Below are 115,343 nucleotides of genomic sequence, written 5' to 3' on the forward strand. Positions count from 1 at the left end.
AGATTCAGGTGGCGGTTCTCGGAACAAGCGCGAGTATTCGCTGATCGAGACCAACAAACACGGCTTTTTACAGAGCGGGTATTCAATGGTGTTGTTATTGGTGTAATCAAACAGGATCAGTTTGCCGTCTTTAGTGCCCAAGAAAATCGCAGTGAGGTTTTCTATCTCGATAAAACAAGGATGAGGGTGCCCCTCGATGTGTTCCAATGTTTTTAATTTGGTGACGTCACAACGGTAACCAAGGCGTTCAATCGTGGCAATAAAACTGTCGCTGTCTTTTGGCTTAGGAATAAAAGCGTCGCTGAGGATAGAAGGTGTGCCTTCCCATTCAAGTGCAATGAGGGTGTAAGCTAAACCACGAATCAAAGGCGACTGATTGTATCGCTCGTCATAACTGCGAGTCTCAAAGTCCAACAAGCGCTGAGGGACATTATTAAAATCAACCAAAATACTCATTGGTCACCTACGGTAAGTTTGACGCGTTTGAGGCGATGATTGAGTTTGTCCATCTTATTGCTGACGATGATGAGGATTTTGTCGTTGGCACGATAGGCGGTACTGGTCAAAACCAATCGAGCAAAGTCGTCATCATAAACACAGTCGATGTCGTCGAAGATCAACACACGTTTGTTCGCGAGTAAGGCTCGTACTAACAACAAGGCATAAGCGACTTGGCGTGAGAATGGGTTGCGTAAATGTCCTTTAAGCTCGGTGTAAAAACCCGCGGGAAGGGCATCGATTTGTGCTTTGATGTTCATGGTTTCGCAAAGCGCAAATGCGGTGTTGTTTAAGCTCGGGCGGAAACAAGTCAGGTTGTCGATGATGGTGCCTTCAACGAATGAGCTGGTTTTGTCGACCATCAGCACGCTATTACGCCAGACGTTGTAGTTGACGTCATCGAGTGGTGTCTCGTTGATCTTAATGTCCAGTTTGTTGTCAGTGTTTTGCCGCGTAATGCAATTGGCGAGGTGGGTTTTGCCTGCGCCGCTTTTCCCTGTTAGCAAGTAAGCCTGACCGCGCTCAAACTCGATGCGTTGTTTTTCCGAATACTTCACCGAGATGCGCTCGACTTCTGTTGTGTCATTTTGTTGTTCTACAGACGCAGCAAGCTCAAGCAACTCGGCGATTCGTTGAATATGAAGTTTGTTCAACTCCCAGCGGCTCACCGTGCGCATCACTTGTTGGTATGGGGCGAAGTAGCGGTTGGTAAGCATGATGATGGCTGCCATGATGCCTTGGCTAGATTGCATGTTGATAACTGCCGTTGCTAAAACTACCACCACACAAGCAATGGAGAGCTGTTGTATGAGCGACAAGATAAGGCTGAAGTTTGATTCGATTTGCTCGTATTTGATGTTCTCGACTTCACGCTCTTCCACCATTTGTGTCATCAAGCTCTCAACGCGATATTCCATATTGCGCGCTTTGATATCGAGTGGGCTAGAGATGATCTCGATGATTTTTGAGGTGGTTAAGCCTTCGATGTCGGATTTGTTTTCTAGGCTGTTGATCTTTTGCTTGGAAAGGCTGAGTGCGAACACGGCCAAAACGATGGAGGCAAGTAAGATGGTCACCCCCGCCCAGATGTTGATCAGACCGATAATCAGAATGGTCAATATGCTGACTGCAAGGTTGATCAGTGCCCGTACAGATTCTCCGCCAAAGAAGGATTTAATCTCTGCAATGGTAGCAATACGCTCTAAGTATTCACCGGGTTCTAGGCGACGAAACTTCGATATCTCAGCCAAACAGATGGATTGAAACACCTTGTTGGTTAAGTTGGTTTCGAATTGCTTCATGATCACAGACGAAATCTTCTCTTCCTGATTCTTTAAGTGATAGTCGAGGAAGATTGTGATCAAGATAATGGCAAACAGAAGAAACAGCGTGTCTTTGGCTTGGTTAGGTAAAACTCGGTCAAAAATAATCAGTATCGAAAAGGGCAACACTAAACCAAACAGTGTTGAGATGACCGTTGAGAAAGTCAGATAACACTTGTCAGCAAAGTTAATCTTCTGGGAAAAATGCTCAGTTTGCATTGCGACCTCCTTTCTTAATCGATGGTTTGGAGAGAAGGTGTTTTGGAACTAAGTCTTGATTGCTTCTGCCTTCGATATCGCTCATCAACTGCATGATGCTTTCGATGGATTGCACCGACAACATGCCTTTGATTTGTTCAAGATTGATCGATTCAATGATGTAGTCATAGCGCGCGCTCTCGTAATCGCGTAGCGCGCTAAACAGTTTACTTTCCGCTGCCAGTAAGTCGGTAATGGTTCGCGTACCTAGCTGGTAAGCGCGTTGAATGCCTTTGTAGGAAGCGTAGTTGGCTCGGATGATGTTCTCGTAGCTGCTGATGGCGCGGGAGAAGTCATTAATGTTGAGCACTGAGGTATTAACGCTATTGCGCGTTGTGAACAACGAATCTTGGTACAGTAGCTCCGTTCGCTCGATGGCCGTCGATGATTTTTGATAACCGTAGTAATCCGAACCGCCGGAGAAAATCGGCACATTCAAGTTCAAACTGACGCTGGTGGAGTTACTGTCCCCTGTTGCGGTTGGGTCGGTTCGGTCATAGTTGTTCGCATCGTCGTAACGGTAACTGGCAGAGAGCGACACGGTCGGAACGAAGTTTGAACCGCTTTCTTTCAAGCCTCTTCGGCTGCGTTCTACGGTTTTCTTCGCAACCAATAAATCGTTATTGAGCTTCAAAGCTTGTTCAAGAATCGCGCGTTGTTCGGATTCGCTGATTTCTGCTAAGGGCACGCTTTCGTAGATGTCCTGCGATGGGGTGACTGGATATTGAACTTGAATCTCTAAACCGTTCAAAATCACACGTCGATCTTTCTCTAAGGTTCTTAAGCGGTTGGCAATGCCTTCTTTCTGAGCAATTACCTCATACAACTCGCTCGCCGCAGTGTTGCCAAGCTCCACGTTGCGACGCATTTGGCGTTCACGTGTTTCAGACGATTTAAGCTCGACTTTGGTGGCTTTGATTTGCGCGTTGTTTTTCAGGTACTCGAAATATTGCGTCGCGATTTCAGAAATGGTGTTCTGGATTTTGTTCTCGTGTTTGATTTCTTCAATGTTGAAATCCAGCTTCGCGGTGCCGTATTTGAAGATGTCGCCAAGGTTAAACACCGATTGAGATAAAGACACGCTGTAGCTGTTTGAATTATAGCTTGAACGTGTATCCGGTGCTCCCGTTAATATGGTCTCGTTTTCATTCCATGTAGTATCAGCGGCACCGTTTAAAGAGGGCAGGAACTTAGAACGACTAATGTCGATGTTGTATTCGTTTTCTTCTACGCCTTTGTCACTAGCGCGCAGAGATAAGTTGTTTTCCAAGCCGAGCTTGACCGCCTCAAGCAAGGTGGTCGCCATTGCCGAAGGAGCACTGCTCAATGTTAGCGCTGCCAATACGCAGCTAGTTAAGTTTCTGTACCGCCACATACTTGTTGATCACCTTGATGATTTCGTCGTTTTTATAAGGTTTGCTGATCACGTAATCCATTCCAGCTTCGATACAAGCTTGGTGTTCATTACTGCTGGTCAATGCTGTCGCACCTATAATGGTGCAAGGGTTTTGTCCGCTTTCTTGTTCGTATTGTCGAATGCGTTTGGTTGCTTCAATACCGCCCATGCCCGGCATGATGCAGTCCATAAAAATGATGTCTGAGCGCTGATTCATGAAGTGCTGAACAGCGTCTGCGCCATCGCCAACGGTGTCGGCTTCGTATTCCTGCTTGCTCAAAATACGTTTGAGTAGAATCTGTTGAACACGGTCATCTTCCACAATAAGGAAGGAGCTGTTCTCCATCTGATCTTCAGAGGCTTCCGCTTCCATGATTACCAACAGATTGGGGATAAACTCATACGGAATCGCAGGAGAGTTCAGAATCTTGTCGACAAAGGTATGGCTCTCTTGCGCTTGCTGAGTGCTAGTGACTGAAAGCAGCAATTTAGTATTCGGGTGATTGCGTAGTTGCGATTTCACCGTTTTGCTCAGTGAGGGCAGTTTGTTTGGCTCGAACGTGTCGGTCAGCATAATGGCATCGTATTCGCCAAAGGTTTTTGCAGCAGAGAAGAGCTCGTTCGGGGTGCGAATTGGTGTGATCTCTAATCCTAAGTTGACCAACATTTTGTTCATTACATCAATGCGCAGCTGAGAGTTGGCACATAGCAACAAACGTTTATTGTCGAAGCGAGTTTTCTCGGTGTGGAAGCTCTTGGCTTTTAAATCGAGCTGAATTTGAAAACGTTCCTGATTGCCCGATTGATACCAATGGCTCTCGTAATAGCCATAATCCATCAGTACGCTTTTCGCCAAATCGTCTTTGGTTGCAGTGTGCTGTTTATGGTCGCTCCAGTGTAGGGTATTGAGCTTGGCAAACGGCACATCCAGTGTGGTTAAGAAGTTTAGATTGATGGTCAGGCGAGTGTTTTCAATGTCTGACGCCGCGCCTGACTCAATGGTGACAAACAGTTTCTTATCGGCTTTGAGTTGGATGGCATTCGATAGCTGTAGGAACAACACCCAGAATAAGCTGGTGGATTGCCCTTCAACACGGTTTGGCAAGTTATCCGAGATAAAACAGTCTAGCTCACCTTCATTTCGCTGCACTTTGGAACTGATGTGAATCATCAATTCAGACAGCACATTAAGCAGTGAAAACTCTTTCGATTTGCTCTCGGTTCCTTGTGAAATGAGTCGGTTGTAGTTCTCTGCCAACTCAGACAGGGTATTGGCAGCCGAGGTTATATCTTGCGCCATCAACACGCCGCTCTCATCGGTCTCTTGTACGAGGTATTGCACGCCGCCGTTAATGGTGTTGGTGATGCCTCGAATCTCGTAACCAATCAGAGCATAGAGCTGCTTGTAGAGATCGTTATTGCGTTTTTGCTCTTCGAGTTTGCTGAAAATCAGTTTGAGGTGAGAGTAGATCTGACGCTGCTTCGGATTGATGCTCACTTCATTCAGCAACTCTTCCAACCTTTGTAAATCCAGTTGTTTGAGTTCTTGATAAAGCCCATCGAATTCTTGGTCAATGTCTCGCTCATTCGAACTGGATTTTTTCAGTTTTAGAATTGCCACTAAATTCGATAGGACGGCGATACCAACCAGCACGATAACGACCATAAACAACCAAATGAAGAACTCGTTTTTCTCCATCATTAGGTCGCTCGCATGGTTGTTAAACATGGTGCGATAGTTGTCGTCCATTTGTAGGTAGTTATTGGTGAGCGAGAGATACAGTGCCAACACATCGTCACGTGTTTTTGAGCTGTCCGAGAAGCGATTAATCGCCAATTCAAGTTGCGTATATTCGGTCGCGCCCACCAAGCTAAACTCGGTTTTGTTGAGTGACGCGAGAGATTTAAACTGGTCAATTTCGTTCTTCAGAACCTCAAAATCGAGCTCTGTTGTACTGCAATAACGCGCGGCTAAACAGCGTTGAAGCGTTTGGATATCAAGTTCGATGGTTTGGTTGAGTTGTTGAGCTTGAACCAAGAGAGGCGCGTTTTGCACTTGCTCCACTGAATCCACTTTTTCCCAAGAGACATACAAATAGAAGGCGAGTGCAGCCAGCACCAAGCTGAAAGCAATGCTTAGGCGCATAACAGGAACGGAAATATTGTAGGAAGGTTTGTTACTCATCCATTACCTCTCATCGAACGCGTCTTCGATAGCCGACATAACCGGCTTCGCAGCGTATTCGATAACCCGACGTGACCCTGTTTTCACGTCGGCGGTAAACTCCATGTAAGGGGATAGTTTGTATTGTGTGCCTCCACGCTCTAGATAGTTTTGGCTGATTTGGATTTCAGCGAGGTAGAATTCAGCATCCTCTTCTTCATAGGACGAACGGCTGATCGATGCGATTCGGCCTTCCAAAAATCCGTATTTGGCAAAGTTGTAGGTGTCCATCTTCACTTTGACTGCCTGTCCGATTTCAACAAAGCCCATGTCTTTACGTGGAATCTTCGCTTCGCCATGAAGGGAGTTATTGATCGGCGCAATGTCCGCGATACTTTCCCCCGGCGGTATCACGGCAGAACGGAAGTTAAAGTGCACTTTATCGACCACGCCATCAATAGGGGCGTAGACCACGAGGCGATCCACTTTGTCTGAGTGTTGAGGGCGAAGAATGCGTTTCAGCTTAAGATCTTTCTTCGCTTGAATGATTTGTGCTTGGTATTCGGAGTTGCGATTTTCCACCAAGTCTCGGTACTGCTTCTCTAGCTTGTCGAGTTGGAAGCGCTCATTCATGACCGACTCATCAAGGTTTTCAATCTCACGCACCATGTTTGATTCTTGAACCTGCATATTAAGAACATCGACGTAAGATGCCATTTCTTCTTTGTACAAGGTGTTCTTGATATTGAGCTGCTTACGAATCAAAGAAAGCTGGTTCTCGGAGCTTTTGCGGCGCTTAAGCATAGAATCAATCAACGAATTCTTATGATTGATGTCGTGGGTGATCAACTCTTCATTAGAGCGGTTTTTGGAAAACTCTTGCTGCCAGGTATTCATGTTTACCTGAACCAATTCTGGATATTTTTTGATGTAGGCAGAGAAGTCGGGCTCTACCATATCGCGCAGGCTTTCATACCTGAGTTTGTCTAACTCAAGCTGAATGATTTCTGTGTTTACTGTATCGAGTTGAGTGTTTCTATCCAAAGACCGGATGCGCGCAATGGGTTGACCTTCGTAAACCACTTCGCCTTTGCGTACTAACATTTCTTCGAGAATACCGCCTTCAAGGTGTTGCACTTTTTCTACGTCAGATTCCAGCAATAGCTCACCGCGCACCGACACCACAATGTCGATACGAGCTTGAGACGCTACGGCGATCGCCACCATTGAAAGCAAAAAGATAACCAGCAATGTTTTGTGTACGCTGGTCATCGCACTGGCTAGCACGATCGTATCGTCTGCGGTCACCTTCGAAGACTCGTTATTGGAAACGAGTGCTTTTCTGAGGTGGTGCTCGATCTGCTTGTTACTCATGATCCACCCCGGTTATTCATCATCTGCACTGTCATCGATAGAGTTCTCGATATCTAACAGCTGGCTTATTTGTTTGTTCACGTTGTTGAGCTCAGTTTTTATGTCCTCAATCAATTCATTAGGTGCGGGAAAGTGGTGCTTACTTAAATGCTCTAGCTTTGCCATCTTGGGTGGTAAATCATCATCACAAAGCAAGACCAGAATGGTTTTCAGCTTTTTTGAGTAGCCGCTCAGCTCTTCAAAACGGTTTTGTTTATGCAGCATTTCGATGTTGATCGCCGCGCTGCTGAAATCCTTGTAAAAATCTCCCAATAGCAATTGCAGCCCTTTGTGGCTGTTGTCGACTGAGCGCAACAGATTCGTCATGTTTATCATTGTTCCACCGCCCTAATTGCTTTAATGACAATAACTAAGGATCTTTAAATTGCGTTTTCAAATTTTTTTACCTCTTTCTGGTTAAGCAACAAGAGTATGAAAAAAGTTGGATAAAAAAGTTGGTTTTCCAGAATGGTGTCCTTTACTGCCTCTAAACACGATCAGTTAGCTAATGGCAACGGAGGCTGTAATGGCAGGTGACAACAATCAAAATAACCAAAACAAAGACCTAAACGACGCGGTAGAACAAACGGAAACCAATGACGCGGGTACGCCCTCCCAGCAGCAGAATCAACAAAACCAACAGAATACGATTGCTTCGACCGTAGCGACGGGTGCTGAAAATACCGATGCAGCAGACGAAGCCAATCAGGCGATGGAAGACAACCCAAGTGGTGCCGGAGCAGAGGAAGAAGCCTCGGCGTCCGGTGGTGCGGTACAAGAAGACGCGCCAGAGAGTAGCGGTGGTTCGGATGCCGCTCAATCGAACGTGGTAGACAGCGTGGCATCAGACGGTGGGTCTGGTGAAGAAGCGGCGGGCAGCGGCGGTGCAGCTTCAGGTGCGGGTGCACAAGCTGTTGGTGGCGGTGATGCCTCTGGCTCTGAAGGTGGTTCGGACGCAGAAGGCAATGAAGCACAAGGACAAGCTGTACAAACTTCGGCTGCGCCAAGTGCTTCTTCATCCGATTCTGAAGGTTCACAAGGTGGTGATAACCTAGATTCAGAAACCACAGAAGAAACTTTTGCGGTGGACGTTCAAGACACCAGTGAAGAGACCACGACGCAAGTAGAAGATGATTTCGACTCTGAAACCACGAGCGAAACGTTCCAAATTAAAGTCGAAGGTGAAAACGATGCGCCAGAGGTAGAACAAGATCTGGCTTACATCATGGATGAAGACGGCACCATTACCTTCACTCAAGAACAATTACTCGAATACGCAAGTGATGTTGATGGCGACGACCTTGTTGCGTCTAACGTCCAAGTCGGGGCGAATGCATCGGTTCAAGATAATGGTGACGGTACGTTCACTGTGGTTCCGGACGCTGATTTCAATGGTGAGCTCGACTTAACGTTTGATATCAGTGATGGTCAAGAAACCGTTTCAAGTTCTATCGATTTAACTGTTCGTCCAATCAATGACGCACCAGTGCCTGAAGATAAAACCTTTGAGGTGGAAGAAGACGGCACGCTGATCTTCACCGATGCAAATTTGCTTGCTGGCGCTACCGATATTGAAGGCGATAACCTCACCGTTGAAGGCGTGAGTTACGATGGTGGCGACGGCATCCTGACCGACAACGGTAACGGGACTTACACTTTTGCACCAAATGAAAACTTCAATGGTGACGTAAACTTCAGCTTTGATGTGTCCGACGGTACGGATACGGTTTCTGCCAACATTGATGTCAGTGTTACGCCAGTCGATGATGCGCCAGTGTCTGGCAATCTTGCTTACTCGGTGGACGAAGATGGCTCGATTCGTTTGAGCCAAGAACAGTTGTTGTCGCAAGCTTCTGATGTGGAAGGCGATGCACTGACGGCATCTAATCTTTCGGTAGATAGCAACGCGACGGTGACTCAAAATGACGATGGCAGCTTCACTATAACGCCAGACGCAGATTTCAATGGTGATATCGACATTAGCTTTGATATCTCAGATGGCACGAATACCGTTCAAGCAACCGTTGACCTAACCGTTAATCCAATCAACGATCTGCCTGTTCCTCAAGACCAACAATTCAGTGTGGAAGAGGACGGCACGCTGATCTTTACGGACGCTGACCTGCTTACTGGCGCTACCGATATTGAAGGCGATAACCTTTCTGTAACGGGAATCAGCTACGAAGGAACCGACGGCGTTCTAACTGACAATGGCGATGGCACATATAGCTTTGCGCCAAATGAGAACTTCAACGGTGATGTGAACTTCAGCTTCGACGTATCTGATGGCACAGATACGGTTTCAGCAAATATAGATGTGAGCGTCACGCCGGTGAATGATCCTCCGGTGGCTGGCTCAACGTCTTACACGGTTCACGAGGACAACTCTATTACCATTTCTGACGCGCAGCTGTTGGCAAACTCTTCGGATTTAGAAGGGGATGTCTCGATTGATAGCGTGAGCTACTCTGGCAGCGATGGTGTGTTGCAAATCAATGGTGACGGTACGTACACCTTCTCTCCAAATGAAAACTTTAATGGTGAAGTGACGCTTGATGTTGTCGTCGCTGATGAAGAAGGCGTAACGGATGCCACCACTGCTGGCATTACGGTGCTGGAAGTGAACGATCCACCAGTCGCTGGACCAACTTCTTACACCATTGATGAAGATTCAGTTCTGACGTTTAGTGAGTCGCAAGTGCTGTTGAATGCCTCGGATGTGGAAGGCGATGTAGAGCTTGTTGGCATTAGTTACGATGGTCCGGATGGCATTTTCAGCGTTAACGATGATGGCACGTGCAGCTTCGCGCCAAACGAGAACTTTAACGGGCAAGTTCAACTTGATGTGACCATTCGAGATGAAGATGGAGCTGAAGTTGATACCGTCATCAATGTGAATGTATTGCCAATCAATGATGTGCCAGTATCGGGTGATTTGGCTTACAGCGTTGATGAAGACGGCGCGATTACACTCAGCCAAGAGCAGCTTCTTTCTCAAGCGTCTGATATTGAGGGCGATGACCTGACTGCTAGCGATTTGACTGTAGATGGAAATGCAACCGTCACAGCGAACGACGATGGCAGCTTCACGATTACACCAGATGCGGACTTTAATGGTGACATTGATATCCAATTCAACATTACAGATGGCACAGACACTATCCAAGCAACGGCGGATCTAACGGTTAATCCGGTTAACGATCTTCCTGTCCCTCAAGACCAGCAGTTCAGCGTTGAAGAAGACGGCACGCTGCAGTTTACCGATGCAGACTTGCTTGCTGGCGCGACCGATATCGATGGCGATAACTTAACGGTTGATGGCATTAGCTACACAGGCAGCGATGGTGTGTTGACTGACCACGGTGATGGTACTTACACCTTTGCACCAAATGAAAACTTCAACGGCGACGTCAGCTTTAGCTTTGGTGTTTCTGACGGCACTGAGACCGTACCAGCAAATGTGGACGTGAGCGTCACTCCAGTGAACGATCCTCCGGTTGCGGGTTCTACGTCTTACACGGTTGATGAAGATAATGCGATTACCATTTCCGACGAGCAGCTTCTGGCTAACTCTTCGGATGTGGAAGGCGCAGTGTCTATCGATAGCGTGACCTATTCAGGCACGGATGGCGTATTCCAAGACAACGGTGACGGCACTTACACCTTCATGCCGAATGAGAACTTCAGCGGTGATATCAGCCTTGATGTGATTGTGGCGGATGAGCAAGGTGCGATTGACGAAACGGCCGCAGGCATTACGGTCATTGAAGTGAATGATCCTCCAGTTGCCGGTCCAACGTCTTACACGATTGATGAAGATTCAGTACTGACATTCAGTGAGTCACAAATTCTTGCCAACGCATCTGATATCGAGGGTGATGTAGAGCTTGTTGGCATCAGCTATGAAGGCTCGGATGGTATCTTTACCGTCAATGGCGATGGTACTTGTAGCTTTGCGCCAAACGAGAACTTCAATGATCAAGTTCAGTTGGATGTGACCATTCAAGATGAGAATGGGGCAACCGTTGATACGCACATCAATGTCGATGTCTTACCAATCAACGATCCACCAGTCTCGGGTGATTTGGCTTACACCATCAACGAAGACAGCTCAATTACGCTAAGCCAAGAGCAGTTGCTTGCCAAAGCGGGCGATATTGATAGCGAGAACCTTGAAGCCATCAATCTATCGACAGATGACAACGCGACGATTCAATACAACGATGATGGAAGTTACACCATCACACCGGATGAAAACTACAACGGCGATCTAGACCTGACCTTCGATATCATTGATAACGATGGTGGCTCGGTACAAGTTGGTCTGGATATTACGGTTAATCCTGTGAATGACTTGCCACAAGCGCAAGATCAACAGTTCACGGTAGAAGAAGATGGCACCTTGCTGTTCACGGATGCAGACCTATTGGAAGGCGCATCGGATATTGATGGCGATGATCTGTCTATCGAAAACGTTCTCTACACAGGTGCGGATGGCGTGCTTACCGATAATGGCGATGGCACTTACAGCTTTGCGCCGAATGAGAACTTCAACGGTGATGTTCAGTTCACATTCGATGTGTCTGACGGCACAGGTTCAACACCAGCATTCATTGATGTCAGCGTGACACCAGTGAACGATCCGCCGGTGGCAGGTTCTACGTCTTACACGGTTCAAGAAGACGGTCAAATCACCATTAGTGACGAGCAGTTGTTAGCCAACTCTTCTGATGTGGAAGGCGACGTAGCCTTGGCGAATGTTAGCTACTCTGGTAACGACGGTAGCTTCGTGGACAATGGCGACGGCACATATACCTTCACGCCAAATGAGAACTTTGACGGTAACATTTCGCTCGACGTTACGGTCATCGACCAAGATGGCGCAACGGATACAACAACCGCAGGCATCGACGTTATCGCGGTGAACGATGCACCAGAAACGTCAGGCATTCAAGCGGAGGTGGATGAAGATAACTCCATCACCATCACGCAAGAACAGTTGCTTGCGAATGCGACAGACATTGAAGGTGATGACCTTGTTGCCAGCAACCTGCAAACCAATGATCCAGATGCGACGATCGTAGCCAACGACGATGGTTCTTTCACCATTACGCACACCGAAAACTTTAATGGTGAGTTGGACTTCACTTACAACATCAGCGATGGCGAAAATGATGTTCTGACCACGCTGGATCTGACCGTTAACCCTGTCAACGATGCGCCAGAAGCGGGCGACGAAATCTTTATTCAAGCGGAAGAAGACCAAACCGTGGGTGTTTCTCTGCGTGAAGAGCCTGCGTTACGTCTCGACCAAGCCCCTGAAAACGGCATCATTGAAGCGAATCTAAATGACGAATGGGTACAGCTAGAAGTCGGGCAGGAGGTTCCTGCGGATACGGAAGTGCGCTTTATCCCAGACGATGAGGCATTAGCCAACGGTACACATACGACACAAATCGGTACGTTTGATGACAACGCGAGTGTGGATGATTGGGGGGATGAAGTTGACCCTTATACGCGTCAATTCACTGATGGTGATTTGACGGTTACCGTTCAGAGTAACGACGACCCTCTTGGTGCGTGGAATGGTAACACACACATTGGGCATGGTATTGGCGATACCGACCGCCAAGGCTTGAGTGGTGATGAAAAACTAACTGTGACCGTTGAAGGTCAAGACATCAACGAAATCAGCTTCCATCTAGATGGTCTAGGCGGCTGGTTTATGGAAGAGTCTCGCCACTTTACAGAAGTCGAAATTCGAGCATTCAACTCTGAGGGTGACTTGATCGACTCAATGACTTACCACAAAGAAGATCGTGGTAGCTATGAGACGGATTACACTCTAACGGTGAACGAGCCAGTGTCTTACTTTGAGTTAGGAACGATTCAAGGTAACGGTACTTATGTGGTTCAAAACATGACGGTTTCGCAAACTTGTCATGATGAAGCAGTATTTACATCTATTGGTATGGACGGCACGGAAATCACTGAAACGGTCGAACTGAATATCCGTGAAGGTGACAGTGAAATCGAACTGACTGCTGATCTGCCAAATGTGACCATCGATACCGAAGGTTCTACGCAGTTTGCCTCTGTGGTTATCACAGAAGAACAGCTTCTAGCACAAGCGAGTGATATCGATAGCGATGTTCTTGATATTCAAAACCTAGAGCTGGTGGGGGATAATGCGGAGCACGCGACGTTAACCGACAACGGCGATGGTACATGGACAGTCACACCTGCTGAGAACTTTTACGGTGAGATTGAGCTTGGTTACCAAGTTACAGATGGTGAACTCACTGACGACAACATCATCAACATCAACTTCGAAGCAGTAAACGATGCGCCAATCGTTTCTAGTCCGATTGTGTTGTCGACAGATGAGGATGTGGGCATTACGTTTAGCGCGGACGATCTGCTTGCCAATGCAAGTGATGTGGAAGGCGATGCGCTGTCTATCTCTGATATCTCTTACAGCGGTGATAACGGTGAGCTTGTCGACAATGGCGACGGCACTTACACCTTTATGCCGAATGAAAACTTCAATGGTGAAGTCGACATCGATTACAAAGTCTTCGATGGCACCGATGAAGTCGATACTCATCTAGATCTGACCGTTATTCCGGTCAACGATGTGCCAGTTCCTGGTGCACCGCTGCATACTCAAATGCTAGAAAACGGCACCATCATCATCGAAGCAAAAGACCTGTTATCAGGTGCGACCGATGTGGATGGCGACATTCTGCATATCGAGAATCTACTGCTTGTTGACCAGTCACAAGGTACGTTGACAGACAACGGCGACAACACCTTTACCTTCGAGCCGACAGCGAACTTCTATGGTGACGTAAATCTGACTTTCGATATCAGTGATGGTCAAGCAAGTGCACCAAGTACCGCCTCAATTGATGTCGAGATCGTCAATGAAGCACCGGAAGTCAGCGGTCCTATTGATGCAGTCGTGGACGAAGATGGCTCGATTACCATCACTCAAGAAGACTTGTTAGCGAACGCGACGGACGTGGATGGTGACAATCTTGAAGCGGTGAACCTGTCGACCAACGATCCTAATGCAACCATCGTTGAGAACGCTGATGGTAGCTTCACGATTACACCGAGCGAAAACTTCTTTGGTGAAATCGAATTTACTTATGACGTAACTGACGCGATTGAAACCGTCGCTGCGGATCTAAACCTCACCGTTAACCCAGTGAACGACCTGCCAGATGTGCCTGATTTGTCCTTCACCACAGAAGACGGCGAAGCCATCACGATTACTGAAGCAGAGTTGCTGGCTCAAGCGACGGACATCGAAGGCGATGACTTATCTGTTGTGAACGTGACGAGCTTGAGCGATACGGTTCAAGTAACAGACAATGGTGATGGCACTTACACGTTAACGCCAGAGCAGGGGTTCTTTGGTAATGTTGACCTCACGTTTGATGTGAGCGATGGCACCGATGTGGTGGCGGCGAATATCGATTTGAAAGTGGAATTTGTCAACGACACGCCAGAAGCAGCGCCAACTATTGCAAATGTGGACGAGGACGGTTCTATCCTCGTGACACAAGATATGTTGCTTGAGAATGCAAGCGACCAAGACGGTGATGATCTATACGCGACCGCGCTTGAGACTAACGATCCAAATGCAAGCATTGTTGATAATGGTGACGGTACCTATACCGTGACGCCATCTGAGAACTTTAACGGTGAAATTGCGTTTACCTATGAAGTGAACGACGGCGAGCTAAGCACATCAACCGAAATGACGCTGACGGTTAATCCCGTCAACGATATCCCAATTGTCGCACCAGCCATGTATAGCATCGAAGAAGATGGCAGTATCCTGTTTACTCAGGGGGACTTGCTCAATGGCGCTATCGATATTGAAGGTGATGACCTAACCGTTACCAGTATTAATTATTCAGGTGATGAAGGTACGGTCACCGACAACGGTGATGGTACGTTTAGCTTTGTTCCAGAAGAACACTTTAGTGGTGATTTACAGTTCAGCTTTACGGTTTCTGACGGCACGGATGAAGTAGAACAAGACATCAATGTCCACATTGAAGCGGTTGCGGATGCACCTGATCTTGCCATTACAGATGGTGATGGTGCTGTGATCGATGATAACGCTATTTTGGTTGATCCAGGCGGCATTGTTGAGCTGAATATTGCGGCTGCGCTCGTAGACCAAGACCTTTCTGAAACGCTGACTGTGACCGTTGATGGCGTGCCAGAAGGCTCCGTCATCAGTTACGACAACGAAGGTGTACTTAACGATCAAGATAACGGTATCACCAGTTTCAACGATACTGAAATCACGGTTACGTTTGAAGGTGAGACGGCGGGTTACCAAAACGCGGCTGGTTATTACAAAGTTGATGAAGACGGCAATATCACTGGAGTTGAAGTGGTGTACGAAAACGCTTCTCAAGTTGGCGGTGGTGGTGACCTTGTTCCGGGACAAGACCAATTTAGCTTCCAAATTTCGGAAGGGGAAAGCTTCAATCTGTTCTTAATTCCAAATGGTCATGCCCACAATAACTTCGACGCTCTGCCAGATGGTCAATATGAATTCCGTGCAACGGATGGTTCGCCGGCCAATATGGATACCGTCGACCCACAACTGGTGTTTGTTGGTGTTGACGGTTCAGAAACGGTGATTCAAAGCCAGTTTGGAGATGCGATCTTCCATGGTGGTTCGAGCTCTGAGCTCAACCAAGATGGCATTGAACATACCCGAACTACTGTGAACGAAGACGGTGAGTTGGTCTACGGTTTTGAGGATCTTTACGGTGGTGGTGATGCTGATTATTCCGATTTCAACTTCACCATTGATGTTGGTGAAGTAAATAGCCAGATCTACAGTGGCGAAGTGACGGTTGGGCCTGATGGCTCTGTAACACTGCCGACCACTGCTATTGATCAAGAGTTACAGATTCAGCTTCCAGAAGACTTCAATCAACAGCTAGAGGTAAACGTAACGGCTACAGCCACTGAGTTGTCTAACGGTGATGCTGAGACGGTTTCTCAAACTATTTATATCAATGCCACAGGCGCTGTTATTGAACATGCGCCAGAAGCATTGCCAGTATCAGCACTGGTTGAAGAAGATGGTTCTATCCTTATCTCGCAAGAAGATTTACTTGCGAATGCTAGTGATCAGGATGGTGATCAACTGACAGCGCTGAATTTGGCAACAGATGACGAAAACATCACCATCACGGATAATGGCGACGGTACTTACACATTAACGCCAGATGCGGACTTTAATGGTGATATTACCTTTACGTTTGATGTGTCTGATGGTGATGATGTTGTCTCAACCAACTTAGAGCTAACGGTTTCGCCTGTCAATGATGCACCAGAACCACAAGATCAAGCGTTTACTGTTGGCGAAGATGGTGTACTGACCTTTACCGATGCAGACCTGCTAACAGGTGCTACCGATATTGAAGGGGATGATCTATCTGTTGAGGGCGTCACTTACACAGGCGCGGACGGTGTCCTAACTGACAATGGTGATGGCACGTATAGCTTCGCTCCAAACGAGAACTTCAATGGCGATGTGAACTTCACTTTCGATGTTTCCGATGGCACGGACACTGTGACCGCAAATATCGATGTGAGCGTGACGCCAGAGAACGACCCACCAGTTGCAGGTAGCACGGCTTACACAGTGCATGAAGACAACTCGATCACCATTAGCAACGAACAACTATTAGCGAACTCGTCTGATATTGAAGGTGAAGTGGCGATCGACAGCGTCAGTTATAGCGGCAACGACGGTGTGTTAGAAATCAACGGTGATGGTACGTATACCTTCTCACCAAACGAGAACTTCAGCGGCGAGATGAGCCTAGATGTTGTCGTTATCGATGAAGAAGGTGCAACGGACTCTACCACTGCTGGCATTACTGTGATTGAGGTAAATGACCCACCAATCGCAGGTCCAACTGCGTACACCATCGATGAAGACCAAGTTTTAACGTTTAGTGAATCGCAAGTGCTACTGAATGCTTCGGATGTTGAAGGCGATGTTGAGCTAGTAGGCATCAGCTACGACGGTCCAGATGGTATCTTCTCAGTAAACGGCGATGGTACTTGTAGCTTTGCACCGAATGAAAACTTTAACGGCCAAGTGCAGTTGGATGTGACCATTCGTGATGAAGATGGCTCAGAGGTCGATACTTACCTCACGGTCGATGTCTTACCAATCAATGATGCACCAGTATCGGGGAACTTGGCGTACAGCGTCGACGAAGACAATTCAATCACACTGAGCCAAGAGCAGCTTCTTGCTCAAGCATCGGATGTGGAAGGTGATGCGCTGACTGCGTCTAACCTAGTGGTTGATGGCGATGCGACGGTAACTGCAAATGATGATGGTAGCTTTACCATTACGCCAGATGCGAACTTCAATGGCGACATTGATATCACGTTCGATATCAACGACGGCAGCGACACTATTGTTGCAACGGCGGACCTAACCGTTAACCCAGTTAATGACTTGTCACAGCCGGAAGATCAAGCGTTCACCATCGGCGAAGATGGCGTCTTGCTGTTCACTGATGAGGACCTGCTTGATGGCGCAACGGATATCGATGGCGATAATCTATCGGTTGAAGGTGTCACTTACATAGGCGCGGACGGTGTCCTAACCGACAATGGTGATGGTACGTATAGCTTCGCTCCAAACGAAAACTTCAATGGCGACGTGAACTTCACCTTCGATGTTTCTGATGGCACGGATACCGTGACCGCGAATATCGATGTGACAGTCACGCCAGAGAACGATCCACCAGTGGCAGGCAGCACGTCTTACACAGTGCATGAAGACAACTCGATCACCATCAGTGATGAGCAACTCCTGGCTAATTCGTCTGATATCGAAGGTGATGTTGCGATCAGCAGCGTGAGCTACAGCGGTAACGACGGTGTGCTAGAAATTAATGGCGATGGTACTTACACCTTCTCACCAAACGAAAACTTCAATGGCGATGTTAGCCTAGATGTTGTCGTGGTTGACGAGGACGGCGCGGTTGATACAACAACAGCGGGTATTACCGTTCTTGAGGTGAACGATCCACCAATCGCAGGAACAACCAGTTACACCATTGATGAAGATGAAATCATCACCATCAGTGCAGAACAGTTGTTGGCGAACTCCTCCGATATTGAAGGTGAGGTAGCACTAGATAGCGTGAGCTACAGTGGCAGTGAAGGTATCTTTACCGACAATGGTGATGGTACGTTCAGCTTTGCACCAAACCAAAACTTCAATGGTGAAGTGAATCTTGATGTTGTGGTCGTGGACGAAGATGGTGCGACCGCTTTGACGACGGCAAACATTGATGTTCTGCCAATCAATGATGCTCCAGTATCGGGTGACTTGGCTTACAGTGTCGACGAAGACAACTCAATCACGCTAAGCCAAGAGCAATTGTTGTCTCAAGCGAGCGATGTGGACGGCGATGGCCTTGTTGCTGAAAACTTGCTTGTAGATGGTAATGCGACAGTGACTGCTAACGACGATGGCAGCTTCACCATCACGCCTGATGCGAACTTCAATGGTGACATTGATATCACGTTTGATATCAGTGATGGTTCTGACACCTTGGTCGCGACGGCAGATCTAACGGTTAATCCAGTTAACGACCTACCACAACCAGAAGATCAAGCGTTCACCATTGGTGAAGATGGCGTCTTGTTGTTCACTGATGAAGATCTGCTTGATGGCGCAACAGATATCGATGGCGATGACCTATCGGTTGAAGGTGTGAGCTACACAGGTGCTGACGGTGTCCTAACCGACAATGGTGACGGCACTTACAGCTTCGCGCCAAACGAGAACTTCAATGGCGACGTGAACTTTACCTTCGATGTTTCCGATGGCACGGATACCGTGACCGCAAATATCGATGTAAGCGTGACGCCAGAGAACGATCCACCGGTGGCAGGTAGCACATCTTACACCGTACACGAAGACAACTCGATCACCATCAGCGATGAGCAATTACTAGCGAACTCGTCAGATATTGAAGGTGACGTATCTGTAGACAGCGTCAGCTACAGCGGCACAGATGGCGTGTTCCAAGACAATGGTGATGGTACTTACACCTTCTCGCCAAACGAGAACTTCAATGGTGAAGTCAGCCTAGATGTTGTCGTGGTTGATGAAGACGGTGCGACGGATTCAACTACCGCAGGTATTACAGTACTTGAGGTGAACGATCCACCAATCGCAGGCGCGACCAGCTACTCAGTGAACGAAGACGAAGTCATCACCATCAGCTCTGAGCAGCTATTGGCGAATGCTTCGGATGTTGAAGGTGACGTCGCGATTGATAGTGTCAGCTACAGCGGTTCCGACGGTATCTTTACCGATAACGGTGACGGTACATTCAGCTTCGCACCAAACGAAAACTTCAACGGTGATGTCAGCCTTGATGTGGTTGTCACTGATGAAGATGGCGCAACGGTAGCAACCAATGCAAACATCGATGTTCTTCCAGTCAATGATGCTCCAGTATCAGGTGATTTGGCTTACAGCGTGGATGAAGATGGTTCTGTCACTCTCAGCCAAGAGCAGCTTCTTGCTCAAGCCGGCGACGTGGATGGTGATGACCTAACCGCATCGAACTTGACTGTTGACGGCAATGCGACCGTTGTTGCGAACGATGATGGTAGCTTCACTATCACACCAGATGCTGACTTCAATGGCGACATTGATCTGAGCTTCGACATTACGGACGGCGATGCAACCATTCAAGCGACTGCCGATCTGACCGTGAACCCAGTGAACGACCTGCCAACGGTTGGTCAGCCACAGTTTGTTACGCAAGAAGACACCAGCTTCACCTTTACCGAAGAGCAATTGCTGCAAAATGCAGGTGATATCGATGGTGATAACCTAACGGTTGAAAACGTTGCTTCTGACAGCGGTACTTTGGTTGATAACGGTGACGGCACGTACACCTTCGCACCGAATGAAAACTTCGATGGCAACGTGAACGTGACGTTTGATGTCAACGATGGCACCGCAACCGTACCAGCAGAAGCGAACATCGATGTTCAATCTGTGGTCGATATGCCAGAGCTGTCGATTGCTTCAGACTTGGTGATTGCGTCTGATAACTTCGAGTCTGGCTCGAACGGTTGGAACGCGAACACTGAGAGCTCTCAAGGCTTCGAAACGGGCGATATGCTGGGTCGTATTGGTGGCACTGGCGGTGATGAAGCGGTCAGCAAAATCTACGAGATCCCAAGCGATGTCAACGAAGTGAATATCTCGTTTAGCTTCTACGAAATCGATTCTTGGGATGGCGAGTCGTTCCAAATCTTTGTCGGCGGCGAACAGCTAACCACCTTGGAGAATTCAGCGTTCCTTACTCAAGATGGTACGACAACGCTTTACGACTCTAACGGCAACGAAGTAGGTGAAGTTGTCCACGGCTCTTCACAAGGCGAAGGTTTCAGTGGTTGGAATGACCAAGCTCACCAAATCAACCTGACGGTTCCTGTCGAGGATGGTGAATTGCAGCTTGGCTTCGGTTCAACCTTGAATCAAGACGTTTGGGATGAATCGTTTGGTATCGACAACATCGAAATCACGGTAGCGGACGCGGATTACCAAATCATCGGTACCGAAGATACGCCAGTGCCGCTTGATATCGATGCTGCGTTAACCGATACCGATGGTTCAGAAAACCTCTCTATCTTGATTGAAGATGTGCCAGAAGGCAGCGCACTATCGGCTGGTGTTGATAACGGGGACGGCACTTGGTCACTACAACCAGGCGAGCTAGAAGGACTAGAGTTTATCCCTTCTTCGGACTTTAATGGCGATGTGACGTTAATCGTGAACGCTACGTCTACGGATGTGGATACCGGAACCACGGCGACAGCAACGCAAGATGTGACGATTCATATCTCGCCAACCAATGATGCACCAGAAGTGACTGGTGATATCAGCGCAGTTACTGCCGAAGACAACAGCATTACGCTAACTCAAGAGCAGTTACTTGAGCACGCTGTTGATATCGATGGTGACGACCTAAGCGCAATCAACCTGAGCACCAATGATGAAAATGCAACGGTTGAAATGAACGAGGATGGCAGCTTCACCATCACTCCGAGCGAGAACTTCTACGGTGACATTGAGTTTAGTTACGATGTCACGGATGGCGAAGAAGTGGTTGCGGCAGGTCTTGACCTAACCGTTACACCAGACAATGACGCGCCAGAGCCACAAGATCAAGCTTTCACCGTGGGTGAGGACGGTCTTCTTACCTTTACCGATGCTGACTTGTTAACAGGCGCGACGGATGTAGAAGGTGACAACCTAACAGTTGAAGGTGTGACTTACACAGGTGCCGATGGTGTCCTAACCGACAATGGCGATGGCACGTACAGCTTCGCACCGAATGAGAACTTCAATGGCGACGTGAACTTCACGTTCGATGTATCAGACGGTACGGATACCACCTCTGCCAACATTGATGTGAGTGTGACGCCAGAGAACGATCCACCGGTGGCGGGCAGCACGTCTTACACAGTACATGAAGACAACTCGATCACCATTAGTGACGAGCAACTACTGGCTAATTCGTCGGATATTGAAGGCGACGTAGACATCAGTAGTGTGACTTACAGTGGCAACGATGGCGTCTTCCAAGACAATGGTGATGGTACGTACACCTTCTCTCCAAACGAGAACTTCAATGGTGAGGTTAGCCTAGACGTTGTAGTTGTCGATGAAGAGGGGGCGACAGACTCAACCACTGCGGGTATTACCGTTCTTGAGGTGAACGATCCACCAATCGCAGGTGCGACAAGTTACTCTGTCAATGAAGACGAAGTCATTATCTTCACGGAAGAGCAACTGCTAGCGCAATCAAGCGATGTGGAAGGTGACGTGAGCCTAGAGAGCGTCTCTTACAGTGGTAGCGACGGCATTCTAACGGCGAATGACGATGGCACTTACAGCTTCGCGCCAAATGAAAACTTCAACGGTGGCGTAAGCCTAGACGTAGTAGTCGCTGATGAAGACGGTGCAACTGCGACAACCAACGCGAACATTGATGTATTGCCAGTCAACGATGCTCCGGTATCTGGCGACTTGGCTTACAGCGTCGATGAAGACGGTTCAATCACATTGAGTCAAGAGCAGTTACTGGCTCAAGCGGGTGACGTCGATAGCGATAATCTAGAAGCAGTGAACTTAACCGCGGTAGCCAATGCGACCGTTGTTGAGAACCAAGATGGTAGCTTTACGATTACGCCTGATGCGAACTTCAATGGCGATATCGACCTAAGCTTCGACTTGATTGATAACGATGGTGCGAGCGTGGAAGTGGGCGTTGACCTAACGGTGAACCCAATTAACGATGCGCCGCAATCAACACCAGTGAATATTGCTGGCACCGAAGATACCACCATTCTTATCACGCAGGACATGTTGCTTGCTAACGCGACAGACATCGACAACACCTACGACGAACTGTCTGCTGTCGACCTAGTGATTGATGAGCAATACGGTGACTTGCTAGACAACGGTGATGGCACTTGGTCATTCAGTCCGGCTGAGAACTTCAATGGTGATGTGCCAATGTCGTTCGGCGTCAGCGATGGTGATTTAGTTACGCCGGTTGAAGGCAATCTAAACGTCGAAGCGGTTAACGATGCACCAGAAGCGCCAACCATCCAGATGCAAGGCGAAGAAGATGTGGTCATGGTGATTGACCCAGCTTACATCGCTGATCAAGTTACGGATCTTGATGGTGACGAAATCAGCGTAGAAAGCATCACGGTTCGTGCGCCTGCAAACGCGACATTAACCCAGCAACCAGATGGTATGTACCACTTGGTGACCACTCAAGACTTCAATGGTTTGGTGGAACTGGGCTACACCGCGACGGATGGTGAAGAAGTGGTTGAAGGCTCGTTGAATGTGGATGTTATTCCAGTCAACGATGCTCCATTCAATGTGGGTAATGCCTTTATGGCAACCGACGAGGATGGCGCATTCACCTTTGACGCTGGCGACCTGATGAACTTGTTCGGCGATATCGACACTGAAAACCTAGTCGTATCACGCATTATAACCGCAGAAGGTGAAGATGGTGGTGAGGTAACAGACAACGGTGACGGTACTTGGACATTCACACCGACTGGCGATTTTGCAGGGGTTTCTGACTTGCAAGTTGTGGTGAGTGACGGTGAGTTTGAAACAGTACTTGATGTACCAGTGTTTGTTCGTCCTGTTGCGGATGGTGCGGTCATCACAACTGACCACGATGGTCCGTTAGTCTTCGGTGAGGACGAAACGGGTCACCTCGGCTTGAATGTTGGTCTAATCGACGATTCAGAAACGCTAAGTAACCTAGTGATGACTGGTTTCCCTGTTGGCTTCGAAGTTACGGATGGTGTGAACACCATTACCATTACGGAACCGGGTCAATACATCGATTTGAACGAGTGGGATATCTCAGATCTGCAAATGACGCCTCCGGCTGACTTTAATGGTGAGTTTTTCGTAACCGTGACCGCAACAACGGTGGATTATGGTGACGAGCCAGAAGAGTTCGAAGATGGTATCGATTCAGGTGACTTCGAAACCCTAGCGGGTGAAGCAGTTATCCTAACCGCTGATGACCTAATCGGATTGGCAGAAAACGTAGACGCTGACGCGGGTGATGAAGTGAAATTCGTTCACCTAGCTGATCGCAGCCAAGGTGAGATTGTCGATAACGGTGATGGCACATGGACATTCAATCCAGCACCAGGCTTTACTGGTGAAGCGGATATCGCTTACGTGATTGATAAAGACGGTGTGCTTCATGATGAGCAAACAGGTGTGGTCGTGAAAGAAGACGCACCACAAGAGAATGCTTCTCCAGAAATCGACAGCATTTCTACCACAGAAATGGCAGCGGATGGCACCTTGTCGTTCACCAATGATGACATGCTATCGACCTTGAGCGATGCAGAAGGCGACAGCTTGAGCATTGAGTCAGTGAGCCTAATGGAAGGTCAAGGTGTGATAGAGACCGATAACCAAGGTAACTACCAATTCACACCAGCAGAAGGCTACACCGGAGATGTTCAAGTTGGCTTTATTGCAACTGACGGTGAAAACCGCATTGAGAGCTTCTTTAATGTCGACATCCAAGGTGAAGGTGAAACTACTACCAGCGAAGGCTACGCACTCGCTGATGATGGTTCACTAACACTAACGGAAGCACAGTTGATTGATGAGCTTGGCATTAGCCCTTCAGCAGAAGTGTTGGATGTCGCCGATGCAAACGATGCAGGTTTCTTCGCGAAATCAGGTGATGAAGAGTGGACATACTGGCCGAACGATGACTTCGATGGCAATTTGGCTATGGATGTTCAGGTCAACGATAACGGTGAAGTATCGACTCAGAATCTGAGCATCCAAGTTGCGGACGATTCAGGGCAAAGTGACGAGCCACAAATTCAAACTGCTCAAGCATCATCAGAGCAGCAAGTTGGCGAAGCGCAACAGCCTGAAGAGCAAGCAGCAAACGGTGCAGACAGTGAAGAGGAGAGCGCAGCTGATGTGACTGCAGCACCAGGCGATACCATTTCTATCTCGGTTCCAGATGAGGTCAGCGGTAACGAATCGGTGGATTATGCAGAAATGTCCGGTCTACCTGATGGCGCATCGGTAAGCAACGCACTGGATAATGGCGATGGCAGCTTCACATTAAGTGGCAACCTGAACCAACCAGTATCGGTTGACCTACCAGAAGGTTACGAAGGTACGAGCGAAATCCAATTCCAAGGTTACGACGAATTGGGCAGCGCGGTAGAAGGTGCGAGTGGCACAGTTGAAGTTGAAGTCGATGATCAATACACCATGCAAGGTTCTGCTCAAGATCAGCAACCAGACATGGCGGGTATGGAATCTGGCGGCAGCGACTGGACAAGTGCGGGAGGCCAAGATCAAGGTGTTGACTTCACGGATGACTCTGGCAGCTTCGACTCGGATACTCAAACGGGTACTGACCAAGGCAACGATTTCGATCAAAGCTCAATGTAACCAGTCCTAGACGAGGGCAGTGTCATTGCTGCCCAAACCAAAGCCATGCAGAGTCTACTTTGCATGGCTTTTTTGTCGGATTTCTTTCTATGAGCTGTAGAAAAAACTTGGAAATTGAAAAAAGTATTCTTAGTTAGTTTATACCCAAGTAACCTCGAGATGTTAGGTTCAGCGAGAATGGCTTGGTTTGTAGACGCGGCGGCGATTTAAAGGTCTAGTGGGTCTAAATCAAGAATCGACAACAAAGTATACAAACCAAGACAGCTCGCCCTTCGGGAGCGTGTCATTGACTCGGTTTCTGTGTCAAACAACTTGGAAAGAGCTGACTATTACGCTGCGTTGTTTTCCTTGACCCCGAATCAATGACAACGCTCTGAATCCTGCATCTTGAAGTCACTTGGGTATAAGAGTCATTTACAAGGAGGAACGACATGTACCGTTATGTCAGTTCGCCAAAAGCATCGAAGTACATAGTGCCACCACCACAGCATCGTGAGTTGTCGAGTATCGATGTGCCGGAGTCGGAACTTGAGATGCGTGAAATTCTGAACAACTGGTTTGCCGATGGATTGGCGCCCATCATTCAAAATAAAGAAAATTACATCTCTGCTAATGAGCAACAGCGCTTTGAGCAGCTCAGTCGTACGGTGGGCGTGCTACTGCGTAATAAAGATTACTACTTTGCCACCAAGCGGATTCTTTCGCTGTGGGAGCAAGACTGCTTAGAAACGACTTACGTTAATTATCTGATTTTACGTAGTGAGCGCATACCATACTTCGAATAAGTCCCATTTCTTGGCTTGAAATAGTGGTTTACATGGTTTTCTTAGTAACTTTTGATACCTGTATTTAACATTTTTGTAAACATCGTTATATTTAAGGCTCATCGTTCTCAGGAGTTTATGGGTGAACCTCACGATATCAGGGAAGTTGCAGCTCAGTTTTGTGCTGCTAGCCGTACTTTTTATGGCATCAGCGGTATTCACGTATCGCAACGTCACCACCGTAGAGCAATACGCCTCTTCATTACTTAAATCCGATTTACCGACCGTCGACACCAGCCGCGGTATCCAACAGTCCGTTCAAGCGTCGCTGTCTTCTATTCGAGCCTACATGTTGCTAGGTGGCGATGAAGAGGCGAGCGCACGTCTGAGTGAGGACGTACGCAATATCATGGCGTCAACAGACGAGTCGCTTCCAACGTTGCAGGCTTTGATCTCTGAACAGGATTTTCAAGCGATTCAAAGTCAGTGGGATGCGGTAAAAGTCTCTCTAAACAAGTTGATTGAGCTCAGTCACAGTGATGAGAACTTACCCGCGCATAACCTCTTTATTAACGAAGCTGCACCCATTGCAGAAGTGGCACTTGATCAGCTTCAAAGCTTAATCAATGAAGAGTCAGGAAACCCATTTGGTGGAGACAGAAAGCGTCTGTTTAAAGTTTACGCCGACAGTTATACCTCCCTCGCCAATGCACTGTCCGCCTTGCGAGATTTCCTGTTGTACGGGCAGCAAGATCACCTAGACAAATACCACGACTTGATTAAGTACCACAATCAGTCTGTGGCGGAAATCGACAGCAAACTCGACAGACTTACCGATAACGACCAATCATTGTGGTCACTGTTTAAGGAAATGCAGCAACTGTACTCTCCTTTAGGAGAGCAGGTAATTGCATTGCGTCAATCGCCAGAGTGGAATGAATCAAACTTGTTAATGGCGAATGAACTGTTGCCAGCAGCGGATGCACTAGACCAAAGCTTAGAGACGATCGTATTGGCTCAACAAAGTCGTGCAGATCAAAGCGGACAGGGCATTAATCAGTCGATCAAAAACGTACTCACCACCATGCTGATTGCAGCGGCATTGGTTTTGTTTGCCGCAGTAGCGATTTCAAAATACATGGGCAACACCATTGGTCGCCGAGTGAAAAACTTATCGGAGCGTGCAAAGACGATCGCTTCAGGAGATGTTTCTCAGCCTCCGTTAACTGTTGTTGGGAAAGATGAATTGGCAGACCTTACCGATTCGATTAACCGCATGAACCAATCGTTAGCGAGCATTGTGGCAGGGGTGAGTGAAAAAGCGCACCAAGTGGATACCAGTATGGGGGCTTTGTTGGAATCGGCGCAAGTCACCTCATCGAATGTTGAACAGCAACAGACCAGCATTGTTGAAATGGGAAGCCAATTGGATGAAATCGCTTTAGCCGCGCGTAACACCCTAGATCAAGCCAATCAATCGGTGCAGAAGCTTTCTGATTCAAAAGGCGAGATTGAACAAGGTCGTGATGCTTTAGAGCAAAACAAAGTCACCATGGAAAGCTTGCACGGCAGCATTGAAACCGCGAGTACGCAAGTGACGCAGTTAAGCAAAGAGAGTGAAGCCATTGGCCGAGTGACGGAAGTCATTGAAGGCTTGGCAGAGCAAACCAATTTACTGGCATTGAATGCCGCGATAGAAGCAGCGCGAGCGGGCGACCAAGGACGAGGCTTTGCGGTTGTGGCGGACGAAGTACGTATGTTAGCGACTCGCACTACTCAATCGACGACAGAAATCAACGGCATCATTAATGCGATTCAACGCTCGACCAATTCGGTGGTTGAGGAGATTGAACACAGTCAATCACTGGCGGAGCAGGGCGCTGAGCACATTGAAAAAGCGGTAACTCGTTTGCTTGTCACGACTGAACAAATTGGTTCTTTGAATGAACAAATGGCAGAACTTGCGGCAGCGGCAGAGCAGCAATCTCATGCGACCAATTCGATCACTGGATTGATGTCCGGTATTACTCAATCAGTGGATGAGGTTTCGAATAACAGCCAACGTGCATCAGAGACATCATTGCAAGTAAAAGAGCAAGTTACCGAGCTGAATCAACAGATGGCAACTTTTAAAACGGCGTAGATAAGGTTTACGTCTGTTCATCGACTTTTGAACGTTAACCAAATAGTAAAAAAGCCCCAATTCTTTTTACACAAAAAGGGTTGGGGCTTTTTGTTGGATGATACGCCGATATTCGTCTACTTGCTCATTGGATTTAGCTATTTAAATCATAGTTAAAACCAAATTTTCTTCACCGAGCCGGAGTCGTAATATGACTCCATCGGCAGCAAATACTGCAAAAGAATTTTTAAACTTTATACCAATCCCGGTAAGAGAATCGTTCGTTACTACGATTGGTATCATCCTTCTAGGAGCAAGATTATGAACAAACAAGTAAGCCTAATTGGTCTAGACAGCGAACAATCAGCACAACTAGCTCAACAGCTAAATCAACTGCTAGCGCATTACCAAGTGTTGTACATGAACTCTCGCGGTTACCACTGGAACATTAAAGGTGCGCAATTCTTCGAACTGCACGTAAAATTTGAAGAGATCTACACTGATCTACAAACAAAAATCGATGAGCTTGCAGAGCGTATTCTAACTTTGGGTCATACGCCAGCGCACGCATTCAGCAACTACTTGGAAGCAAGTGAAATTAAAGAACATCAAAACGCGACTTCTGGTGAGGAGTGTGTACAAGGTCTGGTTCAAGGCTTTAGCGTTCTACTTCTAAAACAGCGTGAGATTCTACAAAACGCGGGTGAAGCAGATGACGAAGGTACAGCGGCATTGATGGGTGACTACATCCGTGAACAAGAAAAATTAATGTGGATGCTTAACGCTTACCTACAAAGCTAAGCGACGCATCACTCAAGCAATCCTTGGGAACGCATGAAACAATCGGGAATAAGTCATAAGGGGCACGTTGGTGCCCCTTTTTTTGTGTGCGTGCTTTATTTGCGTTTTTTTATGTTCGCGGTAAAGATTGGAAATGGCTCAATAAATCACTGAGTTCATTAAGCGCCAACGAGGCTGAGTCATTGAAGGTTTCTTGATTACCATGATGCACAATACAAGAGGGCATCTGAGCGTTATACGCCGCCTGTAAGTCGTAAAGGTAATCGCCGACATAAAGCACTTCATCCGGCATCAAACGCCACTCTTTCGCCAATACCTGCAGAGACAAAGGATCTGGCTTGGGCGGGAAGCATTCACGAGTGATGACTCGCTCCACTGAAATTTGGTTGTGCTCTAGCTTGCGTTGCGTGGCGATTTGACAGTTGCGCGTCACGATAGCGGTTTTGATTTCATTTTGATGCAAGTGAGCGAGCAGTTCATGACATCCAATCATTGGGGCAGACTGCTCAGCATCAGAAATCTCGTAATCAAATATAACGTTATGAGCGTGCTCTCGATGGTGAGGGTGCTCAAGTGTCTCGACAAAATCCAATAGATCTTCACTCTGCGGACAACCAAGCTGTTGTCGCAATTCGCCGAAGTTCATATCAGAACTTACCAAGGTGTTGTCTAAATCAAACACCACGGCTTTAATTTTATCGAGCTGTAAAGGGAATGGAATCATAATGACCTCGTACAACTTAACCGAACTATCGTTTTAAAAAACAAAAGGTTATTGTTAAGTTTAGATTCTTCTGCTTAGATTGTACGAAAATAAATCAACCATGTATCACAAAACAAGGACGCGCATGATCATTCCTAAACCATTACAAAAAGGCGACACCATCGGCTTTTTCTCGCCATCCTCCCCAGCCACGGTATTTGCACCAACGCGTTTTGAGCGCGCTAAAGCGTATGTGGAATCCCATGGTTACCAGCTAAAAGCAGGCTGCTTAACGGGTAAAACTGATCAATATCGCTCGGGTTCGATTCAAGATCGAGTAGAAGAATTGAATACGTTGATTCGTGATCCTGAAGTGCGCTGTATTATGTCGACCATTGGTGGTTATAACAGTAACTCATTGCTACCTTACATTGATTACGAGGCGCTGAAGAAAGATCCCAAGATCATTGTTGGCTATTCGGATGTGACGGCACTGCTCATGGGTATTTATGCACGAACCGGTATCGTCACTTTCTATGGTCCTGCTTTGGTGGCATCTCTGGGTGAATTCCCGCCAACGGTGGACGAGACCTTCGCTTCGTTCGAATCGATTGTGAATACGTTAGAGGGCTTGGATCATCAATACGCAATGCCTCAAGGTTGGACGGATGAATGGATAGAGTGGGGCGAGCAAGACCGCGCAAAGCAAACCTTGCAAAACCAGTGGCATTTCAGAGGCGAAGGCAACATCACTGGGCGTTTGGTTGGCGGAAACCTCAATACCATGACAGGCATCTGGGCAAGTGAGTTTATGCCGATTATCGAACACGGTGATATTTTGCTGTTGGAAGATTGCTTGCAGGGCATTGAAACGGTCGAACGCTCTTTTGCGCTGCTCAAGCTTTCTGGTGTGTTTGATAAAGTTGGTGCGGTTGTGCTCGGCAAGCACGAAAAGTTCAACGATAAAGGCACAGGACGAGCACCTATAGACGTGTTGCTAGAAGTGCTTAACGGTCAACCACTACCGATTTTGTATGACTTTGATAGCTGCCATACTCACCCAATGCTTACCGTTCCATTGGGCTCGACCATGACGCTCGATTTTGACAATGAAACGGTAGCAGTGAGTTTAAAGAGCTAGCTTTTTTGAATAGTTCGTCAGAGAAAACTATTTCTCCTCAAGACGAAAGATTTTGCCGCTGTCGGTAGAAAAATAGATATAGCCATCGGGGCTGATGGTTATATCTCTTACTCGCTCACCAAGATTCTCCATCAATCTTTTTGATTCGGTGAGCTTGCCATTCTCAATAGAGACCACGTTGATGTGCGCCAGCTTCAAGGCTCCGGTGAGGATTTTTCCGTCCAACTCTGGGTATTTATCGCCACGGTACAAAATCATGTTACTTGGTGCGATAGAAGGGATATATACCAGCTTGGGATCTTCCATTCCCGGTAACGACTTAGCTTCCCCGACGTCCAACGGACCCCAATATTCTTTACCATGAGAGACTTTAGCCCAGCCGTAGTTCGCGCCTTTCTTGATTAGGTTAATTTCATCGCCGCCGCGTGGTCCATGTTCAATCGACCACAGCTGTTTTGTTGCTTCGTCGTAAAACATACCTTGTGGGTTGCGGTGCCCGTAACTCCATATCTCAGGACGAGCTTCGGAAGGTTTGAATGGGTTGTCTTGCGGAACCGAACCATCAAGGTTGAGTCGAAGAATACTACCAGCATGGGTTTGAGTGTCTTGCCCATTATCACGTTCGCCACGGTCACCGATTGAGAAGTAAACTTTGTCGTCAATAAATGAAAGTCGACTGCCGTAGTGGCGACCTGTGTCGGTGATGGCATCAGCAACAAAGAGATCTTTCCAACCTACAAGCTGATTGTTTTGCAATTGCGCCGTCGCTAACGCCACCGTATTGCCTTTACTCGTGCGCTTGCTGTAGGTAAAGAAGAGTTGCGGGTTTTGCGTATCGGCATTCGGTGCGAGCGCGACATCCAATAAGCCAGCTTGTCCACTGGTGTTCACATCGGGGACGTTAAACAGCTTTTGAGGTTTGCCTGTGGTGATATCTAGCAACGAAACCGTACCGTTCTTTTCATTGACGATAACGCGTTGGTTATCTAAGAACTCGATCCCCCAAGGGATCTGAAATCCATTCGCCACTTCGTTAGCGCGGTATTCGGCAGCGTTGGCAGAAAAGGATAAACAAGCGAGTAGGGCAGCAGCAATCGTTCTCATGGTTCCTTCCAATATGAATCGTATTATTGCTTAAAAGCTAACACTAAAAGAGAACGTTTTGCAGAGCATGGATTGTATAAGAATGTAAAAAATCCCCGATACGAGATCGGGGATTGAATTAAGGCTAGAGAATTGTTTATGTAGCGAGATTACATCGCTTCTTCGAAGATCTTAGAGATTTCTTCGTGAGTTGCTTGTTTAGGGTTAGTGAAACCACAAGCGTCTTTCAGTGCATTGTCTGCTAGTGTTGGGATGTCTTCTAGTTTCGCACCAAGCTCTTTAATACCTGCTGGGATACCCACATCTTTCGCTAGAGTAACGATAGCGTCGATTGCTGCCGCTGCACCTGCTTCAGCAGACATGCCTTCTACGTTTACGCCCATTGCTTTCGCTACATCACGTAGACGCTCAGGACATACTTGTGCGTTGTAACGCTGTACGTGAGGTAGAAGAATCGCGTTACAAACACCGTGTGGAAGGTCGTAGAAACCACCTAGCTGGTGTGCCATTGCGTGTACGTAACCTAGAGACGCGTTGTTGAACGCCATACCCGCCATGAACTGTGCGTATGCCATTTGTTCACGAGCTTCTAGATCTTCACCGTTTTTCACTGCTGTGCGTAGGTAAGCTTGGATAAGCTCAATCGCTTTGATTGCTACCGCATCAGTGATTGGTGTTGCCGCGATAGACACGTAAGCTTCAATCGCGTGAGTTAGGGCATCCATACCTGTTGCCGCAGTTAGCGAAGCAGGTTTAGCTAGCATTAGCTCTGGATCGTTTACAGAGATAAGCGGTGTTGTATGCTTATCAACGATAGCCATCTTGATGTGACGCTCTTCGTCAGTGATGATGCAGAAACGCGTCATTTCAGATGCCGTACCCGCAGTCGTGTTGATTGCGATAAGTGGCATCATTGGTTTTGCAGATTGGTCTACGCCTTCGTAATCTGCGATTTTGCCGCCGTTAGAAGCAACAAGCGCGATACCTTTCGCACAGTCGTGTGGTGAACCACCGCCTAGAGAGATAACGAAGTCACATTCGTTATCAGTAAGAAGTGCCAAGCCGTCGTTAACGTTGCTGATAGTAGGGTTTGGTTGAGTGCCATCGAACACAACAGTTGCTACGTCGCGTTCTGTTAGTAGATCTTGAACCTGCTTTACTACACCGATTTGGTTAAGAATCTTATCCGTAACAATCAAACCTTTTTTAAAGCCTTGAGATTGGATGCTGTCTGCTGCGTCTTTCAGACAACCAGCGCCCATTAGGTTTACGGTAGGGATAAAAAATGCACTTGTCATATTGGATTGCTCCGTCGTTATTTTTAATAATCTTTCTTAATCTGGCATTTACTCTGGCATACCCCGTTCTTGATTTAGATTGATCTAGGACAAGTTTAACCCCTTAGGGGTATCTTGAGGGCTGAAAGTGTGATGGCAGTCTTGTTGCACAGTGAGATGGTGCAACACCTACTTAACGTAGCTGAAATATCTCATTTATTACGCAAACGATTGGCAAAAATAACAAGATTCGTACGGTTTATCTCTCAATTAGACTAAAGTATAAAAAATCCCCATTAATATGTAGTCTATCAATGGGTATTCGTATGGTGTGTTTTAAGCAAACGTTTTCGACTTAGGCGATTTTAACTAGCTTATCTACTAGTTTTTCAATGCCTGACGCAGCTTGGGAGATATTCTCCGCTAACATATAAGCTGGTGTTGAAAGCACGTTGTGTTTTTCATCGAAATGGATTTCATCCACCTGACAATTGACGTGCTCACCCCCCATATGACCGAATGCTGCTGCAGTGGCTTCATCGTTACCAATGGTGCCTTTTACACCTTGATCGTAAATCATAGGGATAATAGTTGGTGCGATGCATAAATAACCTGCAGGTTTGCCCGCTTGAGCGAATGCACGACACGCTTGGGCGACGTGAGTATTGATCGAACATTCTGCGCCTGAGACGGCGAAGTCGGTTAAGTTTTTCGCGGCACCAAATCCACCTGGAAGCAGTAGGGCATCGTATTCATCAACGTTAAGTTTGGCGACATCGTCAATGTTACCGCGAGCGATACGAGCTGATTCGATCAAGACGTTGCGTGTTTCATCCATTTCGTCACCGGTTAGGTGATTGATGACGTGGAGTTGGTCAATGTTAGGTGCAAAGCAGTGCCAAGTTGCACCTGCCTTCTCGATGGCGTAGAGCGCCAATACGGCTTCGTGGATCTCAGAACCGTCGTAAACGCCTGAACCACTTAAAATGACTGCGACTTTTTTCATGATTGGATTCCTTTACTCTGAACGTTCCTTAGATTGTTCTTTACTATCTAGACCATGCGTTTCCGAATGTGTTTCAACGTTTTCACTTTCGTCGTCTTCCTCATAGTAGCGCACAACAAACGGTGTCAGAATGACACTCGAAGGCAGAAAATGTTTCATATCGACTCCAACCGCTTAATAGAGTGGTTTTTATACCGATTTTGGAAAAAGAGTACGTTGAAGCGGATCATTTTTGAGTTAAGCTGCAGTTTCCTTTGGCATTCATGAGCAGTAGGTCACATAGATAACATGCAATCCTATCAGTTTCGTTTCACCCTTTATGGTTGTATCGCCATTCTCTCTTGGAGCTGTTTGCTAGGCATCGCTAGATTGGTGACAGAAAGTTTGGGACCTGTGGGCGGATCAGCCATGCTGTATTCTCTGAGCTCCATTTTTCTGTTGATTGTGGTTGGCATCCCAAAACGGTCGTATTTCTCACCCAAGTATTTAGTTCTCGGTGGGGCGATGTTTGTCTGTTACGAGATCTTCCTTGCGCTGGCGTTGGGCTACTCCAATTCTCGCTCTCAGGCGATTGAAGTTTCCATCGTCAATTACCTATGGCCTGCACTAACCGTTTTGTTTGCGGTATTGGGCAGTAACAAAAAGCCGAACTGGCTACTGTACTCGGCAGTTATGTTGGCATTCATTGGTGTCGCTTGGACGGTCAGTGGTGATAGCGGTTTATCACCAACGCAGTTATTGGCGAACATCAGCAGCAATCCGATTGTTTACTTTATGGCATTTGCAGGCGCAGTCATCTGGGCTGTGTATTGCAATCTGACTCAAAGACAACAATCGAAGCACAATGCCATTACTTTGTTTTTTATTGCGACAGCCATCTCTTTGTGGATCAAATACGCCTTTACTGATGAGCCGCCAATGGTATTCAGTTGGGAAGCGATGGGGTACTTAGTGGCTTCTGCAGCTTTAATGGCGGGTGGTTACGGATTATGGAATATCGCGATTGTTGGCGGCAATATGGTGTTTCTCGCAACCTTGTCTTACTTTACGCCGATTTTCTCTGCTCTGTTTTCTTCTATTATTCTGGGTGTCACTCTAAGCCACAGTTTCTGGCAAGGGGTCGTAATGGTAACGGTTGGTTCGTTGATGTGTTGGCTGGTCACTAAAGAGAAGCGCGAAGCTGCTGGATAAGTTTTCTGTAGGAGAGGGCAAGTTCACAAGCCACAGTTCAATGTACCAACCCCTCCTAACCTCCCCTTGTATTTGGCATCTACTCTCTCAACACCCCGAGTCAAAGGGGAGGGACTGGTTCTACATCCGAGGTTAGTCCATTGTGCACTATTAGCATACGCAGGATCACTATAAGAGTGGCGAGCTTAAGTTAGCAAAGAATAGCTCTCCTCCTTGAACGCCGCGTCCAAACACGAAGCAATTTCAGTCAATAAAAGGGAGAGCTGGTGGGGGCAAGTTCACAAGCAACAGTTCAATGTACCAACCCCTCCTAACTTGCCCTTGTATTTGGCATCTAAGCTCTCAACACCCCGAGCCAAAGGGGAGGGACTGTTCCTGCATCCGAGAATAAATCCATTTCCCACTATGAGCATTCGCCGGGTCAGTCGAAAAGCGGGTAGCTGAAGTTAGCAAAGAATAGCTCTCCCCCTTAATCGCCGTATTCAAATGCGAAGCAACTCAAGTCGATAAAAGGGGGAGTTGGAGGGGGGTACAAGTTCACAAGTCACAGTTCAATGTACTAACCCCTCCTAACCTCCCCTTGTATTTGGTATCTAAGCTCTCAACACCCCGAGTCAAAGGGGAGGGACTCGTCCTACATCTGAGGTTAGTCCATTGCGCACTATTAGCATTCGCAGGGTCAGTCGAAAAGCGGGTAGCTGAAGTTAATAAAGAATAGCTCTCCCCCTTAATCGCCGTATTCAAATGCGAAGCAACTCAAGTCGATAAAGGGGGAGTTGGAGGGGGTTGTAAGTGCATCAATCGAAGAAATAAAAAAGCTCCCGAGATTGGGAGCTTTTCTTTTGAGTTCTAATGATTTCTGGTGGTGCTCTAATACGCGACGTTCAATTGTAATTGAAGCTTGAATCTGTGCTTCGATAGTCGCTTAGTAAGCTGCTTACGAGTGTGCTCTAGCGTATCAAGCTCTAGTGTGTCGTCATCAACATGCACGTCCACATTTACTCGTAGCTCTTGACCAACTTTAGTAACGCCAGCCAGTTTCAATTGGTGCTCAGTCACTTTTTCGATGTCTGAAACGTCTTTACCAACGCTCTGACACAACTCTTTGCTTGGTGTCATCATTAACAGTTCGCGTAGGGCACCAACTAGCATATCAAATGGTACTTTAAGGAAATAGAAGCCCATTAATAGCATCATCATTGGGTCTGCATAGACGGCGTAGTGGGCGTATGATGTTAATGATACTAACCAAGCAGCGATAAAACCTGCTGTAACAGCAACACTTAAAAGCGTATCCATTTGCCATTGTTTTTTCTCAGCTTCGATTAAACCTGACGAGAAGCGACGGCTTTTCTTCGCCATAAACCACCAAGCGTAACCACAACCAACTACATTAACGACACCGAAGATAGTTGCAATAGAAGCATCAACCTCTCGGCCGCCTGACATCAGCGCGGTTACCGCTGAGAACAACGAGAAAGCAACCACAATTAGAATAACCGCTGCTTTGATAGCGATAACGATAGGTTCAAGTACAGCCTTGCCGAAAGGAAAAATAGATTTTGATGGCTTGCTGATGTAGTAAGAAGCTGCCAGTGACAATAAAGTTAACAGCAGACTGACCAGAGAATAAACACCGTCAAATACGATGACGATCGACCCAACAAGCAAGCCAAGTACCATCCCACCGACTGCAAACCCAGAAGCTAAAAGGGCTGAGAAGGTTAAGATTCGGTTTTCGTTTTTGCTTGTCCTGTCACACATAAAATATGCCTTTTATTTCTACACCCTTACATTGTTCTCTTCTGGGCGAATTTAAGCAAATTAAAACTGCGTGACATTTAATCGATATGAGATGGTTCTTTGGTGGTTTTCTTATTATTCAGTGACTTATGTTTGCTTCTTTCTGTCAATATATTTGACGCTCAGTGAAATATGTTTAGAAGTCGAATAAATACTCGCTTAATTTATCAGCCAGCCAACTCATTGCAGGGTGCTCTGTTTGCCCGTTTGGCACAAACATACAGTAGTCCTCTTGCGTCAAACCATAGGTGTGTTTGATCACTGCAAGTTTCTGATGTCTCAAATAATGTCGGATCAAAGGCTCTGGCAATACACCCCATGCGTCTTCTTCCAAAATGGTGTTTAGCATGTAGTCAAAACTGGAAAAACCAATGTATCGAGTAGAAAAGGGGTGGAGTTCCGGGTTGTCTTTTTCATTCAAGTACACCATCAAAGCTTGCATTTGGTTACGCAGGTCTTCATCGGTTACGCGGCGCATTTTACTCAGTTGGTGATCAAAGCCACAGACCGACATCATTCGAATTTTGCCTAATGGATTGTAGACAATATGCGGGTCGTCGACACGTTCGTAGTCCACACCAAATGCAAAGTCGACTTGTTGTGTACTGACTAAATTTGAAAGGTCACCACTGGACGCCAATATTAAGTTGAAGGTGGTTGAGGGGAAGCGATTATTGAGTGTGTGAGATAGCTCTTGCCATAATTCATCAGGAAGGGAGTCATCACGTGCGACCCAAACTTCTGCGTTGAACCCATCAGACACTAGAGCGCAGGTTTTCTTGATACGTTGAGCTGTAACAAGCAGGTTTTCGCAATCTTTATAAATCGCCTTTCCTGCTTCAGAGAGCATGAGTTGATTGCCCGTGCGAAGGAATAACTCAACATCTAAGTCTTTTTCAAGCGCCTTAATCGACATGCTGAGTTTGGTTCGATTGCAGTCTAATTGGCGTGCCGCCTCTGAGACGGAACCACACTCGGCAATGGTACAAAAAGCTTCAACTTGAGCTAAGTTCATGATTAGACGAGACCTAAAGTGAAATGGTAATAACGCGCAGTACGTTGGAATTGACTTTCTAATGGTAAGAAAGATTATCGAAAAAAACACGGATTCGCCAGATAAGTCTATGGTGTTTTAACGTTTTTGCGGTAATCTATGGGGGTTACAAGAAGTGAACATGGAGGCCACGATGGCACAAGATTGGGACGGCTTAGCAAAGAATTGGGAATCAAACCCAGCAACAGAACAATTTGCTCAGTCGGTGTTTGCACAGTTACAACAGCTTACTCAGCTTGATGGCATTAAAGTATTGGATTTTGGATGTGGGACTGGGCAGTTAAGCCAGCTGTTGTCACCATCCGCTAAAGACATTGTGGCATTGGACGCGTCCGAAGCTATGATCGAAGAGCTCGATAAGAAAGAACTTGTAAACGTTGAACCGGTAGTGGATGTGTTAACCCGTGGTTTGGTTGCTCAACATCCAGCGTTTCGTAATCAGTTTGATCTTGTAGTGGCATCTTCTGTGCTTGCATTCATTGATGATTTTGAAACCGCATTAAAGATTTCGCATTCATTACTCAATAAAGGTGGCTATTTTGTTCACTTCGATTGGGTTGCAGATTCAGCGAAAGAGGGCTTCACTCTAGCGAAATCAGAGAATGCACTTATCAAAGCAGGCTTTGCTGAGGTAGAAACGAAGAAGGTCTTCGAAATCACATCAGACGGGCACACAATGTCAGTATTAATGGGCGTAGGTCGCCGTTAATCTCCGATAAAGAACATAAGAAAAGCGAGCAATCTAGCTCGCTTTTTTGTTTCCTTCGATTCGCTAGACAAAAGTGAGTTGTCGAATTTCTTCTAAAACGTCTGGATTCGCAATCGCACCTAAGTTCTCGACTTCCTTGCCATTTATGACTTGTTTGACTGCAAGTTCCACCAACTTCCCTGAGCGTGTTTTAGGAATGTCGCTAATGGCGAAGATTTGGCTTGGCACGTGTCTTGGCGAGCAGGACGTTTTGAGGCGCGACTTAATCTCTGCTACTAACCTGTCATCTAAAGTGACACCCGAAGCGGTCTGCACAAACAGCCAGATTTGTTCATTGCGATCGACCTCTTTACCTACGGCAATGGAATCGACGATACCGTCAATGGCGTTTACCTGCTGATAAATCTCCGCTGTGCCGATGCGCACACCGCCAGGATTCAACAATGAATCGCTACGACCGTAGAAAACAAACCCACCTTTGGCGCTGCGTTCGACATCGTCACCGTGATGCCAGATATCATCGAACTTGTCCCAGTAAGCGTTGTGGTAGCGTTCCCCTGTATCGTTCCAAAAGCCGACAGGGAAGTTGGGCATGGAGTTGGTACAAACTAGCTCACCACGTTGTTCATTGACGCTTTGACCTTGTGAGTCGAACACTTGAACATCAATCCCCAAGCCAGCGTACTGACATTCACCACGATAAACAGGCGAGATAGGGTTACCTAATACAAAGCAGCCACAAATGTCTGTTCCGCCTGAAATAGAAGCCAAGTGCAAATCTTGCTTGATTCGTTGATACACGTAGTCAAACTGCTCTGGATAAAGCACTGAGCCCGTGGAGCACAGGGTTCTCAAAGCTGGGAGTGAGTAATCTTTGATAGGTGACAATCCGGCTTTTTCTATCGCCTCTAGATACTTGGCGGCAGTACCAAAGAGACTTACTTCTGCTCGCTGGGCTAAATCCCATAATACGTGAGGTGCTGGGTAAACTGGGCTCCCGTCAAAAATCACCAAGCATGCGCCACTCGCTAGAGCAGATACGTGCCAGTTCCACATCATCCAACCACAGGTTGTGTAATAAAAGACACGATCTTTAGGCTGAATATCTGAATGAAGTTGATGCTCTTTAAGGTGATTGAGAATCGTACCACCAACAGAATGCACGATGCACTTAGGCTTGCCAGTTGTGCCGGAGGAATAAAGCACAAACAGCGCGCTATTGAATTCCACGCGAGTGTAATGCAACGGAGCAGGGGAATATTGATTAAGGATGTTTTGCCAATCGTGAGTACAAACATCGCATTCGAATACATGCGGTTTGAGGTAACCGATCTGGCACACTTGTTTCAGTCCATCAAGATGATCCGCGATGTGATGGTTCTTCTCCGACATCTCGAAGGTTTTTCCATTAAAGGTATAACCATCGCAGGTAAAGAGAACCTTTGGCTTCACTTGCCCGAAGCGCTCAATAACGCTTTCTACCCCAAAATCAGGGGAGGTAGACGTCCAAGTTGCTCCTAAGCTGGTGGTGGCTAGCATTGCAATGACGGTTTGTGGCATATGTGGTAAATAACCTGCAACCACATCGCCTTGCTTAATGCCACATTCGACTAACCACTGCTGAACGCTCGAGACCTCATCACAAAGCTGCTTCCATGTGTAAGTATGTTTGTCGCCGCGTTCGTTTTCAAACCAAATCGCCAGCTCATCGGCTTGCTGCTCTGCCAAACTTAGCAGGTTCTCCGCATAGTTAACTTGAGCTTGAGGGAACCACACAGCATCTCGATTTTGCATTGGTGATTGCCAACGGCTTTCACCTTGTGCTTTTACGGTATCGCCTTGCGTGCCAATTAGGTCGCAAAATTGCCAAACCTCTTTCCAGAAATGCTCGTTATACGCCAAAGACCATTGGTGCAAATCAGAGTAGTTTTTGAGCTCGAACCCCTGCCGATTAATGTGCTCGATAAACTGCGTGATATTGGCTTGCTCGATTCGTTCTTCCGTCGGCTGCCAGACTTTGTTGCTCTCGCGCATAGCTCCCTCTATAACAAAGTTTTAACGTTTTCAGTCTGAGGTGAACCAGAAATAAAGTCAAACTCGTTGGAGAAACTAGCTCCTTATGTATATCAATGTGTTAGGTGTTAATGTAAAGAAAATGTTACACCTGAATTTTGAGTGGAAAATGGTCAGGGGATTGGAAGGACAAAAGAGTGTAGATAGGCTTAATGTAAAGGATTTGTTAATGGAGATGTGCAATGACTCAGTATCATTCAAAACCCGTCGATCAGGATGGAAGGGTAGAATGGAGCCATGAAGAGAATGCCATTTGGCGCGACTTGGTAACAAGACAAATGAGCGTGATTCAAGACCGTGCATGCAACGCGTATCTGCATGGACTCAAGCTACTCGATTTACCTCATGACCGCGTGCCACAACTGCCCGAAATCAATCGTGTTTTGATGGAAACAACGGGCTGGCAAGTGGAGCCAGTACCTGCATTGATCGACTTTGATCGTTTCTTCAATTTGCTTGGCAATAAACGCTTCCCTGTAGCGACATTCTTGAGAACGCGAGAAGAGTTTGATTACCTACAAGAGCCAGATTTCTTCCATGAGATTTTTGGTCATTGTGCCATGCTCACCAACCCTGATTTTGCCGCCTTTACCGAGCACTACGGACAGCTTGGACAAGCCGCGACACCAAAGCAGCGAGGGTACCTTGCGCGTCTATATTGGTTTACAGTCGAGTTTGGCTTGGTTCAAGAGGGTAATAAAACCAAAATCTACGGTGGCGGTATCCTTTCATCTCCGGGAGAAACCATCTATTCATTGGAAAGCGACATCGCGATTAGAGACGAGTTTGACCTGCAAACTGTGCTAAGAACCCCTTACCGCATCGACATCATGCAGCCGAAATACTACGTGATTGAAGATTTGTCCCTGCTTTTCCAAATTAGCCAACTGAATTTATTAAAACAAGCTGATCTAGCGATTGAAGCCGGATTGCTTCCACCACTTTTTGAACCAAAGGAACCTGCTCATGTTGAATGAACAAAAATGCGAAGCTTGTAGTATCGATGCCATTGCACTTAGTAAAGAGGAACAACAGTCTTTGCTGCTGCAATTGTCTGATTGGCAGATCATTGAGAGAGATGAGATTCCTCAACTTGAGAAGGTCTATAAGTTTAAGAACTTCAAGCAAGCGTGGGCGTTTAGCAACAAGATTGCTGAACTTGCAGAAGATGAATTCCATCACCCATCCATCTTGTTAGAGTGGGGCAAAGTGACCATCACTTGGTGGAGCCATTCTATTAAAGGCCTGCATAAAAACGACTTTATCTGTGCTTCGAAGTGTGACGCATTGGCTATTGAAAAGTAAAGCCGAGTGATTAAAGAGAGATTCCGGACATCTCGTTCCTCGATTCCGGAATGACGTTGGTTGTGATGGTACTACTTGGAGCTGGAAGACAGCTTTTCCACTTTGTAGGCTAGTATCGTTCTGAACTGCTAAGCTAGTTTCCGTCATTCTCGAGAGCGACGAAGGAGCGAGTCGGGAATCTCAATGCCAAACAATGTTAACGCGTTATAAAAAACGCCCGGACTGAAGTTCGGGCGCTTTACTTTTAATTTTGTTCTCTTGAAGAGCGAGAATTAAAGCTCAATTCGAAACACAGACGTCGTGCCTGACACTTCATTGCCTACTGCGATAAAGTGTTGTCCGTTACGAGCAAAGTAGTTGATTGACTCTGGCGCCAAATCACCTGCTTTTGGATTGTAAGTGTCGTTCGCACATTCGCCATCTTCCACTTCTGTACAAACTGGTTGGCTGTAATCACGACGGTTTACGTAATGCAAGAACTGCGCTTGCTTCGGGTCTGTGATGTCATAAATCATGATGCCACCTTGGCGCTCCAAACCGATGAACGCATAATGACGACCATTGATTTGTGCTACTTCAATCGCTTCTGGCTCAATGCCTTTGTCATCGCTGCGGTCATCGCCACTGTCATTGCTATCGTTGGTGCTGTTGAAGTTCTTACCTTCATTCATTAATGCGATGGTCGCGAAATCGTCACCACTATCGAAAACCAACTCACCGTTTTCATCCCAAATAGAGAATGAACGGGCGCCATACGCTTGAACATTGTCTTGCGCAGAAAGCGTTTGTTCAGGCTTAATCACTTTTAGACGCGCGAGTTGCTTGTTGTCTTTTAGCGCCTCTGCCAGCGGGTGATCTGCTGCGACTTTCAGCTTCTTGCCGCGCACTTCGTCAACATGGCTTAAATAGGTGCCTCGCTCTGAAGTATATTCATCTGTACCGAGGAAATCGTCTTCATCCCACTTAAAGCCCGCTTGGTCACACAGAGCTTGTGTTGTTTTGAAGCCATATTCACGACCGTCACCTTCGTTTGCAGAGAGTATGTACGTTTTACCGTTTACCGCGTAACTGTCCAAGGTATCTGGCATGTACAGACCAACCAGTTGAGGGTAGCTCTTAAAGTTGCCAATGATTTTGTCTTTGTTCGAAGCATCCAGTTTTGAATCAGACCAAGATTTCTCGCCCAGACCCACAATCCTCTCTATCGATTTACTTTCAGGGTTCACGATTGCCATTGCATTGTTTTCTTGCAGTGCAACGTAGATTTTTCCATTGTCAGCAAAGGTGAGGTATTCCGGTTCTAGATCTTGCGCCACCGTTGCATTTGGACCAGAGATTCGAACATCAACAGGCAACTCAGACTTACGAGTACCATCAAACTCATTGAAACCAATCTGCGTGACTTCTGCTTGGTTTACGCCTTGGCTCAAGTCGATCAATGTGATGCTGCCCTCTGGATCGACACTGTAGTCACCATTTGGCTCACCTTCGTTTGCTGTCGCAATGTATCTGCCATCTTTTGAGAAGCCGACCATGTCTGGCAGTGCGCCAGTAGGGAAGGTGGTGATCAGCGACAAATCATCCGAGCGGTACAAGCCAACAATGCCATTCGCCTGCTTATTACTGTTTTCAATCGCAACAGCGACTAAACCATTAAAGACAGCAACACTGTTTGCCGCACCAATTCCAACGCCTGCCGCTTCGCCCGCGCTGTTGAGATCAATGAGTGCGGTTTGCGTTGGCGAGCCGTTGTCATCCATAGAGAGCACATCGACACGCTTCGCTTGAGCGTTGACCACGTAAAGCTTGTCAGTACACGCATCATATTGAACGATTTCTGCTGCCGATGTATCGAACGGTGCGTCAGCGATAGACGTTCCCATAAAGGTCAAACCTTGGATGGATGTCTCCCCAGCAACAGGTGCTATCGATGCTTTACACTGAGCTGCAAACGAAGAGAGAGAGTCGTCAGGTTGAGATGAACATGCGATGGCAAGTGAAGATAATGCCAATACGCCTATTGCCTTAAATGGGGTGGTCATGATATTTCCTTATTAAGCAGATACAATGTTGCTCAATGCACCTAAATTAGATATCTATTCATTCACTACAACAGTGAGGAATAGTGCATTGATTGATGTGTTATTAAATAAGGCTCTGAATATATTTATGATTTATGACTCTTATATTGGCTTTTGATGAAACAAATGTGTCAGTTTTAATCTGAACGTATGTCGAACACTTAAGATGAAAAGACACTAGGAACTAGAAATAATGGAACTTAAAGAATTTTTGGATGCGCTAGCGGTATCACCTGAGACAGTAGAATTTGAAACGACAATGGCAGCCATTGAGGCAAACTACGCGTTTACGCCAGCGGCTTTTGTGAATGGTGAAACGCAGAATAATGCAGGTGAGAACAACGGCTCGTGCAAGATCTTCGCCTTTGGTCAATTGAACAACCTAAGCAAAGAAGCAACGTTGGCGTGTTTTGGTCGCTTCTACCGTGAAGATGTATTGGCGCACCCAGAGAACAACGACCATCAAAACATTCGTAACTTTATGGTGACAGGCTGGGATGGCGTGAAGTTTGAATCTCAAGCGCTAGCGCAGAAATAGCGCGCTAATAGTCTCGATTTCAATGACAAGCTAGTCAGCAAAGGACGACTAACTAGGCGACTGGCTTTTTCTCCAAACATTTACGACACAAACAAAGTTGCCCCGCTTCTGGCTTTGGTAGATCTCTGGTCTCAATATCAAAGCACCAACACGTCTCTTTCCCCGAAGCAATATCGCAGTGCGCGTTCGAGCCACATTCAGGGCAAGAGTGGGTTGAATCATTTCCAACCAATTGCTCGATGATCGCGTCTCGTTGAGCATCAGATTTATCTTTCCACTGCACGATTTCTTCCATGGTTCGGTGACAGCCAGAACAGATTCCACCGTTGTTTTTACAGGCCGCGCGGCAAGGTGACTTCATTATTTTTCTCGTTATGCTTTCCAGTAAGCGGCGTACTTTAACATGAAATTGTGCAGCGGGAAGCTCAATACTTGATTCAACAAAATATCCACTGAGTGAATAAATGCTGGTCAAATTTATATGGAATGGTAAGCTGTATAATCAAAGTTTGAGGAGTTGGTATGTTTAAGTCATTGGTTGAGCGCTTGTTTAAGGCGACGGTTGTTGTAACTCTGGGTTTCATCTTGAGTGGATGTGCAGGTGGTCCTGTCGTCAGTGCGACGAAATTCACCAGTTATGAAGATTTTCGTCCCGGACCAGAGGGTGGCGTTGATCTTGTTTGGGCCAGAGTTGGTTTGCGCGATGCTACTCGATTGAAAGAGAAAATGGATGAATACGATAGCGTGGTGATTGACCGAGTAATGGTTGTAGTTCAAGAATCTGAGCTCGATGATGAAGAAATCAATGAATTGACGACTTACATGGTTGAGCAGTTAAAAGCGCGCATCTCACCGGTCAAAAAGATTGTCGACCAACCCGGTGAAAAAACACTTCGCTTGAGCATTGCAGTCAGTAATGTAGAAACGCCTAACCCTCTTCTTGCGGTTACCTCAAGCATTCTTCCAGTTGGTTTAGGGATCTCGACCATCTCAAAAATCACGACAGGAGAGCACACTAATGTAGGTTCTGCGACCGTGGAGTTACTGGTGAGTGATTCTGAGAGTGATGCGCCTTTGTTCGCCGCGATTGATCGTCAAGCAGGAAATAAAGACTTCTCGACTATGATTGACTCTTTAGACGATGCTAAAGATGCAATTAACTGGTGGGTCGATCGCTTGGGTGTTACTCTTAGCCAAGATTTATCCCAACAGACTCCGTAGTATATGTTAGAAAAAGAAAACCTTATTCAACTCGCTCGAATGCAAATGCCGTTTGGCAAATACGCTGGGCGTGTTCTTATTGATCTTCCAGAAGAATACCTACTCTGGTTCGATAAAAAAGGTTTTCCGGAAGGGGAGCTAGGCGAACTGCTAAAGCTCTGCCTCGCACTTAAAATTGAAGGCTTGGACAGTGTTGTTAAGCCTTTAAAGCGCATGTAACCTGCCACAGAAACTCCCGATTTTTGATTTAAAGAATTACCATGAATTTTGATATTAATGCACTGAAACACCACCAACTGGTCGAAGATGGTCAACTAGAAGGGTGTTACCTTCATCAACCTGCAAAGGGCAGTCAGCAAGATGACAAAGCGGTTCTGGCAGAACGCCAAGCGTTGGAAAAGATGGGGTACAAGGTGATACAGGTTCAAGCGAAAGGCGGGACCACAACGTTTGCCGAAGCGATGCAGGAGTTTGCAAAGAAGACTGGCCACCAGCCTCAGTAATAAGGGGATTCAACCGATTCAACTACCTACCACTTTTCTCGCAATACCCTCGGCTTCATACAAAAGAGTCAGACTATCAAGCTGACTCTTTTTTTGCCCCATTCTTTGTAAGCAATGCTGCTCGCTAGTTAACCGCAGCATTGCCTTTCTCGTGGAATAATTTTCAGTTCATTCGGGTAATAAATGTTTGCTCATCATCCACAAAAGCGACAAATCCGCCGTGATAGATAAACACTCGCCCGCGTCCCTCGACTAAGCATGCTAGCTGTGGGTTCAAATCTTCTTCGTTATCTTGGCTTTCAAACGTGCCAGTATCCGTGATTACACCGTTGAGTGCAGGCAAATATCCATAAGTGCGTTTGGCTTGATCAATCAGGCTCAATTCACTGTCGATAGAGAAACAAGAGGGGATCGCACCAGCGTCTTCGATGAATATAGGTTTCAGTTCTTCAAAAGCTGTAATCACTAGCCAGTCGATGCCGTTTACATGATGGATAAACATAGAGTTGCTCGATAGTTTTGATGCGGAGATTCTATCACTATCAAGTACAGAACGTAGTAGAAATTTAGTTGTTCAAGGCGATAATTCTGTGCTACTTCCTGACATTCACCACGCCAAGTTGAGACAGGTTTCTGTCTAATATCAAGTGGCAATAACAAGCATACAGACATCTCTAAAAAAGCCCCGTATAGCCCAAGGCTGTCAAGCGGACTATAAGGGGCAAACAGAGCAACTAGGATCACTGCTCTGCGATGGTGTCTGGAAACGACAATTAGAAATCGCCTCCGAGATAAATTCTAGGAATTTCTTATCTTGTTTTGTCAGCGAAATGTCACGACTGGTTACCATGCAGACAAGCTTATTTTTTATTTTTGAACAATAGCTTAGAAAGCCAGCGGGCATTGTAGGAATGGGCTGAAATGCCTTACGGAGGGTGCAAAAAAGCTCGCGATATAAGCGAGCTTTTTGTCATTTAAAAGCAGGATTAATGCTTGCGCTGCGGGCCGTGACGAACGATGTCTTTTCCGTGTTCGTAAACGTGTTGAGAAACCCAACGTCCAAGAACTAATTGATGCTTTTCGTCCAATACTGCAACAAATGGACGGCCATCAGTGTTGGTTGTTGCTAATGCTACGCCAGCGACGCCTTCAAGACCTAGCGCGCCACTTTCAATTAGATGTAGGAAAGCTTCTAGCTCTTCCAATGTTTCGATAACGTGATTATCAATGTTCATTATCTTCGATCTCTTCGAATTGCAGATACTCAATGGTCGCGTACTCTACCTAACTTACCGTTAGAAACCAAGCTAGGATTTGCTCAGCAGAACATTGCTTTACAAGTTCAAGATAGGGGCTATCTCCAATTTTACGCTAAATGTAAGTCGCGATTTTGTGCAGTTCATTGCCGCGATGTAATAATACTTGGCTTTGTGACGCTAAGTTATTGTAAATTCGAGTATCAACCATTGAGTTTTACTATCAAGAGAAAATAGTCCGATGAAGAAAGTGTTAATGACAGGTTTTGAGCCATTTGGTGGTGAATCCATCAACCCTGCTTTAGAAGCAGTAAAGCGACTTGATAGAAAGAAACTCGATGGCGGCGAGGTGATGATTTGCCAAGTGCCCGTCACACGTTATGAATCTATCGATACCGTGGTTAACGCGATTGAGCAATACCAACCAGATATTGTCATCACAGTAGGGCAGGCAGCAGGGCGTGCAGCGATTACTCCAGAACGTGTGGCAATTAATGTAGACGACTTCCGTATCCCTGATAATGGTGGCCATCAACCGATCGATGAGCCAGTAGTTCAAGATGGCCCAGACGCTTACTTCACAACGCTGCCCATCAAGGCGATGACAAACGCTTTACAAAACGCGAGCATTCCATGCCAAGTATCAAATACGGCAGGGACGTTTGTATGCAATCACCTGTTTTATGGTATCCAGCATTACTTGCGTGATAAATCGGTACGTCATGGCTTTGTGCATATTCCTCTTTTGCCAGAGCAAGACGCTTTAGGCAACCAGCCAACCATGTCGTTGGATGTGATTTTTGAAGGGTTAGCACTCTTGGCTCAAGCAGCGATTGACAACGAATCTGACATTGCAGTCAGCGCAGGCCAAATTTGTTGATACACAAGCCAAATTCAAATCCTTAGATGAACGCCGAGCACCATTAAGCTCGGTGTTTTTGTATCTGTTAAGTCGCTCAAATTTTGTGGGGTATGAAAGGAGTAGCATTGACCTGTGAAATGGATAAGTAACACCGATTCACTTTGATCTCTCGTTCAAATAAGGCGAACTATCATGAAAAGCAATAGAAGTAAGATCATTGCACTTTCCTCTGCGGTTGTTTTCGCTTTGGCTATTGCCGCTTTAAAATTTGAAAACACCCTCGGACTGCTTCCAATCCTTGTAGCGATTGTCGCGTTTTTTACTTGTGTGATTCACACCAGCATGCACCTTTCTGGTGTTAAAAATGCGGATTCATTTGGTTATTACCAACAATCTCAGCAGACAAAAGCGAATGCGTTGCATAAAGGCTTAGACCCTCGCGATAAAAAGCGTTGAAGCAAGTCACATTCTCCGTATACTTTGGCAAAAGCATTTAAGCACAAGCTTGTCGGAGAAGAGCATGTCAAATCGAGTACCAACCAATATACTGACAGGATTTTTGGGTGTCGGTAAAACCACCGCTATCTTGAATTTATTGAAAAACAAACCAGAGAACGAGAACTGGGCTGTGTTAGTCAATGAGTTTGGTGAAATTGGTATCGATGGCGCGATGATGACTGACCAAGGCGCGATGATCAAAGAAGTGCCGGGCGGTTGCATGTGCTGCACGGCTGGCGTGCCTATGTCTGTTGGTATTACGGCTTTGCTGCGCCAGAACCCTGACCGTCTTCTTATTGAGCCGACGGGCTTGGGCCATCCAAAGCAAGTAGTTGCGACGCTAACGTCTGAGCAGTACCAACCGTATGTGGATCTTAAAGCGACGATTGCGCTGGTGGACCCGCGTAACCTAAGTAACGAGAAGTACCTTTCTAACAAAAACTTTGTTGATCAGCTTGATAGCGCAGATGTGGTCATTGGTAGCAAAGTTGACCTGTGTACAAGCCATGATATTGATGTTTTCAATGACTGGGTGACAGACCAAACGCCTTCTAAAGTGTTCAGTAAGCTGATTCACGACGGTGACTTATCGATTGAAGTGCTAGATATCGAACGGGTGCACGGCAGTGCTTCTTCTCATATTGAAGCGCATCATCATGATCATGCTCACCAAGAGCCTCAATTCCAACTACCTCCGGGTGAGGCTTTCATTCGTAAAGAGAACAAAGGGCAGGGTTACTTCAGCTGTGGTTGGTTGTTCGGCGCGGAATACTCATTCAATTTTGATCAACTGTTCTCCATGCTATCTGAGCTAACTGCTGAACGTGTGAAAGCAGTGATGAACACAGACCAAGGTTGCTACGCGTTTAACGTGGCGAATGGCGTGGTTTCAGTCAATGAAATGAGCCTACAGGGCTTCGAATCACGCCTTGAGGTTATTGACTCTCAATTGATGCCTTGGGACCAGTTGGAAGCGCTTCTACTAAAGCTTTGTGACATCTCAGAATAGACACCAACCAAGATGGAACAGGGCCTGAGTGGATACTCGGGCCTTTTTTATTCGCTTTCACTGTTGAGACGATAGAAAATTTTTATCGATACGAACCTATTTATATGTGATTTGTATCACTATAATTGCCGGTTTTATCACTAGGTAAGAAACCGGAGACCACTTGAATTCTACCTTTACTTTTTCTGAGTTGAAGTTCTTTTGCTTACGCTTTATCGCGATTTTCTTTCTGCTCGTTGCGGTATTTGGCGCCATCATTCATTACGATAAGTCTGCGTCTGAAGAGGCAGAGAAGAGCAACATCCGTGTTCAACAAAAAGCACTGTTAGAAGGCAAGAAGCAATACATCGAGTGGGTAATGGGCTCCGTGGTAAGAGAAACTGCTTTGTTATCCGACATTATGGAAGCGAGAAAGGTGTACGACGTGGTGGCGTTGTTGCCTGTGGCCAAGCGCGATGTTGAACTCACAAGGCTGAGTACCATTTTGGAAACAGTCAGTCAGCGTAAAGAAGTGTATGACCAACTTCGTTATCTCGATTTGGAAGGGAATGAAGTGGTTCGTATTAACTTTAACGATGGACACTCACAGGTCGTACCGACCGAGCAGCTACAAAACAAAAGCCACCGTTACTACTTCAATAAAGCATTGCAGCTAGGTTGCCGAAAGATCTACGTATCGCCTTTAGATTTGAATGTTGAGCATGGTCAGATTGAAGTACCGCTTAAACCTATGATTCGTTTGGCCACTCCTGTCTTTGATGAAAAAGGGCAAAAGCGTGGCATCGTTGTGGTTAACTATCTCGCGAAATACCTAATGGAAGGCATGGCGTTGTTTAATCTCGATATGGGAACTAACTACATGTTGCTCAACAAAGACGGTTATTTTTTGTTTAACAAACAGCATCGCAATTCTGAGTTTGCATTTATGTATAACCAACGAAGTGATGAGACCATCTACAGTGCATTTCCAGAGTTGGCCGAAAAAATTCGCAATATGTCTACAGGTCAGATCGAGACGGATAAAGGCATCATGACGATCGAGTCCGTTGGTGCTGTTGATCGCATCAATCCATACTGCTTTCAGGACTACCACGTTAGCGAAAACAGCTCAACGGCATGGAAGTTAGTTTCTTATGTTGATTTTAGCGAAAGGAAGGACATCGTCAGTTCACAATACGAACGAAAATGGTTAATGCAGGTTGGCGTGGTATTGAGCATTATTCTGGCTTACTTTATTGCGCGTTTCCAACTGCGAGCCTTCGCCGATAATCAACGTATCCACTACTTGGCACACCACGATAGCCTTACTGGTCTCGTTAACCGTGGCGCATTTCAAAATCAAGCGACGAATACGCTGGATCAAAACTCAAAAGCAGGAAAAATGGTCTGCTTGATCTACCTCGACCTTGATGGTTTTAAGTTCATTAATGATGAATATGGGCATTCAGCAGGAGATAAAACCTTAATTCATGTTGCGTCCGTAATGCATCGTGTATTTGGTAGTAAAGCCTTGCTGGCACGTCTAGGCGGTGATGAGTTTGCTATTTTGTTGAGCTCTCAAGAGCATATGCAAAACCCTGAACACTACGCGGCATCTTTGATTCAGTTGATTCAAGATCCAATTGAAGTGTTACCAGGGACCTTCCATCAAGTGACTACCTCGATTGGCGGTTGTTATACAAAAGGGCAGGATTGCACACTCGACGAGCTAATGCATCAAGCTGATATGGCGATGTATGAAGCGAAGAAGTCAGGTAAGAACCGTTACTACTTTATAAAATAATCCATTTTACAAGTAAGGCGCATACTGCGAAGGAATTCCAATGCGCCTTAACTTTAGAAATGGCTAAAAACCATTGCTTAAAGCTCTAGCGATAACATCGGTACCGTCGCTTGGTACACGATAAGTTGATCTTTTTCTAGAGTGGGTGCGGTGTAATCAATGTGATCAAGGCCGAGGTTCTCTCGGACGTGTTTTTGGTCAAGGTCATAATCGAGGTAACCTGATTTGACCTCTATGTTAGTCGGCAGAACGGCGACCGATTTCACTTTTCCTGACCAGTTCATCAAAGCGCCTGCTGCATTCACGTTGAATGAGAGGGCGATTAGCATTAGCGATAATATTTGCTTTGTCATGATAACCTTCCTTGTTTATGCGACGTCTTTATAGCGGCCAGTCAAAAAAGTTCTTTAATGCTAATTATTGACTGAAGTGATGAGACATCACAATTCTTTACTATCAGTATGTAAGGCGACCGGACTGCGGGGATGATTAAATTTGGTGAGATTATAGATGACAATTAAAGTGACCAAAAAGAAGGTAGGCAGCCACTCCTTGGCAAGCAGATTATAGGTCTAAGGCCAGCATAGGAACGTTCGCCTGATCGATGATGATCTGATCCTTTGTCAGGTTAGTTACTGATAACTCGACATGTTTTCCGTAGAGATCAAAGTGTACGGTTTCTTTCTCGACGGTAATATTAGCGGGAACTTGAGCGATCGAAGGTACGACGCCCGACCAGCCCATCGTCGCGGTTGCACTGTATGAATTTAAAGAAACCATTGCGAGAGCCAACAAGCATTTGTTCATGATTCTATTCTCTATAGTTAGATTGATTAGGTTGATTAAAACGCGCGCAGTGTATGCTTATAAATGTACAACTAGTTTGATATATATCAAGTGGTAGGCATTATGAAAAAACATTTTATAAAATGCTAATTTATGAATGAGGAAGAAATAACCTAGGTGTAAAACCCAGAAAAAGGTGACCTTTTTTGCAGATTAGGTGTTGAAAAAAGTGAGATAAATCACTTGAATTCGGGTATAGTGCACGGCTAAATTTTCAAAGCTATCTAGTGGTTTGTTTAAGGAATACGCTCAATGTCATTTTCATCTCAAGGTTTTGCGCCAGAAGTGGTTAAAGCACTGGCAGAATGCGGTTATGAGAAGTTAACGCCAATCCAACAAAAGGCGATTCCAATGGCTCGTCGAGGCCATGATATTTTCGCTACTGCACAAACGGGTACGGGTAAAACCGCAGCCTTTTCTTTGCCAATGATTCAACGTTTGCTTGATAGTGGTCGTAACGCGTCTCGTAAGACAGCACGTGCACTTATCATGGCTCCGACTCGTGAATTAGCAGAGCAAATCGCTGATAACATCAAAGCTTACACTAAGTATACGAACCTCTCTGTTGCGGCTATTTTTGGTGGTCGCAAGATGTCATCACAGGTGACAGCATTAGAAAATGGTGTGGATATTCTGGTTGCAACGCCAGGACGCCTAGAAGAGCACATTGAACAAGGTAACGTTTCAGTAGCAAACATTGATTTTCTTGTGTTTGATGAAGCAGACCGAATCTTGGATATGGGCTTTATCAATGCGGTTCGTAAAATCATGTTAGATGTGGATACCGACCCACAGATCATGATGTTCTCAGCAACAACCTCTAGCCAATTGAACGTTCTAGCAAGAGACATTCTACGTAAGCCAAAGCGTATCGAAGTAGAACGAGCGAATACTACGGCTCAAACTATTGCTCACGTATTGTACCCAGTAGACCAGGAGCGTAAGACAGAACTACTTTCTGAACTTATTGGTCGTAAAAACTGGAAGCAAGTGCTGGTTTTCGTCAACTATAAAGAAACCGCAAACGACGTAGTTAAAGAGCTGAAGCTGGATGGCATTAAAGCGGTGGTTTGTCATGGTGACCGTGCGCAAAGTGCTCGCCGTCGTGCTCTGGAAGAGTTCAAAACAGGCAAAGTACGCGTAATGGTAGCGACGGACGTTGCTGCTCGTGGTTTGGACATCGAAGACCTACCTCACGTAGTCAACTACGACATGCCATTCTTAGCAGAAGACTATGTTCACCGTATCGGTCGTACTGGTCGCGCTGGTAAGCAAGGTCATGCCGTGTCGTTTGTTAACCGTGAAGAAGAGTTGACGGTTGTACAGGTGGAAAACCTAATCCAGCAGCATATTCGTCGAATCGAACTAGCTGGTTACGAACCAAAACAACGTGAAGCTTACATCGAGAAGTTGAATTCAAAACCGGCATTCAAAAATCGTCAAGGTCGACGTAATAACCCGAACCAATCGGCTACGGACCAAGGCTCAGCAGAACGTCGTTTAGCGATGGTAAAACGTTTGAAAGCACGTCGTTCATCAAACTAATCATCGTTTATTGAAAAAGGACATTCTACGAAAAGCGCCCCTCAACCGAGGGGCGCTTTTTTATCTATGAAATGAAGAGGTTAATTCATCCCTATAAAATTGGGCTCTCCTCGATAGATGATACGGTCATTACCACGATGAATGCCAAAGGTCACGACCGTTGGCGGGTTATCTTCTTCTTTATTGGTCTTATCCCAATTGTATTTCAACCAAGGTAAGTTATTGCCGCCACCGCTTAGGTCTAAATGAAAGCGAACCTGTTCTCGTGCAGAGTCCACTTGGCTTGCGACAAGGTCATACGTTCTGCCTGCTAGCATCGTCCCTTCGCCAGATAGCTTGGTGTTATTTGGTGAAGAATTCGACCAAATAGGGGTTCTGGAGTGATGTTCTCCGTTGGCAGTGGTTGCGCTGTCTTCAAAGTGCGTCACAAAGCGGCTACCTTGCCAAACTTCGACGTCAAGTGGGACCTTGATGGTCATACCTTGGTTGCCGCCAACGTCTTTAAAATTAAGCCTGCCAAAGCGGATATCCGGTTGTTCTTTTAAGATATGTCGGTCATCAAAGAAGTGTATTTCATCGACGACGTTTGTGTGAGTTAGACCTATTTCACTCTTTGTTGATTTTGAGTCTTTATTGAATGGGCCGTCTGGATACTGACCATCAGTTGCATCCTTCTCCCAGCAAGGGCTATTGTCACAATTCGCATTGCCAGTAGCTTTTTCAATTGTGAAACTGCCAACACTTGCGTCACCCACCAAGTTCCACTCAACCGAGTGCGCTGCTGGTGGAATGAAACGGTCTACGTAGTCACTCAATTCACCCAAATGGAAGTGTTCTCGAAGACTGGCATCGAAATACACGTAATTCTCGATGTCTTCTTGTTTGGCATTAAGGGCGACCACGTCATAACGAACCTCTTCAAATGGTTGATTCATGTAAATGAAGTTTTGTTTCGTCGGGTACGTCCATTCTGCCTCTCTCACCTTAAAGTATTTGGCGTAGAAGCGACCAACATTTCGAAAGCCAGTGTTAACCGTCATATCAAGGTACTGACTACTTAAACTTGCTTTGATCTTTAGGCTGCCAACTTCTTCCCAGTACAAGCCGGAGAAGGTGTATTTAGAGTTCTCACTCTCGGTATGGCTGCGAGTGAGTGACAAGGTACTTTCCAGTAACTTCTCGGATTGGTTTGCTGTTTCGGTCGGTGTCTTTTGTTTACTGCTTAATACGATGCTTGCCGAGGGTGCATCTTCCAACATAAAGTTGCCAGTAACATCTGCATCGCAATAACTCTTTGTATTTACTTCACCAGTAACAGAGCCACCACTTTGCCAAATGATGGGTTTAACGGTCAGTGAGAAGTGTTCTCCAGCGGCAATAAATCCAGGACCACTTTTCGAAGTACCGGAAGCTAGTGTGGTTGAACCGTCGCAAATGGCCAGTGTCCATGGTCGAGATTTGACATCAAATGTACCTTCAACGTATACAGAGCCATCATCTGGACATTCTGCGAAACCTAAGCACTCGAACCTATCGGACATTTTTACAGAGAACAATCCGGATTCATTCGTGATTAAGCCGTGACTCGAGAGACCGTCTTTAAAATCTGCAGAATAACTGAAGTTGCCTTCGCTGCCACCTGCGGGTTTGATCAGAGGATGAGTGATTTGCGGTTTGCCATCATAATTGGTTGCAATGACTTGTTCACCGGTAGTTGCACACGCCAACAAGCGAGTGTCCACGGTCTGTGATTTACCAGCAATGACGTGGATTTCTTTAAGGCTACTTAGGTCCTCTGCGTAGGCTTCGAACATATATGGCGTAAACATAAACTGGACAGTCTGCATTTTGTTTGTGTCGTCCACCATGGTAAAGGTGAGGGTATAGTTTGCATCGAGAGCGATAGCATCAATGTTGTTAGGGACGACTTTTACTATCAGCGTACCGTCATCTTTTGAGATAAAGTTGTTGTCATCAATCTTCTGCTTTCCTTCAACCATCTCAAGGGTGAATAGGTCAGGATCAGAGAGAGAAGCCAACACGTGAGCACTCGTCATTTCACCATTATTGGTTGTGGTTACAGTAAACTGAGGCAATTCATCACCACACATTAATGCCATATCCTCTGCCGGCGTAACGACAAGGTCGAAGTCATCATCGGTTGGCGGGGTAATATCGCATATCGGAATCTCGTCCGGCATAGGGCACTGTTTAGGTAACTGGTTACCATACGTACAGTCTAAGTCGTCGAAGCCACAATAGTTTTTTGAGACCGTTTCGACGGGTACTGCGGAGTATATGAAGCCACATATTGATGTGTCTTGGAGAGAGGCTTGCTGAAATGAATTTACCGCCAACTCTGGAGCGTATACGTTACTAATGGCATCAATGGTAACTTTATTACCTTTAACACTGTTCGTTAAATTCTTGGTTCCGAAAATATCTATATTCTTAAAGTCTACTGTCGAGAATGCGTTAGTGTTACCAACAATTAGGTTTCGCCCACCTTCTGAAGAGATGTGTTGGCCGATTGATTGTAAGTCACCACAAACTTTTGCTTGAACTAACTTGATATTGCCATTGCTGGTCAGGTTGCCATTGACGACGCTGTCTTTAGCTAATAGAGAAGTATCTACTATGTTGGAGCTAGAAGAGCCTGCATAAACGTTGCCGTCTATCTGAGTGCGCTCAAGTTCAACTTTTCTCAAAGCATGGATATCACCGAAGACAAAGTTTGATTGCCCTTTAAGCGATATACTGCCACCAGAGCTCTTGATATCACCAAAAACTATCGTATCTTCGATAGAAAGCAGACCATGTGAGGTCAAATTACCAACTATCTGACTCGGTTGGCCTGTATTTTCAACGACGATCTCTAGGTTTGCGCCTTCTGTCTTTATGTTGATTGGCGTTGTTCCAGAGCCAATATTATTTTGCCCTTTGAGCAAGACATTGCCATAGGCAACGATGGTTGCAGTCTGTTGAGGCTGAGTTGAGTTTTCAATATGAGCGCCTTCTGGGATACGAATAGCACTGGAGCAGGTATAAGTGGTTCCCTGAACTTTGAATGTGTCGCCCACACAGATTTCATTCAAAGTGGCGATATCGGCGAGGTCATAAACTTTTGCCTCTGCCATTACCGGGAAGAGTAATGCTGTACTTAAAATGCTGAAAAAGCGCATCATCAAGTGTCCTAAATCTAGTGGAACTTAATGGCACCAAGCGAGTGTGAGCAAAAGGCTCATCGAAGTTAAGTTTGCGGTTTAGTTTTTTATAGTATGCCCGCTTAGTTATTGAACTTTGGTTGCTTTTTATTCGTATGTCATACCAAGTTCATATGAGTCTATTAAAGCGTGAATGTGATCTTAGTTCAATAGTTTTGGTGGGTATGTGTCGCACTTTTAGCGTATCAAATTGTTAGAAAATAATAAGAAAGGGTTATATGTGACCAAACGGATAGAGCCAACACCTTAATGTTGGCTCTGATGTAGAAGTACGCCTTATGCGGCATGGTCGATCAAAGGAGCCATTTGATAAAGCTCTTGGAGAATCGCTTTCGTTTGTTTCGAATAGACAAGACGATCTTTGTCTCCGACAAGTTGTACCGCTTTTACCTTTCCTGATACCAGACACAAACGAATCGTACGAAGAACCATTTGTATATCCAGCGCGGGTGTTCCATCTAGACTGTTTTTTGTCAGTAGTGATGCCAAATCAATTGATATGACGATCTGATCACAATGGTCTAAATAGCTTCCGACTTGTTGCTTGAGGTGATTGCGGTAACGAAAGGTAAATTCGCGGTCGGTAACCCAATCACACCCTTGATCTTCGGCATAGTCCCAAGCTTCTTGTTTGGTATCTTGCTCACTCGCGCCAGCAAAGAACATGCGGACATTTGGGTAGCGTGACAGCGCAAAATGAAAAGCGGAGCCAAGGCGAGGGTCTAGTGTCGGTTTTAGGCTCATTCGGTGCCCGATATTTATGATGCCTATTTCGTCATTATCGCAAACCACAACTGGCAACATGGATAGAATGGCTTCCGTACAATTCGATAAGACAACCGGTATTGAGTGGCGCGAAAGAGACAAGCTTAATGCCTCTTGAAAATCGCCACTCTCAATCTGGGGATGGGAAAAGTGCCCAAGGTTCGCGGCTGAGCCTTGATCGTGTTGTTGATAGAGCCAGTCACTGGCATTCTCTAAACTTTGATCGGCCAAATCAAACGTGCCATTGCTCATCGGGGCTAAATGCTCACAAACCGTCATAAAAGAAAAAGGGTAATGGTGGACGGACTTATGAGCTCGATGAAGTTTGTAGCGTTTGAAAAAGCCTAACATGATGAATTACCTTTCTGGCGGCAACGCTCTCGCTGCCTGCAACACATGCAAAATGATACGCTGCTTATCCTTTTCGACCCGGTGAGCCGGAGCCATTACCGAGACTGCGCCAATCAATTTACTTCCTTTCATGACTGGTGCGCTAATGCCAGAAACACCAGGATCGATTTCTGATGTACTGACAGCGTATCCGTTCTTACGGATGGTACTGAGCTCTTGTTCCCATTCGCTGAGGCGATGATCTTGCCCAAAATGACGCAAGATTTTTTCGCAACGGCTTTGAGGCATGAAAGCCAGCATCACCTTAGATGAGGCGCCACGAAGCAATGGTTGACTTTGACCCTGGACGTAGCTGCATCGAAGCGCCTGCATACTCTCTTTCTGTCTGACACAAAGCGCGCGGTAACCAGAAGGCACCATGTAAGCGGCCATTTCGCCTGTTTGTTGAACTAGGCGAGCTAAAATGGTTTCCACCATATCTAAGCCATGTTGCGCGGTCTCATAGCTATGCATTAGCAACAAAGCGGCTGGGCCGACTACAAATGTCTTGTCGTGGACACTTTCCTCTATCAAGTTCCATTCTTTAAGCAGCTTTAAATGTCGATAAAGACTACTCAAAGGAACAGCCAGTTGTTCACTGAGCGTTTTCGCAGAGACTGGGAATGGACTAACTGCGACTTGCATGAGCAATTGCAGCGCCTTTTCGTTTACCTGATTAGCGTTGGCTTTGTTTGTCGTCATGAGCATGTTGTAACGTGATAATGGGTATGCAACAACTATAATTCTTAAACGTTGAGAAAAGGAAAATAATTGGGATTGGATATTCTCATATAATGAGAAAAAGCCATATTAATGTTTTTCCTTTAAGAGGAGGGCTCGCCATTTAAGCATCGGGTCATGATTTTTCTTCCTGCAGACTTCACCTTTACCTACTGGTTAAATTAGCAATTTTTGTGTGAATTCCTCTTCACAGATCGCATTCCAGTTATGAAAGTTGGTAAACTCTGTCTCTCAAATGAGCCATATATCAATAACTCATTGTTATATTTGCAGCTTTATTACTTGTTAACCATACTCAATCAATGGAAAGGTTCTGGCGGTTACTTTTGAAGTGGTTTCTTAAGTATCTGATAGGGAAGCGTTATTTGTATTTTGTTTGTAAGTTTGATTGAGAAGAGATTATTCCTCGATGATAAATAAAGAGCTTTTGAAAAAAGCCATCATTTACTTGCTCCCGCTGCCCCTTATTGTCGCGGAAGTTTTCTATTTAGCGCATCAAAGTGTTCAACGTAACCTTGACCATATTCTTGATAAAAATCTGCAAGTTGCGGATGAAATCCTGTTTCAAATAGAGACAGAAAACCGGACAGCATTGATCAATCCGGAGCGTTGTGAAGCAATACAACAAAATTTAATGTTTGAGAGACACATTGACGAGACCTTGATTGTAAAAAATGGTCAGATCATTTGTTCCTCGAAACTGGGATCAATGAATCGTCCGATGGAGAACTATGTTCAGCTATATCGCAAAGGTGAACTTACGCTAGGTCATATCACTGGCTATGCTGACCAGGTCTTATTTCTGATCACCTCCAAAGAGGATGCACCGGAATACCAAGCCGTTACTATCGTGGATAGAGACTACTTTGGCGCGACGATTGGTTATCGTAATGATGTACGTTTAAAGCGTTCGGCTATGTTTGTTGGTAAGGATTCTGCGCCCAAAGATGCTTCTATGCAGGGAGAAAACGCAGTATCACTTGGCTACTCTAAGTTGTTTGACTACGAGGCTCTAGTGGAAGCCAGCGATTTTTACGTTGAGCAGAAGCGCTTTTCATATGTGATTTCAGCGCTTCCAATATTATTACTCTTTTATCTCTTAATTTTCTTGGTAAATCGCTTCATCGATCCTCAGCGAAGTTTAGTTTCTGACTTACGCAAAGCGATTAAGAAGCGGGAGCTTTTATTGCATTACCAACCTCAAGTAGATTCGAGAACTGGTAAAACGTTTGGCTATGAAGCCTTAGTGCGTTGGCCTCACAAACAGAAGGGTTTTATTTCTCCTGATGAATTTGTACCTGCGGCAGAAGAGAGCGGGTTGGTGGAGATGCTAACTGATTTCGTATTAGAAAGAGCGTGTGAGGATTTTTCTCAATTTAAGTTCGAACAGCCAGTCCATCTAGGCATCAATGTCCCACCAGGTTATCTTGCTGGCGCTCACGTAATAAGAAAAATCGAGACCATTCATCGGAAACTGAAACAATACAATGTTGAGATGAGCATTGAGATTACCGAGAGGCAATTGATTGATGGGGAGGCAAGGTGCCATATTGCGGCGCTCAGGTTACATGGGATTCAGGTGTTGATCGATGACTTTGGCACAGGGCAAACCGCATTGGCAGTTCTGCAACATATGAAGGTCGATTATCTGAAAATTGATAAGTGCTTTGTTGATACCATCGGGATTGACAGCGTTAATTCCACGGTATTGAATGCAATTGTTAGATTGGCTGAGGATCTACATGTCGATCTGATTGCAGAAGGTGTCGAAACTCGGGAGCAAGCAGCACACTTGACGATGTTAGGTGTGAACCTACACCAAGGCTATTTCTATGCTAAACCACTTCCTTATTCGGAAGTGGTTGGTTCTCAGTAAATGCTTACTCAGTACTCCCTTTATAGCATTGAGTCTGTTCGTCGAATTTGAATTCTAGATAATTCTGAATACTCTCTAAGCCATCTTCCTGATAGTGAGAAACATATAGGAGCTGGCTTAGGTTTTCTTTTGCAACTAACTCAAGGGTGTTTTTTACCAGCACTCGACCAAGGTAATCTAAACCTTGGTAGGGCTCATCCAGTATTAACAACGTTGGTTGTTTTACAATCGCTCTAGCTATTAAGAGCAAGCGCTGTTGACCATATTCCAGTTGTTTGAACGACGTTTTCTCATACTGCTCCATATGCAAGATTGTCAGCCACTCTTTAGCTATATTGAGTTCTTTCTTACTTGGTTTGGAGTACAACCCAATTGAGTCATAAAACCCTGATAGAATGACATCTAGTGCGCTGCAGTTGACTCGATATTGCAGATGTAGTGCGGAAGAAACCATGCCAATGTATTGCTTGATTTCCCATATGGTTTCGCCAGTACCGCGCTTTTTACCAAAGATGTGGATGTCGTTGCTGTAACATTGGGGATGATCACCAAAAATCAGGCCTAGTAGTGTGCTTTTTCCGCAGCCATTTGGTCCTTTCACTTGCCAGTGTTGACCTTTATCGATACGCCAATTCAAATCGGTGAAAATGGTTTTCTCGGTGTATTCCACCTTACCGTTCTTTAACTCAAAGATAGGGTTGTCGAAATGCGTCGAGTGCTGATGCTGACGAATCAACGCCATCATCTCTTCACTTTGTTTCTCTGACTGCGCTTTTATCTGCGCTATGACAGGGTGTAGGTCCCAGCTTTGCTTATCCATGGTGCTATCAAGCTTGCCTGCGTTGAACAGCGCAATACGTTCTATCCAGTCAGGCATGTCAGATTCACGAGAGAAGGTAATCAGCATTTGCACTGATTGAGAAAGTGTTTGAAGGTAAGCCGCCAATGAGGCGCGGTGAGCGATATCTAAACCAGTAAACGGGTTGTCTAGCAACACTAAGTCAGGCTTGGTCGCTAGCGCTCGGGCAAGCATAACGCGTCGTGTTTCACCCGTTGAAAGCACTCGAAAACCGCTTTCTGCTAAATATAATAAGTCGAGATCTTCAATCAGAGTCTGTGTGAAGGCTTCATCTTGGCAGACTTCAAAAATTAACTGGTAAACGGAACTGCCTTGGTCAATACGGTCGAGAAAGTCGGTATCGTCCTTTTCTATCTCCAGTTCCAATAATCGTTGTTGCTCAGAAAGGGAGACCTGAGCAATATGACAATCTTCGATGTTCAGTTTACCTGATTCAGGTTTAATCTCACCACACAGTAAGTCACCAAGCATCGAACCAATATCGCCCTCAGAACTGAATATACCCCAAGATTGCCCGGTTTCAATCTGCCAATCGTCGATAGAGAGAGTAGAAGTGTTTTCCTTTGCAGTAAGCTGATGAAATTGAATCGGCATTGTGTCTGTCTTCCATGATTTATTGTTATCTTGCTCCTAGTTATAACAAGTCTTGAGTCTGCATAGAACGAATTGATGTGCGGATTTTTTCGTCGATTGCGATAAGTGCGGAGTTGGCCAGTAAATCTAAAAGAAGGTGAAAGGGAAGAGTATGTAGTGGGGGAGCAAACCACTAGGGAACAAACTGTTCTGTATCTTACAAGATTCAAAATGACGAAAGCCTGTTGATTTCTCAGCGAGCTTTCTAAATGTGGGGGAGTTCGGGGACGCCTAATCTGGGCTTGCATTCAAGGAGGGATTTGGGCTAATCCCTTAGCGGGCTTTTTACTAGAATGTGGCGGAGTGCTGGGGTCGCACACGACTAGGGAGTTAGAAATCCCGTAATTTTCCAAATGCTAAAACGACGAAAACCCATTGATTTCTCAACGGGCTTTCTAAATGTGGCGGAGAGATAGGGATTTGAACCCTAGATACGCTATTAACGTATGCCGGTTTTCAAGACCGGTGCTTTCAACCACTCAGCCATCTCTCCGTTGCGGGACGTATAATAGGGTGAGGTAGAAACGTTGTAAAGCATTGTTTTAATGAAAAAGAACTGTTTGCTTGTTTTGTGGTCACATCCATGGAGAGGATTAGTATGAAAGGGCACCAAAAAGGATAGTTGTTACAGTATTTTGTAGAGTATTTACTTTATGTTGTGGTTACTTAATAAAATAGTGTTTTATTGCTATCTTCATGAAAAATAAGAATTAAATGACTTTGAGTATACATGTGTTCGCCCGAAAGTATTTGCAACATAGTGTGAGTTAATTCAAAATTAACTGGTATAGCCAGTTGTGCTTGAATTTATCGAAGGGTTTTTATGAAAGTCACGAATCTATTTAAAGACAAAGTTGGTGCGATCTCTGCTCACCAATCAGAGTTTATGAATTGGATGTCTCCAACGCTACGCGATTATTGGGGTGACTTTTTAGGTCGAGCACAAAGCAGTTTTCTTTTTTCTAAAGTACGTGATCATCAGCAGCCTGCTGTGAATGAGGAAGTGATTTCTCAACCTGATCCAATTGTCCTAAAACCAGAAGCACAAGTGCTTTTCGATGAGTTGAGCGACAAGGTTGGTGAAGTGATCCACGTGGGTGATTGGGTTCATGTTTCTCAAGAACGTATCAACCAATTTGGTTCGGTAACGGAAGACATGCAATGGATCCACACCGATCCAGAACGTGCTTCAACAGAATCACCATTTAAAACTACGATTGCTCATGGTTTCCTGACGTTGGCGCTTTTGCCGAAGTTGACAGACTCTGTTGATCCAGAAAAACCAATGTTCCCAACAGCAAAGTTGGTCGTGAACCTAGGTTTAAACCAAGTACGTTTCCCGTACCCTGTGAAGGCGGGTAACAATGTACGTGCATCAAGTACGCTTACTAAAATCACACCAATCAAGAAAGGCCTTGAGATTGAGCGTGAAATCAAAGTAGAAATTGAAGGTATTCGTCGACCTGGAGCGGTAGTTGTTTCTGTGATTCAGTTGCATTTCTAATCGGAATAAAAAGATTCAAACAAAAAAGAGAGCTCAACTAGGCTCTCTTTTTTGTATCTGCGGTTTACTGATTGAAGCTTTTTACCGGTGTGTAACCGTAATCTGCAATCGCTTTTTGACCTTCTTGCGACTTCAGAAACTTCACGAAGTCTTTGCCTGCTTTTTCCAATCCATCGACCTTGTACAGAACTAAAAATGGGCGAGCTAGCTTGTATTTGTGATTGGCGATATTGCTTGCTGTAGGAGCAGTGCCTTCAAATTGAATCGCTTTTATTGACCGGTCAACTGAGCCAACAGAGATAAAACCAATCGCGTGAGGGTTATGGTTTACGATGGTTTTTACCATGCTATTGCTGTTGACGACAAGGTTGTTCGGATTGATATCAGAGACCAGGCGGTCGTTCACGATCTTGGTTAATCCAAGTAGACTTTCAAAGCTGTAACGAGAACCGGAAGAGGCTTCACGCGTGACGACTGCGATAGGTTGGTCTGTACCGCCAACTTGCTTCCAGTTATCGATTTTACCTTTGTAGATATCAAACAGTTGTTGTTCTGAAAGGTTGATGACAGAGTTTGTTCGATTAACAACAACAGCAAGACCATCATAAGCGATAGGGAATACGTTTAAGTCTTCTCCTTTCTCTCTTTCTGTTAAATAGCGAGAGCTCATCCCCATCTCTACCACACCTTTATTTACCATAGTGATACCAGCGGTTGAGCCAATACCTTGCACGGCAATATAATCATCAGGGTGTGTTTTATTATATTCTTCTGCAAGTACATCCATTACTCGTGCAACGGAGGTAGAACCTGAAATATTCACTTCTTTTGCTACAGCAGAAGGAAGGGAAAGAGCCATGGCTAATACAGTTGCCACAGTAAAACGTAACATATTGAACTCCATATACGGTATATCGCAGCGCTCATCATATTTCGTTCAAGTTACACTTTTGTGAATGCAGATTGATATCGATAGCGAATTATCGATTGCGCTCGTTTTATGTTGATAACTATCAATAAGTTCGGATGGGAGGGTTTCACTGATTTGAAGTGAAAGAGGTGACGCACTTAGCTTTTCGGCATCAAATGCGATGCTATTCTAGACTTGAGCGGGCGCATGCCCGATGGTGATTTCTGCCTCTCTTAGGCACTTGGGTATATACTAAGAACAACATATCAGGAGTACGCTCATGTCCGTGTCTCAAATGGCGACCAGTCGCCTACATAAGTTGGTTCAAACGCTTTGCGCTAGACGAAATGTCAATTTGCCAGTAGAAGCGCTGGGGAAGTGCTTGTACGAGCCTATAGAGAACGGTGTCGAGCTTTATCATGCGCACTTCTTACTTGATTCACAACACAGTGAGTACACATCTCCCATCGCTAAAATCCTATTTGATGCTAAAACTCAGCTTTGGTGCTTTTATGTTCCGACCTATAGTGAAGAAGAAGTGGTATGGATACCTTACGAGAAGCTACCAAGTAGTCAAACGCTTGAGGTGCTTCTCGCCGAACTGGAAAGCGATCCTCAAGCGTGTTTTTGGGATTGATGGCTAACTTATCTTCAACCCCTATTATTTTGCGATTTGGCTACGAAACTCTTTTGGCGTGATGCTGTAAATCGATTTAAATGCGGTACTAAAATGTGCTGCGCTTTTAAATCCAGATTCAAAGGCAATTTGAGTAATGGATTTCTGAGAGACACGAAGTTGGGTTGCTGCATGGTTGATGCGCTTCACTTTCAAAATATGAGAGAACGAAAGGTTCTCCGCTGCCAATCTACGCTTGAGTGTGGCGATAGACATACTCATGTGCATTGCTAACGCTTCTAACGTGATGTCTTTTTCTATGTTCTTTTCAATATACTTAATCGCCTTCTGAGACGCGGTTAGGCTGCTTGCGTCATCAATGATAGATAAGATGTCTGGCTGAACTTCTACCATCAGTGACAACAGGGCGAGGGCAATATGGCTTTGAGCGTATTGTGGTGCTTTGTTATCTGCTAATTCAATTAACGCGCTCTTAAGTTGCGAGATAACTAGGTGGCCTTGAGCTGAAAATGGATAAAAGCGACGATCGTCGGTGTCTGATGTAATCGTAGGGTGGGCCGATTTGAATTCACTGAACAAACCAATGTCAAAGACCAAGGCAATCGCTTTAAAACCGCCAGGTTTGGCTTCTGCACTTCTTAAGTCCGCTGAATTATAAAGGGTGAAATCTCCTGCTTTCAGGTCAAATTGTTCGCCACTTGGCTGGTTGATAACAAGGGTGCCTTCCTCAACAACATATAACCCGTTGTGGGTGGCGGTGTAGCGTTCACTTTTGCGAGCAGTGAAGTGATTAAAGCGAATGATCTCAATGTTCGGCATATTCGTTCTTATCGTTTTTACATGACAAATAAAAAAGGCGCTCAGTTGAGCGCCTTTAAACTTTAACCGGTATTATTCACTCACAGATTCTTCTGTTTGTGTCGCTGGCTTATCAGCGAATACCTGGGTCGGTTTTGCAACTAAACTGCGGTTTTCTTGGTTTACGTCCGAAAGAACAATTTCCAATGTATCACCCAGTTTGTATACCACTTCTTTATCAATAGAAATGGTACCGTTGTCACCGTTACACTCAATTCTTTCTTTATTATCAAGAATCAAGCTACCAGGAATAAAGGCCGCTGCGCCATTTTCGAGAAGTCGAACACGTGCACCAGCACGATTAATATCGAAAATCTCACCTGTGAAACACGTTTTCTTACTTGGCTCTTCTGCAAGAGTACGAGCATATAACCAATCTGACACGTTTCGCTCGGCAATTTTGTGGTGCTTACGGTGCAGTGCTAATTCTTCGCCGACTTCATCATCAGGTGTTTGAACTGGTTCTTTGCCAAGAATGACGGCTTTCAGCATGCGGTGGTTGATCATGTCGCCGTATTTACGGATTGGTGAAGTCCAAGTCGCGTAGATATCTAGACCCATTGCGTAGTGAGGAAGTGGTTGGTTGCCTACTTCACTGTACGTTTGGAATTTACGGATACGGTTATCTAGGTATGTCGTTTCTTGTTCGCCCAACCAACGACGAAGTGCCGCAAAGCCTTCTAGTGTCGCAACTGATTCTGTTGTGAATTCAAGTGTACCTTCAGGGTTTACCATTTGAACGACTTCTTCGATTTTCTCAGCTTTCAAGCCTGCGTGTGTGTTGAACACGCCCGTTTCAAATTTGTCACGTAGTGTACGGCCTGCACAGATGTTTGCAGTGATCATCGATTCTTCTACAAGACGGTTTGCGCTGCGGCGCATGTCCGCGTGAATAGCAATAACGTCGTTGTCTTCGCTTAGTTCAAAACGGTAGTCTGGGCGATCTGGGAAGATAACGGCATTCTTTTCTCGCCAATCAGCGCGAGCAAGAGAAAAGTCATATAGGTCACGAACGATGGTTGCGATTTCTTCTGATGGTTGCCACTTGTCTGAGCTGCCGTTTTCTAGCCAATCTGACACATTGTCATAAGCAAGGCGCGCATGAGACTTAATGTTTGCTGCGAAGAAGTTGATATCATCACCAACGACACCTTCTTTGCTTACTGTCACAGTACAGCAAATCGCAGGGCGTACTTCATCTTCAATCAGTGAACATAGGTTATCTGCAAGGTCACGTGGAAGCATAGGAATGTTACGACCTGGAAGGTAGATAGTGTAACCACGTTCACGTGCAACCTTATCCATTTCGTCTTCTGGTGTAATGTATGCAGTTGGATCGGCAATTGCGATGGTCAGTTCAAAGTCGCCAGACTCTGTCTTCTTCGCAAACAGCGCATCGTCCATATCTTTGGTTGATTCGCCGTCAATGGTGACGAAAGGTACGTGTGTCATATCAACACGTTCTAGATCCGCATCGTCTTTCAATTCCCAGTTATCAATGCCAGCAGGCTCTGAGTTTGGCAAATCGTTTTGTGCAAGCGTTACCCACCAAGGTGCAATCTTGTCGTTTGCATCGGTAATCTTCTCAGAAATCTCTACGAAGAATGAGTTGTCACCTTTAAGAGGGTGACGAATAAGATGAGCAACAACCCAGTCGCCTTCAACGAAATTGTCAGGCTTTAAGCCTTTCTTTAGTTTCGCTTTAAGAGAGAGCTTTTTCAGCTGTGGGTGATCAGGTGCAACGTTTAGCTTGCCTTTGAACATTTTTACTCGGCCAATAAAGCGAGTTACAGCTTGTTCTAGCAGCTCTTGTGGTTCTGCGACTTCACGTTCGTTTTCAGTGCGGATGATGGCAACGACTTTGTCGCCGTGCATGCACTTTTTCATGTACGCTGGTGGGATGAAGAAGCTGGTTTTGCTGTCCACTTCCAGGAAGCCAAAGCCTTTATCGGTTGCTTTGATTGAGCCTTCTTTTTTAGGCAGGTTTTCTTGGATTTGTTGCTTAAGCTGAGCTAATAGAGGGTTATCTTGAAACATCTTTTCTTAACTTACCAATGGAATTGGGCACACTATAATCATTGCGGGCTATTATTACTACCTAAAGCCCCCAAATTCACTGTGAATTATTGATGAATTGAACAGCGTTGTGGTGCTTTTCTCTACGGAGAATGGAGGGGTAGGTGGAATTTTATGCGAATATTACCATTAGTGAGAATAAATTGTGATGTAATTCAATTTTTTCTAGCTTTTTTTATGCATTTAAGGAATAATCCGCCTCCCTTAGTCGTCCCTAATGGCTTATCGCGGTTGTGTACTGTGCTAATTCCTTTCTGAATGGATTTAGTATCTGGATGGATCAGTATCGAATTGGAAGAGCATATGGGACTGTTTTTTTGTTTAATTAAGTAGGATCCCAATGCAAGATTCTGTTATTCAATTCAGTGATTTATCTCTGAATGATTCTATCCTTTCTGCTCTAGACGGAATGGGTTTCGTGTCACCAACTCCAATTCAGGCTGCGGCAATCCCACACCTATTGGAAGGTGCTGACGCGCTGGGCAAGGCACAAACGGGTACAGGTAAAACGGCAGCATTCTCTCTGCCTCTTCTAAACAAGCTAGATCTTGATCAACGTAAACCACAAGCAATCGTTCTTGCTCCAACTCGTGAGCTAGCGATTCAGGTTGCGGCTGAAATGAAAAACCTTGGTAAAAATATCAAAGGTCTTAAAGTTCTAGAAATCTACGGTGGTGCTTCTATCGTGGATCAAATGCGTGCTCTTAAAAACGGTGCACACGTTGTTGTAGGTACTCCTGGCCGTGTTCAAGACCTTATCAACCGTGAACGTCTACATCTAGACGAAGTTAGCACTTTCGTACTTGATGAAGCGGACGAAATGCTAAACATGGGTTTCGTGGACGACGTAACTGCAATCATGGAGCACGCTCCTGAATCAGCTCAACGCGTTCTATTCTCTGCAACTATGCCACCAATGCTGAAAAACATTGTTGAGCGCTTCCTACGTGATCCTGTAACTGTTGACGTTGCTGGTAAAAACCACACTGTAGACAAAGTTCAACAACAGTTCTGGGTAGTGAAGGGTGTAGAGAAAGATGAAGCAATGTCTCGTCTTCTTGAAACTGAAGAAACTGACGCGTCAATCGTATTCGTACGTACTCGTCAAGACACTGAGCGTCTAGCTGATTGGCTATCTGCACGTGGCTTTAAAGCTGCTGCACTGCACGGTGATATTCCTCAGTCTCTACGTGAGCGTACTGTTGATCACATCAAACAAGGTGTTATCGACATCCTAGTTGCAACAGACGTTGTTGCACGTGGTCTTGACGTTCCACGTATTACACACGTATTTAACTACGACATCCCATTCGATGTTGAGTCTTACATCCACCGTATCGGTCGTACTGGCCGTGCTGGACGTAAAGGTAAAGCGATCCTGCTTGTTCGCACTAACCAAATCCGCATGCTTCGCACTATCGAGCGCGTAACTAAGTCATCTATGGAAGAAATCCAACTTCCTCTACGTGACCAAGTTGCTGAAGCTCGTCTAAGCAAGCTAGCTGCTGAACTGGAAGCAGAGAAAGAGCACAAGTCACTAGACAAATTCGCTGAGCTAGTAGAGAAACTACAAACTTCTCTAGAAATCGACCCAGCGATGCTTGCGGCAATGCTTCTTAAGCGTCAACAAGGTAAACGTCCTCTATTCTACATTGGCGAAGACCCAATGGTTGAAGCGATTGAACGTGACAAGCAACGTCGTAAAGAGCGCCGCGAAGGTGGTCGTGAAGGCGGTCGCAGCTTCAATACACAAGATTGGGATACTTACCAGCTTCAAGTTGGTCGTGAGCAAGGTGTTCAAGTGAAAGACATCGTTGGTGCTCTAGCTAACGAGCTTGGTCTAGGCAAAGGCTCTATCGGTGCGATTAAGCTAGCTCAAGGTCACACATTTGTTCAGCTACCAAAAGCAATGACTTCAGACGCAGCAAGCAAGCTAAGCAAGCTTCGCATCCGTCAACAAGAAGTTGGAGCTGTAGTTTGTGACTTTGATGACTTCCGTGAGTCTCGTGGTGGTGGTCGTCGTGACGGTGGTCGTCGCGATGGTGGTCGTCGTGATGGCGGCGGTTACCGTGGCAACCGTGAAGGCGGCAACGGCAACCGTGGTGGTGATCGTCGTGAAGGCGGTCGTCGCGAAGGTGGCTTCCGTGGTAACCGCGATGGCAACCGTGAAGGTGGCAACCGCGAAGGTAACCGTGAAGGTGGCGAGCGTCGTTTCGACCGTAACCGTGGTGGTGATCACCGTGGTGCACACCGTGGTGAACGTGGTCACGGCCGTGGTCGTCGCACGCAAGACGCATAATATCTGCACACTATTGCATTAAAAAATAGTTGAATATGAAAGCCGAGCGAAATGCTCGGCTTTTTTGTCTCTGCTCTTCTATACTCTATTCATTCAAAAAAATTCGTAATATTTTTGTTTTCTTACTCATATATTGATGATTTTAAGTGTCTGATTCCACTTTAGTTGAGTGAACTCGATATATTTCACTGCTCAAATAAATTTTAAACTTGTCATAGATCAACAAAAATTACGCAAACGAGCAACTAACACTAAAAGATAGTTGAAAGATTAAAAAATTATTGAATAATAGAGAGCACAAACAAGAAGTACGAAGCGCGGATGCGCAATTACAACCTTTGCTCCACAACAGGAAACTATTTCATGTCTAATTCGTTTGTACTGGTGATCAACTCAGGTAGCTCATCACTAAAATTTGCAGTCATCGACTCACAATCTGGCGATGCTGTGCTAAGTGGTCTGGGCGAATGCTTTGGTCTATCAGACGCTCGTATGAGCTGGAAATTCAACGGTGAAAAATTTGAATTTGCTATTAAAGGTAATGAGAACCACCATCAACTTGCAGTAGCAAAATTAGTTGAGTTAGTAAAAGAGTACAAATTAATTGACCATGTTGTTGCTGTTGGCCACCGAGTGGTTCACGGCGGTGAGAAGTTTACCAAGACAGTCCGTTTAGATGAGTCTGTTATTGCAGACGTAGAAGCGTTAAGTGACTTAGCCCCTCTACATAACCTTGCTCATGCGATTGGTATGCGTGCTTCTATGGCTGCATTCCCTGAGCTCCCTCAGTTTGCTGTGTTTGATACTGCGTTCCACCAAACAATGCCTGCAAGAGCTTACACCGGTGCAATTGCTAAAGAACTTTACACAGACTTTGGAATTCGTCGCTACGGCTTCCACGGTACGAGCCACTACTTCGTAAGCCGTGAAGCTGCGAAGATGCTGAATAAACCAGTGGAAGAATCAAGTTTCATTTCTGTTCACCTAGGTAACGGTGCTTCTGTTTGTGCAATCAACAACGGTGAGTCTGTAGATACATCTATGGGTTTCACGCCGCTGTCTGGCCTGATGATGGGCACACGTTGTGGTGACCTAGACCCAGGTATCATTGAATACCTTCTGAAGAAAGGTTGGTCTCAAGAGAAAGTGTTTAACTCACTAAACAAGGCTTCAGGCTTCTTAGGTGTTTCTGGCCTAACGAGTGATGCACGCGGTATTTTGGAAGCGATGGAAGAGGGGCACGAAGGTGCAACTCTAGCGTTCCAAGTGTTTACATACCGTGTGTCTAAATACATTGCGTCTTACCTTGCTGCTCTAGATTCATTTGACGGCATCATCTTCACTGGCGGTATTGGCGAGAACTCTATGCCAATTCGTCGTGAAATCTTAAACAACCTTAAACTGCTAGGTTTTGTTGAAGATGTGAAAGGTAACGAAGACGCTCGATTTGGTAACGCAGGTGTTGTTGCTACATCTGAGTTGCTTGGTGCGAAAGCACTGGTTATTCCTACCAATGAAGAGTGGGTTATCGCTCAACAGTCGGTAGAACTGCTGTAAAACGGCAAAAATTTTGGGAACTAAGTCAAAGCCCTTTCCGATTGGAAAGGGCTTTTTTTGTACCTGATACTCGCCACTTTGGTTACTTGATATGGATGTTGTTATCTCGTCGGTCATACATATCTGGTGTGGTATGCAGTCCTCCGGCATAACCTGCGGCTTCTAAGGTTTCCCTTACTTCTCGAACGTCTGCTGGCGTAACAGGCGATTGTTGATCGCCGAGGTGTTTACGTACGAAGGTAATCAATTCTGCCAAACGAGCGTCTGATAAAATGTCTTCAAAGCTTGCCATTGGCATAAAGTTACGTTCAGGGTCAATGTAAGTTGGTTGTAAACCTCGTACCGTTACAGCAATGGTGTTAAACGGGTCACTGTGCATGATAATGCCGTTGTTCAAGAGCGTTGGTGCTATCGGATCTCGTCCTTTACCATCGTTACCATGGCATGCTCCACATGTTTGTTTGTAAGTTGCATAGATTGGCTCTTGATAAGCCGCTTCATCAAACCCTTTAGGCTCCAAAGGAACGGCATCGGCGGCAATGAAGTTGTTTACGTCACCATTGAGTAGATAGTAAGACATAGACTCAACGTCTTCACGAGTCATTAAGCTCAAACTGTTTTTGACCACGTCAGCCATCCCAGCAAAAGCAGTGCCTTTGTCTGAGTGACCTGTGTGCAAAAAGTCGGTCAGAGTCTTCTCATCCCAACCGCCCACATACAGCTCCGTGGACGTAATGTCAGGTGCGTTCCAGCCGTCAATCAAGTTACCTTGGAAGATGCGCTCAGGTAACAATGCTTGAGCAATATTCCTCGGCGTATGGCACTCTGAGCAGTGTCCTAAGCCTGCAACCCAGTATTTGCCTTTCTGCCACTTCTCTACGTCATCCACCGCGCCCTCAAGTTCTGAGGGTAGGTTGTAGTCGATAGGGTCGGTGTCCATAAAGACAATGTTCCAGCCAAGGAGGCCAAGACGAATGTTTGATGGGAACATCATGTGGTTTTCATCGTTACGACGCGCCACGGCAGGAATAGACTGCATATACTCCCACAAATCCGTCATGTCTTGTTCCGTAAGGTATTGATAAGAGGTGTAAGGCATCGCCGGGTACAAGTAACCATGTTTGCCTTTACCGTGTACCAAAGCATCACGGAAGTTGTCGTAATCGTATTCACCAATCCCTTCACTGGCGTGAGGAGTAATATTGGTCGAATAGATTGTGCCAAATGGCGTAACAAACGGTAGGCCGCCGGCAAAAGGTTCGCCACCTTCTGCACTGTGACAAGCGACGCAATCCCCCGCGTGTGCCAGATATTCACCACGCTCGACAGATTGAGCGTTAAGTACTGCGAGTTTCTGCTCTTCTTCTTCGCCGGCTTTGCGGATGTAAGCACCAATCGCGAGGATCTCGTGCTCTGAGAGTTGGTTTTCAAACGCAGGCATCAAGTTGTTCAAACCGTAATTGATGGTGTGTTGAATCTCTTCAATACTGCCACCATGAAGCCATACGCTATCAGAAAGGTCGGGCACTCCCGTTTCTTGATTAGCAATAGAACCGTCTCCATGGCATGAGGCACAGTATTGAACGAACAAGGTCTTACCCAACTCTATTTTAACTTCAGGCACATTGCTGTGGCGTTGATTGAGCGACGCAAGATAGTAAGAAACCTTGTCCACTTCGTCCTTTCTCATCACTTCAACCCAGCCGGGCATCGCACCGTTACGGCCTTTCGCTATGGAATGAATGATGGCTTCATCATCTCCGCCGTACATCCATTCTTTATCGATAAGGTTAGGAAAGTGTTTTTGACCTTGTGCATTATCTCTATGGCAGGCTGCGCAATGGGTTTGAAACAATATACGACCGCTACGGACAATATCGGCATCTTGTGCAAGTGCAGCCAAAGAGGTGTCGGTTACTTGACTAAATTGCTGGTCGAGTGTGGTTGATGGCGAGCTAAGTTTGTCGTCCGCTTGGTCATAATTCGCCAAGCCTTTCCATTCACCAAGCCCTGGATACAGAACCAAATAGCCTGCGGAGAGTAAAAACGCGACAGCGTAACTAATGAAGAGGAGTTTAGGTGGTGGCGCGTCCTTTTCATCTATCCCATCAAAAGAGGCGATAGTGTGGTCTTGGTCTGCTTTATGGTTGCTACGCCAATACTTGACGATAACGCCCACCATCAGGACAAAGAAGATTATTGTGCAGGCAACGGCCCACCAGTTCCAGAATGTGCTCATGGAGCCACCTCCTGTGCTGTATCTTGGCCAAGACTTTGAAGATAACGGATCAGCGCTTCGCCTTTGGTTTTACCGCGAACTTGCAAGCGCGCGTCGGAAATCTCTTGGTCTGTGTATGGAACCCCTAATGTGCGTAGTGTCTCCATCTTGTCGACAATTGCATCGCCCGAGAGAGTTTGTTCGAACAACCAAGGATAGGCCGGCATTATGGACGTTGGAATGACCTGACGAGGATCGATGAGATGCAATACATGCCATTGGTCAGAATATTTACGGCCAAGGTTGGTTAAGTCCGGACCTGTGCGTTTTGAACCCCATAGGTTAGGGAATTCATAAATGTCATCTGACTCCTTATTTGCACGACCATTACGTTTGGTCTCAGGCTCTAGAGGACGAACCATCTGCGTGTGGCAGACATGACACCCTTCACTGATGTAAATATCGCGACCCGCAAGCTCAATGGCGGTCAACGGCTTGGCTAAACTGCCCTTAGCGATGTCGTCAGTGCGAAGAATATTCGGCACAACCCAGACTGCGAGTGAGAAGGAGGCCACAACCACTGTTGTGATGATCAAAATGACCACTGAGTGAGTAAAGTCTTTGCTCATCTTATGCCTCCTTTGCCACTAACACCGATGGAGAACGCACGGTTTTGTACAAGTTGAATGCCATCAGGAATAGGCCAAGTACAAAGAGTGCGCCCCCAAAGAACCGCAGGAACAACCATGGCGCTTTAAAATTCATGGCTTCAATAAAGCTGTAAACCAGTTCGCCATTCTCATTCTGAGTTAGCCACATGTAGCCTTCGCCAATACCAGCAACCCACAGCGCGATGGCGTAAATCGCAACACCAGCATGCGCGAGCCAGAAGTGCCATTTTATCAAACGCTTTGACCACAACTCTGTTTTGTTCCATAGACGAGGGATGAAGTAGTAGAACACCGCAATGCCTGACATACCGACCCAACCTAATGCGCCGGAATGTACGTGACCGATGACCCATTCAGTATTGTGCGCGAGCATATTGAACCAGCGAATTGCCAGTAGAGGCCCTTCGAATGTGGCTAAGCAGTAGTAAAGAATGGCAGAGAAGAAGAACAGGCAAATGTAGTCAGATTTAAGCTTCTCTTTGTTTTGTAGCAGTGTCATCGCACTGTTGAAAGCGCCCGCCCAAGATGGAAGCCAAAGAATGAGTGACATGATGATGCCGATGTTTTGCACCCAAATAGGCACCGATGAATAAACCAAATGGTGGGTACCTGCCCAAGTGTAAAAACCAACCAAGCCCCAAAAGTGGATGACAGATAAACGGTAAGAGTAAATAGGGCGGTCTGCCACTTTTGGTATGAAGTAATAATTCATACCAATCACACCAGCAGTCAGTAAGAAGCCCACTGCGTTGTGACCCCACCACCATTGCACAATGGCGTCCTGCGCTCCAGCAAAGACGGAATAAGATTTCATCAACGATACAGGCATGGCCAAGTTGTTCACGATGAAGATCATGGCAATGACGATGATAAACGCTGCGAAGAACCAATTGGCTACGAAAATATGGTCAACTTTCCTCTTCGCAATCGTGCCAAAGAACAACACGGCGTAGAGCACCCAGACTAAGACGATCAGAAGGTCGATTGGCCACTCTAACTCAGCGTATTCTTTTGAAGTTGTGTAGCCAGCGGGCAAACTGATTAACGCCAAAAAGAGTACCAGTTGCCAACCCCAGAAAACCATCCAAGATAAGCTTTGGTTAAAGAGATTACAGCGTCCGGTGCGTTGAGCGATGTAGAGAGAGGTACCCATCAAAATGTTGACTACAAAGCCATATATTACGCCGGAAGTGTGTAGTGGTCTGAGTCGACCGAATTGGAAGTATTGAGAATCGAAGTTAAGTACCGGCCAATACAACTGCGCCGCGAGGATCACACCAATGATCATCCCGACAATAGCCCAAACTAACGATGCCAACACAAAATACTTCACAACTTTAGTGTTGTATTGAGTTGCTGCTTGTTCCATAAGAACGCTCCTCGTTTAAGGTTGAGCTTCTTTGCCTAGCTGGGAGTAGTAGTAGGCAATGTCTTCAATGTCTTGATCAGAGAGGGCATCGGCCTGCTGTTGCATCAGCACCGCAAGACCACTGGTTCGCTCCCTCGCTTTGTAGTCCTTAAGGGAAGAAATCAGATAGGTTTTGTTCTGGCCGCGTAAGTTTGGGTATGCATCAATGGTCGATATGCCATCGACACCATGACAAGTCATACAAACTTTCGCTTTTTCTTTGCCGATTTCGAATTGCTCATCACCTTCTGCAGCAAAGGTGAGGGGAGAGAAGCACACAGCAGCGACGAGAGCCGTCCTCAAAGCTGCGCTCATGTTTTGGGTGTTCTTTAATCTCATCACTGATTCCCTAGTAATTTGAATGCGTGTTTCACTAACTTGGGCGCTGATATTCCAGATTTTCACTGTTATTGGTGGCGTGAATGCACTGGCGTATTTTTTATAGTTGTAGGTTAAAGAGTAAGCAGGTACTGACAATATCGCTACGTACGAGCCGATTTAGTTGTGAATTTTTCTATTTAATACGTGAACACGTAACGATTAGGGCAAAATTTTGGTGAATAAAATCGACAGGAAAATAACGGGTTAGCTACGGTTGAATAGGGTATGGATGGGAATTGATACAAAATCAAACAAAAGAGCTTTTGAAGAAAGTTTTAGGTGAGTTGGAATTTCAAGGTCTGGGAGCCTTCTTTTCACGGAAGACCCCATGAATGAAAGATAGGATCGAAAACAAACTAACGCCCGCGATAAATCATCATGTCGTAAATATGGGCAATAGAAACCGGATCAGCTTCTAAGTGACTAGATCGTATAGAAGAGACGAAACTGAATAAGGAACCAAGGCCTACTGGCGCGATAATAAGTAAGGCAATCAGAATGAAAAAGAGTACGGTCGAATGTCTCATAAAGCACCTCCTGATGTCTGTTTTATTGCTTTTGAATTATACCATTTTCGTGATGCCAGAAAGGGAGGTTATTCCGCACAATATTTGAGCTTTAGCCTGATGATTTGATAGGGGTTTCATTCGGTATAAACTGCATAAATAATCGCTGATAAATGCAGTAATTATCTCGATGATAATCAAGCTGCCATGTATACTGTGAGCGTTTCGCAAACGTTAACACCCTCCTTTCTAATTACATATAAAGTCAGCATTTGCGATGCAAATATAACTAGCTATCACGCATTAAAATCAATGATAAATAACCCCTGGCGAATCCCTCGCAGGGTCTTTTTTGTGAGTAATTATGCTTAACTCAGAACGCAAAGCTGCATTCGTGCTCGTCGCTACTACGATGATCGCGGCATTAGGGTGGATCTTCTCCAAAGAAACCATTCAAGGTCTCCCACCATTCGGATTTATCGGTCTGCGATTCACCATCGCTTCATTGTGTTTGCTGCCTCTGTGTATCAAACCGTTTCGTGCTGCTAATAAGAAAGATATTTTTGCCGCGGCAGGTGTGGGTGTGCTTTTAGGTGGCGCACTGATGTGTTGGATCTACGCGATTTCAATCAGTGACACGCTAGGTGAGGGTGCATTCATCATGAGCCTATCGATGCTGTTTGTACCCATTGTCGCGTGGATTATGTTTCGTCAAAGACCTCAACGAATTTTTTGGGTGTCACTACCGATCGCGATTCTTGGCCTAGGGTGTTTGTCTTTGGCTGGTGGTTGGCAACAATCAAGCAGCCAGCTTTGGTTCTTGGGCGCGGCGCTGATGCTTGCACTGCATTTTAATGTCAACAGTAAATACTCACAGAAGCTACCCGTACTTTTGCTGACTTGCATTCAACTGTTTGTGACAGGCTTGATTGGGTTGTTGGTTTCTTCGCTATTGGAAACCACGCCGACAGAAGTTTCTACATCAATTTGGGTGTGGTTTGCTCTAAGCACGCTTTTGGCAACTAGTTTGCGTTACGTGATGCAAACCATGGGGCAAAAGTTTGTCCAAGCGGGTAACGCTGCACTGATTATGATCCTTGAACCCGTGTGGACTGTAATTCTGAGTGTGATTTGGTATGGCGAAGTGCTGACCTCTAATAAACTCGTCGGCTGCGCTCTTATCTTATTCTCTTTGGTGATCTACCGAACTGGCGGTAAACTCCGCTTTCCAAAACGGGCGTAATCAAGTTTATAGAGCCAGCGGTTTCACCCTCGTTGGCTTTTCATTCCTTTTCATTTTTAGGCAGGATGCTTTCCATGGCAAACACAGAACATCAAGAGACGTTGGATTCACTTGATAAAATCAGCGTGTGCTTGTATCGCTTTGGTATTACTTTGTTTGCTATGGCGCTGCTTGTTTTTTCGGTTCTTGTCTCTGGTGCAATTTCTAGTTCACCGTTGATTTACCAAACCTCAGTCATTACGCTTTGTATGGCTGGTGCGTTATCTGCCGCGAATGTTCACGTTTACAGCAAACACGTACGGGCTGTGATCAGTTGGGCGTCTTGGATTGGCTTGGTATTGATGGTGAGTGACTTGGAGTTTCAGCGCACTTGGTTAGGGCTTGGCTTTATCTTTGTGACCTTTTCGGGCATTGCGCTTAAAGAGTCTTTTTGCTTTAAAGTGCCAGGCTTGAAGATGGTGCCCGCGTTTCTCGCTGTAGCTACGTTTGCATTGTGGTTTAACCTTCCAATCCTTGCTGCCATCACTATGTTGTTGGCTGGATTGGTAATGGGCTTTCTGTCTTTTGCTAAGTGGCGTATGCCGCTGCATTTTGATATCGGTATCAAAGCGAATTACGAGATCTAACGCTGCTTTAACGCCAGCGAGACTTTTGAGGTCGGCTGGCGGTTTAACTCTTCACTGATCATCCATCCGGCTTTTGCCAGCAACTCCAAATCTACTCCGGTCTCGATTCCTAAGCCTTGGCAAAGGTAGAGCACATCTTCGGTAGCAACATTACCTGAAGCGCGATGAGCGTAAGGGCAGCCCCCAAGCCCAGCCACACTACTATCGATGGTATTGATGCCCATCGTTAAGGCTTGGTAGATATTCGCCAACGCTTGTCCCCATGTGTCGTGAAAATGCACCGCGAGCTTGTGGGTTGGGACTTTTACTTGCACGGCTTCTAACATTTTAGCGATGCGTATCGGCGTGCCTGTACCTATGGTGTCTCCAAGTGAAACCTCGTAGCAGCCTAGCTCCATCAGCAGGTTGGCAACTCTTGCGACTTGCTCGGGCTTGGTTGGTCCGTCATAAGGGCAACCTGCCACGCAAGATAAGTAACCCCGAACGGGAATGTTATGCTTTGCTGCCAATTCCATTACAGGTTCAAAGCGGGTAAGACTATCTGCAATCGAGCAATTGATGTTGTGTTGGCAAAAGCCCTCCGATGAAGAGGTGAAGATCGCGACTTGGTTAGCGCCGGCTTCAAGCGCCTTTTCAAAGCCTTGTACATTAGGCGTTAGTGCTGAGTAGATGACGTTGTGGCGGCGGGTGATTTTCTTCATTACATCGAGTGAATCCGCCATTTGAGGTACCCATTTAGGCGAGACAAAAGATCCTGCCTCAATATGGGTGAGTCCTGTATCTGAGAGCAGGTTGATTAAGCGGATCTTGGCTTGCGTGAACACCGGTGATTCGTTTTGCAGACCATCTCTCGCACCCACTTCGACAATATTTACCTTGTTTGGCAAATTCATTTCTTGCCCTTAGCTGGTTTGTTTATCCAACCTGGTTCTCGTTTTTCCAAAAAGGCTTGTAAGCCATCTTGTCCTTGCGGTGATACGCGAATGTCGGCGATAAGCTGGCTCGTGTATTGAATAAGCTGACCATCAATCGGATTTTGGTGGCATTGATGACATAAGGCTTTGGCTTTTCGCATAGCATCTGGGCTATTGAGCAGCAAAGAATCAATCAAGCTTTCTACCACTGCTTCGATTTTATCCAGCTTATGAACCTCATGCACAATGCCAAACTTTTCAGCTTTGGCGGTGTTAATCACTTCGGCGCTGAGTATATAACGACGAGCTTGACGGTTGCCCATCGCTCGCATGACATAAGGAGAGATGGTTGCGGGAACCAGTCCCAGTTTGACTTCACTCAAGCAGAAATTTGCATTCTCCGCTGCGATTGCGATATCACAGCAACAGATCAAGCCCAATGCACCACCAAAAGCGGAACCTTGCACAACCGCAATAGTAGGTTGAGGGAAAGCGTCCAGTGTATGCATCAGGCGTGCAAGGTTTTGCGCGTCTTCTAGGTTTTGCTTTCTGGTGCTACTTGCCATGGATTTCATCCAATTCAAATCAGCCCCAGAGGAGAAATGTTTGCCGTTTCCTCGAAGCACCAAGCATCGAACATCGGTACGCAAAGCGAGGTAATCCAGCCTGTGGATCAGCAGATCAATCATGCAAGCATCAAACGCATTGTGCTTCTCTGTGCGATTGAGCGTAAGTGTTGCAACGCCGAATTCATCGACGTTCCAAAGTACTTCATCTTGTCGTTGGGTATTGGGGATGATACTCGGTTGATGATCCTGCATGTGACGTCCTTTTCTCTCTACATTCTGAATATGCCAAAGTTGCTGTCAGGAATTGGCGCATTGAGCGCGGCTTTTAAGGCTTGAGCCAATACTTGACGTGTCTCTTTCGGGTCGATGATGCCGTCATCCCATAAACGCGCGCTGGCGTAGTAGGGATGACCCTGAGACTCATACAAGTCTACGATAGATTCTCGGAATGCACTTTCTTCGGGCTCTGGCCATTCTTCACCTTGGCGTTTTTTCACTTCTCGACGAACTTGAGTGAGCACGCCAGCGGCTTGTTCTCCGCCCATGACGGAGATTCGTGCGTTTGGCCACATCCACATCATGGTTGGGTCATAAGCGCGACCGCACATGCCGTAGTTGCCTGCACCGTAAGAGCCGCCAATAATCACGGTGAACTTGGGAACATCTGCACACGCAACTGCCATCACCAGTTTCGCGCCGTGTTTGGCAATGCCTTCTGCTTCAAGCTTTTTGCCCACCATAAACCCAGTGATGTTTTGCAAAAACAGTAGGGGAATTTTGCGTTTGGCACACAGCTCAATAAAGTGCGCGCCTTTCTGTGAGGACTCAGAAAACAAGATGCCGTTGTTCGCCACAATGCCAATCAGATTGCCGTGGATTCGGGCGAAGCCACATACTAAGCTCTTGCCATAAAGTGCTTTGAATTCATCAAAATCTGAGTCATCCACCACGCGAGCGATGATCTCTCGAACATCAAAAGACAAGCGCAGATTTGCATTGACGATGCCGTACATCTCTTCGGCGTCGTAACGTGGTGGTAAAACCGGTTTGTCGCTTTGAAGTGGGAGTGATTGGTTGGTATTCGAGATGGCTTCGCGTGCCAGTTGCAATGCGTGTTGGTCGTTTTCTGCGTAGTAATCGGCAACGCCAGACTTACGACAATGCACGTCGGCACCGCCTAATTCTTCATCGGTGACGATTTCTCCCGTTGCGGCTTTTACTAACGGTGGTCCTGCCAAGAAGATGGTGCCTTGCTCTTTGACCATGATGGAAACGTCTGCCATCGCAGGTACATAAGCGCCGCCTGCGGTACAAAGCCCCATCACAACCGCGACTTGAGGTATGCCTTGTGCCGACATTCTGGCTTGGTTGAAGAAGATGCGCCCAAAGTGCTCTTTATCAGGAAAGACTTCCGCTTGATGAGGGAGATTTGCACCACCGGAATCCACCAAATAGACGCAAGGTAGTTGGCAACGTTGGGCGATCTCTTGCGCTCGTAGATGCTTTTTCACGGTGATCGGGTAGTAGGTGCCGCCTTTGACGGAAGGATCGTTGGCGATCACCATGCATTGAATGCCTTCAATAGTGCCGATGCCGGCGACGACGCCTGCGCATGGAACCGATTCTTCATAGACGTTCCACGCGGCGAATTGTCCGACTTCAAGAAACTTGCTGCCTTCATCCAAAAGGAGCATGACACGCTCACGAACGGGCAGCTTTCCTTTTAGGCGTTGGCGGTCAATGGCTTTTTGTCCGCCCCCTTGTTTGATGGCTTTGATATTGGCTTTAAGGTTGCTCACCAACTCGGTCATGACCGCTTTATTCGACAAAAACAGCTCGTCGGTTGGCTTGGTTTTACTTTTAATGATTGCCATAGTGACTTCCTTGTCGGTGGGTTAGCGAGACTCTTCGAACAACTCTCGTCCAATCAGCATGCGGCGAATTTCAGAAGTGCCAGCACCAATCTCATACAGTTTGGCGTCGCGGAGTAAACGCCCGGTCGCGTATTCGTTGATGTAGCCATTGCCGCCTAAAAGTTGAATAGCATCGAGCGACATTTGTGTGGCAAGTTCGGCGCTGTAAAGGACCACGCCAGCGGCATCTTTACGTGTACATTCCCCTCTGTCACAGGCGGCTGCAACAGCATAAACATAAGCTTTGGCAGCGTTCATTCGTGAATACATGTCAGCAAGCTTTCCTTGTACCAGTTGGAATTCACCAATGGATTTGCCGAACTGTTTGCGGTCATGAACATACGGAACCACTTCGTCCATACAGGCTTGCATGATGCCAAGCGGTCCAGCTGCTAAAACCACACGTTCGTAATCTAAGCCACTCATCAACACTTCGACACCACGGTTTAGTTCTCCCAGTAAATTCTCTTTCGGTACGACACAATCTTGGAACACTAATTCACAGGTGTTGGAGCCGCGCATACCAAGTTTGTCGAGCTTTTGAGCATGGCTAAAGCCTTCGAATTCTCGTTCAATAATGAATGCCGTGATACCACGAGAGCCGCCATTGGGATCGGTTTTTGCGTAAACCACTAAGGTGTCGGCGTCGGGACCATTGGTGATCCACATTTTGTTGCCGTTCATCAGATAGTGGTCGCCTTTATCTTCAGCACGAAGCTGCATGCTAACCACATCAGAACCTGAGTTCGGCTCACTCATGGCTAGTGCGCCAACATGAGAACCATCGATCAATTTGGGCAAGTACTTTTCTCGTTGTGCAGGGGAGCCATTGCGAAAGATTTGGTTAACACAAAGGTTGGAATGTGCCCCATAGCTGAGAGCAACAGACGCCGAAGCTCGGCTGATCTCTTCCATCGCAACAACGTGAGCAAGATAGCCCATGCCTGCACCGCCAAACTCTTCGTCGACGGTTACGCCAAGCAAGCCCATTTCACCGAACTTGGACCACAGATGATTGGGGAATTGGTTATCTCGGTCGATGTCTGCGGCTATGGGGGCGATATGCTCGGTGGCGAACGCATTGACGTGGTCTCGGAGCATATCGATGGTTTCACCAAGCCCAAAGTTGAGAGGGGTGTAGCTGCTTTTCATAACATTTCCCTGTTGAAAGTACTCATTAGTACGGATAAGGTTCGAGTTACACTGCTTGGGCTTGGAAATTATGGTTATTCTTGTTTGTTTTCGTCGTTACAAGTTTTTAGTTATTGGCTGTTAGTTTTATTGTCGATTAGTGCTTGTTTACAGCGTTCTTTGGCGGTTTCTAGCTCGTTCATTACAACGCTAATATCATCCAGTTGCTGCTGTAAGTGCGCTTGTTTTTCATCAATGATGGTTAGCATTTTAAGCAGCTGACCATCGCTTTGTTGGGTATCGTACAGCTCAAACAACTCTCGAATTTCCGCAAGCGAAAAGCCCAATCGCTTACCACGTAAAATCAACTTTAGACGGATCTTATCTCTGCGTTGGTATACGCGAATGTTGCCTTTTCGTTCCGGCTCTATCAGCCCGACATCCTCATAAAAACGAATGCTTCGGGTCGTGATGTCGAACTCTTTGGCGAGGTCACTTATCTTGAATTTATCCACTCGGTTTTTCCCTCTAATGAATAGTTTTGGCTTCTTAAAATCCCTTCAAGCCTTGAACTAAACGGGCTAGCTAAAAGCATGAGAGTAAATTTGTGTTGTTATTAATGTGTTTCTTTACGTTAACGTAAATGTTAGTGCTATGCTTACGTAAACGTCAAGAAATCACAGTGCGAAAATTCATCGTTTTATGAGAGACTGGGGTGACACCACATTCTGTGTGAAAGCTCCGTGGTAGCGGGTGTGAGGGATGAGTTCGTGAGCTGTGAATTATCGTCAGAAGGGACGAGAACATGGGAAACGACATCTGGATTGTCAGTGCAAAGCGAACGCCAATCGGGCGCTTTCAAGGTCAGTTACAAGGTTATTCAGCGCCTCAATTAGGGGCATTTGCTATCAAAGCGGCAATGGATGCGAGCGGGGTTAGCGAAGTCGACGAAGTCTATATGGGCTGCGTATTACCTGCGGGGTGCGGACAAGCACCAGCCAGGCAAGCGGCGCTAGGTGCAGATCTTCCACTGACGACAGGCTGTACCACCATCAATAAAGTGTGTGGCTCTGGCATGAAAAGCGTCATGCTGGCTCACGATCTTATCAAAGCGGGGAGCATTCGCAGCGCCGTCGCTGGTGGTATGGAAAGCATGACCAATGCGCCGTATCTGCTTAAAGAAGCACGTAATGGCATGCGAATGGGTCACCAATCTACCTATGACCACATGTTTCTAGACGGTCTTCAAGATGCATATGAAGGGCACTTGATGGGCGTTTATGCGCAGCAAACGGCTGACCGTTCTGAGTTTACTCGTGAACAAATGGATGAATGGGCGATCCTATCCGCGACAAGAGCATTGGAAGCGCAAGAGCAGCATTTGTTTGACGACGAGATATCGCCGATAGAAATCACGACTCGTCATAGCACTTCAACATTGGATTACGACGAGCATCCACGCTCCATCAAGCTCGACAAGATCCCTCAACTCAAACCTGCGTTCGATAAGAACGGCTCGGTGACGGCTGCAAACTCAAGTGCGATATCCGATGGTGCTGCAGCCTTGGTGTTAATGGACTCGCAGGTGGCACAGCATCAAGGTTTAACGCCATTAGCAATCATCAAAGGACACTCGACCCATGCCAGAAAGCCTGCCGAATTTACCCTCGCGCCAGTATTTGCAATAGAGCAGTTGTTATCTCAACTCGATTGGTCAGTAGACGAGGTTGATCTTTGGGAGATCAACGAAGCGTTCGCCGTTGTCACGCAAATCGCGGTACGCCAATTAGGCATCGATAAAGACAAAGTAAACATCAAAGGTGGGGCGTGTGCACTCGGGCATCCAATTGGTGCAAGTGGTGCTCGTATTTTGGTAACTCTCATTCATAGTCTACGCCAACTGCAAACGCTTGGGGTAGATGGTGACAACAACAATAAAAAGGTGATGCGAGGTGTTGCATCACTGTGTATCGGTGGTGGTGAAGCCACTGCCATTGGTATCGAGATACCGCTTTAAATCCAATTATCAAATAACGTAAAGAAGGACTAGATTATGACTCGCACGGTTCCCTTATTCATCGATGGTGAGTTTCGTGAATCTCAAGCAACGGATTGGGTAGAAGTGACAAACCCTGCCACCAACGACATGATTGCGCGCTTGCCGTGCGCAACGGATGAAGAGATGCATGCGGCAATTGAAAGTGCAAAAGCCACCTTTACCTGCTGGAAAGATGTCGCGGTTTCGGAGCGTGCGCGCTTAATGCTGCGCTACCAACATCTACTTAAAGAACATCACGATGAACTGGCGACGCTGCTTTCTCACGAGACAGGTAAGATCTTTGCGGATGCAAAAGGCGATGTATGGCGCGGGATCGAAGTCGTCGAGCAAGCTGCCAATATCGCTAGCAACATGATGGGAGAAACCGTCGAGAACGTTGCGACCGATATCGACAGCTATTCGCTGATTCAACCGCTTGGAGTGTGCTGCGGTATTACGCCGTTTAACTTCCCAGCCATGATCCCTTTGTGGATGTTCCCAATCGCGATTGCGAGCGGAAATACCTTTGTCCTTAAACCTTCTGAGCAAGTGCCGCTAACGTCCATTCGCTTGGCTGAGCTGTTCGAAGAAGCGGGAGCACCAAAAGGTGTGCTGCAAATCGTACATGGCCGAAAAGAGCAGGTCGACTTGTTGCTGAAACATCCCGATATCCAAGCCGTTTCTTTCGTTGGTTCTGTACCCGTAGCGCAATACATTTACACCACAGGCACGCAGAACTTCAAACGTGTTCAAGCCTTTGCTGGCGCGAAAAACCACATGGTAGTGATGCCAGATGCGAACAAAAACCAAGTGGTGAATAACTTAGTTGGTTCTTCGGTTGGTGCAGCAGGGCAACGTTGTATGGCGATATCCGTGGCTGTGTTTGTAGGCAGTTCGAAAGAGTGGATTGCCGATTTAAAACAAGAAATGGCGAAAGTGCATCCTGGCGCCTGGGATGACGAGAATGCAGCGTATGGTCCTTTGATCAGTGCACAAGCAAAACAGCGTGTGCTCGGTTTGATTGAAGAAGGTAAGCAACAAGGGGCGGTGTGTGAACTTGATGGTAGCCAATGTGAAGTGGAAGGTTTCCCTGAAGGTAACTGGGTCGGTCCAACTTTATTCAGTGGCGTCACTACTGAAATGTCGATTTATACCCAAGAAATCTTCGGACCTGTTTTGGTGTGTATTGAGGTAGACACATTACAAGAAGCGATAGATCTCGTAAATCGCAATCCATACGGCAACGGCACCTCCATCTTCACTGCGAATGGTGCGGCGGCGAGAAAGTATCAACATGAGATTCAAGTCGGTCAGGTAGGTGTAAACGTGCCGATTCCCGTGCCTCTGCCATTCTTCTCGTTTACTGGGTGGCGGGGCAGCTTTTACGGTGATTTGCACGCCTACGGTAAACAAGCGGTGCGCTTCTACACCGAGACCAAAACCGTGACGGCTCGTTGGTTTGATGATGATATCCCAACCGGTCCAAACCTCACCATTAACCTGCGCTAATGAAGTAAGGAGCTCATATGGATTTTGAACTCAACGAAGATCAACGTATGTTTGCCGACACGGCTCAGCAGTTTGCGGCAGAGCGTTTAGCGCCAATGGCAGCAGAGTGGGATGAGAAACAAATCTTCCCGAAAGACATCCTACGAGAGGCAGGAGAACTCGGTTTCTTGAGCCTCTACACCCCAGAAGAACAAGGCGGTTTGGGCTTAAGCCGGTTAGATGCGTCTATCATTTTCGAGCAGCTCTCTATGGGGTGCACATCGACCACCGCATTTATGACCATTCACAACATGGTAACTTGGATGGTCGCGAGCTTTGCGACCGAAGAAGTGAAAGACACGTTCTGCCCAAAACTCATTACGGGTGAATTTCTCGGATCTTATTGCTTAACTGAACCAAACGCAGGTTCGGACGCGGCGTCTCTGACGACTTCTGCGACTAAGCAAGGTGGTAACTACATACTCAACGGCGGCAAAACCTTTATCTCTGGCGCAGGCGATACTGACGTTTTAGTCGTGATGGCGAGAACTGGCGATGCTGGCGCGAAAGGTGTATCTGCATTTGTTGTTCCGGCCGATGCAGACGGTATTAGCTACGGACGTAAAGAGCCGAAAATGGGGTGGAACAGTCAGCCGACACGCGCGGTGACTTTCGATAGTGTTTCTATTCCAGCGTCATATTTGCTGGGTGAAGAAGGACAAGGGTTTGTGTTTGCCATGAAAGGTTTGGATGGCGGACGCATCAACATTGCGACCTGTTCGGTCGGTACGGCTCAGCAAGCGCTGAATCAAGCGGCGCAGTACATGCAAGAGCGTAAACAGTTCGGCAAATCATTAGCTCAATTCCAAGCATTACAATTCAAACTGGCAGACATGGCAACCGAGCTTGTCGCTGCCCGCCAACTGGTACGGCACGCCGCCAGCAAGTTAGACCGAGGTGACCCAGATGCCACGACTTATTGTGCCATGGCAAAACGCTTTGCAACCGATGTCGGCTTTCAAGTCTGTGACCAAGCGCTGCAACTTTACGGTGGCTATGGCTACATCAAAGAATACCCAATGGAGCGCTATTTCCGTGATGTTCGAGTGCATCAGATTTTGGAAGGCACCAACGAAATCATGCGGTTGATCATCGCGCGTCGATTGCTCGCAGAAGAGTCCGCATTGCTATAAGTGCAGCCGACAAGCTCTGCTTTTATTCATAAAGCTCAGGTCATTTTCATCAAGAAAGGATTCAGAGATATGTCACTAACAGAACAACAAACCATTCAACATACCATCAGCAATCATGTTGCGGTGGTGACCATGAACAACCCGCCCGCCAACACTTGGACGTCACAAAGCTTAACCGCGTTGAAAGAGCTAGTGCTGGCGCTAAACGACAATAAAGACGTTTACGCTCTAGTGCTCACAGGGAATGGTGAGAAGTTTTTCTCTGCAGGTGCAGACCTCAAGTTGTTTGCCGATGGCGATAAAGCAGTTGCGTTAGAAATGGCGCGCATCTTTGGTGAAGCCTTTGAGACGCTGTCTGCATTTCGAGGGGTTTCTATCGCTGCCATCAACGGCTACGCCATGGGAGGCGGATTAGAAGTCGCATTGGCGTGTGATATTCGCGTGGTGGAAGAGCAAGCTGTGCTGGCACTGCCAGAGGCGAAAGTGGGCTTACTGCCTTGTGCTGGTGGTACGCAAAACCTAACCGCATTGGTCGGTGAAGGTTGGGCGAAACGCATCATATTGTGCGGTGAACAAGTCGGTGCAGCACAAGCGCGAGAACTCGGGTTAGCAGAAGAAGTTGTTGCAAAAGGTGGAGCGCTTAATAAGGCCATTGAGCTTGCAGAGTCGGTTGCCAATCAATCGCCGTCCTCGGTAACCGCATGTAAAGCGCTTATCCAAAACATGCGCTCAGCGCCACTCAAACATGGTCTGATTAAAGAGCGAGAACTGTTTCTAAACTTATTCGATACCGAAGATCAAACCGAGGGGGTTCGTGCCTTCTTAGAAAAACGTAAACCCAACTGGAAGAATCAATAGGAGGTCGCATGACAGGGAAAGTAACCATTAGCGAAATAGATTGCTTAGACGGCGTGCACCGAATTGGTATCGCGACGTTAGACAACACGGCTTCTTTGAATGCGTTGACTTACGACATGTTGGCAGAGCTCAACGACCAACTTATCGAATGGCAAGATGACCCTGATTTGGTGTGTGTCATCCTCAACGGGGCGGGTGAAAAAGCGTTTTGTGCAGGGGGCGATGTACGAACCATGTACCACGTCATGCACGACAAAAGCAAAGAAGAGACTGCCGAGTTCTGTTCTAACTACTTCTCGCTCGAATACGAATGCGATTACCTGATTCATACCTACCAAAAGCCAATCATTGGTTGGGGAGAGGGCATTGTGATGGGCGGTGGCATGGGCTTATTTATGGGCACCAGCCATAGAGTCGTCACGCCTAAATCTCGTCTCGCGATGCCAGAGATCAATATCGGACTTTACCCGGACGTGGGCGGCACTTGGTTCTTAAGCCAAATCGACCCAGAGGTAGGTTTGTTCCTTGGGTTAACCGGTGCAATGATGAATTCAAGTGACGCTGTCACTATAGGGTTGGCGGAATGGTTGCTGCTGGAAGAGCAATATCCGGCGCTGCTTGAAGAGCTGAAACAAGTCGACTGGGGCTCTGCCGATGCCAAATCGCTTGTCAGTGCGTTACTTCAGTTGATGGAAGATCAAGTCATCGACAGTAAGCCGACAACTCAGATTTGCCCTTATCTCGACCAAATTAAAGAAGCCTGCAAAGGCTATGACTTAAATCAGATTGCCCAAAATATTCAAGCAATGGAAGGCGAGACTCAATGGCTTGAGAACGCACAAAAATCGTTTGTTGCGGGCAGTCCGATCACCGCGCATATCTGTTTTAGACAAGTCAAAGAGTACCACCGTTTGTCGTTGGCGGATTGTTTCCGTCTAGAGCTTACCTTGTCAGTTCGCAGCGCATTACTCGGTGAGTTTGAAGAGGGCGTGCGCTCTCGATTAGTTGATAAAGATGGCAATCCAAAATGGATGTTTAACAGCGTCAGTGAAGTCGATGAGAGCGTCATCGATACCTTGTTCACTTCTCTTTGGTCAGAAGAAGAACATCCACTTGCACAACTAGGAAAATAAGGAGAAACAACATGAGTACCATTGCATTTATTGGCTTGGGCAACATGGGCAGTCCAATGGCACAAAACCTATTGGCGTCGGGGTTTCACGTGCAAGTGTTCGATGTGGATGTGAACGCGGCGAAGCAACTTGAACCGTTTGGCGCGGTGGTTGCTAGCACGTTAGAAGAAGCCGTGGATGGCGCGGGAACCATCATCACCATGCTACCAGCAGGTGCACACGTGCGCGCGGTGTACTTAGGGGATTTACACGGTGGTGTCGGTCTGCTCAATATTGTGCAGGACAACGCATTGCTGATTGACTGTTCGACCATCGATCCAGATTCTGCTCGCTTAGTGGCGAACGAAGCTCAGAACAAACGATTGTTGTTTGTCGATTCTCCCGTCTCTGGTGGTGTAGCAGGCGCAAAAGCAGCAACGCTGACCTTTATTGTTGGAGGCTCGGATGAGGCGTTCTCCAAAGCCAATGCGATCTTGCAATACATGGGCAAGAACGTGTTCCACGCTGGTAAAGCGGGCGACGGTCAGATGGCAAAAATCTGTAATAACCTCATGTTGGGTATCTTGATGTCGGGAACCTGTGAGGCGCTCAATCTCGGCATTGATCATGGTCTCGACCCGAAAGTCTTATCCAATATCATGTTGCAAAGCTCTGGTCGAAACTGGGCGCTGGAGCTCTATAACCCATGCCCAGGCGTGATGGACTCCGCACCAGCGAGCAATCAATACAACCCAGGCTTTATGAGCAAGTTGATGCTCAAAGATCTTGGCTTAGGCTTGGATGCGGCGCTGCAAACCAACTCTTCTGTTCCGATGGGCTCTTTGGCTCGTAACCTTTATGCATTCCATAACGCAGCAGGTCATGCAGAACTCGACTTTTCAAGCTTGTTTGAATTCTATAAGAACCAGAAGGGCTAAAAGCGAGATTCCCTATCAGGCGTTTAAGCATGGAAGTTATCCAGTAATGGAGTACAGATATGGATTTAAAAAACAGTGTCATTGCAATCACAGGTGCGGGGCAAGGGTTAGGGCAGATGATGGCAGTCAGCCTTGCTCAAGCGGGCGCAGATTTAGCATTGCTTGATGTTAACGAAACGGGACTGCTGAATACTCAAGAACAATGCCGGATGCTCAGTGCCAAAGCATTGATCTATCGACTTGATGTCACCAATGAATCTGAAGTAGAGGATACCTTTAATGAGATTCTTCAAGATTTTGGGCAGCTAAACGGCTTAGTTAATAACGCAGGGGTTTTGCGAGATGGATTGTTAGTCAAAGCCAAAGACGGCGAGATCACCAAGATGTCGCTTGAGCAGTTTAACCTAGTGATGAACGTCAACGTCACGGGCACCTTCTTGTGTGGTCGAGAAGCGGCAGTCAAAATGATCGAGAGTGGCTCGAAGGGTGCCATCATTAACATCTCCAGCGTGGCGAGAGCAGGCAATATTGGACAAACCAATTACTCTGCATCAAAAGCTGCCGTCGCAACCATGGCAACAACATGGGCAAGAGAACTCGCCAGATATGGTATTCGCTCTGCGGCCATTGCGCCCGGAGTCGTCAAAACGGCAATGGCAGAACAAATGAAACCAGAAGCCATAGACCGACTGCAAAAGATGATACCCGTCGGTAGGATGGGGGAGACGAGTGAGATTGCTCATGCCGTGAAATACATTCTTGAAAACGACTACTTCACAGGGCGAGTGCTCGAAGTGGATGGCGGAATGAGAATGTAGCATTGAGCCATTGGTTTCTGGTAGCGAGCGCTAGTTAAGTAGCGCTCGTTTCGTTTTAGTGAGTTCATTCGATTAACAATTGAACCAAATATCACTCTTAAAAAGCATTTGGTATTAATCTGGTAAATTAAATTGTCTAAGTAATCATTTGCTGAAGAAATGCCATGTAAATAGTATGTGAATTCATAACTATGATACTGGTCACGCTTTCCTTAATTCGCACTTTCTAATGTAGCTCACACTCTCGCGCCGAATACGCAACTGATTACTCTTCTCGTTTGCGTTGATTAAGTTACTGTAAAGAAAAGAATATTTGCTGTAGTACGTTAATGTTGTGCACCTGTTTTGCTATTCCTATATCAATATTAGCTTTCATAAATGGAACGTTAGTTTCCATCTGTGGCTAATGAGCTTTCCTTTTTCCCTCCGCATAATGCGCTCGAATGTAACAATGTATTTCAAAGTGTAACAATAAACTCACGTTGTGAGTGTGGTTTTAACCATCAAGCAACTTGATACCTCCCACCAAGAAGTCCATTGCTGCACAAGCTCAACACAAAAATATTCTAATGACCAAGACAACCAATCGCAGGGCTTGCTCTGTTGTTGGCTAACCATCGAGAAAGTTAATGGAAGCTTCAAGATACAAACGCATCTTAGCGAGGATAAGTTTGGCAGGAACCATTCTTATGCTTTCAGGGTGTAACTCTGCTCTACTTGACCCGAAAGGTAGTATTGGCGTTCAGGAAAAAGAACTGATCATTACAGCGCTTTTACTGATGCTGATTGTCGTGATCCCCGTGATTTTAATGACAATCTATTTTGCTTACCGCTACCGAGAGTCGAACACTGGCGAGGAATACGCTCCAGAGTGGGCGCACTCGACCAAGATCGAAGTGGTGGTGTGGACGATTCCAATCATCATCATCGCGATTCTGGCAACCATCACTTGGCGTTCTACTAACGAGTTAGAGCCATCCAAGCCCATCGCAAGTGACGTCAAACCCATCACCATTGAGGTGGTGTCACTCGACTGGAAATGGCTATTCATCTACCCAGAAGAGAACATTGCGACAGTGAACTACGTGGCGTTTCCGAAAGATGTTCCGGTTCAGTTCAAACTAACCTCAGACAACATCATGAACGCGTTCTTTATCCCGCGTCTCGGTACTCAGATTTACGCGATGCCAGGCATGGTGACCAAGTTGAATCTGATTGCTAACCACACTGGGGATTACAAAGGCTTTGCTTCTAACTACAGCGGTAAGGGTTTCTCGCAGATGAAATTTACCGCAGCAGTAATGGAAGATCGCACTGCATTCCTGAATTGGGTACAGCAAGTGAAAGCCAGCCCTGATCGAATCGAAGACTGGGAGCAATTCCGTGCGCTTGCATCACCTACGGTGGCGGAGCCTGTGAAGATGTTCTCTAGTATTCCACCATTTTTGTTCACCGACGTCGTGACCCAGCATCCGGGTTCAATGAACTGTTTGCCGGAAAATCTAGGATAATCGCAATGTTTGGAAGATTAACACTTGAATCAATCCCTTATCACGAGCCGATTATTGTCGTCACTCTAGCGGTGATCGCGATCGTTGGTTTGACTGTCGTTGCGGCGATAACCAAAGCGGGTAAGTGGCAATACTTATGGAATGAATGGTTTACTTCGGTAGACCACAAAAAACTAGGCTTCATGTACATTGCTGTGGCAATGGTGATGTTGGTTCGTGGCTTTGCTGATGCGGTCATGATGCGTAGCCAACAACTGCTTTCTGCGGCAGGTGAGACCGGTTATCTACCACCACATCACTACGATCAAATCTTTACTGCCCATGGCGTAATCATGATTTTCTTCGTGGCAATGCCGTTGGTGATTGGTTTGATGAACATCATTGTACCGCTGCAAATTGGAGCGCGTGATGTGGCATTCCCTTACTTAAACAACCTGAGTTTCTGGCTGTTTGTTGTGGGCGTGATCCTCACCAACATGTCACTTGGCTTGGGTGAGTTTGGTCGTACTGGTTGGTTGGCGTATCCGCCGCTGTCTGGTATCGAGGCAAGCCCCGGAGTTGGGGTGGATTATTGGATATGGGCGCTGCAAATATCTGGTGTCGGTACCACGCTGACAGGCGTGAACTTCTTTGCAACTATTTTGCGCATGCGTACGCCGTCTATGCCAATGATGAAGATGCCAGTGTTCACGTGGGCGTCCCTGTGTGCCAACATTCTGATCATCATTTCATTCCCAATCCTAACTGTAACCATCGCGCTACTGACGCTGGATCGTTACATCGGCACGCACTTCTTCACCAATGATCTTGGTGGCAACGTAATGATGTACGTCAACCTGATTTGGGCATGGGGTCACCCAGAAGTATACATCCTGATCTTGCCTATTTTTGGTGTGTTCTCAGAGGTAACGGCAACCTTCTCACGCAAGAAGCTATTTGGTTACACCTCGCTAGTATGGGCGACCATTGTAATTACGATTTTGGCGTTCGTCGTTTGGCTGCATCACTTCTTCACCATGGGCTCAGGTGCAAATGTGAATGCATTCTTCGGCATCGCCACCATGATCATCTCTATCCCGACCGGGGTGAAGATCTTCAACTGGCTATTCACCATGTACAAAGGGCGAATCCGCTTTACCACGCCGATGATGTGGACAGTTGGCTTCCTGATTACCTTCTCTGTAGGTGGTATGACGGGCGTACTGATGGCGGTTCCGGGCGCGGACTTTGTTCTGCACAACTCAGTGTTCCTGATTGCGCACTTCCATAACGTAATCATTGGTGGTGTGGTATTCGGTTGTTTCGCGGCAATCACTTACTGGTTCCCGAAAGCGACAGGTTTCACCATGAACGAAACATGGGGCAAACGTGCATTCATTTGCTGGATTGTTGGCTTCTTAATGGCGTTCCTACCGCTTTATGCTCTGGGCTTTATGGGCATGACGCGTCGTTTAAGTCAAGATCTTAACCCAGAGTACTTCCCACTGTTGGCAGTTGCTGCAGCGGGTACGGCAGTGATTGCGCTTGGCGTGGCTTGTCAGTTCATCCAAATCTACGTGAGTGTTCGTGACCGCGAGCAAAACCGAGACCTAACAGGTGACCCATGGGGCGGTCGTACCTTTGAGTGGGCGACGTCTTCACCACCGCCGTTCTACAACTTTGCGCACCTACCAAAAGGTGATGTCCTAGACGCGTTCTGGTACCAAAAGCAGAGTGGCGAATTCGATCCAACCAAAGAAGTGGAATACGAACGCATTCACATGCCAAAGAACACACCAACAGGTATTTATGTTTCTGCATGGGCATTGGTATTTGGCTTTGCGATGATCTGGTACATCTGGTGGTTAGCAGCAGCAAGCTTTGTTGGCATCATCGTTACGTGTATCCAACACAGCTACAACGACGACGTGGATTACTACGTTGAAGTAGAAGAAATCAAAGCGATTGAAGCGGAGCGTCGAGCTCAACTTGAAGAAGCGAAGAAAAACGAAGTGAAAGACAACGATAAGAAAGACGATCTGGAGGTGACTTATGCAAGCTAATGTTGCGGTTCACGACCACGATCATCACCATGATTCTGCCGGCATTAAGCTGTTTGGTTTCTGGATTTACCTAATGAGTGACTGTGTATTGTTTGCGACCTTGTTCGCGACTTACGCGGTACTAGAAAGCGGCTCTATTGCGGGTCCCACCGGTAAAGACATTTTCGAACTGCCGTTCGTGTTTGTAGAAACCATGTTGCTGCTGTTCAGTAGTATCACGTTTGGCTTCGGCATGATTGCGATGAAGCGCAAAGACGTTGCAGGGTTAAAGCGTTGGTTAAAAGTGACCTTCTTACTTGGTGCTGGCTTTATCGGGATGGAAGTGTATGAGTTCCATCACCTGATTGTTGAAGGCTATGGTCCACAACAAAGTGCGTTTCTATCTGCGTTCTTCACTTTGGTTGGAACACACGGCCTGCACGTAACCTTTGGTTTGATCTGGCTAGCCGTGTGCTACCACCAACTTTCTACCAAGGGTTTGAACGATAACATGTCGATGCGATTCCAGTGCTTGAGCTTGTTCTGGCACTTCCTAGACATCGTTTGGATTTGTGTATTCACAATCGTTTACTTATTGGGGGTTATGTAATGGAACAACATCTAGATACAGGTGCCTCTGATTACGTAAAAGGCTTTATTGCGTCTCTGATCCTGACCGTGATTCCTTTCTACTGTGTGTGGGCGCAAGTGCTGCCAGATACCGCGACTTATGCCGTGTTATTTGGTTGTGCGATTGTGCAGATCTTCGTGCACTTTAAGTACTTCCTGCACATGGAAGTGAAAACGTCAGAAGGTCAGTGGAACGTGGTGTCACTGATGTTTACCGCCATCGTTGTGTTGATTCTGATCGCTGGTTCGATCTGGATCATCTACAACATGAACGTCAACATGAAGTTGTAGGCTAGGGCATGCTGAAAAGTTATTTGTCTATTACTAAACCGGGCATCATTTTCGGCAACCTGATTTCTGTTGCGGCGGGGTTCTTCCTCGCCGCAAAATCAGAACCCGCTAACTTTCTGTTGTTGCTGACAACGTTAGTTGGTGTCGGGCTTGTGATTGCATCAGGATGCGTGGTGAACAACATCTTCGACCGCGATATCGACCAAAAAATGAAGCGCACACAAAACCGTGAATTGGTGATGGGAAACATCAACATCGACGCGGCGTTTGTTTACGCTTTGGTATTGCTGTTGAATGGCACAGCGTTACTGTTTCAACTTGTGAATCCGCTCTCGGCTGTGGTTGTACTCTTGGGTTACGTGTTTTACGTCTTCTTCTACACCATGTGGTACAAGCGAAATTCAGTCTACGGCACCTTAGTCGGCAGCATTTCTGGCGCGGTTCCTCCGCTGGTGGGCTACCTTGCTGTGACGAACTACATCAGCTTAGAAGCGATCTTACTCTTCATCATGTTTTGTCTCTGGCAGATGCCGCACTCCTACGCGATTGCCATGTTCCGCATGCAAGATTACCGTGACGCAGGCATTCCAGTACTTCCTGTTAAAGAGGGGATCGCTAAAGCGCATCAGCATATGAAAGCGTACGTGGTTGCTTTTGGTGTAGTTGCTATCGGATTGTTTATGTTGGGTGAAGCTGGGTACGAGTATTTAGCGGTCTCGGCAGCGGTGTGCTTTATGTGGACACGGGTTACATTCCAAAAAGTGAACTACAACAACTATATCCAATGGTCCAAAGCGGTGTTTAAGGTGTCGTTATTGGTCGTAATGAGCATCAGTGGTGTGCTTGGTTTAGAGTTGATTCCACTGCCGTTTATTCATTAATTAGTTTTCTTGAGCACCCAGATTTTTAATAGTTTAAGTCAGTTTCAATTTGGAGAGCTTATATTTCGTGAAAGTATTATGAATTCATAAATGTTAGCTTTACACGATAGATAGTTTTACAAATCAAAAAGAAATGACTCAAAAAGAAAAAGGCTATGTTTATATTCTCGAAGTAAAGGACATTGACTTGCCGGTGTGCAAAATTGGAAAAACAACGCGGCATCCAGATACACGGTGTTTAGAGATAAATAGAAGCTCGACTGGCGACTTTAAATGGTCCGTTTTTAGTTTCAAAGCAGTCGATGATTGTAACGGCTTCGAGTCGTTGATTCATAACAAGCTTGCCCCTTTACGACAAAAGGGGCGAGAGTTTTTTAACTTAACGCCAGAAAACGCACTGAAAGCAATAACATCAATATTTCAGAATCAAAGGGACATACACGAAATAAGCAGTGACTCTATAAACGTCGAGAGAGCTAAAACAAAAGATGAAGGTAAAAAAGAATCAGATATAGATGACGATGAGTTATTTAGAGCTTTTGAATCAAAGTTAGACCTTAGTGCTAGAAAGTTTGGGCAGAAGAATAAGCCTGTTTATGGTGTCAGTGACGGAAACCGAGGTGTTCAATGGAATTTATCAGTCAATAAAATAAACGACCAGATCTGTTTGGGTGTCAACCTAGAAGGTATGAAGTATATAAACTGGCCAATTTCGACGTTTATTCAAAACGAGCTAGCTTCACCATCCATTCAAAACGTTATTAAGGATATCGACGGGGCGAATGAAATATTTATCTGCTTTACGAGAGATGCGTGGCAGGTAACTTCAAGACCAGAGATAGTTGAAAAGTATATTGGTAAGCGAGCATATACATTCTCTGAGCTGAATACTGAAGTGTGGGAGGCCTTGTTGGCCGAAAGTCTTGAGTGTTTAGATAAGACTTCAAAATATCGTGGTCGGGCTATTCAATCAGTTACATTGGTCGACAAAAATGGCAAGGAAACAGAGAGGGAGATGGGGGTATCACCACATCTAACGATTTGGCTAGAAATTAATCCGGAGTCTCCTTTAGCGAACTTAAATGAAGGCTTTGAAAGGCTAAGAAATGTATATGAATGGGTCAGTTCTAAAAGTTGTTCAGATGGTTAAGAAACGCTTTTTTGTAATATAATTGTCAACACTCGTAAATCTCACCAAACCTTAATCCAGATTAAAGTTTTGCCGCAGTTTCGGCGGTAAGGTTCGCGTCGCTCATCGCACTGAACAGAAATTCAGAGAAGGAACAGCCATGCTTTGTGTATCGCTGTTCCTTTTTCGTTCCTGCTCGGTAGTGATGTATCTAAAAAGACAGATTTTAAGAGGACTGGACTTGAGCATTTTGTTTTCAGAAGCCCGCATTGGCAACATGACACTAAAGAACCGCTTTGTACGTAGTGCAACGTGGGAAAATATGGCGACAGAAGACGGTCACATGACCGAGAAGTTGTACGACATTTATGAAGAACTTGCCAAAGGTGAAGTGGGGCTGATCGTTACCGGCTACGCAAACATCGTAGAAGAAGAGAAGCCGAACGCAGGCATGGTGGGGATCTACAACGACTCTTTCATCGATGAATACAAAAAGCTGACTGACCTTGTCCACGAACATGACGCTAAGATCGTCATGCAGATCGCTTACGGCGGCACAAAAACGACCTTCAACGTTGGCGAGCGTGTGATTTTTGCTCCAAGTGAAGTGCCAGAGCGCGGCACCAAAACTGAAGGCAAAGCGATGACTCAAGATGAGATCGACTACATCGTTAAAGCATTTGCGCTAGCGAGCAAGCGTGCACAAGATTCTGGCTTTGATGGTGTAGAAATTCACGCGGCGCACACGTACTTGATCAACCAGTTCTTAAGCCCATACTACAACCGTCGTGAAGACCAATACGGCGGTAGCCTTGAGAACCGCATGCGTTTCCTTATGGAGATCTATGCCGAAACACGCAAGCTAGTTGGTGACGATTTCCCGATTCTGGTGAAACTGACAGCAACAGAGTTCTTCGATGGCGGTTTGACGTTCGATGAAACGCGCATTGTTTGTAAGAAGCTAGAAGAAGTGGGCGTGGATGCGATCATCGTATCGGGTAACATTCATGGCAATGCAAGCACCATGGTAGGTGAATCGTTCGACGGTTACACGCTACAAGAAGAAGGCTACTTCCACGAGTACGGACAAGTGATCAGCCAAGATGTGAACGTTCCGGTAATTACCGTAGGTGGCTTAAACGACTTCTGCGCGATTGAAGACTTGGCTGAAAACACTAAGATTCAATTCTTCGCGCTTTCTCGTCCGTTATTGGCAGAGCCACAATTGATCAAGCGTTGGAAAGACGGTAACCGCGCCGAAGTGGACTGCGAACGTTGCTCTAAGTGTCGCACCAAGCGCGGCAACTTCTGCGTGGTTTACAAGCGCAGAAAGTAACGTGTTCTGACGCATGAAATTTTAAAAAGCCCCTGATGCTTAACGTGTCAGGGGCTTTTATGCTTATGAAGTTTCGACTTCTTCTTGGTAGTTCAAGTAATGAATGCACAAATCATGAAACGCTTTTGCCTGAGGGGAGATGGTTCTATCCGTCAGAGTAAAGATGCCAACTTGTCTTTCTAAAGGTGGATCGATCAGTGGAATCCAAACCAGTCGAGTTTCGTTGGTCGGGAACGCTAATTTTGGCAAGGTGGTGACACCAATACCAAGCTCAAGAACTGAGAATAAAGACGTGATGTTTTCAACAGAATACAAAGCTTGTTCACTTAGTGCGCGCGCAGGCGTGGGATCGAGTAGGGTGCAAGTTCCGTTGCGAATAAAAGGTTGTTCTAACAGCGTTTGCCACTCAATCCCTTCTGGATGCTGAGCGATAGGGTTATCCTTCAAACACACCACGCCAATGGGGTCAGAGATTAGCGGGGTAAACTCGATACCGCCTTCGTCTAAATGTGATGGGTTACCCAGCGCTAAATCGACTTCTCCTGATAACAAACGCGCTTCGACCCCAGCGGCGTTATCATCAATCAAGCTGACTTCTACATTCGGGTGCTGTTCGCAGAATGCACCAAGCACGCTAGGGATCAACTTGGCTGCAACAGAAGGGACACTGGCGATGCGTACTCGACCTTGTTGGCCCGCGGCGGCGGCTTTCAAGTCATTATCCAATGCACTGTAGATGTTGAGAAATTGAATAATTTTAGGCAAACAGATTTCACCGAAGGGAGTGAGTTTGGATTTGTTGCCCGTTTCAAACAGCGTTTGCCCTAGGTTTTTTTCCAGTTCTTTGATCGACGTTGACAGCGCCGCTTGCGAGCGGTTCGCTCTATGTGATGCCGCTCGAAAACCACCTTCCTCGACCACCATCACAAAATGCTTTAATTGTTGAAGCTTGATACTCATGGCGAAACCTCTGCAATCCCTTTATTTACCTTAGTCTTAATAAGGTGATAGATTTTTCTTATCAAATGTAAAAAATTTACCGTTCGATTTATCGCCTGTCAATGTGCAGTATTTAACTATCTTGAAACAAGGTTGTTACAAAGGTTGAAAGGCACGTGAATACTTCTACGAAAAAATACCCAGTCAAAACCGCATTGTTTGCTTCTAAAGCACCACTCGAGTGGGCCATCGTTAACAATGGCACTTTATACACGGCACAAATTCCGATTGATGATACAGGTGCTGTTGTAGAGGGTGGTATCGAAGCGCAAACACGCCAAACCTTCAATAACCTCGTCCATACTTTAGAGTGCGCGGGTGAATCGTTAGACTCCGTTTTACAAGTACTGATTTACGTGACTGATCGTGAATATCTCAAAACGGTTAACCAAGTGTACGCGGAGTATTTTGAGGCGCCTTATCCAAACCGTGCCGCGATGGTGGTAGCAGGATTAGCTCGCGAAGAAATGCTGGTGGAATTTGTGGTGTACGCATCGGCGAGCCAGCCCGAGTAAATTATAAAAGCACAGAGCCAATACTTAGTTGGTTTTGTAAGTCAGATTAATGAACTGGTGGAAGACCACTGGACGTCAGGAAGAACAAGGACAGAACAATGACTTTTATCAATAATGTTCAAGCAGAAAAATCCCTCTATATTGCAGGCGAATGGCAATCGGGCGTTGATACGGTTGCCAACATTAACCCTTCAGACATCAGTGAAAATTTAGGTCACTTTGCACAGGCGAGTGGAGCGCAAGTAGAGCAAGCGATTCAAGCTGCTAAAGTTGCACAGCCCGAATGGGAAAAAACGCCAATTGAGCGTAAACAAGCGGTATTGCAAGCAATCGGTGATGAGTTGATTGCCCGTTGTGATGAACTTGGTACGTTGCTTTCTCGTGAAGAAGGTAAGCCTTTTGCAGAAGGTCGCGGTGAGATCTACCGTGCTGGTCAATTCTTCCAATATTTTGCGGCTGAAGTGCTGCGTCAAATTGGCGATAACGCGGCTTCCGTCCGTCCAGGCGTTTCCGTTGAGGTAACTCGCGAAGCCGTTGGCGTTATCGCCATTATCTCTCCTTGGAATTTCCCAACCGCTACGGCTGCATGGAAAATCGCGCCAGCGCTTGCTTTCGGCAACAGCGTCATTTGGAAGCCTGCGAACTTAACGCCAGCAAGTGCGGTTGCACTGACTGAGATTATCCATCGTCAAGGCTTACCTGCAGGCACATTCAACCTTGTGTTGGGCAGTGGCTCGCAAGTAGGTAACACGCTTATCAACTCGAAAGACGTAAATGGTGTGAGCTTTACTGGCTCTGTTGATACCGGACGTAAAGTAGCGGCAGCAACGGCACCGAATTTTGTCCGCTGTCAGTTAGAAATGGGCAGCAAGAACGCACTTGTGGTTGCCGACGATGCAGACATTCAAATTGCAGTTGAAGCAACCATTGCAGGTTCTTTTTCTGGTGCAGGTCAGAAGTGTACCGCGTCATCTCGTCTCGTCGTCATGGATGGTATTCACGATGCTTACGTTGAAGCACTGATCAAACGAATGAGTGAGCTTAAAGTCGGTCACGCTTTAGAAGACGGTGTGTTCATGGGACCCGTTGTGGATGGAAACCAATTGAATGCGAACTTCGAATGGATTGAGAAAGCACGCCAAAGTGGCGCAGAGTTAGCATTCGGTGGCGAGCGTTTGAACTTGGAGCATGACGGTTTCTACATGTCACCAACCCTTTTCCTCAATACGCAAAACAGTTGGGAAGTGAACCAAGAAGAAGTGTTCGCACCGATGGCGAGTGTGATTCGAGTCTCTGATTTGGATGAAGCCATTGCTGTAGCGAACGATACTCGCTTTGGTTTGACGGGCGGCATCATCACACAAAGCCTTCGTAACAGCGCCATCTTCAAACAGCAGGTACAAACTGGTTGTGTGATGGTCAACCTACCAACCGCGGGTACGGATTACCACGTGCCGTTTGGTGGTCGTAAAGAGTCGAGCTTTGGTCCACGCGAGCAAGGTCAGTACGCGAAAGAGTTCTACACCGTGGTGAAAACCGCTTATCAACGTCCTTACTAAGTGAAATAGGGCAGCCGAGGATTCCGCTGCCCAACCTTAAAGGCTCATTAACGTTTAAGGAGTGGTTATGTACCAACAACGGATTGTGATTGACGGGTTGCAGTACTGCAATTGGGATCGAGAATACTTCCAAACGCTGAAGGCGAGCGGTATTACGGCTGTACATGCAACGATCGTTTATCACGAAAATGCACGAGAAACCTTAACTCGCTTTGCCGAATGGAACCTGAGATTCGAACAAAATGCAGACCTGATTATGCCTATTTACTCGATGGCTGACGTCGAGAAAGCAAAGGTCGAGGGTAAGGTTGGTGTCTTTTTCGGTGCGCAGAACTGCTCCCCAATTGACGATGAAATCGGCTTAATAGAAGTCATGCGTCGCCAAGGTTTGCTGATTATGCAGCTGACGTACAACAACCAAAGCTTATTGGCGACGGGGTGCTATGAGCAGAATGACTCGGGTGTCACACGTTTCGGTAAACAAGCCATCGAAGAGATGAATCGTGTCGGTATGATCATCGACATGTCCCACAGTGCAGAGCGCTCAACGTTGGAAGCGATAGACCTTTCTTCTCGCCCAATTTGTATCAGCCACGCGAATCCAACCTTTGCTCACGATGCGCTGCGCAACAAATCGAATACCGTCATCAAAGCACTCACCGAACGAGGTGGTTTGATTGGCTTTAGTTTGTACCCATTCCACTTACCAAATGGTAGCCAGTGCACACTTGAAGATTTCTGCCAAATGGTCGCGAAAACTGCTGACCTGTTCGGTGTGGATCATTTAGGTATCGGCAGTGATCTTTGTTTAAACCAACCACAGCAAGTGCTTGAGTGGATGCGCAACGGTCGTTGGTCGAAAGCTATGGATTATGGCGAAGGCTCAGCAAACAACTCTGGTTGGCCAGATGCGTTGCCATGGTTCAGCGGCAGCAAAGGCATGGAAAACATTTACAACGGCTTAATGCGCCACGGATTTACTGAATCCGAGGCAGGAAAAATTCTGGGTGAAAACTGGTTCAACTTCCTCACAGAAGGTCTGGAGGCAAGAGAGAGCTAACCCAACTAAACAAGGAATAGCCCGTTAAAAAACAATAATAGGCGGGTGTTAAAGTCACTGTTTGTAGCCGTTCAATGGCAGCTGCAATGAACCTCTGGAGTCAGAGTATGTCTGATTTAACCAATAGCGTGAAAGCTTCAACGATGAGCGTGCCATCAAAGAAGTCACAAGCAAATCACAACGACACAACAGCAAAAGAAAACTCACCTGATAAGTTGGGGCTTAGTAATCCCGCACTTTGGTATAGCGGCGGCTTTATTGCCCTGTTCGTTGCCATCGCACTGTATGATGGAGAACTCCTTTCAACACTGGTTAATACTGGATTCGCGTGGTCGGTAAAAGTCTTCGGTCCATATTGGCAATTACTGCTTCTTCTCACTTTTCTTATTGGTCTTGGTTTGGCAGCAGGGCGAACAGGCAAGGTGATGTTAGGTGGAACGACCAAGCCTGAAATGGACGGCTTCCGCTGGATGGCAATCATCTTTTGTACCTTACTAGCGGGTGGTGGTGTCTTTTGGGCAGCTGCAGAGCCAATTGCGCATTACGTGAGTCCGCCGCCATTGTATGGCCCACAAGAAAATCCACAGCAAGGTGCGGTGAATGCCTTATCACAGTCTTTCATGCACTGGGGATTCTTAGCGTGGGCAATTGTTGGCAGCTTGACGTCTATCGTGGTGATGCACCTTCACTACGATAAAGGCTTGCCGCTTAAACCTCGTATCTTACTTTACCCAATATTGGGTGAACGCGCACTGAAAGGCCAAACAGGTGCTTTGATTGATGCGTGCTGCATCATTGCTGTAGCGGCAGGGACGATTGGTCCAATCGGCTTCTTAGGTTTGCAGGTTAGCTACGCGTTAAATGTGCTATTTGATATCCCAGATGGCTTTACCACGCAATTGATCATCATTTTGTTTGCCATCGTACTTTACACCGTTTCAGCATTAAGTGGTCTGAATCGTGGTATGCAAATGCTTAGCCGATACAACGTAATATTGGCAATGGCGTTGATGGTTTACATCCTGATATTCGGTCCGACAGATTTCATCTTTAATGCTTATATTCAAGGTGTAGGTAGTATGTTGGACAACTTTATCCCAATGGCGACCTACCGTGGTGATGAAGGTTGGTTGAGCTGGTGGACAGTGTTCTTCTGGGGATGGTTCTTAGGCTATGGGCCAATGATGGCGATCTTTATCGCACGCATTTCCCGCGGTCGAAGTATTCGTCAATTGATTACGACCATCAGTATCATCGCGCCGCTTACGACGTGTTTCTGGTTCACCATTGTCGGTGGCTCTGGCCTAGCGTTTGAGATCGCAAACCCTGGCAGTGTCAGTGCCGCGTTTGAAGGCTTTAACTTACCTGGGGCATTGCTTGCGGTAACACAACAACTGCCAATGCCGATGCTGATTTCTATCTTGTTCTTGATTCTTACCACCATCTTTATCGTAACGACGGGTGACTCGATGACATATACCATCAGCGTCGTCATCAGTGGGGAAACGGAACCGAATGCCATCATTCGTACTTTCTGGGGTGTCGCGATGGGTGTGACCGCATTGATTTTGATTTCGCTGGGGTCTGGCGGTATCTCTGCCTTGCAATCTTTCATTGTCATTACGGCAGTTCCTGTGTCGCTTATTTTGCTGCCATCACTTTGGAACGCGCCACAAATTGCTATCAAAATGGCAAAAGAACAAGGGTTATAAGTCGCTAAAAAGCGATAACCCATAACTGATAAACAATAACGTGGAGCTTGTGCGGGTGGTTCCTCCTGCATCCGCATAAGTCTATATTCTTACAATAAAAAATAGGTGGTGAGCAAAATGGATGCACATCGTTCTACTTACACTGAAACAACACTACGCGACGCTGCTATTGTCATGGCGCCAGAAAGGCTAGGGGCTATGCACCAAAATCGAATTAGCTTTGTACGAAGCCTGATTCGTAAAATGGCGAGCCAAGAGTGGCAAGTCAACAAGCATGAATGGCAACTTTGCCCTAGAGGGTTTGGTCATGTGATCTACAAACTGGCGACGCCAGAATACGTTTATCATTTGGTTGTCTTCTGCGATGAAATTGCCGATGAAGAGCGTAATGACCGAGTCATTGCAGAGAAATGGGACGTGACATTCGCGTTAGTGAAAGGCGACGTAAATGTCGAACTTTTAGAGCAGTTAAGAGCTAATGTTCCTTTGCAGGAAGCCGGACGAAACCCAAATAATGTATTAGTTTTAGCGCGAGCGAATAAGAGCGTGCGCGTGTTTGAACATATTGTTGCGGCGTTATCTAAAGGTCAACAACCCGAGCCGAAAGAACTGGCGGAAGTAGGCTACATCCTACGTACGACCGCGGTGTATGGAAATGGTAAGTTTGGTATTGCAGATTTCAAGTTGCTTGAGAACAATCCCGATTTCAATCAGTCGTTCAGTGCGCAAATGTGTGCCGTGTATCTATTGCGTGAGTTCAGCCTAGATTGGGTTCATTACTTAGCGCAACAACAGGGTGGCGATAATGCCATCGCACTACATCGTGGGTTACAGCGCTATCTTGGTGTGGGGAACGCAACAGGACTGGGCATGGCACCATACCTTATTAACCATCCTTGTATCGTTGACCAATGGATGACGTCGCGTGAACGTGCTATTGCTCAAGTGTGTGCGATGCCTTGCGAGACTCAGCAAGAATCGCCACTAAACGCGTTATTGGCAAAAGCGCAGCGCCACTTAGAGCAAGTGATTACCATCAATCAACATCAAGACCAATTGAATTATAAAGCGATAGAAGACATTAAAGCGTTACAAATTAATCTAAATGCTTTGATTTCGAATCACATCAATTGGGGAGGCTTGATCGAACAAACGACAACAATGAGTTTGGAAGCCCAAGAAATCCTAACATCATGTTTGATCGAGCTGTACCCGTCTTTGGTGGACGAATTTGAGAACCAAATGAATACCGATGAATCTTTGTCGATTCCGGGTGGGAAGTGTGTTCAAGATGTTCTTCAGGTGCTAGAAAGCAAATATCGTTGGTCTATTGATGCCGATTACACACTGTCAGAAAATAACTATTGGTTTTGGTATCGTTCACAAGATAAAGAAGAGCCGCGAATGGGAGTTCGAGGTGAGGAGATTGGTGAAGAGCGAGAGCTGCCACTGGATATAGGTCGACAAGTTAATCGCTACTACCATGCATTGTTGAAATGTCTGCCTGAAACATCACTTGCGGAATTCTTATTGCAAAATCCGCAATACCGAGCGATTACACGACGAGTATGGACCCTTGGTAACCGTGAAATGGGCGACATTCAAATGAATGTGCTGCGAGAAGATGCGCTGCCAATGCATTTGCTACGCTGCAAGCTAGCTGTGTTTGGCGCGACCAAGTTTGACCCGCGTTCAGACCGATGGGTGCGCGTAACCTTCTTCCAAGGCGCGCCGCTCTTGGATGAGGTTCGTGACCCAGCTTATAACGATACATGGATCTTTCCCATCATGCCCGAGCGTGAAGAAATCGCGCAAAGTGACAATCAACAAATCAGTGGAGGTTTTGCATTATGATCGTCTCGCATAACGAGCTGGTAGCAGCAGTAAACAAAGCCTTTCTTGGTATGCGTCGCCATTGTGGTGAAGCCGATGTGATTGCCAATATGGTTGCCGATTTACAGATGGTTGGTTTGAATGGTGTTCGTCACTTTAACAACGCGAGTTTATTCCTTAATTTGGACTCCGATTGTGCAGTGACTATTACAGGAAATACGGATTCAAGCATCGAAATCGAATTGCATAATGGTAGCGTCGCATGTCATCTGCCTGCAGTGTTGGACTTTGCACTTGAGAAAATGATTAACACGAAATCGGTCACCATTACACTCAAACAATGTCACAATCGATGGTTAGCATACAGTGAGCTCGCAAGGCTTTCAGCAAAGGGGATTGCCTGTCGTGCTCAATGGGTAAACGGGACTAGCCCAAAACGCACCTTGTATGTACTTAACCGAGGGCATATTGCACCAGAGGTTTTTTTCTCTGACCAAGTGGAAGATCACAGTACGGATTACCACAGCATGACAATTGAGCTCTCCGTCAATGATTTTGATATCGAAGCAAGCTCACAAGGGTACTCCATCCACATAGAAGGGGAAGAACTGAGCCGTGCACAAAAGCAATCTTGGGACGAGGGTATTGCTGTCGAAGATGCCGAGTGGGAGACGTTAAAGCAAACTGCTACGGTTTTCCTTGTCGAGAACAGTGAACGTTCTATTCAAGGTGCAGGCGAATTAGTTTGATATTGATGCATTAACGAATAAAAGTGTGAGGTTACCCAAGGGTAGCCTTTTTTATTTTCTTAACGTTGCTCTCTTCCTTAGGTAACTCCACCGTTGTTAATATTATTAAATATAACGGACTTGGGTGGTTATATTTATTATCCACTTTGTTTGATTCTGTCCTATCAATAAACATAGTCTTTGTTTTTAATGGTTTTAATAAATCTATCCTTTTACCTCTTGTTTAAAACCTGTTTGTTATTATCTTATTTGTAATTTATCTATTCAGAGTTATTGTTTTTATATTCTCTATGTTGACTACTTTCGACTAATGACCTTTATTTTAATGTGGATTATAGTGGTTGGTATCTACTTTAGTATTACTTAGTCATTTAAATTAAACAGTCTTTAGTGCGATTATAATCATAATCTCAGTGGTGGTTTTTAATTGGGATGGCATTCATTCTGAATTTAAGAGTGATATTTGATTATTGGTTTTTGTATTTGAAATTATAAAGTCAATTATGCTAACTTAACCGCTTGGTTCAGTATTGCCCCTCCTTATGTATTTCTAATCATTTAGTGTTAGTAGTATGCCTTATTCATAACTGGATAAAACAAACAATATTTTTAAATAAAAATATCTAGTGATAAAAATAATATTTCTTCATTTTATAAATGAGATCTTCTTTCCTAAAAAAAGACCTTGTCATAAATTTGTAATTTTTATTTTTACCAGTTGCATGAATTTATTTAATTGATGTATCACAACTATTTTATTGATTTTAATTATCGACTTCGGTGTGTTTTTTTCTGATAGATTCGACTCGAATACATCAAGGAGATAGATAAATGAAAATCAAGAAACGTCTGATAGCTATCGCTGTTGCAGGTGTAATGACGATGTCAGTACATGCAGGTGAATCAGTCACACTAAATAAGCCAGTGAACTTTACCAACTTCTCTGGGCTTAATTCACAATTGGGTGTTAATAATGCATCGAGCTTTAAACAGGTTAAGAGCATTCACCTAAAAAAACGCGGTGTTTATAAGGTAAAGATTCAGCAAAATGTCTGGGGTATTCCTGTCTGGGGACATTCACTGAACGCAACCCAAAGCTTTAAAGGCGGCGCTTTAAAGGCCGTGCAAGGCAATTATTTACGTGTAAACGATTTAGACCGAAGCTTTGTAAAGCCTAAATTGAACCGAGCAGAAGCGTTAAAAGTTGCGTCAAAGAACCTTGAGAATAAAGGTATCGCAGGCAAGTTTCTAAGAAATGTCGAAGATGAGTTATTCATTTATCAAGATGGCAAACAAACGCGATTGGTTTACGTAGTTTCCTACCTGCTCGCAAACAGCCTTCAACCTTCTCGCCCATTTACCATGTTAGATGCGCACAGCGGCGAAGTTATTGATCGTTGGGAAGGGATTGCTCATGCGCAAATCGGTACAGGCCCTGGTGGTAACGAAAAAACAGGCATGTATGAGTATGGCACCGACTATCATTACCTCGACGTACAAGAAGATGGCACCAACTGTGTAATGGAATCGGAGAACGTTGTCACGGTTAACTTAAATGGTGCAACTGAAGGTTCTACACCATACAGTTATGAGTGTCCGCGCAATGAATTCCAAGAAATAAACGGTGCTTACTCTCCACTGAACGATGCTCAGTACTTTGGCAATATCGTATTCGACATGTACAAAAACTGGTTCGATACTGCGCCACTTACTTTTAAACTGATGATGCGTGTTCATTATGGAACGGGTTACGAAAACGCGTTCTGGGATGGCCAAGCAATGACGTTTGGTGACGGTGAGAGTTATTTCTACCCATTGGTCAGCCTTGATGTCTCAGCTCATGAAGTGAGCCACGGCTTTACCGAGCAAAACTCGGGGCTGGTTTATGCCAATCAATCTGGCGGTATGAATGAAGCCTTTTCAGATATGGCTGGCGAAGCTGCCGAGTTTTACATGAAGGGCGAGAATGACTGGATGGTCGGCAAAGACATCTTTAAAGAGGATGGGGCATTGCGTTACATGGATGATCCTTCACGAGATGGCTCTTCCATCAACCATGCACAAGACTACTATGATGGTTTGAATGTGCATTACAGCTCGGGTGTTTTCAACAAAGCCTTCTACCACTTAGCAACGACATCGGGTTGGGATACCAAAAAGGCGTTTGAATTGTTTGTGCTCGCGAACCAAATCTACTGGTCACAAGATAGTGACTTTTGGCAAGGCGCATGTGGCGTCAAGAACGCAGCAAACGACTTAGGGTATGACGCCTCTGCGGTTATGGAGGCATTCGGCATTGTCGGTGTTGAGCCATGTGCTGAGCCGCCACTGCCGCCAGAGCCAGAATATCAGCGTCTTGAAAACGGTCAATCAGTGACCGTAGATGGCGCAACTGGGTCGAAAACCTATTTTGATATCGAAGTGCCGGAAGGCAAACCTCAACTTACGATCAATCTAACGGTGCCAAACGGTGACCCAGACATTTACGTTGGTTTAGATTACGCACCAAGCTCGAATGAAAACATTTGTTCTAGCTTGTCTGTTAGTGATGAAGTTTGTGTGATTGAGAACCCAGAGCAAGGTCGCTATACCGTGAACGTATTTGGTTACGCTGGGTATGACGGTGCAGAGCTAACGGCAACGTACGACGATAGCAGTGCAAACCTTCCTCCAGTAGCCTCGTTTGATCAGTCTGTCTCTGGCAAAACGGTGACACTTCATAGCACCAGTAGCGATAGCGACGGCAGCATCGTTTCTTACCAATGGAGCCTAGGTGACGGTAGCGCTCAAACCGGCGAAGTGGTGACGCACACTTATGCGGCAGCAGGTGATTATGCGGTGACGTTAACCGTAACGGACGATGCAGGCAGTGCCACATCAACCACACAAACGGTGACGATTGAAGAAGGTCAAACAGATGCGTTCCCGCTGAAACTCAACTTCGGTAACAAGTTCCCGAATGGTAAGGCTCGTGTGAAGCTGTCTTGGAAGTATGACACTAACGATTACTTCATTGTTAAACGTAATGGCAAGAACGTAGGTGCAACAGACTTTAAGTCTTACGTCGACCAGTTTGAGCATAACGGCACTATCGACGTGGAATACCAAGTGTGTACTTCGGGCAACGTATGTTCTGAAACCAAGCGTTACCGATTCATCAAACCAAACAAATAACAACGCAATAGCAAAGGGCTCCAGACGGAGCCCTTTTTTCGTCAGTAAGGTTAGTAAAGGAAAATACCAACATGAAAAAGAGTCTTTTAGCATTGGCATTGTTGAGCTGTACGTTGAACAGTAGCGTCGTCGCAAACGAATTGACCGATCAAGGCCAAATTTGGATCACCACCGATGCGGATGCGGTGCACCTTATTACCAAACACGGAGCGACAGTTTATTCTGACTTCTTTGGTGCTCGTCCCGCCGTGGTCGCAAAAATATCGCCAGATCAATTAGCGACGCTATCCAGTCACATGCACCATGAAAAACATCGCTGTGGTGGTTATATGGTGCACCCAGACAAAGCCAGTGCATTGAAAGCTGCAACCATGCCAACCACATTGAAGGCGTTTAACAAACCGATGATCAGCCATCATGACACGGTTGACGCTCTCATCAATCAAGTAGAGCCGACGAACTTGGTGAAGACCATAGAAGGCATGACGTCATTTACCAATCGTTTTTATACCACCGCTACGGGTGTTGAAGCCTCTGATTGGTTGCTGGCGCGTTGGAGCCAAGAAATTGAAGGTGTCTCTTATGCTTCTGCGGAGCAAATTTCCCATCGCGGCTACCCACAAAAATCTGTCGAAGTGACGTTGCTGGGAGCGAAATATCCCGAAGAAATTGTTGTCGTGGGTGGGCATCTCGACTCTACAGCTGGCGCATGGACAGAAGAGGGAACCATATCTCCGGGTGCTGATGACGATGCTTCTGGTATTGCAACGGTGACTGAGTCACTTCGCTTAATGATTGCCAGCGGTATCCAGCCAGACAGAACCATCAAATTCTATGGCTATGCCGCGGAAGAAGTAGGGCTGAGAGGCTCGCAAGACATCGTTGAAATGCTGAAAGACAAAAAAGCCAACGTGCTATCCGTGTTGCAATTAGACATGACCAACTACAGCGGTTCTGCGCATGATATTACATTCATCACCGATTACACCGATAGTAACTTGACGGCATTTCTGTCTGAGTTGATTGACGTGTACACGCCTGAAATCACCTACCAGTTTGATCGCTGTGGCTATGCATGTTCTGACCATGCCTCCTGGCACAATGCTGGTTATCCGGCGGCCATGCCATTCGAAAGTTTGTTTGAAGACTACAACCCGAATATTCATACCCAATTTGATACGTTGGAAAATTCAGACCCGACCGCCTCGCATGCCAGTAACTTTGCAAAGCTTGCTATCGCCTATTTGATTGAATCAAGCATGGATAGCACGACTGGCGTGACCCCCTTACAAGATGGTGAGCCCGTTGAAAATTTACGAGCAGGCTATGGAGAGGAGCAGTTCTTTAGTTTTGAAACTCAAGAGGAGGGTAAGGTGACCATTTCCTTGTCTGGGCCAAGAAGTGGCGATGCGGATCTTTTTGTGAAATACAACGATCAAGTGTCAGTCAGTAACTTTGATTGTCGTCCATTCCAAAATGGGAGCAATGAACAATGTGTTCTAAATAAACCCGCAGGGACGTTCAGCATTATGGTGCGAGGTTATCGCAATTTCGACCAAACCAGTCTTGTTGCAAGGTTTGAAAAAACGACCAACTGATCGTAAGGAGCACTTCTCATCAAACTCTAGAATGCCGCATGACACAGTGCGGCGTTTTTGCGAATTCGTTACGAGGGAGATGCTCCGCGCTTTAATTCTCAACTACGCTTTGTAGACGATCGCGAGTTGAATAGGAGAAAACCATGAGCACCTTGCAAATCGATATTGAAGAGAACAAACGCAATGCCATTGCTTTCTATGAAATGGCATATCGAGGAAACCCAAGAAAAGCGGTCGAGCTTTACGTAGGGGACGAGTATATTCAGCACAACCCATTAGTGGGTAATGGCCCTGATCCTTTTATCGCTTACTTCGAGAGAATGCAGGAAGAATACCCAGAGAAAGACATTACGTTTGTTCGCGCAGTCGCAGAGGGCAATTTAGTGGCGCTGCATACGCACCAAACTTGGCCTGATGACGTGGAATACGTAACGATGGATTTCTTCCGCTTTGATTTAAACGGCAAGATTGTCGAGCATTGGGATGCCTTGCAAGAAATCCCGAAAGAGTCGGCAAACGGGAACACCATGTACTAACCTAACATGCTTTGCCATGCAATTTAGCAATGGAGTAACGTAACAATGTAAGCAAGGCAAAGCACTATAAATCGCGTAAAGCTTGTTAGCGTTGGTTGTCTAACCACTCACGTGTCACCGCGTCTAACTCTCGTCCTTCACGACTAATTTTGTAATCCAATTCCGCAATGATGTCGTTTGAGAAACGTAACGCGTCCAGTCTATTCAACTCATCTTGAGTAAATTTATCTGATTTGTCTTGGCGCAATAGCAAAACGGCTTTATCGACAATACCCAGCAAACCTTTTGGTTCTGCGATTTCTCGAATTGCGTACTTATAGTGAAGAAATTGAGGCTTCCAAAGTGGCACGACAACCCACTGTTTGTTCTCTACCGCCTTCTCAAATGCAGTAAAGCAATCTTCTTCCGTCCCCGTATGGAAACGGTAACCTGCTTCGGTCAGAGCGTATTCGTCCATCATCTTAATCGAAAAGCGCGTAATGCCTGCGCCAGTGTTAATGCCTTGAATATCCGAATTCATCTTCGCTACGACTTCTGGTTTTGTCAGGTCGCTTACTTCTGATACCAGTTCTTCCGGCACGTAATCAGGCACACACCAAAGCGCGTAAGGCTCGTAGTGTAAGCCCAACTCTAGCAAGGGTTGTACTTCTTCTACCGATGCTTTGTAAATGCCGTGACTTGATGGTAACCAAGCCGAAGAAAGCATATCGATTTCACCGGTTTTGAGTTTTGAAAAGTTCTCTTCATGCGGAGAGTAAACGCGCTCAACCTCAAAGCCCATATCATTGAGCACGTGACTAACAAGAGAAGCGGTAACGCGGTGAAAAGAAAGGTTAGTGACACCAAGTTTTATCGTTTTTGACGCGTGAGTACCAGTCATATTGAAATCCTTACTATAGAGCAGTGCGAAGGAGAGTCATGCACTGCTTTGTGACGGAAATAGTAGGCTTGCGGTGAAGAAGGATAAACAGCGCTGTCTTTGAGTCACTGTCAAAAATGATTTGATAATGACTGTTGGTAGGGCAGGAAGAAGGATTAAAAAACTATTATCAATACAGCAAAAACAGACCTTCGTAACCACCGATTTCGATTTGCGATACATACTCACCAATGTCGCCGTTTCTATCTACTGGTCT

General features: G+C 46.1%; 88 protein-coding genes and 1 tRNA gene (2 of these 89 only partly in view). 48 read left to right on the forward strand and 41 right to left on the reverse strand.

Annotated elements, in window-relative coordinates:
- The 6 genes in view from ATB76_RS02610 to ATB76_RS02635 are tightly spaced (at most 12 nt apart) and all read right to left on the reverse strand, a layout consistent with a single transcriptional unit that may run on beyond the window.
- Window positions 1-456, reverse strand: partial view of an ATP-binding cassette domain-containing protein gene (locus tag ATB76_RS02610; RefSeq protein WP_061034535.1) — the 5' portion only. Its footprint begins 1,683 nt before the window's first position; 456 of the gene's 2,139 nt are visible here — the first part of the coding sequence; it begins with the start codon at window positions 454-456; the stop codon falls past the left edge of the window.
- Window positions 453-2,039 (reverse strand): ATP-binding cassette domain-containing protein, encoded by a 1,587-nt coding sequence (locus ATB76_RS02615; RefSeq protein ID WP_061034536.1) that lies wholly within the window; start codon window positions 2,037-2,039, stop codon window positions 453-455. Before ATB76_RS02615 ends, ATB76_RS02610 begins: the two co-directional genes overlap by 4 nt.
- The gene (locus ATB76_RS02620) at window positions 2,029-3,453 is read right to left on the reverse strand and encodes a TolC family protein (protein WP_061034537.1); all 1,425 of its coding nucleotides are present in this window, start codon (window positions 3,451-3,453) and stop codon (window positions 2,029-2,031) included. The genes ATB76_RS02615 and ATB76_RS02620 overlap by 11 nt, the downstream gene beginning before the upstream one ends.
- Complete coding sequence (locus tag ATB76_RS02625; protein WP_061034538.1) at window positions 3,428-5,659, reverse strand: response regulator; 2,232 nt, start codon at window positions 5,657-5,659, stop codon at window positions 3,428-3,430. Before ATB76_RS02625 ends, ATB76_RS02620 begins: the two co-directional genes overlap by 26 nt.
- A gap of 3 nt (window positions 5,660-5,662) precedes the next feature.
- A complete protein-coding gene (locus ATB76_RS02630; RefSeq protein ID WP_061034539.1) occupies window positions 5,663-7,012 on the reverse strand; it encodes an HlyD family type I secretion periplasmic adaptor subunit in 1,350 nt (449 codons plus the stop codon).
- Between the two features lie 12 nt (window positions 7,013-7,024).
- The gene (locus tag ATB76_RS02635) at window positions 7,025-7,378 is read right to left on the reverse strand and encodes a hypothetical protein (protein ID WP_029790234.1); all 354 of its coding nucleotides are present in this window, start codon (window positions 7,376-7,378) and stop codon (window positions 7,025-7,027) included.
- A 199-nt stretch (window positions 7,379-7,577) separates the two neighbouring features.
- On the opposite strand from ATB76_RS02635, the gene ATB76_RS02640 reads away from it, so the two are divergent.
- The 4 genes from ATB76_RS02640 to ATB76_RS02655 all read left to right on the forward strand — a co-directional run bounded on the left by ATB76_RS02640 (window position 7,578) and on the right by ATB76_RS02655 (window position 28,811).
- Entirely contained in the window at window positions 7,578-25,124 is a 17,547-nt protein-coding gene (locus ATB76_RS02640; protein ID WP_061034540.1) for a tandem-95 repeat protein, read from the forward strand.
- Between the two features lie 431 nt (window positions 25,125-25,555).
- On the forward strand, window positions 25,556-25,909 hold the full coding sequence (locus ATB76_RS02645) for a hypothetical protein (RefSeq protein ID WP_061034541.1): 354 nt from the start codon (window positions 25,556-25,558) through the stop codon (window positions 25,907-25,909).
- 121 nt (window positions 25,910-26,030) lie between these two features.
- On the forward strand, window positions 26,031-28,031 hold the full coding sequence (locus ATB76_RS02650) for a methyl-accepting chemotaxis protein (protein ID WP_061034542.1): 2,001 nt from the start codon (window positions 26,031-26,033) through the stop codon (window positions 28,029-28,031).
- Between the two features lie 300 nt (window positions 28,032-28,331).
- Window positions 28,332-28,811: a Dps family protein gene (locus tag ATB76_RS02655; RefSeq protein WP_042603031.1), complete on the forward strand. Its 480-nt coding sequence runs from the start codon at window positions 28,332-28,334 to the stop codon at window positions 28,809-28,811.
- 109 nt (window positions 28,812-28,920) lie between these two features.
- Here the strand turns inward: ATB76_RS02655 and ATB76_RS02660 are convergent, their stop codons facing one another.
- Window positions 28,921-29,535: an HAD family hydrolase gene (locus ATB76_RS02660; RefSeq protein ID WP_061034543.1), complete on the reverse strand. Its 615-nt coding sequence runs from the start codon at window positions 29,533-29,535 to the stop codon at window positions 28,921-28,923.
- 124 nt (window positions 29,536-29,659) lie between these two features.
- Between ATB76_RS02660 and ATB76_RS02665 the strand changes: the two genes are divergently transcribed.
- Complete coding sequence (locus ATB76_RS02665) at window positions 29,660-30,655, forward strand: S66 peptidase family protein (RefSeq protein WP_061034544.1); 996 nt, start codon at window positions 29,660-29,662, stop codon at window positions 30,653-30,655.
- A gap of 27 nt (window positions 30,656-30,682) precedes the next feature.
- Here ATB76_RS02665 and ATB76_RS02670 read toward each other — a convergent pair whose 3' ends face one another.
- From ATB76_RS02670 to ATB76_RS28410, 4 genes are all read right to left on the reverse strand, one after another.
- The gene (locus tag ATB76_RS02670; protein ID WP_061034545.1) at window positions 30,683-31,759 is read right to left on the reverse strand and encodes a PQQ-dependent sugar dehydrogenase; all 1,077 of its coding nucleotides are present in this window, start codon (window positions 31,757-31,759) and stop codon (window positions 30,683-30,685) included.
- A gap of 149 nt (window positions 31,760-31,908) precedes the next feature.
- On the reverse strand, window positions 31,909-33,057 hold the full coding sequence (gene yiaY, locus ATB76_RS02675; protein WP_005442614.1) for an L-threonine dehydrogenase: 1,149 nt from the start codon (window positions 33,055-33,057) through the stop codon (window positions 31,909-31,911).
- Window positions 33,058-33,391: 334 nt separating this feature from the next.
- On the reverse strand, window positions 33,392-34,042 hold the full coding sequence (gene elbB, locus ATB76_RS02680) for an isoprenoid biosynthesis glyoxalase ElbB (RefSeq protein ID WP_005442612.1): 651 nt from the start codon (window positions 34,040-34,042) through the stop codon (window positions 33,392-33,394).
- Window positions 34,043-34,054: 12 nt separating this feature from the next.
- On the reverse strand, window positions 34,055-34,201 hold the full coding sequence (locus ATB76_RS28410; protein WP_173400290.1) for a hypothetical protein: 147 nt from the start codon (window positions 34,199-34,201) through the stop codon (window positions 34,055-34,057).
- A 129-nt stretch (window positions 34,202-34,330) separates the two neighbouring features.
- Between ATB76_RS28410 and yddG the strand changes: the two genes are divergently transcribed.
- A complete protein-coding gene (gene yddG, locus ATB76_RS02685; protein ID WP_061034546.1) occupies window positions 34,331-35,233 on the forward strand; it encodes an aromatic amino acid DMT transporter YddG in 903 nt (300 codons plus the stop codon).
- A gap of 870 nt (window positions 35,234-36,103) precedes the next feature.
- Here yddG and ATB76_RS02690 read toward each other — a convergent pair.
- Both ATB76_RS02690 and ATB76_RS02695 read right to left on the reverse strand, forming a co-directional pair.
- Window positions 36,104-36,997, reverse strand: a complete 894-nt coding sequence (locus ATB76_RS02690) for a cation diffusion facilitator family transporter (RefSeq protein WP_042605291.1) — start codon at window positions 36,995-36,997, stop codon at window positions 36,104-36,106.
- A 175-nt stretch (window positions 36,998-37,172) separates the two neighbouring features.
- Window positions 37,173-38,051: a LysR family transcriptional regulator gene (locus ATB76_RS02695; protein WP_038869630.1), complete on the reverse strand. Its 879-nt coding sequence runs from the start codon at window positions 38,049-38,051 to the stop codon at window positions 37,173-37,175.
- 172 nt (window positions 38,052-38,223) lie between these two features.
- Between ATB76_RS02695 and ATB76_RS02700 the strand changes: the two genes are divergently transcribed.
- The gene (locus ATB76_RS02700) at window positions 38,224-38,799 is read left to right on the forward strand and encodes a methyltransferase domain-containing protein (RefSeq protein WP_042605292.1); all 576 of its coding nucleotides are present in this window, start codon (window positions 38,224-38,226) and stop codon (window positions 38,797-38,799) included.
- A 63-nt stretch (window positions 38,800-38,862) separates the two neighbouring features.
- On the opposite strand, the gene ATB76_RS02705 is transcribed toward ATB76_RS02700, so the two are convergent.
- The gene (locus ATB76_RS02705; RefSeq protein WP_061034547.1) at window positions 38,863-40,833 is read right to left on the reverse strand and encodes an acetoacetate--CoA ligase; all 1,971 of its coding nucleotides are present in this window, start codon (window positions 40,831-40,833) and stop codon (window positions 38,863-38,865) included.
- 221 nt (window positions 40,834-41,054) lie between these two features.
- Between ATB76_RS02705 and phhA the strand changes: the two genes are divergently transcribed.
- Window positions 41,055-41,849, forward strand: coding sequence for a phenylalanine 4-monooxygenase (gene phhA, locus ATB76_RS02715; protein WP_038869634.1), 795 nt, complete (start codon window positions 41,055-41,057; stop codon window positions 41,847-41,849).
- The gene (locus ATB76_RS02720; protein WP_054823791.1) at window positions 41,839-42,177 is read left to right on the forward strand and encodes a 4a-hydroxytetrahydrobiopterin dehydratase; all 339 of its coding nucleotides are present in this window, start codon (window positions 41,839-41,841) and stop codon (window positions 42,175-42,177) included. The genes phhA and ATB76_RS02720 overlap by 11 nt, the downstream gene beginning before the upstream one ends.
- A 272-nt stretch (window positions 42,178-42,449) precedes the next feature.
- On the opposite strand, the gene ATB76_RS02725 is transcribed toward ATB76_RS02720, so the two are convergent.
- On the reverse strand, window positions 42,450-44,219 hold the full coding sequence (locus tag ATB76_RS02725) for a choice-of-anchor I family protein (protein ID WP_061034549.1): 1,770 nt from the start codon (window positions 44,217-44,219) through the stop codon (window positions 42,450-42,452).
- Between the two features lie 232 nt (window positions 44,220-44,451).
- On the opposite strand from ATB76_RS02725, the gene ATB76_RS02730 reads away from it, so the two are divergent.
- Window positions 44,452-44,796: a HopJ type III effector protein gene (locus ATB76_RS02730; protein WP_061034550.1), complete on the forward strand. Its 345-nt coding sequence runs from the start codon at window positions 44,452-44,454 to the stop codon at window positions 44,794-44,796.
- A 52-nt stretch (window positions 44,797-44,848) separates the two neighbouring features.
- Here the strand turns inward: ATB76_RS02730 and ATB76_RS02735 are convergent, their stop codons facing one another.
- On the reverse strand, window positions 44,849-45,157 hold the full coding sequence (locus ATB76_RS02735) for a cysteine-rich CWC family protein (RefSeq protein ID WP_061034551.1): 309 nt from the start codon (window positions 45,155-45,157) through the stop codon (window positions 44,849-44,851).
- 161 nt (window positions 45,158-45,318) lie between these two features.
- Between ATB76_RS02735 and ATB76_RS02740 the strand changes: the two genes are divergently transcribed.
- Genes ATB76_RS02740 through ATB76_RS02750 form a run of 3 tightly spaced genes read left to right on the forward strand, consistent with a single transcriptional unit; the run spans window position 45,319 to window position 46,520 of the window.
- On the forward strand, window positions 45,319-46,017 hold the full coding sequence (locus tag ATB76_RS02740) for a DUF3313 domain-containing protein (protein WP_045405120.1): 699 nt from the start codon (window positions 45,319-45,321) through the stop codon (window positions 46,015-46,017).
- A gap of 3 nt (window positions 46,018-46,020) precedes the next feature.
- On the forward strand, window positions 46,021-46,236 hold the full coding sequence (locus tag ATB76_RS02745; RefSeq protein ID WP_061034552.1) for a DUF3820 family protein: 216 nt from the start codon (window positions 46,021-46,023) through the stop codon (window positions 46,234-46,236).
- 41 nt (window positions 46,237-46,277) lie between these two features.
- Window positions 46,278-46,520 (forward strand): hypothetical protein, encoded by a 243-nt coding sequence (locus tag ATB76_RS02750; RefSeq protein WP_020195304.1) that lies wholly within the window; start codon window positions 46,278-46,280, stop codon window positions 46,518-46,520.
- A 163-nt stretch (window positions 46,521-46,683) separates the two neighbouring features.
- Here the strand turns inward: ATB76_RS02750 and ATB76_RS02755 are convergent, their stop codons facing one another.
- Both ATB76_RS02755 and ATB76_RS02760 read right to left on the reverse strand, forming a co-directional pair.
- Window positions 46,684-47,022, reverse strand: a complete 339-nt coding sequence (locus ATB76_RS02755) for a hypothetical protein (RefSeq protein WP_039976158.1) — start codon at window positions 47,020-47,022, stop codon at window positions 46,684-46,686.
- 484 nt (window positions 47,023-47,506) lie between these two features.
- Window positions 47,507-47,755, reverse strand: coding sequence for a hypothetical protein (locus ATB76_RS02760; RefSeq protein WP_038869647.1), 249 nt, complete (start codon window positions 47,753-47,755; stop codon window positions 47,507-47,509).
- 262 nt (window positions 47,756-48,017) lie between these two features.
- Between ATB76_RS02760 and pcp the strand changes: the two genes are divergently transcribed.
- The 4 genes from pcp (at window position 48,018) to ATB76_RS02780 (ending at window position 51,928) form a co-directional block, all read left to right on the forward strand.
- The gene (pcp, locus tag ATB76_RS02765) at window positions 48,018-48,656 is read left to right on the forward strand and encodes a pyroglutamyl-peptidase I (protein WP_061034553.1); all 639 of its coding nucleotides are present in this window, start codon (window positions 48,018-48,020) and stop codon (window positions 48,654-48,656) included.
- A gap of 174 nt (window positions 48,657-48,830) precedes the next feature.
- The gene (locus tag ATB76_RS02770) at window positions 48,831-49,094 is read left to right on the forward strand and encodes a hypothetical protein (RefSeq protein ID WP_061034554.1); all 264 of its coding nucleotides are present in this window, start codon (window positions 48,831-48,833) and stop codon (window positions 49,092-49,094) included.
- Window positions 49,095-49,158: 64 nt separating this feature from the next.
- On the forward strand, window positions 49,159-50,145 hold the full coding sequence (locus ATB76_RS02775; RefSeq protein ID WP_061034555.1) for a GTP-binding protein: 987 nt from the start codon (window positions 49,159-49,161) through the stop codon (window positions 50,143-50,145).
- A gap of 163 nt (window positions 50,146-50,308) precedes the next feature.
- Entirely contained in the window at window positions 50,309-51,928 is a 1,620-nt protein-coding gene (locus ATB76_RS02780) for a diguanylate cyclase (RefSeq protein WP_061034556.1), read from the forward strand.
- A gap of 77 nt (window positions 51,929-52,005) precedes the next feature.
- Here the strand turns inward: ATB76_RS02780 and ATB76_RS02785 are convergent, their stop codons facing one another.
- Together ATB76_RS02785 and ATB76_RS02790 are read right to left on the reverse strand one after the other, a co-directional pair.
- The gene (locus ATB76_RS02785) at window positions 52,006-52,281 is read right to left on the reverse strand and encodes a hypothetical protein (RefSeq protein ID WP_038869654.1); all 276 of its coding nucleotides are present in this window, start codon (window positions 52,279-52,281) and stop codon (window positions 52,006-52,008) included.
- Between the two features lie 211 nt (window positions 52,282-52,492).
- Entirely contained in the window at window positions 52,493-52,735 is a 243-nt protein-coding gene (locus tag ATB76_RS02790; protein WP_039976164.1) for a hypothetical protein, read from the reverse strand.
- A gap of 291 nt (window positions 52,736-53,026) precedes the next feature.
- On the opposite strand from ATB76_RS02790, the gene ATB76_RS02795 reads away from it, so the two are divergent.
- The gene (locus tag ATB76_RS02795; protein ID WP_038869656.1) at window positions 53,027-54,319 is read left to right on the forward strand and encodes a DEAD/DEAH box helicase; all 1,293 of its coding nucleotides are present in this window, start codon (window positions 53,027-53,029) and stop codon (window positions 54,317-54,319) included.
- A gap of 80 nt (window positions 54,320-54,399) precedes the next feature.
- Here the strand turns inward: ATB76_RS02795 and ATB76_RS02800 are convergent, their stop codons facing one another.
- The 3 genes from ATB76_RS02800 to ATB76_RS02810 all read right to left on the reverse strand — a co-directional run bounded on the left by ATB76_RS02800 (window position 54,400) and on the right by ATB76_RS02810 (window position 59,400).
- Entirely contained in the window at window positions 54,400-57,504 is a 3,105-nt protein-coding gene (locus ATB76_RS02800; RefSeq protein ID WP_061034557.1) for a polymer-forming cytoskeletal protein, read from the reverse strand.
- A gap of 315 nt (window positions 57,505-57,819) precedes the next feature.
- The gene (locus ATB76_RS02805; RefSeq protein WP_061034558.1) at window positions 57,820-58,659 is read right to left on the reverse strand and encodes an arginase; all 840 of its coding nucleotides are present in this window, start codon (window positions 58,657-58,659) and stop codon (window positions 57,820-57,822) included.
- A 6-nt stretch (window positions 58,660-58,665) separates the two neighbouring features.
- Window positions 58,666-59,400: an IclR family transcriptional regulator gene (locus ATB76_RS02810; protein ID WP_038869667.1), complete on the reverse strand. Its 735-nt coding sequence runs from the start codon at window positions 59,398-59,400 to the stop codon at window positions 58,666-58,668.
- 448 nt (window positions 59,401-59,848) lie between these two features.
- Between ATB76_RS02810 and ATB76_RS02815 the strand changes: the two genes are divergently transcribed.
- Window positions 59,849-61,315, forward strand: a complete 1,467-nt coding sequence (locus ATB76_RS02815; RefSeq protein ID WP_061034559.1) for an EAL domain-containing protein — start codon at window positions 59,849-59,851, stop codon at window positions 61,313-61,315.
- Window positions 61,316-61,319: 4 nt separating this feature from the next.
- Here the strand turns inward: ATB76_RS02815 and ATB76_RS02820 are convergent, their stop codons facing one another.
- Both ATB76_RS02820 and ATB76_RS02825 read right to left on the reverse strand, forming a co-directional pair.
- Window positions 61,320-62,768, reverse strand: a complete 1,449-nt coding sequence (locus ATB76_RS02820) for an ATP-binding cassette domain-containing protein (RefSeq protein WP_061034560.1) — start codon at window positions 62,766-62,768, stop codon at window positions 61,320-61,322.
- Window positions 62,769-63,209: 441 nt separating this feature from the next.
- Window positions 63,210-63,300, reverse strand: a tRNA-Ser gene (locus ATB76_RS02825).
- A gap of 330 nt (window positions 63,301-63,630) precedes the next feature.
- Here ATB76_RS02825 and ATB76_RS02830 point away from each other — a divergent pair.
- Window positions 63,631-64,311, forward strand: coding sequence for a MaoC family dehydratase (locus tag ATB76_RS02830; protein WP_038866605.1), 681 nt, complete (start codon window positions 63,631-63,633; stop codon window positions 64,309-64,311).
- Window positions 64,312-64,375: 64 nt separating this feature from the next.
- On the opposite strand, the gene ATB76_RS02835 is transcribed toward ATB76_RS02830, so the two are convergent.
- Entirely contained in the window at window positions 64,376-65,203 is an 828-nt protein-coding gene (locus ATB76_RS02835) for a phosphate ABC transporter substrate-binding protein (RefSeq protein WP_045402586.1), read from the reverse strand.
- A 298-nt stretch (window positions 65,204-65,501) separates the two neighbouring features.
- On the opposite strand from ATB76_RS02835, the gene ATB76_RS02840 reads away from it, so the two are divergent.
- Window positions 65,502-65,858 carry a DUF3024 domain-containing protein gene (locus ATB76_RS02840; protein ID WP_061034561.1) on the forward strand — a complete coding sequence of 119 codons (357 nt, stop codon included), beginning with the start codon at window positions 65,502-65,504 and terminating at the stop codon, window positions 65,856-65,858.
- A gap of 24 nt (window positions 65,859-65,882) precedes the next feature.
- Here the strand turns inward: ATB76_RS02840 and ATB76_RS02845 are convergent, their stop codons facing one another.
- On the reverse strand, window positions 65,883-66,677 hold the full coding sequence (locus ATB76_RS02845) for an AraC family transcriptional regulator (protein WP_061034562.1): 795 nt from the start codon (window positions 66,675-66,677) through the stop codon (window positions 65,883-65,885).
- 72 nt (window positions 66,678-66,749) lie between these two features.
- Window positions 66,750-68,753 (reverse strand): exoribonuclease II, encoded by a 2,004-nt coding sequence (gene rnb / locus ATB76_RS02850; protein WP_061034563.1) that lies wholly within the window; start codon window positions 68,751-68,753, stop codon window positions 66,750-66,752.
- Between the two features lie 379 nt (window positions 68,754-69,132).
- On the opposite strand from rnb, the gene ATB76_RS02855 reads away from it, so the two are divergent.
- Together ATB76_RS02855 and ATB76_RS02860 are read left to right on the forward strand one after the other, a co-directional pair.
- Window positions 69,133-71,091 (forward strand): DEAD/DEAH box helicase, encoded by a 1,959-nt coding sequence (locus tag ATB76_RS02855; RefSeq protein ID WP_038866599.1) that lies wholly within the window; start codon window positions 69,133-69,135, stop codon window positions 71,089-71,091.
- Window positions 71,092-71,454: 363 nt separating this feature from the next.
- The gene (locus ATB76_RS02860) at window positions 71,455-72,648 is read left to right on the forward strand and encodes an acetate/propionate family kinase (RefSeq protein ID WP_038866598.1); all 1,194 of its coding nucleotides are present in this window, start codon (window positions 71,455-71,457) and stop codon (window positions 72,646-72,648) included.
- Between the two features lie 82 nt (window positions 72,649-72,730).
- Here ATB76_RS02860 and ATB76_RS02865 read toward each other — a convergent pair whose 3' ends face one another.
- The 5 genes from ATB76_RS02865 to ATB76_RS28415 all read right to left on the reverse strand — a co-directional run bounded on the left by ATB76_RS02865 (window position 72,731) and on the right by ATB76_RS28415 (window position 77,853).
- Window positions 72,731-74,887 (reverse strand): c-type cytochrome, encoded by a 2,157-nt coding sequence (locus tag ATB76_RS02865; RefSeq protein ID WP_061034564.1) that lies wholly within the window; start codon window positions 74,885-74,887, stop codon window positions 72,731-72,733.
- Entirely contained in the window at window positions 74,884-75,495 is a 612-nt protein-coding gene (locus ATB76_RS02870) for a cbb3-type cytochrome c oxidase subunit II (RefSeq protein WP_038866596.1), read from the reverse strand. The genes ATB76_RS02865 and ATB76_RS02870 overlap by 4 nt, the downstream gene beginning before the upstream one ends.
- A 1-nt stretch (window position 75,496) precedes the next feature.
- Window positions 75,497-76,906: a cytochrome-c oxidase, cbb3-type subunit I gene (ccoN, locus tag ATB76_RS02875; protein WP_038877236.1), complete on the reverse strand. Its 1,410-nt coding sequence runs from the start codon at window positions 76,904-76,906 to the stop codon at window positions 75,497-75,499.
- A gap of 15 nt (window positions 76,907-76,921) precedes the next feature.
- Window positions 76,922-77,284: a cytochrome c gene (locus tag ATB76_RS02880; RefSeq protein ID WP_061034565.1), complete on the reverse strand. Its 363-nt coding sequence runs from the start codon at window positions 77,282-77,284 to the stop codon at window positions 76,922-76,924.
- A 398-nt stretch (window positions 77,285-77,682) separates the two neighbouring features.
- On the reverse strand, window positions 77,683-77,853 hold the full coding sequence (locus ATB76_RS28415) for a hypothetical protein (RefSeq protein WP_164492026.1): 171 nt from the start codon (window positions 77,851-77,853) through the stop codon (window positions 77,683-77,685).
- 343 nt (window positions 77,854-78,196) lie between these two features.
- Here ATB76_RS28415 and ATB76_RS02885 point away from each other — a divergent pair, with 343 nt between their 5' ends.
- Window positions 78,197-79,075 (forward strand): DMT family transporter, encoded by an 879-nt coding sequence (locus ATB76_RS02885; RefSeq protein WP_061034566.1) that lies wholly within the window; start codon window positions 78,197-78,199, stop codon window positions 79,073-79,075.
- 74 nt (window positions 79,076-79,149) lie between these two features.
- Window positions 79,150-79,701, forward strand: coding sequence for a DUF2301 domain-containing membrane protein (locus tag ATB76_RS02890; RefSeq protein WP_045420822.1), 552 nt, complete (start codon window positions 79,150-79,152; stop codon window positions 79,699-79,701).
- On the opposite strand, the gene ATB76_RS02895 is transcribed toward ATB76_RS02890, so the two are convergent.
- From ATB76_RS02895 to ATB76_RS02915, 5 genes are all read right to left on the reverse strand, one after another.
- Window positions 79,698-80,594: a hydroxymethylglutaryl-CoA lyase gene (locus ATB76_RS02895; protein ID WP_061034567.1), complete on the reverse strand. Its 897-nt coding sequence runs from the start codon at window positions 80,592-80,594 to the stop codon at window positions 79,698-79,700. The genes ATB76_RS02890 and ATB76_RS02895 overlap by 4 nt on opposite strands.
- Window positions 80,591-81,436 carry an enoyl-CoA hydratase-related protein gene (locus ATB76_RS02900; RefSeq protein WP_038866583.1) on the reverse strand — a complete coding sequence of 282 codons (846 nt, stop codon included), beginning with the start codon at window positions 81,434-81,436 and terminating at the stop codon, window positions 80,591-80,593. The genes ATB76_RS02895 and ATB76_RS02900 overlap by 4 nt, the downstream gene beginning before the upstream one ends.
- A 17-nt stretch (window positions 81,437-81,453) precedes the next feature.
- Entirely contained in the window at window positions 81,454-83,058 is a 1,605-nt protein-coding gene (locus tag ATB76_RS02905; RefSeq protein WP_061034568.1) for a carboxyl transferase domain-containing protein, read from the reverse strand.
- 21 nt (window positions 83,059-83,079) lie between these two features.
- Entirely contained in the window at window positions 83,080-84,249 is a 1,170-nt protein-coding gene (locus ATB76_RS02910; RefSeq protein ID WP_061034569.1) for an isovaleryl-CoA dehydrogenase, read from the reverse strand.
- Window positions 84,250-84,359: 110 nt separating this feature from the next.
- Window positions 84,360-84,743 (reverse strand): MerR family DNA-binding transcriptional regulator, encoded by a 384-nt coding sequence (locus ATB76_RS02915; protein WP_061034570.1) that lies wholly within the window; start codon window positions 84,741-84,743, stop codon window positions 84,360-84,362.
- Window positions 84,744-85,033: 290 nt separating this feature from the next.
- Between ATB76_RS02915 and ATB76_RS02920 the strand changes: the two genes are divergently transcribed.
- The 14 genes from ATB76_RS02920 (at window position 85,034) to ATB76_RS02985 (ending at window position 100,472) form a co-directional block, all read left to right on the forward strand.
- Entirely contained in the window at window positions 85,034-86,245 is a 1,212-nt protein-coding gene (locus ATB76_RS02920; protein WP_061034571.1) for a thiolase family protein, read from the forward strand.
- A 36-nt stretch (window positions 86,246-86,281) separates the two neighbouring features.
- On the forward strand, window positions 86,282-87,775 hold the full coding sequence (locus ATB76_RS02925; protein ID WP_061034572.1) for a CoA-acylating methylmalonate-semialdehyde dehydrogenase: 1,494 nt from the start codon (window positions 86,282-86,284) through the stop codon (window positions 87,773-87,775).
- 17 nt (window positions 87,776-87,792) lie between these two features.
- Window positions 87,793-88,947, forward strand: coding sequence for an acyl-CoA dehydrogenase family protein (locus tag ATB76_RS02930; protein ID WP_061034573.1), 1,155 nt, complete (start codon window positions 87,793-87,795; stop codon window positions 88,945-88,947).
- 69 nt (window positions 88,948-89,016) lie between these two features.
- Window positions 89,017-89,805: an enoyl-CoA hydratase gene (locus ATB76_RS02935; RefSeq protein WP_061034574.1), complete on the forward strand. Its 789-nt coding sequence runs from the start codon at window positions 89,017-89,019 to the stop codon at window positions 89,803-89,805.
- Between the two features lie 8 nt (window positions 89,806-89,813).
- The gene (locus ATB76_RS02940; RefSeq protein ID WP_061034575.1) at window positions 89,814-90,938 is read left to right on the forward strand and encodes an enoyl-CoA hydratase/isomerase family protein; all 1,125 of its coding nucleotides are present in this window, start codon (window positions 89,814-89,816) and stop codon (window positions 90,936-90,938) included.
- A gap of 11 nt (window positions 90,939-90,949) precedes the next feature.
- The gene (gene mmsB, locus ATB76_RS02945; RefSeq protein ID WP_009696177.1) at window positions 90,950-91,855 is read left to right on the forward strand and encodes a 3-hydroxyisobutyrate dehydrogenase; all 906 of its coding nucleotides are present in this window, start codon (window positions 90,950-90,952) and stop codon (window positions 91,853-91,855) included.
- Between the two features lie 59 nt (window positions 91,856-91,914).
- Window positions 91,915-92,673 carry an SDR family oxidoreductase gene (locus ATB76_RS02950; RefSeq protein WP_009704652.1) on the forward strand — a complete coding sequence of 253 codons (759 nt, stop codon included), beginning with the start codon at window positions 91,915-91,917 and terminating at the stop codon, window positions 92,671-92,673.
- Window positions 92,674-93,302: 629 nt separating this feature from the next.
- Window positions 93,303-94,184: a ubiquinol oxidase subunit II gene (gene cyoA / locus ATB76_RS02955; RefSeq protein WP_081094885.1), complete on the forward strand. Its 882-nt coding sequence runs from the start codon at window positions 93,303-93,305 to the stop codon at window positions 94,182-94,184.
- Window positions 94,185-94,189: 5 nt separating this feature from the next.
- The gene (cyoB, locus tag ATB76_RS02960; RefSeq protein ID WP_061034577.1) at window positions 94,190-96,226 is read left to right on the forward strand and encodes a cytochrome o ubiquinol oxidase subunit I; all 2,037 of its coding nucleotides are present in this window, start codon (window positions 94,190-94,192) and stop codon (window positions 96,224-96,226) included.
- On the forward strand, window positions 96,216-96,815 hold the full coding sequence (cyoC, locus tag ATB76_RS02965) for a cytochrome o ubiquinol oxidase subunit III (protein ID WP_061034578.1): 600 nt from the start codon (window positions 96,216-96,218) through the stop codon (window positions 96,813-96,815). Before cyoB ends, cyoC begins: the two co-directional genes overlap by 11 nt.
- A complete protein-coding gene (gene cyoD, locus ATB76_RS02970; RefSeq protein ID WP_005443825.1) occupies window positions 96,815-97,126 on the forward strand; it encodes a cytochrome o ubiquinol oxidase subunit IV in 312 nt (103 codons plus the stop codon). Before cyoC ends, cyoD begins: the two co-directional genes overlap by 1 nt.
- 8 nt (window positions 97,127-97,134) lie before the next feature.
- Window positions 97,135-98,007: a heme o synthase gene (gene cyoE, locus ATB76_RS02975; RefSeq protein ID WP_042605322.1), complete on the forward strand. Its 873-nt coding sequence runs from the start codon at window positions 97,135-97,137 to the stop codon at window positions 98,005-98,007.
- 133 nt (window positions 98,008-98,140) lie between these two features.
- Window positions 98,141-99,157: a GIY-YIG nuclease family protein gene (locus tag ATB76_RS02980; protein ID WP_061034579.1), complete on the forward strand. Its 1,017-nt coding sequence runs from the start codon at window positions 98,141-98,143 to the stop codon at window positions 99,155-99,157.
- Window positions 99,158-99,377: 220 nt separating this feature from the next.
- The gene (locus tag ATB76_RS02985) at window positions 99,378-100,472 is read left to right on the forward strand and encodes an NADH:flavin oxidoreductase (RefSeq protein ID WP_061034580.1); all 1,095 of its coding nucleotides are present in this window, start codon (window positions 99,378-99,380) and stop codon (window positions 100,470-100,472) included.
- 63 nt (window positions 100,473-100,535) lie between these two features.
- Here the strand turns inward: ATB76_RS02985 and ATB76_RS02990 are convergent, their stop codons facing one another.
- Window positions 100,536-101,432 (reverse strand): LysR family transcriptional regulator, encoded by an 897-nt coding sequence (locus ATB76_RS02990; protein WP_045461823.1) that lies wholly within the window; start codon window positions 101,430-101,432, stop codon window positions 100,536-100,538.
- 155 nt (window positions 101,433-101,587) lie between these two features.
- On the opposite strand from ATB76_RS02990, the gene ATB76_RS02995 reads away from it, so the two are divergent.
- The 9 genes from ATB76_RS02995 to ATB76_RS03035 all read left to right on the forward strand — a co-directional run bounded on the left by ATB76_RS02995 (window position 101,588) and on the right by ATB76_RS03035 (window position 114,207).
- Window positions 101,588-101,986, forward strand: a complete 399-nt coding sequence (locus ATB76_RS02995; protein ID WP_009704646.1) for a RidA family protein — start codon at window positions 101,588-101,590, stop codon at window positions 101,984-101,986.
- A gap of 98 nt (window positions 101,987-102,084) precedes the next feature.
- Window positions 102,085-103,545: an aldehyde dehydrogenase family protein gene (locus ATB76_RS03000; RefSeq protein WP_061034581.1), complete on the forward strand. Its 1,461-nt coding sequence runs from the start codon at window positions 102,085-102,087 to the stop codon at window positions 103,543-103,545.
- A gap of 67 nt (window positions 103,546-103,612) precedes the next feature.
- Window positions 103,613-104,605, forward strand: coding sequence for a membrane dipeptidase (locus tag ATB76_RS03005; protein WP_045405162.1), 993 nt, complete (start codon window positions 103,613-103,615; stop codon window positions 104,603-104,605).
- Window positions 104,606-104,712: 107 nt separating this feature from the next.
- Window positions 104,713-106,317: a BCCT family transporter gene (locus ATB76_RS03010; protein WP_038866535.1), complete on the forward strand. Its 1,605-nt coding sequence runs from the start codon at window positions 104,713-104,715 to the stop codon at window positions 106,315-106,317.
- A 117-nt stretch (window positions 106,318-106,434) separates the two neighbouring features.
- A complete protein-coding gene (locus ATB76_RS03015) occupies window positions 106,435-108,171 on the forward strand; it encodes a hypothetical protein (RefSeq protein ID WP_061034582.1) in 1,737 nt (578 codons plus the stop codon).
- Window positions 108,168-108,899: a DUF3726 domain-containing protein gene (locus ATB76_RS03020; protein WP_038866531.1), complete on the forward strand. Its 732-nt coding sequence runs from the start codon at window positions 108,168-108,170 to the stop codon at window positions 108,897-108,899. Before ATB76_RS03015 ends, ATB76_RS03020 begins: the two co-directional genes overlap by 4 nt.
- 831 nt (window positions 108,900-109,730) lie before the next feature.
- A complete protein-coding gene (locus ATB76_RS03025) occupies window positions 109,731-112,073 on the forward strand; it encodes a M4 family metallopeptidase (RefSeq protein WP_061034583.1) in 2,343 nt (780 codons plus the stop codon).
- A 71-nt stretch (window positions 112,074-112,144) separates the two neighbouring features.
- On the forward strand, window positions 112,145-113,671 hold the full coding sequence (locus ATB76_RS03030; RefSeq protein ID WP_061034584.1) for a M28 family metallopeptidase: 1,527 nt from the start codon (window positions 112,145-112,147) through the stop codon (window positions 113,669-113,671).
- A gap of 143 nt (window positions 113,672-113,814) precedes the next feature.
- Complete coding sequence (locus tag ATB76_RS03035) at window positions 113,815-114,207, forward strand: nuclear transport factor 2 family protein (protein ID WP_005443841.1); 393 nt, start codon at window positions 113,815-113,817, stop codon at window positions 114,205-114,207.
- Between the two features lie 85 nt (window positions 114,208-114,292).
- On the opposite strand, the gene ATB76_RS03040 is transcribed toward ATB76_RS03035, so the two are convergent.
- Both ATB76_RS03040 and ATB76_RS03045 read right to left on the reverse strand, forming a co-directional pair.
- The gene (locus tag ATB76_RS03040) at window positions 114,293-115,087 is read right to left on the reverse strand and encodes a glycine betaine ABC transporter substrate-binding protein (RefSeq protein ID WP_061034585.1); all 795 of its coding nucleotides are present in this window, start codon (window positions 115,085-115,087) and stop codon (window positions 114,293-114,295) included.
- 169 nt (window positions 115,088-115,256) lie between these two features.
- Window positions 115,257-115,343, reverse strand: partial view of a hypothetical protein gene (locus ATB76_RS03045; protein WP_061034757.1) — the 3' end only. It continues 2,133 nt past the right edge of the window; 87 of the gene's 2,220 nt are visible here — the last part of the coding sequence; its start codon lies off the right edge, out of view; the stop codon is at window positions 115,257-115,259.

The organism is Vibrio sp. MOR3 (assembly GCF_001557775.1).
Lineage (GTDB): Bacteria > Pseudomonadota > Gammaproteobacteria > Enterobacterales > Vibrionaceae > Vibrio > Vibrio jasicida.

Excerpts from the sequence above, each read along its gene's own strand:
- ATB76_RS02730 (WP_061034550.1), top strand. The coding sequence starts at position 44,452 with ATGGAACTTAAAGAATTTTTGGATGCGCTAGCGGTATCACCTGAGACA.
- ATB76_RS02640 (WP_061034540.1), top strand. The coding sequence starts at position 7,578 with ATGGCAGGTGACAACAATCAAAATAACCAAAACAAAGACCTAAACGAC.
- ATB76_RS02635 (WP_029790234.1), bottom strand. The coding sequence starts at position 7,378 with ATGACGAATCTGTTGCGCTCAGTCGACAACAGCCACAAAGGGCTGCAA.
- phhA (WP_038869634.1), top strand. The coding sequence starts at position 41,055 with ATGACTCAGTATCATTCAAAACCCGTCGATCAGGATGGAAGGGTAGAA.
- ATB76_RS02700 (WP_042605292.1), top strand. The coding sequence starts at position 38,224 with ATGGCACAAGATTGGGACGGCTTAGCAAAGAATTGGGAATCAAACCCA.
- ATB76_RS02890 (WP_045420822.1), top strand. The coding sequence starts at position 79,150 with ATGGCAAACACAGAACATCAAGAGACGTTGGATTCACTTGATAAAATC.
- ATB76_RS02775 (WP_061034555.1), top strand. The coding sequence starts at position 49,159 with ATGTCAAATCGAGTACCAACCAATATACTGACAGGATTTTTGGGTGTC.
- ccoN (WP_038877236.1), bottom strand. The coding sequence starts at position 76,906 with ATGGAACAAGCAGCAACTCAATACAACACTAAAGTTGTGAAGTATTTT.
- ATB76_RS02870 (WP_038866596.1), bottom strand. The coding sequence starts at position 75,495 with ATGAGCAAAGACTTTACTCACTCAGTGGTCATTTTGATCATCACAACA.
- ATB76_RS02810 (WP_038869667.1), bottom strand. The coding sequence starts at position 59,400 with ATGACGACAAACAAAGCCAACGCTAATCAGGTAAACGAAAAGGCGCTG.
- ATB76_RS03020 (WP_038866531.1), top strand. The coding sequence starts at position 108,168 with ATGATCGTCTCGCATAACGAGCTGGTAGCAGCAGTAAACAAAGCCTTT.
- ATB76_RS02615 (WP_061034536.1), bottom strand. The coding sequence starts at position 2,039 with ATGCAAACTGAGCATTTTTCCCAGAAGATTAACTTTGCTGACAAGTGT.
- ATB76_RS02805 (WP_061034558.1), bottom strand. The coding sequence starts at position 58,659 with ATGTTAGGCTTTTTCAAACGCTACAAACTTCATCGAGCTCATAAGTCC.
- ATB76_RS02935 (WP_061034574.1), top strand. The coding sequence starts at position 89,017 with ATGTCACTAACAGAACAACAAACCATTCAACATACCATCAGCAATCAT.
- ATB76_RS02750 (WP_020195304.1), top strand. The coding sequence starts at position 46,278 with ATGAATTTTGATATTAATGCACTGAAACACCACCAACTGGTCGAAGAT.
- ATB76_RS03040 (WP_061034585.1), bottom strand. The coding sequence starts at position 115,087 with ATGACTGGTACTCACGCGTCAAAAACGATAAAACTTGGTGTCACTAAC.
- ATB76_RS02885 (WP_061034566.1), top strand. The coding sequence starts at position 78,197 with ATGCTTAACTCAGAACGCAAAGCTGCATTCGTGCTCGTCGCTACTACG.
- ATB76_RS02690 (WP_042605291.1), bottom strand. The coding sequence starts at position 36,997 with ATGTGTGACAGGACAAGCAAAAACGAAAACCGAATCTTAACCTTCTCA.
- ATB76_RS03025 (WP_061034583.1), top strand. The coding sequence starts at position 109,731 with ATGAAAATCAAGAAACGTCTGATAGCTATCGCTGTTGCAGGTGTAATG.
- ATB76_RS02950 (WP_009704652.1), top strand. The coding sequence starts at position 91,915 with ATGGATTTAAAAAACAGTGTCATTGCAATCACAGGTGCGGGGCAAGGG.
- ATB76_RS02980 (WP_061034579.1), top strand. The coding sequence starts at position 98,141 with ATGACTCAAAAAGAAAAAGGCTATGTTTATATTCTCGAAGTAAAGGAC.
- ATB76_RS02925 (WP_061034572.1), top strand. The coding sequence starts at position 86,282 with ATGACTCGCACGGTTCCCTTATTCATCGATGGTGAGTTTCGTGAATCT.
- ATB76_RS02705 (WP_061034547.1), bottom strand. The coding sequence starts at position 40,833 with ATGCGCGAGAGCAACAAAGTCTGGCAGCCGACGGAAGAACGAATCGAG.
- elbB (WP_005442612.1), bottom strand. The coding sequence starts at position 34,042 with ATGAAAAAAGTCGCAGTCATTTTAAGTGGTTCAGGCGTTTACGACGGT.
- ATB76_RS03000 (WP_061034581.1), top strand. The coding sequence starts at position 102,085 with ATGACTTTTATCAATAATGTTCAAGCAGAAAAATCCCTCTATATTGCA.
- ATB76_RS02645 (WP_061034541.1), top strand. The coding sequence starts at position 25,556 with ATGTACCGTTATGTCAGTTCGCCAAAAGCATCGAAGTACATAGTGCCA.
- ATB76_RS02630 (WP_061034539.1), bottom strand. The coding sequence starts at position 7,012 with ATGAGTAACAAGCAGATCGAGCACCACCTCAGAAAAGCACTCGTTTCC.
- ATB76_RS02755 (WP_039976158.1), bottom strand. The coding sequence starts at position 47,022 with ATGTTTATCCATCATGTAAACGGCATCGACTGGCTAGTGATTACAGCT.
- ATB76_RS02745 (WP_061034552.1), top strand. The coding sequence starts at position 46,021 with ATGTTAGAAAAAGAAAACCTTATTCAACTCGCTCGAATGCAAATGCCG.
- cyoE (WP_042605322.1), top strand. The coding sequence starts at position 97,135 with ATGCTGAAAAGTTATTTGTCTATTACTAAACCGGGCATCATTTTCGGC.
- ATB76_RS02785 (WP_038869654.1), bottom strand. The coding sequence starts at position 52,281 with ATGACAAAGCAAATATTATCGCTAATGCTAATCGCCCTCTCATTCAAC.
- ATB76_RS02815 (WP_061034559.1), top strand. The coding sequence starts at position 59,849 with ATGATAAATAAAGAGCTTTTGAAAAAAGCCATCATTTACTTGCTCCCG.
- ATB76_RS03035 (WP_005443841.1), top strand. The coding sequence starts at position 113,815 with ATGAGCACCTTGCAAATCGATATTGAAGAGAACAAACGCAATGCCATT.
- ATB76_RS02905 (WP_061034568.1), bottom strand. The coding sequence starts at position 83,058 with ATGGCAATCATTAAAAGTAAAACCAAGCCAACCGACGAGCTGTTTTTG.
- ATB76_RS02865 (WP_061034564.1), bottom strand. The coding sequence starts at position 74,887 with ATGAGCACATTCTGGAACTGGTGGGCCGTTGCCTGCACAATAATCTTC.
- cyoD (WP_005443825.1), top strand. The coding sequence starts at position 96,815 with ATGGAACAACATCTAGATACAGGTGCCTCTGATTACGTAAAAGGCTTT.
- ATB76_RS02895 (WP_061034567.1), bottom strand. The coding sequence starts at position 80,594 with ATGAATTTGCCAAACAAGGTAAATATTGTCGAAGTGGGTGCGAGAGAT.
- ATB76_RS02855 (WP_038866599.1), top strand. The coding sequence starts at position 69,133 with ATGCAAGATTCTGTTATTCAATTCAGTGATTTATCTCTGAATGATTCT.
- yiaY (WP_005442614.1), bottom strand. The coding sequence starts at position 33,057 with ATGACAAGTGCATTTTTTATCCCTACCGTAAACCTAATGGGCGCTGGT.
- ATB76_RS02735 (WP_061034551.1), bottom strand. The coding sequence starts at position 45,157 with ATGAAGTCACCTTGCCGCGCGGCCTGTAAAAACAACGGTGGAATCTGT.
- ATB76_RS02800 (WP_061034557.1), bottom strand. The coding sequence starts at position 57,504 with ATGATGCGCTTTTTCAGCATTTTAAGTACAGCATTACTCTTCCCGGTA.
- ATB76_RS02790 (WP_039976164.1), bottom strand. The coding sequence starts at position 52,735 with ATGAACAAATGCTTGTTGGCTCTCGCAATGGTTTCTTTAAATTCATAC.
- ATB76_RS28410 (WP_173400290.1), bottom strand. The coding sequence starts at position 34,201 with ATGAAACATTTTCTGCCTTCGAGTGTCATTCTGACACCGTTTGTTGTG.
- yddG (WP_061034546.1), top strand. The coding sequence starts at position 34,331 with ATGCAATCCTATCAGTTTCGTTTCACCCTTTATGGTTGTATCGCCATT.
- cyoB (WP_061034577.1), top strand. The coding sequence starts at position 94,190 with ATGTTTGGAAGATTAACACTTGAATCAATCCCTTATCACGAGCCGATT.
- ATB76_RS02910 (WP_061034569.1), bottom strand. The coding sequence starts at position 84,249 with ATGAAAAGCAGCTACACCCCTCTCAACTTTGGGCTTGGTGAAACCATC.
- ATB76_RS02660 (WP_061034543.1), bottom strand. The coding sequence starts at position 29,535 with ATGATTCCATTCCCTTTACAGCTCGATAAAATTAAAGCCGTGGTGTTT.
- ATB76_RS02830 (WP_038866605.1), top strand. The coding sequence starts at position 63,631 with ATGAAAGTCACGAATCTATTTAAAGACAAAGTTGGTGCGATCTCTGCT.
- ATB76_RS02695 (WP_038869630.1), bottom strand. The coding sequence starts at position 38,051 with ATGAACTTAGCTCAAGTTGAAGCTTTTTGTACCATTGCCGAGTGTGGT.
- ATB76_RS02665 (WP_061034544.1), top strand. The coding sequence starts at position 29,660 with ATGATCATTCCTAAACCATTACAAAAAGGCGACACCATCGGCTTTTTC.
- pcp (WP_061034553.1), top strand. The coding sequence starts at position 48,018 with ATGAAGAAAGTGTTAATGACAGGTTTTGAGCCATTTGGTGGTGAATCC.
- ATB76_RS02840 (WP_061034561.1), top strand. The coding sequence starts at position 65,502 with ATGTCCGTGTCTCAAATGGCGACCAGTCGCCTACATAAGTTGGTTCAA.
- ATB76_RS02990 (WP_045461823.1), bottom strand. The coding sequence starts at position 101,432 with ATGAGTATCAAGCTTCAACAATTAAAGCATTTTGTGATGGTGGTCGAG.
- ATB76_RS02725 (WP_061034549.1), bottom strand. The coding sequence starts at position 44,219 with ATGACCACCCCATTTAAGGCAATAGGCGTATTGGCATTATCTTCACTT.
- ATB76_RS02845 (WP_061034562.1), bottom strand. The coding sequence starts at position 66,677 with ATGCCGAACATTGAGATCATTCGCTTTAATCACTTCACTGCTCGCAAA.
- ATB76_RS03015 (WP_061034582.1), top strand. The coding sequence starts at position 106,435 with ATGGATGCACATCGTTCTACTTACACTGAAACAACACTACGCGACGCT.
- ATB76_RS02795 (WP_038869656.1), top strand. The coding sequence starts at position 53,027 with ATGTCATTTTCATCTCAAGGTTTTGCGCCAGAAGTGGTTAAAGCACTG.
- ATB76_RS02940 (WP_061034575.1), top strand. The coding sequence starts at position 89,814 with ATGACAGGGAAAGTAACCATTAGCGAAATAGATTGCTTAGACGGCGTG.
- ATB76_RS03030 (WP_061034584.1), top strand. The coding sequence starts at position 112,145 with ATGAAAAAGAGTCTTTTAGCATTGGCATTGTTGAGCTGTACGTTGAAC.
- rnb (WP_061034563.1), bottom strand. The coding sequence starts at position 68,753 with ATGTTTCAAGATAACCCTCTATTAGCTCAGCTTAAGCAACAAATCCAA.
- ATB76_RS02720 (WP_054823791.1), top strand. The coding sequence starts at position 41,839 with ATGTTGAATGAACAAAAATGCGAAGCTTGTAGTATCGATGCCATTGCA.
- ATB76_RS02835 (WP_045402586.1), bottom strand. The coding sequence starts at position 65,203 with ATGTTACGTTTTACTGTGGCAACTGTATTAGCCATGGCTCTTTCCCTT.
- ATB76_RS02930 (WP_061034573.1), top strand. The coding sequence starts at position 87,793 with ATGGATTTTGAACTCAACGAAGATCAACGTATGTTTGCCGACACGGCT.
- ATB76_RS02740 (WP_045405120.1), top strand. The coding sequence starts at position 45,319 with ATGTTTAAGTCATTGGTTGAGCGCTTGTTTAAGGCGACGGTTGTTGTA.
- ATB76_RS02860 (WP_038866598.1), top strand. The coding sequence starts at position 71,455 with ATGTCTAATTCGTTTGTACTGGTGATCAACTCAGGTAGCTCATCACTA.
- ATB76_RS02880 (WP_061034565.1), bottom strand. The coding sequence starts at position 77,284 with ATGAGATTAAAGAACACCCAAAACATGAGCGCAGCTTTGAGGACGGCT.
- ATB76_RS03005 (WP_045405162.1), top strand. The coding sequence starts at position 103,613 with ATGTACCAACAACGGATTGTGATTGACGGGTTGCAGTACTGCAATTGG.
- ATB76_RS02770 (WP_061034554.1), top strand. The coding sequence starts at position 48,831 with ATGAAAAGCAATAGAAGTAAGATCATTGCACTTTCCTCTGCGGTTGTT.
- ATB76_RS28415 (WP_164492026.1), bottom strand. The coding sequence starts at position 77,853 with ATGAGACATTCGACCGTACTCTTTTTCATTCTGATTGCCTTACTTATT.
- ATB76_RS03010 (WP_038866535.1), top strand. The coding sequence starts at position 104,713 with ATGTCTGATTTAACCAATAGCGTGAAAGCTTCAACGATGAGCGTGCCA.
- mmsB (WP_009696177.1), top strand. The coding sequence starts at position 90,950 with ATGAGTACCATTGCATTTATTGGCTTGGGCAACATGGGCAGTCCAATG.
- ATB76_RS02620 (WP_061034537.1), bottom strand. The coding sequence starts at position 3,453 with ATGTGGCGGTACAGAAACTTAACTAGCTGCGTATTGGCAGCGCTAACA.
- ATB76_RS02820 (WP_061034560.1), bottom strand. The coding sequence starts at position 62,768 with ATGCCGATTCAATTTCATCAGCTTACTGCAAAGGAAAACACTTCTACT.
- ATB76_RS02670 (WP_061034545.1), bottom strand. The coding sequence starts at position 31,759 with ATGAGAACGATTGCTGCTGCCCTACTCGCTTGTTTATCCTTTTCTGCC.
- ATB76_RS02655 (WP_042603031.1), top strand. The coding sequence starts at position 28,332 with ATGAACAAACAAGTAAGCCTAATTGGTCTAGACAGCGAACAATCAGCA.
- cyoA (WP_081094885.1), top strand. The coding sequence starts at position 93,303 with ATGGAAGCTTCAAGATACAAACGCATCTTAGCGAGGATAAGTTTGGCA.
- ATB76_RS02920 (WP_061034571.1), top strand. The coding sequence starts at position 85,034 with ATGGGAAACGACATCTGGATTGTCAGTGCAAAGCGAACGCCAATCGGG.
- ATB76_RS02760 (WP_038869647.1), bottom strand. The coding sequence starts at position 47,755 with ATGAACATTGATAATCACGTTATCGAAACATTGGAAGAGCTAGAAGCT.
- ATB76_RS02900 (WP_038866583.1), bottom strand. The coding sequence starts at position 81,436 with ATGCAGGATCATCAACCGAGTATCATCCCCAATACCCAACGACAAGAT.
- ATB76_RS02625 (WP_061034538.1), bottom strand. The coding sequence starts at position 5,659 with ATGAGTAACAAACCTTCCTACAATATTTCCGTTCCTGTTATGCGCCTA.
- cyoC (WP_061034578.1), top strand. The coding sequence starts at position 96,216 with ATGCAAGCTAATGTTGCGGTTCACGACCACGATCATCACCATGATTCT.